We start from the raw sequence: 81,825 nt of genomic DNA on the forward strand, positions 1-81,825 counted from the left end.
CAGCACACCCTTGGGAAACGCCGCACGGGCCACCACCACCGTCTGTTCTGGAACCGCCGGCCACGAACGCGGCTGCACCGACACCAAGACCCCCGGCCTCTCAAAACCCAGCCAGCAGCATCCCCAGCAACCACGGAATTAGGCAACAGAGCCCTACAGGTGACGCCGGTGATGCGCAGGCGTCGGGTGCCGTGTTCGAGGAATGCCAGCGCGTACAGCTGCTGGCCGAGCACGGTGTCCAGATGGAGGAAGTCCGCCGCGAGGATGCCCTGGCTTGGTTCGTGAGGAACTCGCGCCAGGACGGGCCGGTGCGGCGCGGGGCTGGGTCGATGGCGGCGGCATGGAGGCTCTCCCACACCGTGGATGCGGCGATCGGGTGCCCGAGACGGGCCAGCTCGCCCTGGATCCGCTTGTGGCCCCACCTCGTGTTCTCTCGGGCGAGCTGCAGGATCAGCTTCTTGAGTGCTGCCTTGGTCGGCGGTCGCCCGGTGCGGGTGCGCCGTGTGCTGTAGTCCCACTTCGCCGTGATGAGTCGGTGGTGCCAAGCCAGCAGCGTGCCGGGAGTGACCGAAAAGACTGCCCGCCAACGGTGACGGGGTATCAGGCTGGAGAGCGCTGCCAGCCAGAACCTGTCCGCGGGCTGGTAGCGGAGCGGGCCGGATATCTGGCGGCGCAGGACAGCGTTCTCGTGCCGGAGCACGAGCAGCTCCGCGTCTTTGGCGGTGTCGCGGCGCAGCAGCACCCCGGGCACGGACAACAGCTTGCGGCCACCTTGTAAATCAGCAAAACGATCACGCGGACATGGTGCCAACCGAGGTCGCTCTATCGCTGCCACCTGCGGCGATGACTTTCCGAGCCCGACAGAGGAGGCCGGCGGTCATCAGTACGGCTGCGGTGGTGCGCTTCATTCGGTCACCTTCTCCATCGGTGCGCCGTCGTTGCTGGTGTTCTGGTCGTCGTCCGAGTCCTCGCTGGGCGGGAGGCCGTAAGGCCGGCGGCTCGGATACGCGCCGTCTGTGCGGGAAGTAGTGCGCATCCGGGGCGGCGCGGTGTCGGTCAGGGGTGGAAGAGCTCGCTGACGGAGGCGATGGTGTTGCCGGGGCCGACGGTGACGGCGTACAGGTTGCCGTAGCAGCGGTGGGGCTGCGGTACTGCCGACGGGCTGGTCAGGCAGCCGCTCGCGACCTGGAGGAAGACCTGCTTGGAGACCGTGACCGGCTGGTTGTCGAACAGCTCGAAGGTGGCGTTGGGGGCGAGGGTGTACTGGGTTGTGCTGCCGGCGCCCTGCCAGTAGCCGTCGTCCGGGACGTCGGGGCCGCAGACGAACTCGGCCTTCTGCGCCGTCAAGGAGGTTCCGGTGGCAGTCGCCGCAGTGAGCTGGATCACCGGGCCGAAGTCGGCCTCCGCCCGCGTCGTACAGTCGGCGGTCGGGCTGGTGCTGCTGCCGGTTGGAGCGTTGGAGGGCCTGGCGGACGGGCGCGGCTTGGCAGACGGGCTGGCGGACGGGCGCGGCGGGTGCGACGGGGAGGCGCCGGCCACGATGGTGGTGGCGCTGGTCGGCGTGGTGCTGCCGGCTGTGGCGGCGGTGCCGTCCGGGCCGCACCCGGTGAGCAGGAGCGCGGCGCCGGTGACGGCTGAGAGGGCGGCGGCGGTGCCGCGGCGGGCGCGAGCGGGCATGAGAGTTCCCCCCCGGAACGGTGTTCGACGATTGGACAAGGTTGCCCCACGGGGCATCCTGGACAGGTGCGGTGGGCGTCACAGGCTTGCAACAGAGCTGCGCGCCAGGACTTCAGGACTCCTTCAAGGGAAACGAGGGCAGTTCAACAACCTCTGCTTTCCGGGCGCTGAGGCATTGTCAAATCCTGTGGACTGACCCGACAGCCCAATGGCCGGTCGATCAAGCAAGCGGCTTGCGGTAGCGGACATACTCGTTCCGGCACCGGAACCCCACACCCTCGTAAAGGTCGTAGGACCGGTACGGATTTGCCGTGCCCGTGAACAGCCGAGCGGTCGTTGCACCCTGCTCGCGAAAGCTCCGCAGCCCGTCCAGTAGCAGGACCCGGCCGATTCCGAGGCGTCGCTGGTCCGTCCGGACACTCAGCTCTTCCACCTCGCCCACGGTGTGGTCGTGACGGCGGATGGAGCAGAGGGCGACGCCGACCATGTCCTGCCCGTTCCAGGGCAGCCCTCCAGCATGCCGGGTCGGCGGTGTCGACGAAGACTGACGGAGCGACAGAAGGCTGCCGAGGGAGGAACGGAATGGAAGACGCGGTAGACGAGGTGGAGGCGGAGTCGCTTCAGCGGACCCTGGGCTACTACGTGGCCGCGGTGGCGAAGGCGCTCATCCGGGACGACGTGTCCGTCGAGATTTCCGAGGTGGAGGGGCACCGGCTCTCGTCCTTGCTCGGAGACAAGCTCACATTCGACGTCATGGCCTGCAGCGACTTCCACGGGCAGACCCCAGCCGCGACAATCCAGGGCGCTCTCGCGTGGCCGCGGGCAGACACCGCGACCGCACCGTACAGCTCCTGCCGGGCGAGTCGGAGCTGGGCGTGGACACCGATCACCGCACTCGTCGGTGGGCGGTAGAGTCACCGCGCGACACGGCCCACCATGGAGACAGAAGCGGCAATGCGGCGCAAACGCACTCTGAAGACTGGGAGACCGCCGTTCACCCCGAGGGCAACAGGCTCGTCGCGCAGACGATGCGGTTTCGCCGACGAGATCCGCGACCCCCGCCGCGAGGTGGACAACCTCGAGGAGGCCGAGGCCGTCTCGGTGTCGACTCGTCAGCTGGGCGCGCTGGGCGCCCTTCCTAGGCAACCTCGCCTCCTACGTGCTCTCCATCGGATCGATCTCCGCCCTGAAGGGCAACTTTGCCCCCCTCCCTGCCCAATCCACGCTCACCCGACCGAAATCCTTCTTGGGCCGGACCCGCGAGGGGCTGTCATGGGTTCGCAAGTCCCGGTTCATCGGCGTCTCCACGATCGCCACGGGCGTCGCCAACGTACTGTTCCAGATCACGATCCTGCTGCTGATCGTCCATCCCATTGGCGCGAAGGGGGCTCGTCAGCGGCGTGCGCCACCGACGAGCCCAGCGTTGCGGGACAGCCCTTAGGGCTTGCAGATCATCAACATGTTGTCTTGGTCTTGTTGTTGGGGTTGCGGCTTTGGTTGATGACTCGGTCCTGGAGGACTTTGAGGGCGGCGGGCGGGTTGGTGGCCGGCGGGATAACGATGCCGTTGTCCTGAAGCAGTCTTCTGATCTTCAGGAGGGTGCGGTGCATGGCGGCTCGGCTGCTGTCGAACAGGACGGCGAGGGGTTCGGCGGCGAGGTTGACTCGTAGGTGGATCACGGCGGCCAGGACCTGGTTGGGGAAGGCGAGTCGGGGTGGGCGGCCGCGCCGGCTGTCGCCAAGTGGGGCCAGGATCTGGGTCAGTTCGTCCAGTTGCTGCTCGGACATTCCGGTCATTGAGGGGTCGGAGAGCAGGGCGGGGTCCCAGCTCGGCTTGGGCGGCTGTGGGGTTCGTGTGGCCGGGATGGTCGGGGCCGGCTGGGGTGGAGGACGTAGTTCCAGTCGCCGTGGAAGGCGTGCCGTGTGAGTGGCAGGGCCGCCATCTGCGCGTCGCCGATGGCGACTCCCGTCGCCGATGTACAACGGCGGCGGGACCTGATGGTCGATCGCCCCGGGAATGACAGGCGGTTGCTGGCGTGCCGGAGCGGGGGCGTGCGGGCCGCCTCGAGGGCGGGTGACGGTGGGTGTCGGGTCCGCTTCGGCGGCCGCCGGTCCTTCCACCGTCTCTCGCATCTCGGTGCCCAGGCGCTGGAGCGGATCAGGAGGGCCAGTACCGGCTCGGTGCGGGCGACTGGGGCGTAGGCGCTGTCGGTTCTGATCCGCGATCCAGCCGGCCACCGGCCCACAGGTCGAGGGTGCCCGGGCTCTGCGTACCCCCTGGGAGTCGCTGGGGTCCGGCCGTGGCACACTCCGGCGGTGGATTCCCAGGTGACAGGCCTGGACGCGATTGATCGGGGGAGTGGCGTCGGTGCGCAAAGGTGAGGCGAAGGCTCTGTTGAAGCAGGCTCGGGAAGCCTGGGAGGCGGAGCAGTGGCAGCTTTCCGCCGACCGCTACGAGGAGGTGCTGCGGTACTACCCCGACGATAAGCCGAGTGGGATCTGGTGGTTCGACGCCGCGTTGGCACACAAGTTCCTCCGCAACTGGGACAAGGCGTTCGAGCTCGGCAAGGAGGCCGCGGCCCGGGCGCCGCGCGGGGAGGGCGACCCCGCGTACTGGAACCTGGGCATCGCCGCGACCGTGCTGCGCGAATGGCCGGTGGCCCGTGACGCCTGGTCAGGCTTCGGCATCACACTGCCTGAAGGCGAGGGCGAGATCGTCGGCCGCTTCGGGATGGCCTGCGTACGGCTGGAGACCGCTGGTGAGTACGAGGTGGTCTGGGCGCAGCGGCTGTGCCCGACGCGGGCACGGGTTGTCAGTGTCCCGGTGACGCCGGGACGCCGGTTCGGTGAGATCGTGCTGCACGACGGGGCTCCGACCGGCGAGCGCATCGTCGACGGCCAACGGCACAGTGTCTTCGACGAGATCATGCTGTTCGAGCCCTCCGACCTGCCGACGCACGCCGCCACCCTGACCGTTCCGGCGCCGGACGATCTGGAGGCGCTGGTCGAGCTGTTCGCCGAGCGGGGCTTTGGAGCGGAACCGGCTAGCAGCGTCAACCTGTTGTGCAAGTGCTGCAGCGAGGGCAGTCACGAGCAGGAGCGCAGTGTCCGGGCTGGCACGCAGCAGGTCTCGCTCGCGGCACTGACGGACGAGGTCCGGAGCCTGCTCGACACCTGGGCCGGCGGCGGCCCCGGGCGAGCCTGGCGGGATCTGGAACTCGTCGGCTGAACATGCCTGAGGGCAAGGAGTTGGGGGCCGAGCGGTGAATGAGCACATGGAGTCTGCGATCTGGTCCGCGCTGTCGGAGGCCGTCCTTGCCGAGGTCGATGGCCTGGTGCGGCAGGATCGGCGGATGTGGGCGGTCAAGGTGCTGCGGGAGGGCTGTCCGGAGCCGAAGCCGGGTCTGTACGCGTGCGTTGACGTGGTGGCCGAGCGGTACCACGTGCTGAGGCGGGGCTTCGAGGGCGCCCCGACCCCGCCGCTGGACCTCGACGTGTTGACCGCCGCTGTGGGGGCGCTTCCCGGACGTTTGGTGGCGATCGAGGCGCTGTGGGACGGCGACACCGAGGGCTGGTTCGTGGTGCTGCTCGCGCTCACGGACGATCCGCAGAGTGAACACCAGCTCGCGCTGGTCGGCATGGCGGCGACATCCGACTGCTCAACGGGACTGTCCCGCCCTGGCCCGAGGCCCGGGAGGCCGAGCGGGTGGGACGGGCACTTGCTGACCACCTCGGCGTGCCGTTCCACGTCCCCAGCCCCGACCGGCCCGATGACGAGGCCCTACGCTGGCCGACCACCGGAGCGGGCACCCGACTTGAGAGCAGCGGGACGGCCGAGAGGTGGCGAGGGTCCCGGTAGCCTGACGATGTGATCGACAATCAGCGTGCGGCCGGAGCCGTGGTCGGCTCCGCAGCGGGGGATGCGTTGGGCGCCCCGTTCGAGTTCGGCCCTGCCGGCGCATTCTCGAGCCGCTTCCCCGCATCGGCTCTCGGCGGCGAGATGTGTGGGGGCGGTGGCTGGGAGATCGGCGAGGCCACGGACGACACGCAGATGGCCGTCATGGTCGCCGAGTCGCTGCTGGAGCGCGGCGGGTTGGACCTGCCGGACATCTTCGCCCGGTTCCAGCGCTGGGCCGCGTCCGAGCCCAAGGACATCGGGCTGCAAACAGAGGACGTCCTGACCAACGGCATGCCGTGGGACCTCGCCGCAGCCGTCCACTCCCAGGTCAACCTGCGCGCGGCCGGCAACGGTTCGCTGATGCGGGCCGCAACCTCGGCGGTGTACTTCGCACACGACGGTCGGCAGGCGACGATGGACGCCGCCCGCAAGATCGCGGCCCTGACCCACGGCGACGGCGCGGCCTGGGAAGGCACCGCCATCTTTCACGAGTTGGTCCGTCTGGCATTGGAGGGCGACGATCCGCTGGCGAGCATCCCTGAGGTCCTCACCCACGTGAGTCCCCATCACCGCGAGCGCTACGAAACCGTCCTCGCGCCGACCTGGCATCCGGACGACGCCACCGAGGTCAACGGCGCGGTCTGGCCCTGCCTGGGCTCCGCCGTCTGGGCGGTACGCACCACCACGTCGTTCGAGGCGGCCGTGCGTGTCGCAGTCGACCTCGGCGGTGACACCGACACCGTCGCCGCCGTCACCGGCGGCCTGGCGGGCGCAATGTACGGCCTCGACGCCATCCCCACCCGCTGGACGGAACCCCTCCACGTACCTCTCCCCGGCCACGGCGGACGGGTCCTGCGACTGCCGGAGCTCATCGATATGGCACACCGCCTCGCCGTCTGAACGGCCGTGGTCCAGCCGGCTGGCGCGGTCAGGTGGTGAGTGAGGAAGCCCCCGTCGGCGTCCGGGTGGTCACTGGTGACCATGCCTACCGCCAAGCCCCCAGAAGGACAGGCAGCGTAGGACGCTTGGACACCAGCTCGCGAATGCCCATGTTTCACAGTAGCCCTGGCGCGTTGACTGCCGAGGCTCGCGTGAGGGGCGTCCTCTCGATTCTGAAACCGGTTGGCGACGGCGCTGGGAATCGGGCATGCTCCGCGCGATGAACGACGATTCAGACGATGAGTGGGTATACGCGCCGATCGGCACGCTCGAAGGGCTGCTGCAACGCGGGCGTGGCCAGGGTGCACTGTCGGCGCCGGGTGATCCGACGGCCGGCCGACTGTGCGCCCGCCGAGAATGCCATCCATGCAGGTCGGGAGCGTGCTTGAGGGTTGCGGCAGGATGATCACTCGTGTTGCTTCGCCTGGCATACCTGACGGTCACCAACGCGTTCGCCGCCCTGCGGCTGTTGCTGATGAGTGATCGCGAGAAGGATGTGGAGGTCCTCGCACTGCGCCATCAGCTCACTGTCCTTGAGCGGCAGCTCGGTGGGGACAAGGCGAGGTTCGCTCCGGAGGACCGCGTCTTCCTCGCCGCGCTCCTCGCCCCGCTGCCGCGCGAGGTGCTGCGCCGCCTGCGGCTGCTGGTGCGACCGGACACGGTGCTGCGTTGGCATCGCGACCTGATGAAGCAGCGTCACGCTCGCACCTGCCAACCGAAGCGGCCTGGTCGTCCGCCCACCGTTCGCTCTATCCGCGTGCTGATCCTGCGCCTGGTGCGGGAGAACCCGGCGTGGGGGTACCGGCGCGTCCACGGCGAACTCGCCGCTCTCGGCATCAAGATTGCCGCGTCCACCGTCTGGGAGATACTCAAAGCCGAGGGCCTCGACCCGGCACCCGACCGCAGCGCCACCACCTGGGCCGACTTCCTGCGCTCCCAGGCCGACGCCATCCTGGCGTGCGACTTCATCGAGACCGTCACCCTGACCGGCCAACGCCAGTACATCCTTGCGGTCATCGAGCACGCCACCCTCCCCCAGCCTTCGGCCGGGAGGTGCCCCCATCGTCCACATCCTGGGCGCCATCGCGCATCCCACCGCTCAGTGGGTAGGTCAGGCCGCCCGAAACCTCGTCATGGACCTCAAGGACGTCGGAGGCGCTGTCAGCTACATGATCCGCGACCGGGAGCGAAGTTCCCGGCCCTCTTCGATCAGATCCTGGGCGACGCCGGCATCCAGGTCGTGCTCTCCGGTGTCCGTGTACCCCGGATGAACTCCGTCATGGAGCGCTGGGTGCAGACCTGCCGCCATGAGCTGCTGGACCGGACCCTGATCTGGAACGAGCGCCACCTGCGGTACGCGCTAAGCGAGTTCGAGCACCACCGCAACGGGCACCGGCCCCATCAGGCCATGAACCAGGCAGCGCCCCTACGCGCGGTCCCCGAACCGATCACCGATCCCGGGCGAATCGCCCGTCTGGACATACGCCGACACGACCGGCTCGGCGGAGTGATCCACGAGCACCGACATGCAGCCTGACCTGGGTGGACGAATATTCGGCAGGCGCAACGCGCCGAGATCGCCACCTGTGACCGCGACCTCGCCCGTTACCGCGAAGCCCTCACCACCGCCGACCCCGGAGCCACCGCGCCCATCACACGATGGATCGCCGAAACCGAAGCCCAACGTGCCCGAGCCGAAGCCCGCCTTCGCACCGCCACCGGCACCCGCCGCACCCAAGCTCTGACCGAGCGGCAGATCACCGACCTCGTGGACCAGGCCGGCAGCATGGTCGACGTCCTGCGCGACGCCAACCCCGAAATCAAGCGCCAGACCTACGCCGCTCTCGGCCTGCACTGCGACTACAACCACGCACAACGCAAATTGCAGGTCAGGATTGCTCCTGACCTGCATTCCCTTACCAACAATGTTGGTGAATGGGTCGTGTCCGAGGGGGGACTTGAACCCCCACGCCCGATAAAGGGCACTAGCACCTCAAGCTAGCGCGTCTGCCATTCCGCCACCCGGACTGGGTGTGTGCCTTGGGGGTTTTGCGTGGTCCCCGTGGCGACAGAGAGAACATTAGCAGGCTTTTGGAGTGGGTCTCACCTGCGGGTTCCCCGGGTGGGGTGGCGGGGTGAGACGGGGATGAACGGTTCTGCGGGCGGGTGGGGTGGCGGGGTGGACATGGGGCGGTCAGATGTGGGCGCAGGTGGGCGAAAACGGTCTGGCAGGGGCAAGTTCCTCGACCTTGCGTGGCCGGCTGGGCGGCTCTCCTAGCCTCGGGGGGCGAAAGGGGAGCCTTGAACGGAACGCCCCGTTCCCCGGCGACCCGAGTTCCTCAGAAGGGTGGCAGGACGTGGAGCGGACCAGCGTGACGGCGATCAGCCTCACCGAGGTCGAGCAGCCGGACGGCGGACGGGTCGGTGACGGCGGACGGGTCGGCGACGGCGAGCCGGACGGCGTGTGGCGGATGGCTGCTGCGGCGCACGAGTCGTCGGTGCCCCGGATCAGGCATGCGGTGCGGGATCTGCTGCGGGCCCGCGGGCTGGTCGGGGAGCGGTACGCGGATGTCACCGACGGAGTGCTGCTGATCGTCTCCGAGCTGGTGACCAACGTGGTCGCGCATGCCGCGCTGCTCACCCCGGAGGTGGTCTGCGAGTTGGAGATCGGGGACGGCCGGGTGCGGGTGGCGGTGGAGGACGGCCACCCGCACCGGCCCAAGGCGGTGCAGAGCGACGAGGAGCAGACCGGCGGGCGCGGGCTGATGCTGGTGAAGAGCATCAGCCTGGCAGCGGGTGGCTGCTGCGATGTGGAGCAGACCGGGAGCGGCGGAAAGGTCATCTGGGCCGCGCTGCCGCTCCCAGGTGTGGAGAAGGAAGGCTAGGAGCCCGTCCTCACCAGTCGTGGCCCGCGATCTCGCGGATCCCCGGCAGCGCCGCCTCGAAGACGGTGTTGAACCAGACCGAGAACGGCTTCTCGGTCTGCAGCTGCTTCAGTTCCTCGGCGGTCACGAAGCTGGTCGAGTCGACCTCGTCCGGGTCCGGCCGCAGCTCGTCGGTCATCAGGCCCACGAACAGGTGGTTCCACTCTCGCTCGATCAGCCCGGAGGCCTCGTCGGGCAGGTCGTACCGGACCGTGCCGGCGGCGCAGAGCAGTGCGGGGGCGGCGCCGAGCTCCTCGGCGACGCGGCGGGCCGCGGCGACGAACGGCGGCTCGTCGGGGTAGGGGTGGCCGCAGCAGGTGTTGGACCAGACGCCGGGGGAGTGGTACTTCCCCAGTGCCCGGCGCTGCAGCAGCAGGCGGCCCTGCTTGTCGAAGAGGAAGACCGAGAAGGCCCGGTGAAGGTGCCCGGGCTGCTGGTGCGCCCAGAGCTTCTCCGCGGTGCCGATGGTGACGCCCTGGCCGTCCACCAGCTCCAACAGGATCTCGGGCGCGCCCGCGTCGGCTCCGCCCGCGGAGGTCGCAGAGGCAGCCGAGGTCGCGGAGTCCGCGGGGGCGGCGGCTGTGGCCAGGCTGGTCGGTCGGCTCTCGGGCATTGGACCTCTTTCGGCACGGGACCGGCGCCGCTACCCGGGTGCGTCAGACGCACCATCCGGGCAAGCCCCCCCGGTCCTATGAACGGGAACAGTTAAGGCAATGAGTAACTAATAGGTTAGGTAAGGCGACGAGCAGCTGACCGAGCGGCCGCTCAAGTGAGCAGCTACTCAAGCGAGCAGGCGCCCCCCGCCCCGGAACGGACGGACCGGGTACGGAGGGCTTCGGATGCCCAAGTCTGCCGCATGCCCGGCGCGCGCGGACGGATTCGACGCACAAGCCCGGTACCTGGGCGCTTCCAGGGGGCGCACGCCTGCATACGCGCCCCCTGGGCTCGAAAATTCGTCCACAGATCGTGCACCACTCGGTCACTCGGCGTACGGCTTGCCGGACCAGCGTTCGGGCTGGTCGAAGGAGTCGCCTACCATCACTGATGGCATTGCCCCGGCCTGCGGCGGCGGCTCGCCGCCTCCGGCGGCCGCCTTGCCCTACCGGCTGAGGTGATCCGGATCCGGGTTCGCCCCTGGTCCGATGGTCCGACCCCGGTCTGCCAGACCACTTCCGGTCTGACCGGCCACCTGTGGTCCGCCAGACCACTTCCGGTCCGGCAAGCCACCTCCGGCCTGCCAGACCACCCCGGCCTGGCAAGCCACCTCTGGTCTGACGGGTCGCCCCGGTCCGGCAAACCGCCCCTGGTCTGGCAAGCCACCAAGCCACCAAGCCACCAAACCACCCCCGGCCCGACGACCCACAGGAGACCCCGCATGATCGGCCTCGTCCTGGCAGCCGGAGCCGGCCGCCGGCTGCGCCCGTACACCGACACGCTCCCCAAGGCGCTGGTACCGGTGGACGGCGAGAAGACCGTGCTGGACCTCACCCTGGGGAACTTCGCCGAGGTGGGCCTGCGGGAGGCGGTGATCGTGGTCGGCTACCGCAAGGAGGCGGTGGCGGAGCGCCAGGAGGCCCTGGAGCAGAAGTACGGCGTCAAGCTCACCCTCTGCGAGAACGATCGCGCCGAGGAGTGGAACAACGCCTACTCGCTCTGGTGCGCCCGCGAGTACTTCCACGAGGGCCTGCTGCTGGCCAACGGCGACACCGTGCACCCCGCCTCGGTGCAGCGCACCCTGCTGGACGGCAACGACCGGATGATCACCGAAGGTCGGGCGCCGGGCATCCTGCTCGCCCTGGACACCGTGAAGAAGCTGGCCGACGAGGAGATGAAGGTCGTCGTCGATCCGGTAAAGGGTGTGCAAAGGATCACCAAGCTGATGGACCCGGCCGAGGCGACCGGCGAGTACATCGGCCTCACCGTGATCAACCCCACGGCCGCCGCCGACCTCACCGACGCGCTGCGCACCACCTACGAGCGCGACCCGCAGCTCTACTACGAGGACGGCTACCAGGAGATGGCCGACCGCGGGCTGCGGATCGACGTGCAGCCGATCGGCGAGGTCGCCTGGGTCGAGGTGGACAACCACGAGGACCTCGCCAAGGCCCGGGAGATCGCATGCCGGTACTGACCAGGCTGGTCCCCTCCCCGCTCTTCGTGGAGATCCGGCACGGCGCCCTGGACGCGCTGGCCGGCATCCTCGCGGACCAGCGGCTCTCCAGCGCCGGCCGGATCGCGGTGGCGATCAGCAACGGCACCGGGGTGCGGCTGCGCGAGCGGCTGGAGCCGCAGCTGCCGGCGGCCGACTGGTACGAGGTGGACGACGGCACCCTGGACGCCGCGGTGCGCCTGGCCGAGGCGATGCGCGGCGGCCACTACGACGTCCTGGTGGGCCTGGGCGGCGGTAAGATCATCGACGCCGCCAAGTACGCCGCCGCCCGGGTCGGACTGCCCGTGGTGTCGGTCGCCACCAACCTGGCGCACGACGGCATCTGCTCCCCGGTGTCGATCCTGGACAACGACGCGGGGCGCGGCTCCTACGGTGTGCCCTCGCCGATCGGCATCGTGGTCGACCTGGACGTGATCCAGCAGGCCCCGGAGCGGTTCGTGGCGTCCGGGATCGGTGATGTGGTCTCCAACATCTCCGCCTGCGCCGACTGGGAGCTGTCGCACCGGGTCACCGGTGAGGCGGTGGACGGGCTGGCCGTCGCGATGGCCCGCTCGGCCGGGGAGAACATCCTCCGGCACCCGGGCAGGCTCCCGGAGACGTACCTGCTGACAGCGCTTTCGGAAGCACTGGTACTGTCCGGCATCGCAATGAACATCACAGGCAGCACCCGGCCCTCGTCGGGTGCCTGCCATGAGATCTCCCATGCCCTGGACGTGCTCTATCCCAAGCGTTCCGCCCAGCACGGCGAGCAGGTCGGCCTCGGGGCCGCCTTCGCCAGCCACCTGCGGGGCGACCGCGAGCTGACCGGGCTGATCGTCGCTTGCCTGCGGACCCACGGGCTGCCGGTGACCGCCGATCAGATCGGTTTCACCGAGGCGGAGTTCACCGAGGCGGTGCACTACGCTCCGAATACCCGTCCGGGTCGCTTCACCATCCTCGAGCACCTTGACCTCTCCCCAACAGCCATCAGGGACGCGTACGCCGACTATGTCCAAGCCGTCAACTGCTGAGTCCCGCTCAGCCACCCACCCCCCGGTCGACCTCACGGTGCGGCCCTCGATCGAGGAGCTGCGCGCCGTCATCCATCCCGAGGGGATGTTGCAGCGCCGCAGCGCCGAGCACTGGGCGGGGCGGCTGTACATGCGGAAGATCTCGCTGCGGATCACCCGGGTGCTGTCGACGGTCACCGCGATCACACCCAACGGCCTGACCTACCTGATGATGTTCACCGGCATCCTGGCCGGCATCGGGCTGGTCATCCCGGGCATCGCCGGCGCGATCGTCGGTGCCGTGCTGATCCAGGTCTACCTGCTGCTCGACTGCGTGGACGGCGAGGTGGCCCGCTGGCGCCGGCAGACCTCGCTGACCGGGGTCTACCTGGACCGGGTCGGCCACTACATGTCGGAGGCCGCGCTGCTCACCGGCCTGGGTCTGCGGGCCGCCGACCTGTTCCACCGCAATGGCCACAACAGCCACTGGGTGTGGGCCTTCCTGGGCACCCTGGCGGCGCTCGGCGCGATCCTGATCAAGTCGGAGACCGACCTGGTGGACGTGGCCCGGGCCCGCAGCGGCCTGACCGCGGTGGAGGACAGCGCCTCGGTGCCGCGCTCGTCCTCGGTGGCCAAGGCCCGCCGCGTGGCGTCCCTCCTCAAGTTCCACCGGCTGGTCGGCGCGGTCGAGGCCTCGCTCTTCATCCTGGCGGCCGGGATCGCCGACCAGGTGCACGGCGGGCTGTTCTTCACCCGTCTGGCGGTTGTGGTGCTGGCGGCCATCGCCATGCTGCAGACCGTGCTGCACCTGCTGAGCATCGTCCTCTCCAGCAGGCTGCGATGAGCGCCGCCACCACCGGGTCGAACAGCGGAGAGGACGCGACGGCCGCCCAGACGACCGCCGCCGACGCCACCGCCGCCCAGACGACCGCCGACGCCACCGCCGCTCACGCGACCGCCGCCGACCGGTTCAAGCTCGGCGCGGTGATCATCACGATGGGCAACCGCCCGGCCGAGCTGGCCGCGCTGATCGACTCGGTGCTGGCCCAGGAGGGCCCGGCGGTCGAGCTCGCGGTGGTCTCCCAGGGCGTCCCGATGCCGCCGGTGCCGGCGGGCGTGCGCACCGTCGAGCTACCGGAGAACCTCGGGATCCCGGGCGGGCGCAACGTCGGCATCGAGCTGTTCGGCCCGAACGGGCGGGACGTCGACGCGGTCCTCTTCCTGGACGACGACGGCAGCCTGCCCCGCACCGACTCGGCCCGGCTGCTGCGCGAGGCCTTCACCGCCGACCCGGAGCTCGGCATCGTGAGCTTCCGGATCGCCGACCCGCAGACCGGTCAGACCCAGCGCCGCCACGTGCCGCGGCTGCGGGCCAGCGACCCGTTGAAGTCGTCGCGGGTCACCACCTTCCTCGGCGGCGCCAGTGCGGTCCGCTCGACGGTGTTCGAGCAGGCCGGGCAGCTGCCCGCCGAGTTCTTCTACGCCCACGAGGAGACCGACCTCGCGTGGCGGGCGCTGGACGCCGGCTGGTCGATCGACTACCGCGCGGACATCGTGCTGCACCACCCCACCACCTCGCCGGCCCGGCATGCCGCCTACTTCCACAATGTGGCACGCAACCGGGTCTGGCTGGCCCGGCGGAACCTTCCGGCCCCGTTGGTGCCTCTCTACCTGTGCACCTGGATTCTGCTCACTCTGGTCCGCCGGCCCTCGGGGGAGGCATGGAAGGCATGGCGGCAAGGGTTCCGGGAGGGCTGGCGCACACCTGCGGGTGAGCGGCGGCCCATGCGATGGCGTACTGTATGGCGATTGACCAGGCTGGGCAGACCGCCGGTCATCTGATCGCCCGTTCGGCGGATCATCACACCGCCGCTCGGGCAATACCCGTGATCCGCTGGGACTCCGGTTCCAAGCCCATTCCGGACCCGGCGACTGCCCCCGGCCAGCAGCCGGACTTCCGATTCGTGAAGGACGAATGTGTCGACAGTGAGTGAACCAGTCAACCTCTCCCTCCCCGGAGGTGTTGATACCGGGCTGACCCCCAAGCAGCTCGCCGATAAGTACGGCCTGGCGGTCAGTGGGGCCCGGCCCGGACTGCTCGCCTACACAAAGCAGCTGTGGGGGCGGCGACACTTCATCATGGCGTTCGCCACGGCCCGCCTGGTGGCGCAGTACACCACCGCCAAGATGGGCCAGGTCTGGCAGGTCGTCACTCCGCTGCTCAACTGCGCGGTGTTCTACCTGGTCTTCGGCGTCATCCTGAAGAACCGCGGTGACATGCCCTACTACATCCCCTGGATGTGTATCGGCGTGTTCATCTTCCAGTTCACCCAGAGCGCCATCCAGTCCGGCACCGGGGCGATCTCGTACAACCTGGGCCTGATCCGGGCGCTGCACTTCCCGCGCGCCTGCATGCCGATCGCCTTCACCGTGATCCAGCTGCAGCAGCTGCTGATCTCGATGGTGGTGCTGGTCGGCATCGTGCTGGGCTTCGGCTACCCGCTCTCGGTCGACTGGATCTACCTGGTTCCGGCGCTGGTCCTGCAGTCGATGTTCAACACCGGCCTGGCCCTGATCATGGCCCGGGTCGGCGCCAAGACCAGCGACATCTCGCAGCTGATGCCGTTCATCCTGCGCACCTGGATGTACACCTCCGGTGTGATGTACAGCATCGCGGACCACGTCGACAAGTGGTCGCCGTTCTGGCGCTTCGTGATGCAGGCGAACCCGGCATCGGTCTTCATGGAGCTGGTGCGGCACGCGATGATGCCGACCATCTACAGCCCGCACAGGTACCCCAGCCACAACCAGGTGCTGCCCCACCACATCTGGGCCATGGCCGGTGTCTGGGCCGTTGTGTTGTTCGTCATCGGATATGTCTTCTTCTGGAAGGCGGAGGAGGAGTACGGCCGTGGCTGACACCACCCTGACCACCGACCGCGAGGAGCGCGACGCCAAGGCGATCGCGGCCGCCAAGGAGACCCGCGTCCCGACCGTCGTCGTGGACGACGTGCACATCGTCTACAAGGTGCACGGCGCCTCGGCCGGCAAGGGCAGCGCCACCTCCGCGCTCTCCCGCCTGATCAGCCGCAAGCGCTCGCCCGCCATCACCGAGGTGCACGCCGTCCGCGGTGTCACCTTCACCGCCTACAAGGGCGAGGCGATCGGTCTGATCGGCTCCAACGGCTCCGGCAAGTCGACCATGCTGTCGGCGATCGCCGGCCTGCTGCCGACCGCCAAGGGCGCGATCTACACCCACGGCCAGCCGTCGCTGCTGGGCGTGAACGCGGCGCTGATGGACGACCTGACCGGTGAGCGCAACGTGGTGCTCGGCTGCCTGGCGATGGGCATGAGCCCGGCCCAGGTGAAGGAGCGCTACCAGGACATCGTGGACTTCTCGGGCATCAACGAGAAGGGCCAGTTCATCAACCTGCCGATGCGCACCTACTCGTCGGGCATGGCGGCCCGCCTGCGGTTCTCGATCGCGGCGGCCAAGACCCACGACGTGCTGCTGATCGACGAGGCGCTGTCCACCGGTGACCAGGCGTTCCAGCGGCGCAGTGAGGCCCGGATCCGCGAGCTGCGCAAGGAGGCCGGTACGGTCTTCCTGGTCAGCCACAACAACAACGCGATCCGGGACACCTGCGAGCGGACCATCTGGATCGAGACCGGCGAGCTGATCATGGACGGCCCCACCGACGAGGTGGTCGGCATGTACGAGCGCGGCGAGCGCCCGTAGTACGCACACGGCGGAGTAGCTCGCAGCGGGCCGCACAGGCCCCCTGACACCGCGCGGAGCCGGTGTTCGGACGTCCCCAGGGCGGCCCGGGCACCGGCTCCGCGCGTGTGCGGCCTGGCGCGCTTCGGGTGTGTGAGCCGCGCGAGTGAGCACGATCGGCGCGCCGGGGGGCGGTCTTTTCGACAGGTGGCCGAAAGTGAAAGGGTGGGGGCCCAGGAGCGGTGTGGTTCCGCCCCCGGGGGAATATCCGAGTCGATTCCATGGTCAAGACCGGTGTAGAACGGGGGAGTGACGGAAGTGACGGTTTCGGCTCAGGCCTCGGCGCGGGCGCAGGACGCCGCGGTGGGGGGCACGCTCGACAAGGCGGCGCGGGAGAACTTCCCGGTGGCTCCCGGCTTCCTGCCCGCGGCCTGGCGGCACGATCTGATGGCGGTGTACGGCTTCGCGCGGCTGGTGGACGACGCCGGCGACGGCGATCTGGCCGACCCCGCGCAGACGGCCCGGCTGCTGGGCGCAGCCACCCCTTCGGAGCAGTCGGACGATACGACTTTCAGACTCGGCCTGCTGGACGCCATCGAACGTGATCTTGACCGCGCGTTCGAGGCGGCCCTGCCCGGCGCCGCCGGCGAGCCTGCCCGCCACCCCCTGCTGCACGCCCTGGTCCCGATGATCCGCAACCACGACGTGACCCCGGAGCCGTTCCGCAAGCTGATCGAGGCCAACCGGGTGGACCAGACCACCACCCGCTATCCGACCTTCGACAGTCTGATCGGCTACTGCACGTTGTCGGCCGATCCGGTGGGGCGCCTGGTGCTTGCTCTGGCGGGCGTCGCGACCCCCGAGCGGATCGCCTGGTCCGACCGGATCTGCAGCGCACTCCAGGTGATTGAGCATCTACAGGACGTTGCCGAGGACTACGCCCGAGGGCGGATCTACCTGCCCACGGAGGATCTGGAGCGGTTCGGGGTCGCCGAGGCCGACCTCGGGCGTTCCACCGCGAGTGGCAGTATTCGGGAGCTGGTCGCGTTCGAGGCCGCCCGGGCTCGGACCCTGCTCGACCAGGGGGCACCGCTGGTGGGTACCGTTCGTGGCAGGCTCCGGCTGCTGCTGGCGGGTTTCACCGCCGGCGGGTACGCCGCGCTGGCGGCCATCGAGGCCGCCGGGCACGACGTGCTGGCACAGCAGCCCAAGCCCGACAAGCGCCGCCTCGCGATGAAGGCGGCGGCCATCTTCGCGAAGGGAAGGTGAACGCCCGAGTGGCGGCATCACCACTGGCGTCGGCACCGGTCATGGCGGCGTACCGCTACTGCGAGGCGGTCACCGCCCTGCAGGCCCGCAACTTCAGCTACGGGATCCGGTTGCTCCCGGAGCCCAAGCGACTTGCCATGTCCGCGCTCTATGCGCTCGCCCGCCGGGTCGACGACATCGGCGACGGCGAGCTGGCGGCCGACCGCAAGAAGGAGCAGCTGCTGGCGACCCGGGCACTGCTGGACGAGATCCGGGCCGGCAGCGTCACCGAGGAGGACACCGACCCGATCAAGGTGGCGCTGGCCGACGCGGCGCGGCGCTTCCCGATCCCGCTGGACGCCTTCGACGAGCTGATCGACGGCGTCGAGATGGACCTGCGCGGCGAGGAGTACCAGACCTTCGAGGACCTCAAGGTCTACTGCCGCTGCGTGGCCGGTTCGATCGGCCGGCTGTCGCTGGGCGTCTACGGCTGCGAGGACCCCAAGCGCGGCGCCGAGTACGCGGACACCCTGGGCCTGGCCCTGCAGCTCACCAACATCCTGCGCGACCTGCGGGAGGACGCCGGAAACGGCCGCACCTACCTGCCCGCCGAGGACCTGGCCAGGTTCGGCTGCGAGCAGGGCTTCGCCCAGTCCACCCCGCCGGCCGGCGCCGACTTCACCGGCCTGATCGCGTTCGAGGCGGCGCGGGCCCAGGGGTACTTCGAGGAGGGCCTGCGGCTGCTGCCGATGCTGGACCGCCGCAGCCGGGCCTGTACCGCCGCGATGGCGGGAATTTATCACCGGCTGCTAGGACGGATCGCGGCCGAACCGGAGTCGGTCCTGCGCGGCCGGGTCTCACTGCCGGGCTGGGAGAAGGCCTATGTGGCACTCTCCGGGCTGGCCGGAGGCCGTTCGTGACTTTCCACGCCAATCGGCAGCCAAGCCGGTGGGATAAGTGGGAAGATCACGAACGAACCAAGTAGCAGCTAGGAGGCGAGATGACCGGGGAAACCGGGAACGGCGGCACGGCCGTGGTGGTCGGCGGCGGCCTGGCCGGGATCACCGCCGCGCTGCGACTGGCCGAGGCGGACGTCGAGGTCACCCTGCTGGAGGCGCGACCGCGGCTCGGCGGGCTGGCCTTCTCGTTCCGCCGCGGCGAGCTGACCGTGGACAACGGCCAGCACGTGTTCCTGCGCTGCTGCACGGCCTACCGCGGCCTGATCGCACGGCTCGGCGCGATGGGCCAGATGGAGATCCAGCCGCGGCTGGAGGTCCCGGTGCTCTCGGTGCGGGAGTCCGGCTACCGGCTCGGCCGGCTCAGCCGCACGGAGCTGCCGGTGCCGCTGCACCTGGCCGCCAGCCTGGCCGGCTATCCGCACCTGGCGCCCGCCGACCGCCTGCGGGTGGTCCGCGGGGCGCTGGCGCTGCAACGCCTCGACCTGGCCGACCCGGCGCTGGACGCCGTCTCGTTCGGCGCCTGGCTGCGCGCCCACTGGCAGAACGACCGGACCATCGCCGCGCTCTGGGACCTGGTCGGGGTGGCCACCCTGAACGCCAGGGCCGACGAGGTCTCGCTGGCCCTGGCCGCGATGGTCTTCAAGACCGGCCTGCTCTCCGAGAACGGCGCCAGTGACATCGGCATCGCCAAGGTGCCGCTGGGCGCCGTGCACCATGACGCGGCCGGGCGCGAGCTGGCCGCCGCCGAGGTGACGGTCCGGCTGCGGACCAAGGCGGTCGAGCTCAAGCCGGACTCCGACGGCCGGCACACCGTGCGGCTGGAGAACGGCGAGCTGCTGAGTGCCGACACCGTGGTGCTGGCCGGCGCCCAGGACACCGCGTCGGCGCTGCTGCCGCCGGACGCCGTCGCCGGGCAGCACCGGCTCGGCGAGCTCGGCTACGCGCCGATCCTCAACGTCCACGTGGTCTACGACCGCCCGGTGCTGCGCCGCCCGTTCTTCGCGGCGCTCGACTCGCCGGTGCAGTGGGTCTTCGACCGCACCGAGCACTCGGGCGTGGCGGCTGTCCACCCGGGTGCCCAGTACCTCGCGCTCTCCCAGTCGGCCGTCCGGGACGAGATCGACCTCCCGGTCGCCGAACTGCGGGCCCGCTACCTGCCCGAGCTGGCCCGGCTGCTGCCGCCGGCCCGGAGCGCCGAGGTGCTCGACTTCTTCGTCACCCGGGAGCGGACCGCCACCTTCGACGCGGCCCCCGGCACCGCGGCGCTGCGCCCCGGCCCGGCGACCCGGGTGCCCGGACTGCTGCTGGCCGGCTCGTGGACCGCCACCGGCTGGCCCGCGACGATGGAGGGCGCCGTGCGCAGCGGCCACGCCGCCGCCGACGCCGCCCTGGCCGCCGCGGGCCGCCCGGCCCCCGTGGACCGCGGTGACGGGCGGTGGCCGCGATGACCGCACCACCGATCGGGCCGAGCGTCACCACCGTCAGCACGTCCACCAAGAACACCAGCACTACGGCCCATGGAGAGGGAACACTCGTGGAGGCACGTCCCAGCATGTTCGCGGGCGCGACGGCCCAGGCCGAGCCCGTCTCGGTACCGGAGCTGCTGGCCAGAGGCCGCACGCTCTGCACTCCGCCGTTGCGCTCGGCAGTGGCCCGGCTGGCGTCCCCGATGGACGCGGTCGCGGCCTACCACTTCGGCTGGACCGACCAGGCCGGCAACCCGGTGGCCGGGGACGGCGGCAAGGCGATCCGCCCGGCGCTCGCGCTGCTCTCCGCGGAGGCGGCCGGAGCCCCCGCACCTGCCGGAGTACCCGGTGGCGTGGCCGTTGAGCTGGTGCACAACTTCTCGCTGCTGCATGATGATCTGATGGATGGTGACGAGACTCGTCGGCACCGGGCCACCGCCTGGACGGTCTTCGGACCGGCGCAGGCGATCCTGGTCGGCGATGCGCTGGCCACCCTCGGCACCGAGGTACTGCTGGACGCCGGGCGCAGCGGGGCGGCCACCGAGGCCGACGCCGCTCGCGCCGTGGCCCTGATCACGACCGCGACCCGCAAGCTCATCGACGGTCAGGCCCAGGACCTCTCCTTCGAGCACCGCGACGCGGTCACCGTCGCCGAGTGCCTGGAGATGGAGGGCAACAAGACCGGTGCCCTGCTCGCGGCCGCCTCGGCGATCGGCGCGGTGCTGGCCGGCGCGGACGACCGCACCTCGGACGCGCTGCAGCGCTACGGACACCACCTCGGGCTGGCCTTCCAGGCCGTCGACGACCTGCTCGGCATCTGGGGCGCCACCGAGGTCACCGGCAAGCCGCACTGGGGCGACCTGCGGCAGCGCAAGAAGTCGCTGCCGGTGGCCGCCGCACTGGCCGAGGGCGGCGCCGCCTCCCGCCGGCTGGCCGAGCTGCTCGCCGACCCGCACGGGCGGGGCGAGGAGTCCGAGGAGGTGCTGGCCGGCCGCGCCGCGCTGATCGAGCAGGCAGGCGGCCGGGCCTGGACCCAGGAGGAGGCACGTCGCCAGCACAGCACCGCGCTGGCCGCACTGGACGAGGTGCCGATGGCCGACGACGTCCGTGAACGTTTCGTCGCCCTCGCCGAATTCGTCGTGGTACGAGAGAGGTGACAGCAAGTTGACAGCAACCGCGGACGGCCGGCTCGACCCTGAGTACGATTCCGAGCCGGTCGCGGTGGAGGAGCGGCCCCCCGGGCCGGCCGATCCGGCCGGATCCTGGCGGGAGCCGGACAGCGCGGCGGCCGTAGGGGGGCGCGCCGCGGAACCGGGTGAGGAACCATCACCCCTGGACCGCGCGACGATCGAGGACGGCCTGCGCCGGGCCACCGAGCACCTGCTGTCGCTGCAGGACGACGAGGGCTGGTGGAAGGGGGACCTGGAAACCAACGTCACCATGGACGCCGAGGACCTGTTACTACGGCAGTTCCTCGGAATCCGCACTGCGGAGCAGACCGCGGCCACCGCCGAGTGGATCCGCTCACAGCAGCGCGAGGACGGCACCTGGGGGACCTTCCACGGTGGCCCACCGGAGCTGTCCACCAGCGTGGAGGCGTATGTCGCCCTCCGCCTGGCGGGGGACGATCCCGAAGCCCCGCACATGCGGGCCGCCGCCGAGTACGTGCGCAACGCCGGCGGAATCGCCGCAACCCGGGTGTTCACCCGGATCTGGCTGGCCCTGTTCGGCTGGTGGCCCTGGGAGCGGCTGCCGGAGATGCCGCCGGAGATCATGTTCCTGCCCAAGTGGCTCCCGCTCAACATCTACGCCTTCGGCTGCTGGGCCCGGCAGACCATCGTGCCACTGACCGTGGTCTCCGCCCTGCGCCCGGTCCGCCCGGCCCCGTTCGCACTGACCGAGTTGCACACCGACCCGGACAACCCCTTCCCACTGCGCCCGCTGGCCCCGCCGACCACTTGGGACGGCTTCTTCGAGCGCCTCGACATGGTGCTGCACGCCTACCACAAGCGCGCGGTCCGCCCGCTGCGCCGGCTGGCGCTCAACCAGGCCCGCCGCTGGATCGTGGAACGCCAGGAGGCGGACGGCTGCTGGGGCGGCATCCAGCCCCCGGCGGTCTACTCGCTGATCGCCCTGCACCTGCTGGGCTACGAACTCGACCACCCGGTCATGCAGGCGGGCCTCGCGGCGTTCGAGCGGTTCACCGTGCACACCGAGGACGGCGCCCGCTGGCTGGAGGCCTGCCAGTCCCCGGTCTGGGACACCTGCCTGGCCACCATCGCGCTGGTCGACGCCGGCCTGGCACCGGACCACCCGGCGCTGGTCAAGGCGACCGACTGGATGCTCGCCGAGGAGATCACCACCAGGGGCGACTGGTCCGTGCAGCGGCCCCAACTGCACCCGGGCGGTTGGGCGTTCGAGTTCCACAACGACACCTACCCGGACATCGACGACACCGCCGAGGTGGTGCTGGCGCTGCGCCGGGTGGCCCCCAACCACCCGCGGCCGCAGCTGGTGGCGGCGGCCGCGGACCGCGGGGTGACCTGGAACCTCGGCATGCAGTCCAAGAACGGCGCCTGGGGCGCCTTCGACGTGGACAACACCAGCACCCTGCCGAACAAGCTGCCGTTCTGCGACTTCGGTGAGGTGGTCGACCCGCCGTCGGCCGACGTCACCGCCCATGTGGTGGAGATGCTGGCCGAGGTCGGCATGGCCGACGACCCGCGCACCCGGCGCGGCGTCGAGTGGCTGCTGGCCAATCAGGAGGCGGACGGCTCCTGGTTCGGCCGCTGGGGCACCAACTACATCTACGGCACCGGCTCGGTGCTGCCGGCCCTGGTCGCGGCCGGCCTGCCCGCCTCCGATCCGGCGATCCGGCGCGCGGTGCGCTGGCTGGAGGAGCGGCAGAACCAGGACGGCGGTTGGGGCGAGGACATGCGCTCCTACGAGGACCCGGCGAAGTGGTCCGGCCGCGGCGACTCCACCGCCTCGCAGACCGCCTGGGCGCTGATGGCGCTGCTGGCGGCCGGCGAGGGCCCGGACGGGCGCTACGCGCCGGGCGACGGCCGGGGCAGCGCCGCGGTCGAACGCGGGGTGCGCTGGCTCGCCGCCACCCAGCTGCCCGAAGGCAGCTGGGACGAACCGCAGTTCACCGGGACCGGGTTCCCGTGGGACTTCTCGATCAACTACCACCTGTACCGGCTGGTCTTCCCGGTCACCGCGCTCGGCCGCTACCTGCACGGCAACCCCGTGCTCGGGCAAGCGGGGAGGGCCACGTGACAGCTCCAATGCTCGTGCTCTGCGCGCTGGCGCCCGAGGCATGGGCGCTGCGCGGCGGGGACTGGGCGAACGGGCTCGGCGGCCGCCCGGTGCTGGCGCGCACCGGGATGGGCCCGACGAAGGCGGCACGGACCGTCAGCAGCCTGCTGGCAGCGGGCTCCGAGGCGTACAGCGCGGTGGTCCTTACCGGATTCTGCGCGGCGGTGGCGCCGGGAACAAGACCGGGAGAGGTCTTTGTTGCCGACAAGGTGCAATCCGCATCGGGCCGTTCAACTGCTACCCGGCAGCCCGACGCGCTCGCCCAGGCCCTGCGCGGCCTGGGCCTCGGCGTGCGGGTAGGTGCGCTGCACTCGGCGGACCACGTGGTGCGCGGCCCGGAGCGCCGCGCGCTGCACCAGGCCGGGGTGACCGCGGTGGACATGGAGTCGGCCGCGGTGCTGGAGCGGCTGCCCGCGGACCTGCCGGTGGCGGCGGTCCGGGTGGTGGTCGACACCCCCGAACGCGAACTGCTCCGGTTGGGAACGCTCCCGTCCGGGCTGCGCGCCTTCCAGACCCTGCGGGCCACCGTGCCCGCCCTACTCGGGTGGCACCGCGCGGTCGCCGCCGAGCCGCACGTTCCGAATGCTTTCGATACTTCCCTGCCGACGCCGACGATCTCTCAGGAGGCGAGCTAGCCATGGCCATGCCGCTGCGCCAGACCTTGCGAGTCAGTTCCTATCTCTTGCACCAGAAGCTCATCAAGCGGGCCGAGAAGTTCCCGCTGATCGTCGAGCTGGAGCCACTGTTCGCCTGCAACCTCGCCTGCGAGGGCTGCGGCAAGATCCAGCACCCGGCCGGGGTGCTCAAGCAGCGGATGCCGGTCGCCCAGGCGGTCGGCGCGGTGCTGGAGTCCGGCGCCCCGATGGTCTCCATCGCGGGTGGCGAGCCGCTGATGCACCCTCAGATCGACGAGATCGTCCGCCAGTTGGTGGCAAAGCGCAAGTATGTCTTCCTTTGCACAAACGGGCTCCTGTTGCGCAAGAAGTTGGACAAGTTCACTCCTTCGCCGTACTTCACCTTCACGGTGCACATCGACGGGCTGCGCGAGCGCCACGATGAGTCGGTGGCCAAGGAGGGGACCTTCGACGAAGCGGTGGCCGCCATCAAGGAGGCCAAGCGCCGTGGGTTCCGGGTCAGCACCAACAGCACCTTCTTCAACACCGACTCCCCGCAGAATGTCATCGACGTGCTCAACTTCCTCAATGACGACCTGAAGGTCGACGAGATGATGCTGTCGCCCGCCTACGCCTACGAGAAGGCCCCCGACCAGGAGCACTTCCTGGGCGTCGACCAGACCCGGGAGCTGTTCCGCAAGGCCTTCGCCGGCGGCAACCGCAGGCGCTGGCGGCTCAACCAGAGCCCGCTGTTCCTGGACTTCCTGGAGGGCAAGGTGGACTTCGAGTGCACCGCCTGGGGGATCCCGAACTACTCGCTCTTCGGCTGGCAGCGCCCCTGCTACCTGATGAGCGACGGCTACGTCCCGACGTACCGCGAGCTCATCGAGAAGACCGACTGGTCCAAGTACGGACGGGGCAAGGACCCGCGCTGCGAGAACTGCATGGCGCACTGCGGGTACGAGCCGACCGCGGTGCTGGCCACCATGGATTCGCTCAAGGAGTCCCTGCGGGCGGCTCGCGAAACCGTGATGGCCTCCCGCTGAGTCGGCGGCCCGGCGCGCACATGCAGGAGTGCGCGCCGGGCTTGACCATGGCATCAGGACTACCGCACAGCAAGGATGAGTCGAACCCATGACCGCGATCTCGCTCGGCATTCCGTCTATGCCGCATCTGCCGCTCGCCACTCGCCGGGTGTCCCGGCAGATCATGGTGGGCAATGTGCCGGTGGGTGGTGACGCGCCGGTGTCGGTGCAGTCGATGACCACCACGCTGACCGCCGACGTCAATGCGACGCTGCAGCAGATCGCGCAGCTGACCGCGTCGGGCTGCCAGATCGTGCGGGTGGCGGTGCCGTCGCAGGACGACGCGGACGCGCTGCCGATCATCGCGAAGAAGTCGCAGATCCCGGTGATCGCGGACATCCACTTCCAGCCGAAGTACGTGTTCGCCGCGATCGAGGCGGGGTGCGCGGCGGTCCGGGTGAATCCGGGCAACATCAAGGCGTTCGACGACAAGGTCGGGGAGATCGCGAAGGCGGCGTCCGAGGCGGGGGTGCCGATCCGGATCGGCGTCAACGCGGGTTCGCTGGACAAGCGGCTGCTGGAGAAGTACGGCAAGGCCACCCCGGAGGCGCTGGTGGAGTCGGCGCTGTGGGAGTGCTCGCTGTTCGAGGAGCACGGGTTCCGGGACATCAAGATCTCGGTGAAGCACAACGACCCGGTCGTGATGATCAACGCGTACCGCCAGTTGGCCGCGGCGTGCGACTATCCGCTGCACCTGGGCGTGACCGAGGCCGGCCCGGCGTTCCAGGGGACGATCAAGTCGGCGGTGGCGTTCGGCGCGCTGCTGGCGGAGGGGATCGGGGACACCATCCGGGTCTCGCTGTCGGCGCCGCCGGTGGAGGAGGTCAAGGTCGGTATCCAGATCCTGGAGTCGCTGAACCTGCGTCAGCGCGGTCTGGAGATCGTCTCCTGCCCGTCCTGCGGCCGTGCCCAGGTGGACGTCTACAAGCTGGCGGAGGAGGTCACCGCCGGGCTGGAGGGCATGGAGGTGCCGCTCCGGGTCGCCGTGATGGGCTGTGTGGTGAACGGTCCGGGTGAGGCCCGGGAAGCGGATCTGGGTGTGGCGTCGGGCAACGGCAAGGGCCAGATCTTCGTCAAGGGCGAGGTCATCAAGACCGTGCCGGAGTCCAAGATCGTCGAAACCCTGATCGAAGAGGCCCTGCTGCTCGCCGAGCAGCACCAGGCCCAGGGCGGACCAGCAGGCGTGCCCGCGGTCGTCACCACAGGCTGATCCCAGCAACTCCGGTGGCCCGACCGGCCCCCGGCAACCTCGTACACACCTGAGCGCACAGAGCCGAAAGGTGGAGTCATGTCACTGCTGTCCGCTGTCCACGGACCGGCCGACCTCAAGCGGCTGCCGGCCAACCGGCTGCCCGAGCTGGCCCAGGAGATCCGGGACTTCCTGATCGAGGCGGTCTCCAAGACCGGCGGCCATCTCGGCCCCAACCTGGGCGTCGTCGAGCTGACCATCGCCCTGCACCGGGTTTTCGACTCGCCGAACGACCGGATCCTCTTCGACACCGGACACCAGTCCTACGTCCACAAGCTGCTGACCGGCCGCCAGGACTTCAGCCGGCTGCGGGCCAGGGGCGGTCTGTCCGGCTACCCGTCACGCGCCGAGTCCGAGCACGACGTGATCGAGAACTCGCACGCGTCCACGGTGCTCAGCTACGCCGACGGCATCGCCAAGGCCCACCAGATCCAGGGCCGCACGGACCGCCAGACCGTGGCCGTGATCGGCGACGGCGCGCTCACCGGCGGCCTGGCCTGGGAGGCCCTCAACAACATCGCCGAGGCCCAGGACCGCCCGCTCGTCATCGTGGTCAACGACAACGAGAGGTCCTACGCCAAGACCATCGGCGGCCTGGCCAACCACCTCGCCACGCTGCGCACCACCCAGGGCTACGAGCGCTTCCTCGCCTGGGGCAAGGAGGCGCTGCAGCGCACCCCGGTGGTCGGCCAGCCGATCTTCGAGGCGCTGCACGGCGCCAAGAAGGGCTTCAAGGACTCCTTCGCCCCGCAGGGCATGTTCGAAGACCTCGGCCTGAAGTACGTCGGGCCGATCGACGGCCACGACATCGGCGCGGTGGAGTCCGCACTGCGCCGGGCCCGCGGCTTCGGCGGGCCGGTGATCGTGCACTGCCTGACCGTCAAGGGCCGCGGCTACCGGCCCGCCGAGCAGGACGAGGCCGACCGGTTCCACGCGGTCAACGCCATGGACCCGTACACCTGCCTGCCCATCTCGCCCTCCGGCGGCACCTCCTGGACCTCGGTGTTCAGCGAGGAGATGCTCGAGGTCGGCGCCCAGCGGCCGGACGTGGTGGCGATCACCGCGGCGATGCTGCAACCGGTGGGCCTGGCGCCGTTCGCCAAGGCCTTCCCGAAGCGCATCTTCGACGTCGGGATCGCCGAGCAGCACGCCGTGACCAGTGCGGCCGGCCTGGCCACCGCCGGGCTGCACCCGGTGGTCGCGGTCTACGCGACCTTCCTCAACCGGGCGTTCGACCAGGTGCTGATGGACGTCGCCCTGCACAAGCTCGGCGTCACCTTCGTGCTCGACCGGGCCGGGGTCACCGGCAATGACGGCGCCTCGCACAACGGCATGTGGGACCTGTCGGTGCTCCAGGTGGTGCCCGGCCTGCGGCTGGCCGCCCCGCGCGACGCCGAGCAGCTGCGCGCCCAGCTGCACGAGGCCCTGGAGGTCGAGGACGCGCCCACCGTGCTGCGCTTCCCCAAGGGCGAGGTCGGCCCGGCGGTGCCGGCCGTCGAGCGGCTCGGCGGCGTGGACGTGCTGCAGCGCACCCGGGTGCCGGGCCGAGCGGGCCAGCAGATCCTGCTGGTCTCGGTCGGCGCGATGGCCGGCGCCTGCCTGGACGCCGCCGCCCTGCTCACCGCCGACGGGTTCGCCACCACCGTGGTCGACCCGCGCTGGGTCAAGCCGGTCGACCCGGCGCTGATCCGGCTCGCCGCCGAGCACACGCTGGTGGTGACCGTCGAGGACAACGGCCGCACCGGTGGGGTCGGCGCCGCCGTCGCCCAGGCGCTGCGCGACGCCGAGGTGGACACCCCGCTGCGCGACCTCGGCCTGCGCCAGGAGTTCCTGGACCACGCGGGCCGCGGCGAGATCATGGAGGAGGCGGGCCTGACCGGTACCGGCATCGCCGCCCAGGCCGCCGCCTACGCCAAGCACCTGCTGCCCGAACGAGGAGTGAACGAACCCCGTGCCAGCTGACCGCCCGACCAACGCCCTGGACCTCGCCGCCCTGCTCGCCGAGCGCGGCGGCGAGCGGTACGAGCTGCACGCCCGGTACCTCAATCCGCAGCTGCCGCGGATGCTGCACACCATCGGCTTCGACAAGACCTACGACCGCGCCGCCGGTCCGTTCTTCTACGACGCCGAGGGCAACGAGTACCTCGACATGCTGGCCGGCTTCGGCATCTTCGCGCTGGGCCGCCACCACCCCGTGGTGCGCGACGCCGTCCAGCAGGTGATGGACCTCGACCTGCCGGACCTGACCCGGTTCGACTGCCCGCCGCTGCCCGGCCTGCTGGCCGAGAAGCTGCTGGGCTTCGCCCCCGGCCTGGACCGGGTCTTCTTCGGCAACAGCGGCACCGAGGCGGTGGAGACGGCGATCAAGTTCGCCCGCTACGCCACCGGGCGGGGTCGGATCCTCTACGCCGACCACGCCTTCCACGGCCTGACCACCGGATCGCTGTCGATCAACGGCGAGGGCGGGTTCAAGAAGGGCTTCGGCCCGCTGCTGCCGGACACCGCGATCCCGCTGGGCGACCTGGGCGCGCTCCAGCGGGAACTGCGCCGGGGCGACGTGGCGGCGCTGATCGTCGAGCCGATCCAGGGCAAGGGGGTGCACCAGGCCCCGCCCGGCTGGCTGCGGGCCGCCCAGGAGCTGCTGCACGAGAACAAGGCGCTGCTGATCTGCGACGAGGTGCAGACCGGGATCGGCCGCACCGGCACCTTCTTCGCCTACCAGGCAGAGGAGGGCGTGCAGCCCGACCTGGTCTGCGCGGCCAAGGCGCTCTCCGGCGGCTATGTGCCGATCGGCGCCACCCTCGGCAAGAACTGGATCTTCGAGAAGGTGTACTCCTCGATGGACCGGGTGCTGGTGCACTCGGCCAGCTTCGGGTCGAACAACCAGGCGATGGCCGCCGGCCTGGCCACCCTGCAGGTGATGCAGGACGAGAAGGTGGTGGAGAACGCCCGGGTGGTCGGAGAGGTGTTCCGCTCCCGGCTGGCCGCGCTCACCGAGAAGTACGAGCTGCTCGCCGACGTGCGCGGGCGCGGGCTGATGATCGGCATCGAGTTCGGCCGGCCGAAGTCGCTCAAGCTGCGCACCGGGTGGACGGCGCTGCAGGCCGCCCGCAAGGGCCTGTTCGCCCAGATGGTGGTGGTCCCGCTGCTGCAGCGGCACCGGATCCTCACCCAGGTCTCCGGCGACCTCCAGGAGGTGATCAAGCTGATCCCGCCGCTGATCATCACCGAGGCCGAGGTGGACCGCTTCCTGGACGCGTTCTGCGACGTGATGGACGACGCGCACCGCGGCAGCGGCCTGATGTGGGACTTCGGCAAGACCCTGGTGAAGCAGGCGGTCGCCAACCGCTGACCGCTACAGCTCCACCCGGCGCCGGCGGATCACCACGTAGAGGTCCACGGCGGCGAACACGGTGAGCACGAAGCAGACCACGGCGAAGCCGACCAGGGTGCCCTGGGAGGGCACTCCGGTCGGCTTCGCCAGTGCCGCGAAGACCGCGAAAGTCGCCGTCATCAAGGCGAAGAACGGGGTGAAGATCACTGACAGCAGGAACCGCAGCTTCAGGTCGCTGCGCGCGAACCGGGGCTCGGTTCCGCTGCGCCAGCGGCGCGGGGTGGTCGCGTAGCGCATGGTGCGCACCTCCGTCCGTCTCTGGCAAGGCAGTGCCCGGACAACTCCAGGCTAATCCGGAGTAACCTCATGAGCCGAGGCGAACGGGCCGCGGTCGGGGCAGACCGGGGGCGAGGAGCGGAGGAGCGGCGTGAGCATCGCGGTGTGCACCATCTGCACCGGGACCGGCCGACTGGCCGGCCTGCAGTGCCGGACTTGCAAGGGCACCGGGACCACCGAGCGGGACGGCGGCGGCAACTGCTTCCTGTGCAGTGGCACCGGAACGTACACCCGCTACCGGGTCTCCGCCGACGGCAGCAAGCAGGCCTACCGGGAGGAGCCATGCCGGACCTGCGACGGCACCGGAACGATCACTGGAAGCCATTCGGCCGACGCTTGATCGTCCGTCAGTTCGCCCTTTCTGATGTACGGTCAAACCGCTACCGTGGACGTACTCTTCGTATCCGATGCGAGGTCGCCCATGGTCGTCACCGACACTTACTTCCGGTACTGCGCCTCATGCGGTACGCCGGTCAGCGAGGGTCCGGAAGGCGGCTATGTCTGCGGTGCCTGCTTCCACGTGGTGGAGCCGCTGGGGGCGGACGCGGCGCGCAGGCGGCGCCGCGCCGAGCGGGCCGCCATGGTCGCGGAGGCCGCCCGGCTGCGGGCGCTGCGGCACTTCTAGCGGCTACTGCTTCCGGGCCACCACGGCATAACCCGGTGCCCACACCTCGGCCGCCTCGGCGGACTCCGGACGCCACTCGGGGATGACCACCAGGCCGGGCTCGACCAGCTCCAGGCCCTCCAGGAACCGCTCGATCTGCGCGCGGGTGCGCGGGGTGGCCTGGGCGGCCGCCCTCCGGTAGACCTCCTTCCCGGCCTCCGTCTGGGCCAGGTCGCCGAAGTCGCCGGTGCCGTGCGACATGATCAGGAAGCTGCCCGGGGCCAGCGCGTCCAGCAGCGTCTTCACGATCCCGTACGGATCCTGCTCCTCGTCTATGAAGTGCAGCACCGCGATCAGCATCAGCGCGATCGGCCGGTCGAAGTCCAGCGCCTCGCGCACCTGCGGGTCGGCGAGGATCGCGGCCGGGTCGCGCAGGTCGGCCTGCAGGGCCAGCGTCCGGCCGTGCGAGGGGCCGGCCATCAGGGCCCGGGCGTGCGCGAGCACGATCGGGTCGTTGTCCACGTAGACCACCCGGACCTGCGGGTCGACCTGCTGCGCCACCTCATGGGTGTTGCCCTCGGTCGGGATGCCGGTGCCGATGTCCAGGAACTGGTCGATGCCCTGCTCGGCGACGAAGCGCACGGCGCGCTGCAGGAACGCCCGGTTGGCCTTGGCGGCCTCCGGGATGCCCGGGGCGATCGCGATGATCTGCTCGGCGGCGGCGCGGTCGGCCGGGAAGTTGTCCTTGCCGCCCAGGAAGTAGTCGTAGATCCGGGCCGGGTGCGGAATCTCCGGTCGCAGATCGGTGGCCGGCGGGGGCTCCTGGGGCCAGTCCTGTGCCATCCAGCTGGTGTTGTCAGCCATCGTCGCTCCCGCCCTCATCGGTGATGTGGGAGCAGCATAGACAGTGGGCGATCAGCTGTCCGACGGACCGTCAGATTTTCGGCGGACGGTAACCATGACGACCACCATGAGAATTCACTCGCAATTCCCGTTGACTACCTGGGAGCGAGCCGCAAAACGTCAACAACTGACACGACCCTGGTCACCGGATCGGCATCGTGACCAGGGTCGCTACGCAGGACGGACTAGTCGAGCGGGCCGCCCGCGACGTAAATCACCTGGCCGCTGACGAAACCGGCGCCCTCGCTCACCAGGAACGAGATGGTGTGGGCGATGTCCTCCGGAACACCCACCCGCTGCACCGGGATCTGGGTGGCGGCGGCCTCCTTGAAGGCCTCGAACTCCATGCCGACCCGGGCCGCGGTGGCGGCCGTCATGTCGGTGGCGATGAAGCCCGGGGCCACCGCGTTGGCGGTGATGCCGAACTTGCCCAGCTCGATCGCCAGGGTCTTGGTGAAGCCCTGCAGACCGGCCTTGGCCGCCGAGTAGTTGGCCTGGCCGCGGTTGCCCTGGGCGGACGAGGACGAGAGGTTGACGATCCGCCCGAAGTGGGCGTCCACCATGTGCTTCTGCACCGCGCGGGTCATCAGGAAGGCGCCCCGCAGGTGCACGTTCATGACGGTGTCCCAGTCCGCCTGGGACATTTTGAACAGCAGGTTGTCGCGCAGCACACCGGCGTTGTTGACCAGCACCACCGGGGCGCCGAGCTCGGCCGAGATCCGCTCCACGGCCGCCGCGACCTGGGCCTCGTCCGAGACGTCCGCACCCACCGCGAGGGCCCGGCCGCCGGCCGCGACGATCTTGTCGACGGTGTCCTTGCCCGCGCTCTCCTCCAGGTCGACGACCGCGACGGCGAAGCCGTCGGCGGCGAGCCGGAGCGCGGTGGCGGCACCGATGCCGCGGGCGGCACCGGTGACGACGGCGACCTTGTGCGTGCTGGTCTGCTCGGTCATTCGGAGTACTCGTCTCTACTCGATTCGGGGTGCAGTTACCCTACCGGCGAGTAGTAGAGCGGAGAAGAGCGCCCGCCGGTTGAATGCTCAACTCCTTGGCGTGGGACGAATTACGACAAGTACACCGAACATCCGTCTACTATCCGCCCCTGCCTGCCGCATTGCGGCCTCCGTTTGTATAGTGTGCGCCAGCAGCCGTCGGCTGCACGGCGGAGCTCCCCTCGAAAAGGGTCGACATCACTGCGGTTGATGGCGATTCGCTTGGGGGAGGCCAGCGCGCCGCTACTGCCCCGCCCGGGTGTCCCACAGCACGCCGGGTGTGACATCAGGACGGATTCATGGTGCTGGGGGAGATCCCGACGACCCGCGTGCCCGGCAGACTGCAGCAGTCGCCCGGGCACCTCATCCGCGTGGCCCAGCAGGTGCACACCCGGCTGTGGTCCGAACACGTGGGAGCCGAATTGACGGCTCCTCAGTTCGCGGTCCTGCTTGCCCTCGCTCTCGAACCGGGCGCCGACCAGCGCACGGTGGGGGAGCGGGCCTCGCTGGACAAGGCGACGATGGCCGAGATGGTCGCTCGGCTGGTACGGCGTGGCCTGGTGCTGCGCCGCCGCGATCCGGCGGACGGCCGGCGCAAACTGCTCGCGCTCTCGCAGAACGGCGCCCAGGCGGTCCGAGAGGCCACCGGCGGCGTGGTGCGGGTGCAACGCATGCTGTTCGAACCGCTGTCGGGTGAGGAACAGCTCGAACTGGTAAGGGTGCTGGCCAAGATAGCCCGGCTGGAGCCGGCCGCCGTCGCCTCGTTGACGGACACCCGTCCGCTGCTGGATGCCCAGCGTGCGGTCGGGTACCTGATCCGGGTTGGCCAGCAGGTGCACACCAAGCTCTGGTCGGAGTACGTCGGTTCGGAGCTGACGGCACCTCAGTTCGCGGTGCTGGACGCCCTGGAGACCGAGCCGGGCGCCGACCAGCGCACGGTCGGCGAGCTCGCCTCGCTGGACAAGGCGACGATGGCGGAGATGGTCTCGCGACTGGTCCGCCGCGGTCTGGTGCTGCGCCGGCGCGACCCTTCGGATGGACGGCGCAATCTGCTCTCGCTCTCGCCCACCGGTCAGGAGCTGTTGCACAGCGCCGCGGCCGGGGTGGCGCAGGTCGAGCGGCAGCTGCTCGAACCGCTCGACCAACTGGAGCGCCAGCGGGTGCTGGTGCTGCTGACGAAGGCGGCCAGGCTCGCGCCGGTGCCGTAACGATTCGTCAGCTTTTCACTGGCCGACACACGTATGAGCGCCCCTTGTGACCAGGGGCGCTCATACGATTTTTCACTGGTTGGCGAACAGTCATCCCGGTGAGGCGAACGGGCATGCCCGCCGGGTGGCGCTCAACTCGGCGGGCGGCACCGTCAGTTCCAGTCGAAGCCGGACGGGTCCGGGCCGAGCCGCTTGCCGGTGGCGATGCCGTCGATCGCGGCGAGGTCCTCGGCGTCCAGCACGAAGCCGGTGACGTCGAAGTTCTCCCGGATCCGGGACGGCGTAACGGACTTCGGGATCGCGACGATGCCGTGCTGCAGGTGCCAGCGCAGCACCACCTGGGCGACCGTGTGGCCGTGCTTGGCGGCGATCTTGGCCAGCACCGGCTCGGCGAGCAGCGCACCGCCCTGGCCCAGCGGGCTCCAGGCCTCGGTGGTGATGCCGTGGTCGGCGTGGAAGGCGCGCAGCTCGCGCTGCGGGAAGTGCGGGTGCAGCTCCACCTGGTTGATCGCCGGGACCACCGAGGTGGTCTCGAACAGGTGGGTGAGCTCGGCCTGGCCGAAGTTGGAGACGCCGATCGCCTTGGTCCGCCCGCTGGCGAGCAGCTCCTCGAAGGCGGCCCAGACGTTGCCGTAGCTGCCGTGCATCGGGCGCGGCCAGTGGATCAGGTAGAGGTCGAGGTAGTCGGTGCCGAGCCGGGCCAGCGAGGCGTCGAACTCGCGCAGCACGGCGTCCCGCCCGGCCTGGCCCGACCAGTCGCGGGTGCCGCTGTTCCACAGCTTGGTGGTGAGGAACAGCTCCTCGCGGGGGACGCCGGCCTGCCGGATGCCCTCGCCGGTGCCGGCCTCGTTCTCGTAGATCGCGGCGGTGTCGATGCTGCGGTAGCCGGCCTCGATCGCGGTGCGCACCGCGGCGGCCGCCTCCTCGTCCGGAACCTGCCAGACACCGAAGCCGAGTTGCGGGATGACCACGCCGTTGTTCAGGGTGATGCCGGGGATGCTGCTCACGAAGGTTTCGCGCCTCTCGTCCTGGTTCGGTGCTTTCGTTCAGTGAACCAATGAGGTGGCCGTGATGTTCCCGGGCACCGGAGTGCTGGTCACTCGTTCAGGTGAGTCGGCGTCCTCCGAACGAGGGATGGGGTGCTGCTTCGGTCGATCTTCGTGGCACCAGGGCGCAGACTTGCGGTGTGACCAGGAATCCGGGCCGTCAGTTCGACGGCAGGAAGAAGAGCGACATCGCAGGCGTCCCGACCAGCATCGTGGTCGGCGTAGTGACGGCCCTGCTGGCGCTCTGGTTCCTGCTGGCCAACCTTGAGAGGGTGAAGATCCAGTTCTGGTTCTTCACGGTGACCGCGCCGCTGTGGATCGCGCTCGCCGCGACGCTGCTGATCGGCGGCGTGCTCGGCTGGGTGCTCAAGGGGCGGCGCGAGAACCGGTAGGGGCCGGACGAGGGGAGGGGGCCGGGTGACCACTGCACCGTTCACCCCGCTGATCGAACTCAGCGGGGTCAACAAGCACTTCGGTGAGCTGCACGTGCTGCAGGACATCGACCTCACGGTGGGCCGCGGCGAGGTGGTGGTGGTCATCGGCCCGTCCGGCTCCGGCAAGTCCACGCTGTGCCGGGCGATCAACCGGCTGGAGCCGATCGAGAGCGGCACCATCACCATCGACGGCCGGCCGCTGCCGGCCGAGGGCAAGGGGCTGGCCCGGTTGCGCGCCGAGGTCGGCATGGTCTTCCAGTCCTTCAACCTGTTCGCCCACAAGACGGTGCTGGAGAATGTGACGCTGGCCCAGCTGAAGGTCCGCAAGCGGGCCAAGGACGAGGCCGAGGCCAGGGGCCGGGCGCTGCTGGAGCGGGTCGGCCTGCTGGCGCACGCCGACAAGTACCCGGCCCAGCTCTCCGGCGGCCAGCAGCAGCGGGTGGCGATCGCCCGGGCGCTGGCGATGGATCCCAAGGCGCTGCTGTTCGACGAGCCCACCTCCGCGCTCGACCCGGAGATGATCACCGAAGTGCTGGACGTGATGCGCTCGCTGGCCGCGGAGGGGATGACCATGGTGGTGGTCACCCATGAGATGGGCTTCGCCCGGGCCTCCGCCAACCGGGTGGTCTTCATGGCGGACGGCCGGATCGTCGAGGACCGGGCTCCCGAGGACTTCTTCGCCCGTCCGGAGAGCGAGCGGGCCCGGGACTTCCTCTCCAAGATCCTCAAGCACTGAGGGGGCGACAGGTGCGCCGTCTGCTGTTGCTCCCGGTCGCCGTGCGCCGTCTAGTGCTCCTGGTCGCCGCGCTGCTGCTGGCGGCCCCGCTGACCGCCTGCGGCAAGGACGGCACCCCGCCGACCAAGGGGCCCAAGCCCGGTTCGCTGCCCAGCTACCAGGTCGCCGCCGCGGTCGACACCGCCGGCTCACCCACCCTGGCTGCCGCCAGGGCCCGCGGCCACCTGGTGGTCGGCGCCAAGGAGGACCAGCCCTACCTGGGCGAGAAGGACCCGGCCAGCGGCGTCTACTCCGGCTTCGACATCGAGATCGCCAAGATGGCCGCCGCGTCGCTGGGCTTCCGCGGCGACCAGGTGCAGTTCAAGACCATCGCCTCGGCCAACCGGGAGACCTCGCTGCAGAACGGCCAGGTCGACTACTACGTCGGCACCTACACCATCAACGACAACCGCAAGAAGCTGGTCGGGTTCGCCGGGCCGTACTTCGTCGCGGGGCAGGGCCTGCTGGTGCGCAAGCACGAGAGCGGGATCAACGGGCCGCAGGACCTGGCCGGCCGGACGGTCTGCTCGGCGGCCGGCTCCACCCCCTACCAGCGGATCCAGCAGCACTACCCCAAGGCCAAGCTGGTCGGCTACGACACCTACTCCGCCTGCGTCGACAATCTGATCACCGGCCAGGTGGACGCCGTCACCACCGACAACGCCATCCTGCAGGGGTACGCCGCCAAGGCGCCGGACGAGCTGAAAATGGTCGGCCGGCCCTTCTCCACCGAGCCCTACGGCATCGGCACCCCGCGCGGCGACACGGTGCTGCGCAACCTGCTGGACGACGCGATCGAGCAGCACGAGCAGAACGGCGACTGGAAGAAGGCCTACGACGCCACCCTGGGCCTGTCCGGTGTGCCGGCCCCCACCCCGCCCGCGATCCAGCGGTACTGAGGAGCGGCGCCCATGCACGTCCTGACCGCCAACTGGTCCATCTACTGGCACGGCTTCATCGGCACCCTGGAGCTGACCGCGGTGAGCGCGGCCCTGGCGCTGGCCCTCGGCGTGCTGATCGCCGGCTTCCGGGTCTCCCCGGTCCCGGCGCTGCGGGGCTTCGGCCTGGTCTGGGTGACCCTGCTGCGCAACACCCCGCTCACCCTGCTGTTCTTCATCGTGGTCCTGGGGCTGCCGAGATTCGGCATCTCCTTCCCGTTCTTCACCTTCGCGGTGCTCGCCCTCGGCTGCTACACCTCGGCGTTCATCTGCGAGGCGCTGCGCTCGGGCATCAACACCGTGCCGGTCGGCCAGGGAGAGGCGGCCCGCAGCCTGGGCATGACCTTCGGCCAGACGCTGTCCCTGGTGGTGCTGCCGCAGGCGGCCCGCGCGGTGGTGGCCCCGGTCGGCAGCCTGCTGATCGCGCTGGCCAAGAACTCCGCGATCGCCGGGTCGTTCAGCGTGGTCGAGCTGCTCGGCACCTATCGGCCCATCAACGAGCTGGGCTACAGCATCATCTGGACCTTCGTCTGGATCGCGGTCGGCTACCTGGTCATCACCCTGGCGATCAGTGTCGTCTTCAACCTGCTGGAACGACGACTGGCGGTGTCCCGGTGACCTCCCTGGTGGCGGCCAGCGCGCTCTACGACATCCCCGGGCCGAAGACCCGTGGCCGGCACCGGCTCTACAGCCTGCTGGCGCTGGTCGGGATCGCCGGGCTGCTCTCCTGGGTGGGCTATGAGCTGGTCGCCACCGGCCAGTTCAGCTACACCAAGTGGAATCCCTTCCAGTACAAGGGAATTCAGCGGCTGCTCTGGCACGGGTTGCTCAACACCCTGAAGGCCTTCGGGCTGGCGGCGGCGTTCGCGCTGGCGTTCGGCGTGCTGTTCGCGGCCGGCCGGCTCTCCGAGCACCGGCCGGTGCGCTGGTTCAGCACCCTGGTGGTGGAGTTCTTCCGGGCCATGCCGCTGCTGGTGATGATCTTCTTCATCTTCGTGGCGATGAAGGTGCAGCCGCTCTGGGCGCTGGTGGCCGGGCTGACCCTCTACAACGGCTCGGTGCTGGCCGAGGTGTTCCGGGCCGGCATCCTGGCGGTGCCGCGCGGGCAGCGGGAGGCGGCCTACGCGCTGGGCATGCGCAAGACCCAGGTGATGCGGCACGTGCTGGTGCCGCAGGCCAACCGGGCGATGCTGCCGAGCATCATCAGCCAGCTGGTGGTGGCCCTCAAGGACACCTCGCTGGGCTTTCTGATCACCTATGAGGAGTTCCTGCACGCAGGCAAGTTGATCGCCACCAACCTCGACTACGACCTGCCGTTCATTCCGGTGGTGATGGTGATCGCCCCGGTCTACATCGGCATGTGCCTGCTGCTCTCCTGGTTGGCGTACGCGGTCGAACGACGGGGGCGGCGCAGTGTTCGACTGCGGGGCGGCCCCGCGGTGGCCCCGGCGGGGGTGCCGATGGGTTCGCCCCCTGAGGTGGGGGAACACCCGGTGGGTCAGACGTGATCATTTAATCAGCTGCTCTTGGGGCAGATCCGGTAGCCCAAAATTCTGCTTATGATTGGGCATGCTCGACTCCCGGCACATCCGGACCTTCCACGAGGTCGTGAGTAGCGGCTCGTTCACCGCCGCGGCCCGTGCGCTCGGCTACACCCAGCCCGCTGTCACCCAGCAGATCCGCGCGCTGGAGCGGGAGGCCGGGGTGCCGCTGTTCACCCGGGACGGCCGCCGGATGAAGCTGACCGAGGCCGGCCAGACCCTGGCCCGGCACGCCGAGGTGATCCTCGGCAACCTCGGCGCCGCCGCCCAGCAGCTCCAGGCACTGGCCCGGTTGCGGGCCGGCCGGGTCAGAGTCTGCGCCTTTCCCAGCGCCAACGCCACCCTGATCCCCGAGGCGATGGCCCGGCTGATCGCCGACCACCCCGATGTGCGGGTCGAACTCCAGGAGGCCGAGCCGCCGGAGTCGGTCAACCGCCTGCTGGCCGGCGAGTGCGACATCGCCCTCTCCTTCAGCTACCCGGGGATCCGCACCGAACTGCCCCCGGACGTGGTCGAGGTGCCGCTGATGGAGGACCTGCTCACCGTGCTGCTGCCGGTCGGCCATCCGCTGGCCCGCCGGCACGCCGTCCGGCTGGCCGAGCTCGCCCAGGCCCGCTGGGTGGCCGGCTGTCCGCGCTGCCGCGCCAACTTCCTGCACATCTGCGCCGACCAGGGCTTCGAGCCGGACATCGTCTTCACCACCGACGACAACCTGGCGATGCAGAGCCTGGTCGCCGCCGGGGTGGGCCTGGCCGTGGCGCCCTCCCTGGTGCTCTCCTTCCTCTGCCACCGCAAGGTCACCGGCCGGGCCCTGGAGCCCCATGTGCGCCGCCAGGTCAGCGCCTTCGTGCTGCGCGGGCACCTGCCGCTGCCCGCCACCGCGGTGGTGTTGGCGGAACTTCAGAGGGCCGGGGCCAGCCGGGTCGGCTGCTGACGACGCGTCGGTTTCCGAGGATCCATAAGCGCAGTTAGGCAACCGCCAACTTGCGCTCCTTGGACGCGCCACCCTCGCACGACGCACCCTGCTCGGCATGACGACGACCACCACGGAGCACCCTGACAGCGGGCAGCTCACGCCCGAGGCACAGGCCCTGATCGCCGACACCCGGGCCGTGGTGGCCCGAGGCCTGGCCCCCGACCTCACGGCCTACCTGGTCGGCGAGCGGCTGCGCGAGCGACTCGGCCGGCCGGACCTGCTGACCGCCGCCCAGTGCGAGCCCGACCCCGAGCGCTACCGGCAGCACCTGCTGCACACTGAGGAGGACGGCAGCTTCTCGGTGATCGCGCTGGTCTGGCTGCCCGGGCAGCGCACCGGCATACACGACCACGTCTGCTGGGGCGTGGCCGGCGTGCACCAGGGCCAGGAGACCGAGCGCCGCTACCGGCTGGTGCCGGACGGGCCGTGCGCGCAACTGCTGCCCACCGGGGAGCTGGTCGGCGACGTCGGCTCGGTGAGCGCCTTCACCCCGCCCGGCGACATCCACCGGGTCCGCAACGCGGGCAGCGAACTGGCCGTTTCCATCCACATCTACGGCGCCGACGTCCGGCGCCTCGGCAGCAGCGTCCGCCGGATGTACCCGAGTCTGGCGGGCGAACAGGACTGATGAGCTTCACTGGTACCCAGCCGCACCCGGCGACCTCCCTGTCCGGCCTGCGCCGCCGCCCACCAGCCGCGCTGCCCGGGCTGCTGCTGGCCGCTCTCGGCGTGACCGCGGCCATCCTGGTGCACGACGCGGTCCCGGCGGTGCCGATGCTCACCGCCTCGGTGGTGCTCGGCATCGTGGCCGCGCAGCTGCCGGGCAGCCGCCAGCTGGTGCAGGGCGCGGCCAAGGCCGGACTGGGCGTCGCCGCCAAGCGGCTGATGCGGGTCGGAGTGGTGCTGCTGGGCCTCAAGCTGAGCCTGTCCGACGTGGCCGGGCTCGGCTGGGCCACCGTCGCCCTGGTGCTCACCGTGGTCGCAGCCACCTTCGCCGGCACCTGGTGGCTGGGCCGCCGCCTCGGCCTGCCCGGCGACCAGCCGCTGCTGGTCGCCACCGGCTACTCGATCTGCGGCGCCTCGGCGATCGGCGCGGTCAGCCAGGTGACGGGCAGCGAGGAGGAGGACATCGCCGGCTCGGTGGCCCTGGTGACCCTGTGCGGCACGCTGGCGATCGCCGTGCTGCCGCTGCTGCACGCCCCGCTCGGCCTCGACTCGGTCGGCTTCGGCCGCTGGGTCGGCGCGAGCGTGCACGACGTCGGCCAGGTGGTCGCCACCGCGCAGACCGCGGGGCCGACAGCGCTGCGCCAGGCCGTGCTGGTCAAGCTGATGCGGGTGGCGCTGCTGGCCCCGCTGGTGGCCGGCCTGGGCGTGGCGACGCGGCGCGGGTGGCTGGCGAGGCGCACCGAGCTGGGAGCGGGCGAACAGCGGCCGCCGGTGCTGCCGCTGTTCGTGGTCGGCTTCCTGGCGATGATCCTGCTGCGCAGCACCGGGGTGCTGCCGAGCGCGCTGCTCGATGACGCCGACCAGGTGCAGCAGCTGGTGCTGGCGGCCGCGCTGTTCGGCCTGGGCGCGGCGGTGAACCTGGGGACCCTGGTGCGGACCGGCGGGCGGATGGCGGCGCTGGGGCTGGCGTCCTGGGTGATGGTGGCCGGGGTGTCGTACGCGGGGGTGCTGTTGACGGTCGGCTGATTCCGGACGGCGGGCGCGGGCTTCGCAGCGGGTCATGGACCCGGGTGCGGAGCCTGCGCCGTTTGCGCCCTGCCGGCTTCGGGTGTCGGCTGGGCGTGACAGCTTCGCGGGCAGCCTTGTGGCGTCAGCCGAACGGGTCGGCGGCGGTGCGGGTGCCGAACGGGTCGGCGGCGGGGGCGGGGGCACTGGCCTGAGTGGGGACGCTCGCCTGGGCGGGGGTGCTCGTCTGGGGGGCGAAGGGGTCGAAGTCGTCGGGCGGGATCATGACGGGGGTGCCCTTGGTGGCCGGGGCCGGTGTGGTCGCGGCCGGGGTGGCGGCTTCGGTGGGTTGGGGGGCGAAGGGGTCGAAGTCGTCCGGCGGGATCAGCACCGGGGTGCCCTTGCCGGGCGGGGGCGACGCGACCGGGGCCGGTGGCGCGGCGGGGGCGGCACTCTTGGCGGGCGCCGCCGTGCCGCGGGTGACCGTGCCGAACGGGTCGGCGGGCTGGTTGGCCATCACCGTGCCGAACGGGTCGAGCGGCACCGGCTTGGGCTCCGGCTCCGGTTCGGCGGCTACGGGCTCGGCGGGCACGGGCTCCTTCGGCTGCGCAGCGACAGGCTCAGCAGCGACCGGCTCCACCCCGACCGGCTCCACCGGGGCAGTGGCAGGCGGCGTGCTCGGCGGCAGCGTCGGCATGGGTGGCACCACCGGCGCGGGAGGTGCGGGAGGTGCGGGAAGCTGGGTCGGCGGCAGTGCGGCGGCAGGCGGGGTGCCTGCGGCCGCCGCCGCTGCGTCCGGCACCGCCAGCGGCGCGACCGTCGATCCCCCCGTGCCGAGCCGCGCGGCCGCCGCCGCCCGCCCGTCCACGCCGTCCCAGCCGAGCTCGATGCTCCGCAGCACCCGGGCGAAGAGGGCGGCATAGCGCTCCCAGTCCTCGCCGTGCGCCGTGCCCAGCTGGACGGTGAGCAGCGACGCCCCGTCGGGCAGCGGCAGGAAGGCCTGCGCCACCGAGGAGACCAGCCAGCGGCGGGCGCCGTCCGCGGCGAGCGTGGCGGGCACCGCCCCGGTCCGCCCCTGGACCAGCACCACCGCGGGCCCGGACGGCAGGATCACCGTCCACACCTCGGCCTGCGGCCGGGCGGTGGCGAGTTCGGCGGCCAGCTCGGCGATCGGCGTGACGTTCGGCTGCAGCGAGACCACCAGCGAGGCGTTGCTGGGCCGGCCGTCGATCTCCACGGCGGCCACCCCGGCGTACCGCACCCCGGCGGCGGCGCTGTCGTCGGCCAGCACGGCGTTGAGCACCGCCCAGTCCCGCCACGCCGACGGGCCGTCAGTGGCGAACAACTCCTCGGCCACCTCGGCGAGTTGCTCGGCCAGCGCTGCGTCGTCGCCGCGCACGCTCAGCGCATGGAAGGCCAGCGGCACCAGCAGCCGCACCTCCACCCCGGTGCCGGCGGCCAGCTCGGTGGGGGCCAAGGTGTGCTGCCCGGAGGCGAGTTCGGCGAGCGGGGCGGCGAACGGCGGCCGCAGCCGGGCGGCCGACGGCTCGGCGCTGACCGGCAGTTGGAACGCGGCGGCCGACAGGCTGCCCGCTTCACCGCGCACCGGCCCGGCGCCGTAGTGGCCGAGCAGCAGCGCGACGGTGCCGCTCGCGCCGGCGGTGGCCGGTGCGGTGGCGCAGGAGACCACCGTGCCGACGCCGGGCAGTGCCAGCCGGCCGGGCCCGCGCAGCGTGAGCCAGGTGTCGAAGAGCGCCCCGCGCGCAGTGCCGGCCTCCAGCGCGGCGGCCTGCTGCCGGACCGCGCCGGCGCCGAGCAGCGCATCCGTGAAGGAGTCCAGGGTGGCGGAGATGAGTTCGGCGGGTGTGCCGGCGGCGATCGCCGCCGCTCCCGTCGCCCCTACCGTGTCAGCCGTCGCCGTCCCGCCTCCGTAGGCGTCCTGCGTCATGGTCCGCAGCCCCCGATCGTGCTCGCCGTAGTACTCCAAGCTGTTGTATCAGACGGCTCGGGGCGTCATTCGGCCTCGCCGCCGGAGCCGGCCGCCAGCGCGCCCAGGGTCTCGGCCAGGCCCGGCACCCGGAGCAGGCCGGCCAGGTCGCGGAGCAGGGCGGCGGTCGGGGTGTCCGGGCGTTCGGCGGCGAGGTAGCCGGCCAGCGCCGGGCCCAGCGCCGGCTCGCGGGCGGCGGTCACCACCAGGCCGGCCACGAAGTCCTGCACCAGCCGTTCGCCGACCAGTTCGCGTGGTTCGCCCTGCTTGTCGGCGAGCCACTCCAGGGCGGTGATCTCGGCCCGGGCGATCCAGGCGCGCACGGTCAGCCTCAGGTGCGGGCTGGGGTCGGGCAGCGCCAGGTGCCGCAGGATCTGGTCGTGCGCGGCCTGCCGGACGTCGTCGATCACGGCGTTGGTGCCGGGGCTGGCCGCCACCGAGCCGCCGCGCAGCAGCGCCGCGAAGCCGGGGCCGTGCGAGGCGACGAAGTCCAGGTAACGCGCCATCACCCGGGCCAGCCGCTCGGAGAGCGGGCCGGTCGGCGCCTCTTCGAAGCGCCCGGCCAGCTCCTGCCCGGCCCGGCGCAGCGATTCCTCGTAGATCGCCTGCTTGCCGGGGAAGTAGTGGTAGACCAGCGGCCGGGAGGCGCCCGCGGCGGCGGCGATGTCGTCGATCGACACCTCCTCCGGCGGCCGGGTGCTGAACAGCTCCAGGGCGACGGCGATCAGCTGCTCGCGCCGCTCGTCCACGGTGAGCCGGCGCCGCGGCTGCGGTTTCGGTGTCTGCGCGGCGGCTGCGGCGGGCGTACGAGAAGCCATGCGCGCCAGCCTATCCGGCCGGTCGGAAGCTGACGAAAGTGTGACGTGGTGCCCCCGGCCCTGTTCGGACGCCCGCCGCGGTGGCGACAATCGATGCCGTGAACGACAACCCTGAGTCCCGCGGCACGCCGGTGGGCCGCCGGCTGATGCTCGGCGTGATCGCGCTGGGCGCCGCCGGGGTGGCCGCCGGGCCGGCGCTCTCCAACTCGCTGGACTCGCTGCTCTCCGGCCTCTCGCGGCAGGACCCGACCGGCCTGACCGGCCTGCTGCCCAACGCGGGCGGCTTCCGCTACTTCTCGGTGACCGGCCCGGTGAAGCCGGTCGCGGCGGCCGACTACCGGCTGACCGTCGGCGGCCTGGTCGACCGCCCGGCCAGCTACGGCCTGGCCGACCTGCAGGCGCTGCCGCAGCACCGGATCGTGCACGACGTGCAGTGCGTGACCGGCTGGCGGGTGTCGGCGACCCCGTTCGAGGGGGTGCGGCTGGCCGACCTGCTGGACGCCGCCGGGGTGCGCTCGGGCGCCACCGCGGTGCACTTCAGCTGCTTCGACGGCAGCTACACGGAGAGTCTCACGCTGGACCAGGCCCGCCGGGACGACGTGCTGGTCGCGCTGAAGATGCAGGACCAGCCGGTCAGCCATGACCACGGCGGCCCGGTGCGGCTCTATGTGGCGCCGATGTACTTCTACAAGTCGGCGAAGTGGCTGAGCGGGATCACCGTCACGCCCACCGTGCAGCGGGGCTACTGGGAGCAGAACGGCTATGACGTCGATGCCTGGGTCGGGAAGTCGAACGGGCGGGACGATGCGCCCACCAGCTGACGCCACCCGGCTGGCCCGGTTCACCCGGGCCGAGCGCTGGGTGCACCGCTGCACCTCGGCGCTGATGCTGCTCTGCATCGCCACCGCCGCCTGCCTCTACCTGCCGCAGCTGGCCGTCCTGGTGGGCCGCCGCCGACTGGTGACGACCGTGCACGAGTGGGCGGGCCTGCTGCTGCCGGTGCCGCTGCTGCTCGGCCTGGCCTCCCGGGCGCTGCGCCGCGATCTGGGCCGGCTCAACCGGTTCGCGCCGTACGACCGGGAGTGGCTGAGGGCGGTGCTCTGGCGCAGCTACCACCGGCCGGCCGGCAAGTTCAACGCCGGGCAGAAGCTCTACGCGGGTTGGATCGCCGGCGCGGTGGTGGTGATGCTCGGCACCGGGCTGCTGATGTGGTTCACCGGCCTGGCGCCGCTGGCCTGGCGCACCGGCGCGACCTTCGTGCACGACTGGCTGGCGCTGGCGGTCGGCGTGGTGGTGCTGGGCCACCTCTGGATGGCGTTGCAGGATCCGGAGGCCCGGCGCGGGATGCGCACCGGCAGCGTGGACCGGCGGTGGGCCACCCGCGAGCACCCGCGCTGGGAGCCGGCCGACGACGAACTGCCGGCTGACGGAGAACAGCAGGCCGACGACGAACTGCCGGCCGACGAGGAACCGTCGGCTGACGGAGAGCAGCCGCCCGGCGACGGTCGGCCTGCCGGTGACGGTCAGCCGAGCTCGCCGCGCAGTTCCCGGTAGCGGTGCCAGGCCACCAGCCCGTCCGGGACGAACCGCCACTCGCCGGCGGCCAGCCGTTCGGCGATCTCCTCATCGGTCAGCCAGACGTGCCAGTCGATCTCGCTCTGCTGCGGGGCCACCGACCCGGTCCAGGTCGCGGTGTAGACATCACAGAACCAGCCGAAGCCGTCCTCCTCGAAGAGGAACTTGAAGGCCGGCTCGACGGTGATCCCGGTCACGCCGAGCTCCTCCTCGGCCTCCCGGACGGCCGCGTCGGCGTAGCTCTCGCCCGCCCCGACCACCCCGCCGACGAAGACGTCGTACGTCCCGGGCGCGTAGAGCTTCCACGGGGCCCGGCGGTGCGTGAACACCCGCCCCTCGGCGTCGCGGACCAGCACCGTGGCGCAGCGGTGGGTGAGCCGGCGCCGGTAGACCTCGCCGCGGGTCACCGTGTCGATCACCCGGTCCTGCGCGTCCACTACGTCCACTAGTTCTTCAGTCGGGTCGCTCATGGCCCTCAGACTAGAGTGCGATGGCGAACGACAGTGGCTGGATGCGGAAGAGGCGGCACGCGGTGGTGGAGATCTGGGGCGAGACGGCCGAAGGGTACGAGGCGGTCCGGGACGCGTTCGCCCGCAACTTCCGCGACTTCGGCGAGCTGGGGGCCGCGTTCGCGCTCTATGTGCGCGGCCGCAAGGTGGTCGACCTGTGGGCCGGTGACGCCCGGCCCGAGGTGGGCGGCCGGCCGGCGCCCGCGATCGGCTGGACCGCCGACACCGCGCAGGTGCTGCGCTCGGTCACCAAGGGCCTCACCGCGGGAGCGGCCCTGCTGCTGGCCCAGCGCGGCCTGCTGGACCTGGACGCCCCGGTGGCGAGCTACTGGCCGGAGTTCAAGGCGGCCGGCAAGGAGCGGATACCGGTGCGCTGGCTGCTCTCGCACCGGGCCGGGCTGCCCGCCCTGGACCGCCCGCTGCGGGTCGAGGAGGTGCTCGCCCGGGAGCCGGCGGTGGCGGCGGTGGCTGCCCAGGAGCCGTTCTGGGAGCCGGGCACGGCGCACGGCTACCACCCGTACACCTACGGCTGGTTGGTCGGCGAGGTGGTCCGCCGGGTGAGCGGGCGCAGCGTCGGCCGGTACTTCGCCGAGGAGATCGCCCGGCCGCTCGGCCTCGACCTTTGGATCGGCCTGCCGGCCGGCGCGGGCGCCCGGGTCGGCCGCCTCGTCGACCTGCCGGCGCCGCAGGCCGCCAACGGGTCGCCGAGCCTGCGGCTGCGGCCCAAGCGCACGGTGGTCGAGGCCTACCAGGACCCGGCCTCGCTGACCGCCCGTGCCTTCGGCGTGGTGGGCCCGCAGCTGGACCTCAACGACCCGGCCGCGCAGGCTGCCGAGATCCCCGGCGCCAACGGCATCGGCACCGCCCGCTCGGTGGCCCGCTACTACGCGGCCCTGATCGGCGCCGGCGACGGCCGCGCCGCCACCGCGCTGTTCACGCCCGGGACGCTGGCCGAGGCGATGGGCCCGGCCTCGGACGGCCCGGATCGGGTGCTGATCGTCAACTCCCGCTTCGGCCACGGTTTCTTCCGGCACGGCCCGACCTCCCCGATGACCTCGCCGGCGGCCTTCGGGCACCCGGGGCGCGGTGGCGCGCTGGGCTTCGCCGATCCCGAGCTGGGGCTCGGCTTCGGCTACGTGACCTGCGGGATGCAGCCGGGGGTGACCGGCGACATCCGCTCGCGCAGCCTGATCGCGGCGGTGCGGCAGTGCGTGAACTGACGGCCCGTCGACAATGGGTGACGCACCGTCACTTGACCTACCGGGGCCGCCCAGCGGTCTGCTCCGACCGGTAGCGGACGGTGCGGCCCTCCCAGTCGAGGTATCCGCTCACCAGGGCCACCATGCCGTCGGCATAGCGCCGGGCGGTCTCCTCCTGCGCCGGGTCGAGCTCCAGGGAGCGGTAGGTGTACGGAAGTTCGTCCAGCAGCTGGGCCATCCGGTCCGCCTTCAGCTGCACCTCGGCGAGGGCCAGTGCGCTGGCCTCGTCCAGCGTGCAGCCGCGTTCCCGCTGCACCACCATGACCAGGTTGTTGACGTCCCCGCGCGGCACCTCCTGCTGGTAGGAGTGCACGTCATTGCTCAGCGGGGCGATGTCGGCGGCCAGTTGGCGCAGCTCGCGCAGTGCCGGGCTGTGGAAGGCGGTGGGGCAGACCTCGAACCGGCCGGCCCGCTCCACCGTGTCGAGCACCGTCTCCATCGCCGAGGTGCCGCGGCGCAGGAACAGGAAGGGCGTCCGGTCGGGTGCCGCACCGGCCAGCCGGCTGGCCGCCTCGGCGGGGTGGCTGGCGAGGTAGCCCTCCCAGCTGTAGGCCGCCCTGGCCAGCCAACGCGGTGACATGCCCTGGCTGATCCGCCGCCAGATGGACTCGAACCCGCGCACGCACGGCGAGTCGGCGGGAGCGGGGGCACCGTGCAGCACCGCGATCAGCTGGTCGCAGAGCTCGGCGCTCTCGGCCGGGTGCCGGCCCAGCGGCCCGTCGAACTCGTCGTCGAAGATGAAGTAGAAGCCCATCAGGTCGGTGGCGAGGGCCAAGTCCTCGGCGGCGCAGTCCGGGTAGGTGAGGGCGGTCAGATCGGCCACGTCCCACCGGGCGTAGGAGGCGGGGCTCATCCGGCTGCCGAGCATCCGGAACTCCTCCATCCAGCGCCGGTGGTGGGTCTCGGCACCAGCCCGGTGGGGGTTGCGGCGATGGGGGTAGTGCATGTCGAGGATCATCGCATCGGACATCGGACTCCCGGGGGCGTGAAAGGAGGATCGGCAGGGGACGGCACCGCAGAGGTTGCCCGTCGTGCTCGGAAGGGCCGCTGCACCCACGGGCAGCGGAGGCTATCCCATAGCACCATCAGATGACTCTGATGTCGGAGCAATTGCCCAGGGCATCCCGATTTGAATCATCATCAGATGGCGGACCTGCGCAAAGCGCCCGCCAACCGGCCCGGGCGACGATAATCTCAAGGCCAGATCACGCAGTGCGGCGGTGGAGGGGACCGAGGGTGACCGAACACGGGAGTGCGGACGCGCGGCACGAGCCGGCAGAGCTGGAGCAACCCCGCCTCTACGAGCGGGAGAGTGCGCTCCAGGACGCCCAGCAGGCGCTCGACCGGCTCCGGGTGCAGTACGCGGCCGGCGGTGTCGAGCTCGGTTCGCTGCTGCTCTACAGCGGCAAGGCCGGCATGGGCAAGACCACCATGCTGCAGCAGATCCGGGCGCTGGCCGGCGCCCAGGGCATCACGGTGCTGAGCGGACGCGCCGGTGAGCAGCGCATCAAGGAGCCGTTCCACCTGCTGCGTCAGCTTTTACTGGGCGAGCTGGCCGGGCTGCCCGCCGAGGAACTCGACGAAGTGCTGGGCGAATGGCACGCGGTGGCCGGCCCCGCGCTGGGCCTGGTGCCGCCCACCGGCGAGGACCTCGACCCGCAGAGCGTGCAGCAGGGCCTGGACGTGGTGATGACCCAACTGGCCCGGGTCCGCGCGCCGCTGGTGATGCTGGTGGACGACCTGCAGTGGGCCGACCAGGAGTCGCTGGTCTGGCTGGAGTCGCTGGCGGTGCGCTGCCCCGAACTGCCGCTGCTGCTGGCGATCGCCTGGCGCACCGGCGAACTGCCGGACCGGGTGCGGGGGTTCAGGTCCCTGGTGGCCGGCAACTCGCACCGGCACCTGGAGTTCCAGGGTCTCACCCCGCCGGCCGTCGGCAAGTTGGTCCGGGAGATCTTCCAGGACGCCGAGGACTCGTTCATCCGCCAGGTCTGGGCGGTCACCGACGGCAACCCGTTCCTGGTCAACGCGCTGCTGGCGAAGGTGCGCGAGAGCGGCATCGAGCCGGTGCAGGAGAACATGCCGCTGCTCCACGACCTGGCCGCCGAGGCCCAGGGCATGGACGGCGACTACTGGATGGGCAAACTGAGCATCGAGGCGCTCAAGTTCGCCCAGGCCGCCGCGATGCTGGACACCGAGATCCTGCCCCGGGTGGCGACCAGGATCGCCGCGCTCAGCCCTGCCACGGCGGCCTCCGCGATCGCCGAGCTGCGCCGCCACCAGGTGCTCACCGGCCCGGCCGACGGTCCGCTGGAGTTCGTCCACCCGCTGCTGGCCACCTCGCTCTACCAGTCGATCCGCCCGGCCATCCGCACCGCGATGCACGGCAAGGCCGCGGTGGAGCTGGAGAACGCCGGCCGCCCGCTGGTCGAGTCCTCCCGCCATCTGCTGGAGACCTACCCGGACGACGAGCGGGAGGTGGTGGTCAAGCTGCGCCGGGCGGCCCGCGAGCACCTGGCGGTCGGCGCCCCGGACGCGGCGGTGCGCTGCCTGGAACGCGCCCTGGCCGAACCGCCGGAGGACGAGATCCGGGCCCGGGTGATCTACGAGCTGGCCTGCGCCACCCTGCTCACCGACCCGGTCGCCACCGCCAACCAGCTGAAGCTGGCCCTGGACACCGTTCCCGGGCTGCCCGCCGACCTGCGGGTGGACGCCGTCTTCCGGCTCTCCGAGGTGCTGGCCCACAGCGGCCGGCTCGGCGAGGCAACCGATCTGACCCTGGCCGAGGCGCAGCGCACCGATCCCGGCCCGGGCCGGACCAGGCTGGCGGTCGCGCACTTCATGTGGGCCGCCTTCCAGCGCGACGAGGCCGACGGTCCGGGCCGCTCCTCCCGGCTGGCCGACCTCGCCTCCGGGATGCCCGGCGACGACGTCAACGCCCGTGCCGCCCGCGCGCTGCGCGCCTGGGACCTGACGTTGCGGGGCAGCAGCGTCACCCGGGTGCAGGCGCTGCTCGACTCGGCGCTCGACCAGGGCCGGCTGCCCGCGGAGCTGGGCTGGACCACCAACCCCTGGGGCCTGGAACTGCCCGGCATCATCGCGCTGACCCACATCTACACCGACCGCCTGGACCGCGCCGAGCAGCTGATCGACGACGCCATCTGGGCCTTCGGCGTGGCCGGTTGGGAGGGAGCCCATCTGGGGATCGCCGTCTTCCTGATGGGCCTGGCCAAGTTCCGCCGCGGCGCGCTCGCGGAGGCCGAGGTGGAGCTGCGCAACGCGCTGCGGATCGCCCGCCGGGTCGGCCCCGATCTGCCGCTGCAGTGGGACGCGGTCGGCGTGCTGGCCGACACCCTGCTGGCCCGCGGCCGGGTCGAGGAGGCCCGGAAGCTGGCGGCCGACTACTCGTTCGCCCCGCCCTACCACCCGGACGCGATCGTGCTGCCGGACGCGGCCACGCTGTACGGCAAGCTGCTGCTGGCCCAGCGGGACCGGGAGGGGGCGGCCGGGGTGCTGCGCGGGGTCGGCGAGCAACTCACGGCGCGCGGTTGGCACAACACCATCTGGGCGCCGTGGGCCGGTCACCTGGCCCAGGCGCTGTACCCGGAGCGGCCCGAGGAGGCGAGGGAGCTGGCCGAGTGGCATGTGCAGCGGGCGCGGATCTTCGGTGTCGCCTCGGCGGTCGGCAGCGCGCTGCGGATGAACGCCGCCGTGGTCGAGGGCCAGCGGGCGGTGGAGCTGCTGGCCGAGGCGGTCGCGGTGCTCGGCACCTCCCCGGCCGCCTATGAGCACGCCTGCGCGCTGGTCGACTTCGGGGCCGCGCTGCGCCGTGCCGGGCGGCTGGCGGAGGCTACCGAGCAGCTGCACCAGGGCATGGAGCTGGCGGTGCTGTGCAACGCCGACGGGCTGGTGCACCGGGCCCGGCGCGAGCTCAACGCCGCCGGGCTGCGCCCCAACCTGCCCCGCAGCACGGGGCGGGACGCGCTCAGCCGGAACGAGTGGCGGGTCGCCGAGCTGATCGTGGACGGGCTGACGCCCTCCCAGATCGCCGAGCGGCTGGACGTCCCGGTGAGCCTGATCAACCGTCGGATCGCGGCCGTGCACCGCAAGACCGGCAGTGACGTGGAGGGGCTGGCGGCCGCCCTGGGGCTGGCCATCGAGCGTCCGGATTCCGACTGAGGCTTCAAGAGCGGCCCTAGGCTGAGCCCGAACCATCCAGGCATTCCAGGAGGAGCAAGCCATGTCGGTACAGGTCAGCCAGGCCGTGCTGGACCACGGCGGGGCCGGTGCGGCGATCGAGCGCTGGACGCTGAGCAGCGGTCAGATCGAGGTCTCGGTACTGTCGTTGGGCGCCACCCTGCACACCGTGCGGGTGCCGGACCGCACCGGCGCCCTCGCCCAGGTGCTGCTGTGCAGCGAGCGGCTGCAGGAGATCCTGGGCCCGGCCCGGCACTACGGCGCCACCGTCGGCCGGTACGCCAACCGGATCGCCGACAGCCGGATCACCCTGGACGGCGAGGAGCACAAGCTGCTGCCCACCGGCCACGGGGTCACCCTGCACGGCGGCCCGGAGGGTTTCGCGGACCGGCTGTGGACCGGCGAGCCTGTGACGGAGGGCGAGCGGGCCGGGGTGCGGCTGCGTCTGCACAGCCCGGACGGCGACCAGGGGTTCCCCGGTGCGCTGGACGTCGAGGTCAGCTACCTGCTCGACCCGAGTGGTGAACTCGCCATCGAGTACCGGGCGGTGACGACGCGTCCGACCGTGATCAATCTCACTAATCATGCCTATGTCAACCTGGCCGGCGAGGGTCGAGGCGACGTCCTGGACCACCTGCTGACCCTGGAAGCGGACCACTTCACCCCGACCGACGAGCGGCAGATCCCCACCGGCGAGTACCAGTCGGTGGCCGGCACCCCGTTCGACTTCCGCACCGCTCGGCCGATCGGCGAGCAACTCTACGAGGAGCATCCGCAGCTGGCGATCGCGGGCGGCTACGACCATAACTGGGTGCTTCGTTCGCCATCGAAGGATAGCCGTCCGGTAAGGGCCGCGCTGCTCGAAGACCCGTTCACCGGACGGCGGTTGGAGGTGCTCACCACCGAGCCGGGGATCCAGGTCTACACCGCCAACAGCTTCGCCGGCGCGGTGACCGGCCCGAGCCGCACGGCCTACGGCCCGTACGCCGGCGTGGCGCTGGAGACCCAGCACCACCCCGACTCGCCGCACCACCCCGACTTCCCCAGCACCGAGCTCCGACCGGGGGAGGAGTTCCGCTCGGTGACCCTGCTCAGGTTCTCCTGCTGACGGGGGCCGTTTGTTGTTGGGACACGCGGTATGACTAGTATCACTCCGTCAAAGTTCTTATCACAGACGGCCTGTAGCCCAACGGCGAGCCGTTCAGTCTCTAGGAGAACGCCCTGCGCGCGCGTAGAGCCTCCCGTGCCCGACGCCCTCGGCTGAGCCTACGCACAGCCCTGCTCGTCCTGGCCATCATCCCCAGCCTGGCGGTCGCCGCACTCTGGGCGGTGACATCACTTCAGACGCTGTCGGACTATCAGCGACAGGCAGCAGAAGAGGAGTTGGCGAGTAAGACCAGTCAGCCGACCGCCCAGGTGATGTTCAACCTGCAGGGGGAGCGCCGGCTCACGACTGACCAACTGGCCAAGCCCGGCAGCTCGTCCGATGCGCTGGCCGCCCAGCGGCGGCTGACCGACGACGCGATCCGGGGCTTCCAGACCCGAACCGGGTCGGCCAGCACGGACAACGTTCCGGCCGAGCTGCGCACCGCGCTGCAGGCCGCCCGGTCCTCGCTGAGCGACCTCGGGCAGCGCCGAGCGGCGATCGACGCCGGGGGCGCCGACGCGCAGGCGGTGTTCGACTACTACACCAACGCGATCACCTCCGACCTGGAGCTGTTCACCGCGCTCAGCCACATGGACGACGGCGACGTCTCCTACCAGACCCGAGCGCTGGGCAGCGAGTTCTGGGCCGTCGAGATGATGTCCCGTGAGGACGCCCTGCTGGCCCGCGGCTGGTCCACCGGCCAGCTGCCGCAGGACGCCTACTCCTCTGTCCAGTTGGAGATCGGCGCCCAGAGCTACATCTTCCACGAGGAGATCGCTCCCCGACTGCCCGTCAAGGAGGCCGCGGCCGCCCAGAAGCTGATCACCAGCCCCGGCTGGCTGGCCAAGGCCGCCGTCGAGCAGGTTCTGCAGCGCCCCGCCGCCGCCGACCGCAACGGCATGGTGGTTCTGCCGGCGCAGGGCGACCAGTGGCGCGCCGCGATGGACGCGGTGCAGCCGCAGGTCTACGCCCTGGCGAACACCCGCAGCACCGCCGTGCGCGCCCTCGGTCAGCAGGACGTCGACAGCCTGCTCACCAAGGTGACCACCACCAGCCTCATCGGCCTGGCCGCCGTGGTCATCGTGGTCATCACCGGCTGGCGGCTGACCCGCTCGCTGCGCCGCCGGATCGTCGACCTGCAGCAGCAGGCGGGCGAGCTGGAGCGCACCCTGCCCGAGATGGTCGACCGGCTCGCCCGTGGCGAGCAGGTCGACCTGGAGGCGACCGCCCGGCAGATCGGCGGCGAGCCCCGGACGACCGGCGGCGACGAGCTCGACAAGCTCGGCCAGGCCCTGACCCTGGCCAGCAACAGCGCGGTCGGCGCCGCCGTCCGGCAGGCCGACCAGCACCGCGGCTTCGAGAAGCTGCTGCAGCGCATCGCGCGCCGCACCCAGCTGCTGATCGGCCTCCAGCTGAAGACGCTCAACGAGATGGAGCGCCGCCACGAGGACCCGGAGGTGCTGGAAGGCCTCTTCGACCTCGACCACCTGACGGCCCGTCTGCGCCGCTACGAGGAGAACCTGGTCATCCTCGGCGGCGGTCAGCCGCAGCGCCGCTGGCGCAAGCCGGTCCCGCTGCTGGACGTGCTGCGCTCCGCCCAGGGTGAGGTGCAGGACTACCGACGGATCATGATCGACGTCGAGGGCAACCCGTGGCTGTCGGAGCGCGCGGTCGGCCCGGTGGTCCACGTGCTCGCCGAGCTGATGGAGAACGCCGCCACCTTCTCCAAGCCCCCGTCCCCGGTCGAGGTGCGTGCCGCCCTGGTCGGCCGCGGCCTGGCGGTCGAGGTCGAGGACCGCGGCCTGGGCATGGAGGCCGGGCAGTACGACGCGGCCAACTCGCTGATGCGCAGCGCCCCGCGCATGGACGTGCTGGCCCAGGCCGACGACGTGCGACTCGGCCTCTACGTGGTCGCCCGGCTCGCCGCCACCGCCGGCCTGTCGGTGGAGTTCCGCCCCTCGGCCTTCGGTGGCACCCGCGCCGTGGTGCTGATCCCGGGTGAGCTGGTCGCCCAGAACCCCAACGCGCCCTACGGCTACCCGACCGCGGTGCCGGACCTCCCGCCGGAGCCGCTGCCCGTCCGCTCCGCCGGTGGCGAGTACACCGAGGAGGTCTACAACGAGTTCGAGGCCGACTACAGCTCGACCGACTACCAGTCACCCGACGAGCAGCAGCCGCTCGACCACTGGACCGAGCCCTTGGAACCCGTGCCCGCACCGCGCCCCTCCTGGGGCCACGCCGGTCCCGACCACGAGCGGACCGCGCCTGCCGACCCCCCGCTGCCCCAGCGGTCCCGCGGGGCGAGCCTGGCAGCCGAACTGCGCACCGTGCCGACGAACGCCACCCCCGAGGAGGCGGCGCCGACCCGGAACCGGTCGGGTGCCACCATCGGAGCGTTCCAGCGCCGCTCGCGCGCGGCCCGCTTCGGTGAACCGACCGGCGAAGTCACGCCGTTCCCCAACCCGACGGCATACTCCAACCCGACGACCGAGGACCAGTCATGACGCGCACCACCGCCACCCATCAGGATCTGGACTGGCTGCTGGACGGGCTTGTCGACTCGGTGATCGGAACCAGACACGCGGTGCTGCTGTCCGACGACGGCTTGGTGGTCAGCAAGTCCCGCGGTATCGACCGGGCCGACGCCGAGCGGCTGGCCGCGGTGGCCACCGGGCAGCAGAGCCTGGCCCGCGGTGTCGGCACGCTGTTCGGCGGCGGTTCCGTGCACCAGGTGATCGTGGAGCTCGCCGAGCTGTGGCTGTTCATCACCGCGGCCGGCCAGGGCACCCACCTCGCGGTGATCGCCTCCCAGGAGGTGGACGCCGAAATGATGTCGCTGGCCATGCACACGCTGGTCCAGCAGGTAGGCCAGAAGCTCGGGACACAGCTGCGGGGGGCAGTCGGATGAACGCGCACTGGAGCGAGGACGACTTCGAGTACGGTGACGACGGCGCGGACTCGATGGTCCGCCCGTACACCATCACGCGGGGTCGGACCATGCCCGAGCGCGACGACCTCACCCTGATCACCGTGCTCAGCACGGTGGTGTCCGCCATCGTGCCGGGCCGGCGGCTGCAGCCCGAGCACCGGCTGATCCTGGACCGCTGCCGCTACCCCGCGGCAGTGGCCGAGGTGGCGGCCGACCTCAACCTGCCGGTCTCGGTCACCAAGATCCTCTTAGGTGACCTGATCGCTCAAGGCCTGCTGACGGCGCGTCCCCCGTTGGCGGTCGCCAAGGTCAGCGGTGGCGTGGACCTCGCCCTGCTGACCGCCGTACGTGACGGACTGCGGAGACTGTGATGACGAACGATCAGGCGGCCCCGGCCGCCGTCAAGATCCTGATCGCGGGCGGCTTCGGGGTGGGCAAGACCACCCTGGTCGGCTCGGTCAGTGAGGTGACCCCGCTGCGCACCGAGGAGTACCTCACCAAGGCCAGCGTCGGCGTCGACTCGCTGGATGGGGTGGGCGGCAAGGACACCACCACCGTGGCGCTGGACTTCGGCCGCATCACGATCAGCCCCGAACTGGTGGTCTACCTGTTCGGTACCCCGGGCCAGGAGCGCTTCTGGTTCATGTGGAACGACCTCGTCCAGGGTGTGCTGGGCGGTGTGGTGATCGCCGACACCCGTCGGCTGGAGAGCAGCTTCGCCTCCATCGACTTCTACGAGAGTCGCGAGATCCCGTTCGTGGTGGCGATCAACTGCTTCGACGGCCTCAACACCCGTTCGGAGATCGAGATCCGCACCGCGCTGGACCTGGACCCGCACGTGCCGGTGCTGATCGGCGACGTGCGCACCCGGGCGTTCGCCCGTGATGTGCTGCTCGCCCTGGTCGACCACCTGATGGCGCCGGCGCTGGTCTGAGCCGCGCCACGCCGAACGGCTGCCCCGGCACCCCTTGCTTTGAGGGGTGCCGGGGCAGCCGTCGTTCCGGTCGGGGCAGCCGTCTGCTCGTCCGGCCTGACGGAGGGTCAGTGGTGCTGCCAGGCCACCGAGAAGTCGCTCCCGGAGCTCAGCGGCGAGGTGGCGGCCTTGGTCGCGCCACCCTGGGCGGCCATGGCGATCTGGGCGGGCGAGAAGGTGCCGATGGCCTGGCCGTTGGCCGTGGCACTGCCGAACTGGACGGTGCCGAAGTCGGTCAGCGGCAGCACACCGGTGCCCGACGAGGGCGCCTCGGCGATCACCTCGGCGGAGGCCAGCCGGGCGCCGCGCAGCGTCTTGCGCACGGTGTGGCTCCAGTTCCGGGTCTGGTCGCTGAGGACCAGGGTGAACTGGCCGCCGGCGCCGGCCGTCACCGAGGCGGAGAGGTGGTCGCCGGGTGCCACCGGGTCGCTGAAGTCGACCGGGTAGGCGGGGTACATCTCGTACCAGGCGGCGTAGCGCGGGGAGCCGCCCGAGCAGTCCGCCATGGTCCCGGTCTGCTCCACCGTGCTGCTGCCGTCGCCGTCCAGGCCGGCCCAGAAGCTGGACCAGGTGTCGGTGGCGTCGCAGTTCGCCGCGGGCTGCACCCAGTCGGCGTGGACACTGGTGAACCGGTGCCCGGTGGCCGCGTATCCGGCCCAGTTGGCGCTGGTGGCGTTCAGCGGATCGCCGTGCGGGTCGGTGGGCCCGGAGTCACTGAGGATCATCGGCGCGTCGAGCGCCGGCGACTGCGCGAGCACCGGGGCGGCGTAGCCGAGCAGGGCGGTCAGGGCGGCGGAGAACACCAGGGTGCGGCGGATGGCGGGCATGGCACGGCTCCAGAGGGTTGGTTGACGATGCCCGGACAACGGTAGGTCAGCGAACCATCGTCGCTGATCTGACAGGTATGCAAATCCGCCTGATTTCACCCGATTGGTAGCGTCGCCTGACACGCGGTCGGCCCGCCCGCCGAAATCAGCGGGACGGGCCGACGGCGTGTGGGTCAGCCGCGCACGGTGCCGGTGACCTCGCCGAAGCCGATCCGGACGCCGTCCGCGCCCGGGGCGGTGGCGCTGATGGTGACCGTGTCGCCGTCCTGCAGGAAGGTCCGGGTGGAGCCGTCGGCGAGGGTGAGCGGGTCGCGGCCGTTCCAGCTCAGCTCGATCAGCGAGCCGCGCTGGTCGGGGGCGGCGCCGGAGATGGTGCCGGAGCCGTAGAGGTCACCGGTGCGCAGCGAGGCGCCGTTCACCGTGGTGTGCGCCAGCATCTGGGCCGGCGACCAGTACATCCCGGCGTACGGCGGCCGGGAGACCACGCTGCCGTTGAGCTCCACCACCAGGTCGATGTCCAGCCCCCAGGGCTCCTTCTCGACCAGGTAGGGCAGCGGCTGCGGATCCTGCGCCGGGGTGGTGGTCCGGGCCGCCTGCAGGGCGGCCAGCGGCACCACCCAGGGCGAGATCGAGGTGGCGAACGACTTGCCCAGGAACGGGCCGAGCGGCACGTACTCCCAGGACTGGATGTCGCGCGCGCTCCAGTCGTTGAGCAGCACCGCGCCGAACACGTGGTCGGCGAAGTCCGCCACGTCGACCGCGTCGCCGAGCGCCGAGCCGGCGCCGACCACGAAGCCGAGCTCGGCCTCGATGTCCAGGCGCGCCGAGGGGCCGAAGACCGGCGCCGGGTCCTGCGGGCCCTTGCGCTGGCCGTTCGGGCGCCGGATCTCGGTGCCGGACACCACCACGGTGCCCGCCCGGCCGTGGTAACCGACCGGCAGGTGCTTCCAGTTGGGCAGCAGCGCCGCGGCGTCCGGGCGGAACATCCGGCCCAGGTTGGTGGCGTGCTCCTCGGAGGCGTAGAAGTCGACGTAGTCGGCGACCTCGATCGGCAGCCGCAGCCGCACCTCGTCGATCCGGTAGAGGTTGGCCTCGACCAGCCGCCGCTCCTCCTCACCGGTGAGCAGCCCGGTGACCCGCTCGCGCACATAGGCCCACTCGCCGGGCCCGCGGCGCATGAACCGGTTGAGCGAACCGGTGGCCAGGTCGGCGCCCAGCGGGGTGCCGGCCCAGATCGCGGCGAGGTCGAGCACGTGCTCGCCGATCGCCACCCCGACCCTGGGGGTCTCGGCTCCCGGCGGGGTGAAGACGCCGTACGGCAGGTTCTGCACCGGGAAGGGGGAACCCTCGGGGACCGGGATCCAGCTCTGCTTGCTCACTTGCTCACACCGTCCTGCGGGCCGCGCCCGCTCCAGCTCCACGCGTACACGCCGTCATCGCTCGCCCGCCCGGCCTCGGCGACCTCCAGCGGGCGGAAGGTGTCCACCATCACCGCCAGCTCGTCGAAGAACTCGGCGCCGATCGACCGCTCGTAGGCACCCGGCTGCGGGCCGTGGGTGTGGCCGCCCGGGTGCAGCGAGACCGAGCCCTGGCCGATGCCCGAGCCCTTGCGCGCCTCGTAGTCCCCGCCGCAGTAGAACATCACCTCGTCGCTGTCCACGTTGGAGTGGTAGTACGGCACGGGGATCGACAGCGGGTGGTAGTCCACCTTGCGCGGCACGAAGTTGCAGATCACGAAGTTGTTGCCCTCGAAGACCTGGTGGGCCGGCGGCGGCTGGTGGATCCGGCCGGTGATCGGCTCGAAGTTCGCGATGTTGAAGGCGTACGGGTAGAGGCAGCCGTCCCAGCCGACCACGTCGAAGGGGTGGCTGGGCATCGTGAAGACGGTGCCCGCGATGCCGCCCGGGCCGTTGCCGCGGTGCTTCACATAGACGTCCACATCCCCCTGCTCGTCGACCAGCAGCGGCGCCGAGGGCCCGCGCAGGTCGCGCTCGCAGTACGGCGCGTGCTCCAGCAGCTGGCCGTACTTGGAGAGGTAGCGCCGGGCGGGGGTGATGTGGCTGTTGGCCTCGATCGCGTAGAGCCGCAGCGGCTGGTCGCCGCCGGGCAGCCAGCGGTGCGTGGTGGCCCGGGGGATGATCACGTAGTCGCCCTGGCCCACGGTGAGGCTGCCGAAGACGGTCTCCACCACCGCCTCGCCGGACTCCACGTAGACGCACTCGTCGCCTATGGCGTTGCGGTAGAGCGGGGACTCCTGCCCGCAGGCCACGTAGGCGATCCGGACATCGGCGTTGGCGAGCACCACCCGGCGGCCGCGCACCGCGTCGGTCTGCCGCCACTGCTCACCGGGGAACAGGTCGTGCAGCTTGAAGTGGTAGGGCTTCAGCGGGTGGTTGGCCTCCGCCTTGGCCTCCGGCAGCGCCCACACCCGGCTGTCCACCAGGGCGGACGGGATGGCGCGGTGGTAGAGCAGCGAGGAGTCGGAGAAGAAGCCCTCCTCGCCCATCAGCTCCTCGTAGTAGAGGCCGCCGGCCTCGTTGCGATGCTGGGTGTGCCTCTTCGGCGGCACCGTGCCGACGGTGCGGTAGTACGCCATGCTTCGCCTCCTGAGCGACTGTCGCCCTGGACTGCACCGGCCAGGGCGGGCCCGCGCGTGGGGTGGCGTGGACCACTGCCATCCCATGGCCAGCGGCCCGACGGTGTCAAGGACCCCCGGCCAGGCATCTGCCCTCGTCAAGACGCGTGACGGCAACCCTTGGGACACGCGGATGTAACGATCACCGGCTTCTTGCAGAAAATTGCTGCAAGAGCTTTCAGATCACCTTTCGGCGCTGTTACGTTCCTGCCCAAGCCCGATGGCGGCACCTGTGCGGTCGGCGTCGCGGGGCCAGTATCGTCCCCCTCTTCTCGAATCGGGCACCCACCCCCCACCGTTTCACCTAGGAGCTCTCATGCGGCGTGGCATCGCGGCCTCCGCTCTCGTTGCGGCCCTGGCCGTCACCCTCGCAGCCTGCGGCAGCAGCGGTTCGAGCGGCGGCTCGGCTCCGGCCGCCGGCGCGTCGGTCGACCCGAGCACGGTCAGCGGCAGCGTCACCTACTGGGACACCTCCGACGCCAAGGCCGAGGCCCCGACCTACCAGGCCGTGATCGCGGACTTCGAGAAGAAGTACCCGAACATCAAGGTCAACTACGTCAACGTGCCGTTCGGCGACGCCCAGAACAAGGTGAAGAACGCCTTCTCCACCGGCTCCGGCGCGCCCGACGTGATCCGCTCCGAGATCGCCTGGACCCCCGAGCTCGCGGCCGACCACTACCTGCTGCCGCTGGACGGCACCTCGGCCCTGGTCAACGCCGACGACTTCCTGCCCAACCCGGTCGCCGCCACCAAGTACGACGGCAAGACCTACGCCGTGCCTCAGGTCACCGACACCATGGCGCTCTTCTACAACAAGAAGATGTTCGCCGCCGCGGGCATCGCCACCCCGCCCAAGAGCATCGACGAGCTGAAGGCCGACAGCGCGCAGATCAAGCAGAAGCTCGGCAAGACCGGCTTCTACCTGCGCGGTGACGACCCCTACTGGAGCCTCTCCTTCCTCTACGGCGAGGGCGGCGACCTGGTGGACGCCAACTCCAAGACCGTCACCGTCGACAACGCGGCCGGCGTCAAGGCGTTCAGCACCATCAAGGACCTGGTCGACTCCGGCGCCGCCAAGACCTCGGTCACCGACGGCTGGGCCAACATGATGTCGGACTTCCAGTCCGGCAACGTCGCGATGATGATCAACGGCCCCTGGTCGCTGGCCACCATCAACAGCGGCGGCGGCGAGTTCACCGACAAGTCCAACCTCGGCATCGCCGTGGTCCCGGCCGGCAGCGTGACCCAGGCGGCCCCGCAGGGCGGCCAGTCCTACGCGATCTACGCGGGCAGCAAGGCCACCGCCGCCTCCGAGGTGTTCGTCCAGTACATGGCCTCGCCCGAGGCGCAGACCAAGATCTTCCAGGGCACCGGCGCGCTGCCGACCCGCAAGTCGGTCTGGGCCGAGCCGGCGATCGCCGACACCGACGAGGCGAAGTTCTTCAAGGACGCCATCGACAAGGCCCACCAGCGCCCGTGGATCCCCGAGGGCGGCACCCTGTTCGACCCGCTGAAGACCGAGTACACCGCGATGCTGTCCGGCAAGGAGAGCCCGCAGACCGCGGTCAAGAACACGGGCGACGCGTACCGCAAGAACCTCGGCTGGAAGTAAGGACAAGTCAGGGCATGGCTGCCGTGGACACCACCACAGGCCGGCCCGCTGCGCCGGCCGCGGGCGGGGACACCCCCGCCCGCGGCCCGCGGCGCGCCGCCGGTCCCCATCGTCACCCGGCCGGGCGACTGCGCCTGGCACTGAGCAAGCACTGGTACGCCTGGACGCTGGTGGCCCCGGTCGTCATCGTCATCGCGGTGATCGTCGGCTACCCGCTGGTGCAGGGGATCTACCTCTCCACCACCAACGCCAACGACCAGAACACCGAGAAGCAGATCGGGCAGTTCCTGCACATCCCGGCCACCTACAAGAGCGTCGGGCTCGGCAACTACACCGACATCCTCTTCGGTGCGAACACCACCTTCTGGGCGCGGCTGGGTTGGACCGTCAGCTGGACGGTCGCCTGCGTGGGCATCTCGTTCCTGATCGGCCTGGCACTGGCGATCATGCTGAACCGCCAGGTCCGGTTCCGGGCGCTGTACCGCACGCTGCTCATCCTGCCCTGGGCGGTGCCGGCCTTCGTGTCCACGTTCAGCTGGCGGTTCATCATGAACCACGACCGCGGCTTCCTGAACCACGCCCTGCAGGCGCTGGGGCTGCCGGCGGTCGACTGGCTCAACGACCCGAGCATCGCTCAGATCTCGGTGATCATCGTCAACATCTGGCTGAGCTTCCCGTTCGTCATGGTCGCCGTGCTCGGCGGTCTGCAGTCGATCCCCGCCGAGCTCTACGAGGCGGCCGAGATGGACGGCGCCACCGGCTGGCAGAAGTTCTGGTACATCACGCTGCCGGCCCTGCGTCCCGTCAGCAGTACCGTGATCCTGCTCAGCACGATCTGGACCTTCAACATGTTCCCGGTGATCTTCCTGCTCACCAACGGCGGGCCGGGCGACAGCACCCAGCTGCTGGTCACCTACGCCTACAACAAGGCCTTCACCGGCATGCGGCAGTTCGGTGAGTCGTCCGCCTGGGGCGTGATCATCCTGTTGATCCTCGTGGTGTTCGCCGTGTTCTACCGGCGCTCGCTGCGCAAGCAAGGCGAGGTGTGGTGACCGTGGCCAAGAACAACGCGGCACAGGGCAGGAAGCGCTCCCTGGGAGCCTCCGCCGCCCTGCACGCCGGCCTGATCGCGGCCTCGGTGATCTCGGCCTTCCCGGTGCTGTGGATCTTCCTCACCTCGCTCAAGCCGGCCGGGCACGAGACCAGTTCGAAGTTCGTCGACCACCCCAGCTTCGCGGCCTACGGCGACCTGCTCAGCCACACCGAGTTCCTCACCTGGTTCGGCAACTCGGTGCTGGTCGCCGGCTGCACCACGGTGGTCGGCTGCTTCCTCGCCGCCACCACCGGCTACGCGGTCAGCCGGTTCCGGTTCCCCGGCATGCGGCCGGTGATGTGGACCCTGCTGATCACCCAGATGTTCCCGGTGGCGATCCTGATCGTGCCGCTCTACCAGCTGCTGGCCAAGCTGCAGTTGCTGAACCAGCCGACCGGTCTGATCCTCACCTACCTGACGATCGCGGTGCCGTTCAGCGCCTGGACCATGAAGGGCTACTTCGACACGATCCCCACCGAGATCGACGAAGCCGGCCGGATCGACGGCCTCAACCCCTTCGGCACCTTCTGGCGGCTGATCCTGCCGCTGGCCCGCCCGGGCCTGGCGGTCACCGCCTTCTACAGCTTCATCACCGCCTGGGGCGAAGTCGCCTACGCCACCCAGTTCATGACCGGGACGGACAAGATGACCCTCTCGGCCGGCATGCAGACGTTCGTCAACCAGTACAGCGAGAACTGGTCGATGATGTCCACGGCCTCGGTCCTGATCGCGATCCCCGCGGCCATCGTCTTCCTCCTGGTCCAGCGTCACCTGGTGGCGGGTCAGACCGCCGGCTCCGTCAAGTAGCCACTTCCCAGCACCTCTACGTCCCCAAGGGATCTGCTCTCCATGACCCAGGCTTCCACGACCCGAAGCGCGGCCGACACCTCCCGGCCCGTCCTCGCCACCGCCGGCACCCCGGCAGCCGGTGAGCCCAGAGGCTGGTGGCGGGACGCGGTCATCTACCAGGTGTATCCGCGCAGTTTCGCCGACGCCAACGGCGACGGCATGGGCGACCTGCCCGGCATCCGCAGCCGTCTGCCGCACCTGCGCGACCTCGGAGTGGACGCGGTCTGGCTCTCCCCGTTCTACGCCTCGCCGCAGGCCGACGCCGGCTACGACGTCGCCGACTACCGCGCGGTGGACCCGATGTTCGGCACCCTGCTGGACGCGGACGCGCTGATCCGCGACGCCCACGCGCTGGGCCTGCGGATCATCGTGGACCTGGTCCCCAACCACTCCTCCGACCAGCACGAGTGGTTCCAGCGCGCGCTGCGCGAGGGCCCCGGCTCCCCGCTGCGGGACCGCTACCACTTCCGCCCCGGCCGCGGCACCGACGGCGAACTGCCGCCCAACGACTGGGAGTCCATATTCGGCGGCCCGGCCTGGACCCGCACCGAGAACCCGGACGGCACCCCGGGGGAGTGGTACCTGCACCTGTTCGCCCCCGAGCAGCCCGACTTCAACTGGGACAGCCCCGCGGTCGCCGACGAGTTCCGCTCGATCCTGCGGTTCTGGCTGGACATGGGCGTCGACGGCTTCCGGGTCGACGTCGCGCACGGCCTGGTCAAGGCCCCCGGCCTGCCCGACCTCGGCACCCACGACCAGCTGAAGCTGCTCGGCAACGACGTGATGCCGTTCTTCGACCAGGACGGCGTGCACGAGATCTACCGCGCCTGGCGGAAGATCCTCGACGAGTACCCGGGCGAGCGGATCCTGGTCGCCGAGGCCTGGACCCCCACCGTCGAGCGCACCGCCAACTACGTGCGCCCCGACGAGATGCACCAGGCCTTCAACTTCCAGTACCTGTCGACCTACTGGGACGCGGCCGGGCTGCGCGAGGTGATCGACGCCTCGCTGGACGCGATGCGCCCGGTCGGCGCGCCCACCACCTGGGTGCTCTCCAACCACGACGTCACCCGGCACGCCACCCGGTTCGGCAACCCGCCCGGCGGCACCCAGCTGCGCACCCCCGGCGACCGCGAACTGGGCCTGCGCCGAGCCCGGGCCGCCACCCTGCTGATGCTGGCGCTGCCCGGCTCCGCCTACCTGTACCAGGGTGAGGAACTCGGCCTGCCGGACGTCACCGACCTGCCCGACGAGGTCCGCCAGGACCCGTCCTTCTTCCGCGCCAGCGGCCAGGACGGGTTCCGCGACGGCTGCCGGGTGCCGATCCCGTGGTCCGGCGACGCGGCGCCCTACGGCTTCGGGCCGGTGGCCCAGGGCCCGAGCTGGCTGCCGCAGCCCGCCGAGTGGGCCGCGTTGAGCGTCGAGGCGCAGACCGGCGACCCGAACTCCACCCTGGAGCTCTACCGCAGCGCGCTGGCGATCCGCCGGCAGCGGCCGGAGCTGGGCGCGGGCGACCGGGTCCAGTGGCTGGATGCCCCCGCCGGGGTGCTGATGTTCCGTCGGGGCGACTTCGTCTGCACTGTCAACACCACAGGCCAGCCAGTGGAGTTGATGGTCCCGGGGACGCTGCTGCTGAGCTCCGTCGAGGACCGGCAGCCGGGTGTGCTGCCCGCGGACAGCACCAGCTGGTGGGCGGTGTGACATGGTTGCAATAGGCTCTGGGCTCGTGACTACGGCGCGACTCTCGGACATCGCGGCGCAGGCTGGGGTCAGTGAGGCCACCGTCAGCCGCGTCCTCAACGGCAAGGCGGGCGTCTCCGCGACCACCCGCCAGACCGTGCTGGCGGCTCTCGACGTGCTCGGCTACGAGCGGCCGACCCGGCTGCGCCAGCGCAGCGCCGGGCTGATCGGGCTGATCACCCCGGAGCTGAGCAACCCGATCTTCCCGGCACTGGCCCAGGTGATCGAGCAGGTGCTCAGCCGGCACGGCTACACCCCGGTGCTCTGCACCCAGACCCCCGGCGGCTCCACCGAGGACGAACTGGTCGAGATGCTGGTGGACCGCCAGGTCGCGGGCATCGTCTTCGTCTCCGGGCTGCATGCCGACACCACCGCCGACCACGACCGGTACGCCAAACTGACGGGCCGCCAGGTGCCGTTCGTGCTGATCAACGGCTACAGCGAGAAGATCGCCGCGCCGTTCATCTCGCCGGACGACCGGGCCGCGATGTGGATGGCGGTGCAGCACCTGGCCGAGCTCGGACACGAGCGGATCGGCCTGGCGGTCGGGCAGCGCCGCTTCGTGCCGGTGCAGCGCAAGATCGAGGGCTTCACCGCCGCGATGCGGTCGGTGCTCGGGGTCGCCGCCGAGGAGGCCGAGCAGCTGGTGCACTCCACCCTGTTCAGCGTGGAGGGCGGGCACGCGGCCGCCGGCGCGCTGCTCGACCAGGGCTGCACCGCGATCGTCTGCGGCAGCGACATGATGGCGCTGGGCGCGATCCGGGCGGTGCGCCAGCGCGGGCTGAGCGTGCCGGGGGACGTCTCGGTGGTGGGATTCGACGATTCGCCGCTGATCGCCTTCACCGAGCCGCCGCTCACCACCATCCGCCAGCCGGTGGAGGCGATGGCCACCGCCGCGGTGGACGCGCTCCTCGAGGAGGTCGGCGGCCAGTCCACCCAGCGGACCGAGTTCATGTTCCAGCCGGAGCTGGTCATGCGCGGCTCCACCGGAGCCCGGCCGCGATAAGAGTCCATCTCAGCGCCGCTCAGCGGGTGCCGCCGGCCCTTCGGGGTCGGCGGCACTTCGCGTTTCGCGGGCGGCCGGTCAGCTGGTCGGCCGGTCAGCCGCTCTCGGCGTCGCTGCGCCGCTCGTGGGTGAACCGGCCGGCATCGTCGGCCTCGCCGGTGCGGGCCTCGGTGCGCCGGGAGCGCGCCAGGTAGTCACGGACGATCAGTTCGACCGCGTCCTGCGGGTTGCCGGCGCCGCTGAGCATCATCACGTCGATGGCCAGATCGGCGTCCAGGCTGACGGTCACCTTGGGCTTGGGCACGGGTTCTCCTCGGGTCTGCCGGAGCCCTCAGCATGCCCTGTGGCGCCGTACCCGGCCAGGGCCCGACCGGGGAACGGCCGAGGGCCGCCCCACGTGCGGGAGGCGGCCCTCGGCTGCTTTCGGTGCGCGGCGGCTCAGCGCCTGCCGCTGGTGCGGCGGGTCAGACCCGGCCGGCGAAGTCCGGGGTGTAGTTCGAGATGGTCTCGAACTTCACGCCGGCGCTCGGGTTGGCGGCCTCCACGAACTTGCCGCCGCCCACGTACAGGCCCACGTGGTAGACACCGGAGGCGGTGCCGTTGCTGGACCAGAAGAGCAGGTCGCCCGGCTGCAGGCTGTCCAGCGACACCCGGGTGGAGGCGGCGGCCTGGTCGGCGGCGATGCGCGGGATGGAGACGCCGGCCTGGGCCATCGCGGCCTGGGTCAGGCCGGAGCAGTCCCAACCGCCGTTGCTGCTGCCGCCCCAGACGTAGGCCTGGCCGACCTTGGACTCCGCGAAGCTGATCGCGGCGGCGAAGGCACCGGTGGCGCTCTGGGCGCTGGTGGAACTGCTCTGCAGGCTGGTGGTGCGGGCCGGGACCGAAGCCGGGGCCGGGGTGGCGGCGTCCGAGGAGTCGTCAGCGTTCTTGGCGGGCGCCGCGGGGGTGGCCACGGCGACCGTGCCCAGCTCGAGCTTCTCGCCCGGGTAGATCCAGTTCGGGCCCTGGGTCAGCACCGACTTGTTGAGGTCGTAGAGCTTCTGCCAGCCGCCGTCCACGTTGTGCTTCTGGGCGATGGTGGACAGCCAGTCGCCGGGCACCACGGTGTAGGTCTGGTGGTCGGCGTGCTGCGCCGGGGCGGCCTGCGGCGCCGGAGCCTGCTGCTGCGCGGGGGCGGCCGGGGCGGCCGGGGCGGCCGGGGCCGGGGTGCTGCTGGTGCTGCCCGCGCTGGTGTCGACCTGCGCCGGGGCGCCGCCGGCGGTCAGGCCCGCCTGGATGGAGCAGACCGGCCAGGCGCCGGGGCCCTGGTCGGCGAGCACCTTCTCGGCGACGGCGATCTGCTGGTCCTTGGTGGCCAGGTTGGCCTGCGGGGCGTACTGGGTGCCGCCGTAGGCCGCCCAGGTGGAGGAGGTGAACTGCAGGCCGCCGTAGAAGCCGTTGCCGGTGTTGATGCTCCAGTTGTTGGTGCTCTCGCAGGCAGCGACCTTGTCCCAGACCGAGACCGGCGCGGCGGAGGCGGTGGTGGCGGTGATGCACGGCAGGGCCAGGCCCAGGCCGAGCAGGCCGGTGGCGGCAATCGCGCGCTTGGCGTTGCGGGACGGACGGTTCGTGCCAGTCGTGGGCAGCATGAAGACGCGTTCCTCTCCTACGCCTACGAGGTGAGCTGTCGGATTCGGGCTGGAGTTGCCCGGCCGTGCGTGCACGGCTTCACCCCAAGCCCCGGTCTCCCGGGGCGGCTTACCTGGGTCCCCCGCTCCTGCCGTGGTTGCGTTTTCGCGCCGCCAGCAGGGTCGGTGGCAGGACTCGGCGTCCGGTCTGCTGGGTCCGTGTGACCACGAACGGGGAGCACGTTAGACAGACATAAGAAGGAATCGCAAACAGCTGTGAGTGACATCACACAGTGTTCACTCGACCTTCAAGATCGCCATGTGGCGGTAGCTGATGGGGCGTTGGGTCGCGGACCGGCAACTGGGTTGTTCGCCAGCGAAGTTGCCGCCCTTTCAGGCTGATGGGCCATTCAAAATCCGAGGCCCTCGCGGGAGGCTTTCCCGGCAACTTCCAAGGGACTTGAAGGTGCTCTGACAGGTACTCGTTACCAATTCGAGACCGGTGGCCTGACGGGGTGCTAGAAGGGTCAAAACGGACAGATGTGGGCAGATTGACGAACCCTGTGAAGGCATGGCCCCGAACTGAGCCCCTGCCAGCGGAGACCAGCGGAGGCCGGTGGGCGTCGGTGGGTGTCCGTGCATGTGAAAGGCCCCGCCCGCGTCCCAGGGGACGCGAACGGGGCCGGCCGGACTGCGGGGGCTCAGGCCTCCTCGGAAGCCTCTCCAGCGGCCTGTGCGGGGAGCCGCGGGCCCTCCGCGACCGGCTCGGGCTCGGCGGGCTCGGGCAGCGCGGCCAGGTACACCGAGGCGATCAGCTGACCGACCGTCGGGTAGGCGCCGATCGGCGCGGCGCTCGGGCAGCCGGTCTCCTCGGCGGCGGCCAGCAGCGCCTCGCCGCTCACCTCCGGGCCGATCACCAGCGGGGCCAGGGCGGGCCGCTGCGAGCCGGTGGCCCGCAGGTGCTCGACGGCGCCGGCCACCGAGCCGGGCACGTCCAGGGCGGCGGCCACCACCGGCACCGCCAGCCGGGCCGCGAGCAGCACGCCGGTGACGCCGGCCGCCGCGGCGGCCTCCTCGCCGCCCACCGTGGTCAGCACCACGCCGTCGGCGGCCGTGGCGATGGCGAACAGGCGGGCACGGTCGGCGCGGGCCAGACCGGCCTCGGAGAGCCGCACGTGCACCGCCTCGGCCAGCAGCGGGTGCGGGCCGAGCGGCTCGGTCACCTGCGCCCCGGTCTCGGCGGCGAGCTGGTGCAGCCCGGCCAGGAAGTCATGGGGTCCGGTGGCGAGCGGCACCAGCACCGGGGCGGGCAGGCCCAGCTCGGCGGCCCGGGCCACCAGGTCGGCGACGGTGGGGGCGGTGTGGCCCGGCTGCGTTTGGGGAGCGTCCTGCTCGTCCCGCTCCTCCTGGGCCGCCGGCTCGGCGGCCGTGGTCGGCAGCCAGCCGGCCAGCATTTCGATGCCGGGCTGTTCGCCGCGGATCACCGAGATCAGCTCGTCCACCACCGCCACCGCCTCGGGCGTCGCCTCGGCCGGCACCGCGAGGACCAGCGGCGCCGCGCCGACCGGGACCTCGGGGCGCTCGGGACGGCGGTGGCGCCCCCGTGCTCGGGAGCCTGGCGTGCGGACGGGCAGTTGTGCGCCCGGGATGGCTGCAGTGCTCATGGCGCAGAATCGTAGGACATACGCGTGATCAGTCCGCATCGGGCTGCCGGTCGATTGCCCGCCGCCCGGCTCCGCTCCGCCGATGGCAAGGCCCGGCGTCCGGAAAACCGGCCTCTCGTTCCATTGATGTGACGGAGTGTGAGGGTTCGGATGCGAACTCGACCGTGGAATGGGCCTGTCAATGGCTGAACCGGTCAGAGAGTCGTGGACGTCCCCTGACACGGGGTGACGATCGAAGAGCTGAATCACCCTCAAATGTCCAGTTCTGTCTGGCGGATTGTGTCGGTTTGGCGAGGGTTTGTCACATCAAGTTCCTGACGGTGCACGCGCAAAATCGCATGCCGATGCACGTGCATTAGCGTTATCATCACGACAAGTAAGGCATTCGCCCTGCCCGTACGAGCCGGAGGCGGCCGGCGGCCGGAGCGGTCGGGCGCCGAGCGCTATGAGCACTCCAGCTCTTGGGAGAATTCGATGCACCACACGTACAACGGCATGCCCGCGGCAGACCTCGAAGGCGTGGTCTGGCAGAAGAGTCGCCACAGCAACTCCAAGGGCAACTGCGTGGAGCTGGCGGCCCTCGATGGTGGCGCCGTCGCCATGCGCAACTCGCGCTTCCCGGACGGCCCGGCCCTCATCTACACCCGGGACGAGATCGAGGCGCTGCTGCTGGGCGTCAAGGACGGGGAGTTCGACCACCTGGTCGCCTGATCCCTGAGCCACCGTCAGGCCGCTTGCCGGGCCAAGCGATCGGACTGGGCGCCGCCGCGGCACAGGGGAGTCTGCGGCGGCGTTTCGCATGTCCTCGGCGCCCCTTGTCGGTTGGGCCCCCGGGTCGGCTGCGCAGTTCGGCCGCGCGGTTCGGCTACTCGCTCTGGCAATCGCAGGCTGGGCCCGCGGGTTGGGCCCGGGAACGCGAAACGCCGCGCGACGGCGCGGCGTTCGGTCGGGCGGATGAGGCCCGTCAGGCTGAGCGGCGGTGACGTCCGATCGACGCAGCGTCAACCGCCATGGAGGGCAGGGAAGTCGGTGCCCCCTCGGCCTGGAAGACGGCCCAGACCACCTTGCCGGTCCCGGAGGCCAGCGGGTGCCAGCCCCAGGAGCAGCTGAACGAGTCGACCAGGTGCAGCCCCCGGCCTGACTCGGCCACGAAGTCGGCCTCCCGGGTGACCGGCCCCTGGCAGCTCGGATCGCTGACGGCACAGACCAGTTGGTCCCCCCGGTGGACCAGGCTGATCCGGATCGGCAGCCGGCCGTCGACCGGGCCCGGCTGGATCGGGAACGGCTGCTGCCCCGGCAGGTCCGCAGCGGTCGGCTGGCCGATCGCGTGCCGCAGCGCGTTGGTGACCAACTCCGAGGCGACCAGGGCGACATCGTCGAACATGTCGCCAAGGCCCCAGCGCTGCAGGGAGGTTCTGGTGAAGTCGCGGGCGGTCTTCACCGCGTCATAACGAGGGGGGAGCGTGCAGGTGACCACGTCAGGGTCGATGGCAAGCGCCGTACCGGTGCCCATGAAGAGCTCCTCCCATAAGGGGGCGGACACGGCTGGACCCGGCGGGGTCATGCCGGTCACCTCCGACTCGCTCGGCCGCTTCGCCACCGCCTCGACCGGATGCATGGGGTCGACGACGAAGCCCGCGGGACTGTCACAGGGGGCGTGCAACTGCACGTGCACCATCGTGCTCTGTGCTCACGGCGGATGCAAGAGTCGATTCACGTGCAGTCGCACTATTGGCATATGCAGACGCCGGATGCACGTGCATCCGTACGTGCCGATGGATGTGCCGATGGACGTGCTGATGCAAAATTGGTAGATCCTTGTACTGGTACAGGCACTGTGAGCGGCCGGATGATGGCAGACTGTGCGCTGATTTCCTGAGTCGGAGGTTCCAACGGCATGACCACAGTGCAGCCCGGCGGCGGTTCGATGGTGCGCCGGATCCTCCTGGGCTCCCAGCTGCGCAGGCTGCGGGAGGCCCGCGGCGTCACCCGCGAGGACGCCGGCTATGCCATCCGCGCCTCCGAGTCGAAGATCAGCCGGATGGAACTCGGGCGGGTCAGCTTCAAGGAGCGCGACGTCGCGGACCTGCTGACCCTCTACGGCGTGACCGACGGCGAGGAGCGCGAGTCGCTGCTCGGCCTGGTCCGCGAGGCCAACAAGTCCGGCTGGTGGCACAGTTTCAGCGATGTGCTGCCGGGCTGGTTCCAGACCTATGTGGGCCTGGAGGAGGCCGCCTCGCTGATCCGCACCTACGAGGTGCAGTTCATCCCCGGCCTGCTGCAGTCCGAGACCTACGCCCGCGCCGTCTTCACCCAGAGCAGCCCGGCGCTCAGCGAGGAGGAGGTCGAGCGCCTGGTCGGCCTGCGGCTGCGCCGCCAGAAGCTGCTGGCGGAGGGCCAGGGCCCGCGGCTGTGGGCGGTGATCGACGAGGCGGCGCTGCGCCGGCCGGTCGGCGGACCGAAGGTGATGCGCGGCCAGCTCCAGTACCTGATCGACATCGCCGAGCGGCCCAATGTGGTGATCCAGGTGATGCCGTTCCGGTTCGGGGCGCACGCCGGGGAGAGCGGCGCCTTCAGCATCCTGCGCTTCCCCGAGCAGGACCTCGCCGACGTGGTCTACCTGGAGCAGCTGACCAGCGCGCTCTACCTGGACAAGCGGGACGACGTGGACGCCTACGTGCAGGTGATGGAACGGCTCTGCGTGGACAGCCTCACCCCGGAGAAGACCACCGACCTGCTGACCTCGATCCTGGCCGAGAGCTGACCCGGCGACCCGGTCAGCCGGAGGCCAGGTGTGCCCAGTCCGGCCGACCGGGACTGCCGCCCTCCGGCGGCTGCCCCAACTCCCAGGGCAGGCCGTAGCGGGCGAACAGGTCGGCCCGGATCGGCGGCAGCGGGGTCTGCGCGCCGGGCAGCAGCACGCCGATGCAGCCGCCCATCAACGCGCTGCGCAGCACCGCGTGTTCGGCGGCCGGATCGGGTGCGCCCCAGCCCGCCAGCACCTCCCGCAGGATCGCGCCGAGCTGCTGCTGCTCCGGGTCCTGGACGAAGCCGCCGATGTCCGGGTCGAGGATCAGCGCCAGGTGCGAGCGCATCACCCGGGGGTGGTCCAGTGCGGTGTGCAGGATCTGGTCGATCGCCGCGGCCAGCCGCTGCGGTGGCGAGGCGTCCGGCGGCAGTTCGGCGAGCGCGGCGGCCAGCTCCAGGTGCATCAGCCGGTGGGTGGCGGACTGCATCAGCAGTCGTTTGCCGTCGAAGTAGTAGGAGACCAGTCCGCGGGCGAGCCCGGCGCGTTCGGCGATGTCGGCGAGTGTGGTGGCGGCGTATCCGCGCTGGTCCACCAGTTCCACCGTGGCGCGCATCAGCCGGCGCCGGGAGCGCAGTCGCATCTCCTCGTTGACCGATTCCCCGCGAGGTGCCATCGTGTCAGCTCCGTACGTTGGTTGGCTCTGGGTCAATTTACGCTGACCGAGAGTGGCCGACCTGCACCCGAGGCGATGGCTGGTGCGGGTCCGTACGGGGCCGGTGTCGGTCTCACCAGAACGGGGGACTGGTGAGACCGACACCCACCGAACGGCGCGGTGGCGCCGGTTCGGTGGGTGTCGACCTCGGGAACTGCCGGTCCGTCAGACCCGCTCCTTGAGGGCCGCCCCGGAGTCGGCCCGCCGGTAATCGTAGTCCGGCACCGGATGGTGCACCTCGGCCCGTCGGCGGTCCAGCAGCGCACCGACCGCGGTGATCAGCAGACCGGCCAGCGCCACCACCGTGACCAGCACCAACGCCGGTCGGTAGCCGTTGAGTTGGTCATGCGCGCTGGTGCCGCCGTGGCTGCCGGCGGTGAGTACGGCGGTGGTCACCGCCAGCACCAGGGCGTTGCCCACCTGGATCGCGGTGTTCACCAGCCCGGAGGCCAGGCCCTGCTCCTCGTCGGCCACGCCGTTGGTGGCGGCGATGTTGACCGACGGGTAGAAGAGCGCGAAGCCGATGCCGAGCAGCAGCATGGTCGGCAGCACCAGGCCCAGGAAGGTGCCGTGCGGGCCGAGCCGCAGGAACAGCGCGTAGCCGATCAGCATCGCCAGGCTGCCCAGCGGGAGCAGCCGGCCGGTGCCGTAGCGGTCCACGATCGCGCCCATCTTGGTGGCCGAGAGGGCGACCAGCGCGCCGGCCGGCAGCAGTCCGAAGCCCATCTGCAGCGCCGACCAGTGCAGCGTCCGCTGCAGGTAGAGGGCGATGATGAACTGGAAGCCGGCGTACGACCCCATCAGCAGGAACGCGGTCGAGTTGGCCCGGGCCACGGCGCCGTTGCGGAAGATGCCGAGCCGGACCAGCGGGTGCGCGGTGCGCTGCTCGATCACCAGGAAGGCGGTCAGCAGCACCGCGACGGCGACCAGCGAACCGATGGTCCGGGCCGTCGCCCAGCCCACGCTCTGCGCCTCGGTGACGGTGAAGACCAGCAGCAGCAGTGCCGCGGTGCCGGTGATCGCGCCGAGCACGTCATAGCCGCCGTCGCCGCGCTCATGGGCGTGCTTGGGCAGCACCCGCAGCGCGAAGACCAGGGCGATCACGGCCACCGGGACCGGCATCAGGAACGTGCAGCGCCAGTTCAGCGAGGTGAGCAGGCCGCTGAGCACCAGGCCCAGCGAGTAGCCGCTGGCGCCGCAGGTGGTGAAGATCGACAGTGCCTTGTTGCGGGCCGGGCCCTCGGGGAACGTGGTGGTGATGATGGAGAGCGCGGCCGGGGCGGTGAAGGCGGCGCTGGCGCCCTTGAGGAAGCGGGCGCCGATCAGCAGGCCGCCGTCGTCCAGCACACCGCCGAGCAGTGAGGCGCCGGCGAAGACGGCGAGCGCGATCAGGAACACCCGGCGCCGGCCCAGCAGGTCGGCGGCCCGGCCGCCGAGCAGCAGCAGCCCGCCGTAACCGAGCACATAGCCGGAGACCACCCACTGCAGGGTCGACGTCGACAGCTTCAGGTCGGCGCCGATGGACGGCAGTGCGACGCCGACCATGGAGACGTCCAAGGCGTCCAGGAAGAGCGCGGCACAGAGCACGATCAGGGCGCCCCAGAGGCGCGGGCTCCAGGGGTCGGTTCCGGACGGTGCGTCAGTTGTCAGCGGCTTCTGGTCGGTTGGTGGGGTGTGAGTCGGCATGGGCAAGACACTACATGCATGTGCAATCAATGCAAGTAGATTTAATGCCGTTGCATATTGTTCATGTGCATGTGATAAGGTCGGCGTCGTGTCCGACATTGACGCGGCCGAGCCGGCCGACCTGGTCGCCGCCTGGCGCGAGCTGCTGGCTCGCCACGCGGCCACTGCCTGCGCCCTGGATCGTGAGCTGGGGGAGCGGTTCGGGCTCGGCATGAGCGAGTTCGAGGTGCTGGAGCGGCTGGCCGAGACGCTCGGCGACTGCCCCGGGAAGCTGCGGGTCCAGGAGCTCGGCGAGAAGGTGCATCTGAGCCAGAGTGCGCTCTCCCGGCTGATCGGCCGGCTGGAGAAGGGCGGCCTGGTCGAGCGCCACATGTGCACGGAAGACCGCCGGGGCGTCTTCGTGCTGCTTTCGGACGAGGGGCGGCAGCGCTACCAGGAGGCCAAGCCGCTGCACCGATCGGTGCTGCGGCAGACTCTGTTGGAACGTCAACCCAGCTGCGGCTAGCGGTTCTTGGGGTTCCCGTGGGGCTCTGGGATCGCTCACGCACGGGATCGCCGACGCAAGCCGGGATCGCCAACGCAAGCCGGGCTCGCCGACGCAAGCCGGGATCGCCAACGCAAGCCGGGCTCGCCAACGCAAGCCGGGCTCGCCAACGCAAGCCGGGCTCGCTAACGCAAGGCACCCAGCCCCGGCGCGGCCGCGAGCAGCAGCACGGTGGCCGGCGCGGCCAGGGCCAGCAGGGTCAGCCGCAGCCGAGTGACCACCGGAAGCCGCGGCTCACCCGCCAGCAGCCGGTCCACCCGGCGCGGCGCCTGCGCCAACTGACCCGGCCCGTGCGCCCCGGAGCAGCCCTCGAACACCCCGCGCCCGGCGTTGATCTCGACCATCGCGTGCGCCGTGGTCAGCCGCCCGTGCCGGCGGGCCGCCAGGTCGTCGGCCGCCAACTCCACCAACTCGCCCACCTGGTCGCGGAACGCGGTGAACACCGCGACCCTGGGGAAGCCCGCGGCAAGCGCCTGCGCGCCCTGCGACAGCCAGTGGTGCCGGGCCCGCACATGGCCGCGCTCATGACTGAGCACCGCCTCCAACTCGCGGTCGGTCAACCGGCGCAGCGCACCCGTGGTGACCACCAGCCGGGATTGCGGGCCGGGCAGCGACCAGGCGTCGGGGCGGCCGTTCTCCAGCACCACCAGCCGTTCCCGGCGGGCCGGCGGCAGCCCGATGCCGGCAGGCAGGTCCGGTGCCCGGTGCGCCAGTTCACGATGCCGGCTCTCCCGCAGTGCCCGGGCCGCGCGGATCTCCCGGACCAGCGAGACCGCCGTCCACACCCCGCCGAGCGCCAGCAGCGCCGCGCACAGCCGGCCCCAGCCCTCGGTGTCGACCAGCTCGTAGGCGGCCTCCACACCAGGCGGCGCGCCGGTGAAGACCATGGTGCGCACGGCGGGCAGCGCGGTCGCGACCGAGAGCAGCAGGCTCAGCACGCAGCACAGCAGCACCGCCACCACCAGGCACTGCCAGACCAGCAGCGCCAGCACCGGTTCACGGTCGACCCAGCGGGCCCGGGCCAGCAGGAGGGGCCCGCCGGTGGCGAGCACGAATCCGAGCAGCAGCAGGCCGAGCAGGGCCGTCATGGCAGCAAGTCCCCCCTGAGGGAAGGCGCGACAGAACGCTGCGCTCAATCTAGGCGCTCACCCCGGCGCGCGGAACCATCGGCCCCCGGCCGTGACCAACACCACCACGTTGCGTCAGCTGCCGTCGCCGCCCTAGTGGCCGCCCGTGTCCTCAGAGCGCCAGCAGCATGGCGAACATGCCGATGCCCATGGCGAGTCGGCAGGCCTGCGGGGCCGGCCCGCCGCCGGTGGCCGCCCCGCCCACCGTCAGCAGCCGGCTGCCGGACCAGAGCGCGTAGCCGCCGAAGTAGAGCAGCAGCAGGCCGGTCAGCGGCGGCAGCCCCATCGACATCACCATGCCCGGATGCCGCTCGGGCGCCCGCATCGCCAAGGCCATGTAGACCATCGCCGCCGCGCCGACCGCATGGTGCAGCTGGTGCGCCCGCTGCCCGTCGGCCTGGGGGCCGAGCGTGGCGGCCAGCGCGGCGGCGCCCAGCAGCCCGAAGAGCGCCACCCAGAGCGAGGCCGGCAGCCGGTCGCCGAGCGTGATCATCGCGGCGGTGCCCAGGCCCATCGCGGCCTCCGCCGCGTCCGAGGAGCACGCCCCGTGCCCACCGCGGCCGCGCAACCGCAGCAGGCACAGCACGCCGGTGGCGGTGGTGAGCAGCGCCAGCAGCCAGCTCAGGACGGCCGGTCCGTGCATCGCTCGCCCCCCTCCGGGCCTCCGGGTGCGTGCCACCGGCGGCGTGTCACCACGATCGCGCGGCGTGACGGCCGTGAGCAGGGCGCGCGCGGGGCGCACGGAGGTGCGGGCTCCGCGGAGGTGACGCAGCGCCCGCCGGGGGAGGGCCAGTTGAGCCCGTCGGCTGGCCGTCGGCCGGACCTGCGGTGACGCTCGAACGGGGGTGATCGGCACCTGCGGACCGCAGGGTTTGCGGCCGGCCGGCGAGGGGTCCGCAGTTTCTCTCACCTGCCCCCCCTTGAACAGGAGAACCTTTCGTCCTTATCGTGTTCTTGACTCAATACCTTCTGTCGAAGCAGGTCTCCCATGCAGAATCTTTCGTCGAAGCCCACCGCGGCGACCGACCTTCCGGCGGCGGCCCTGGCCGAGCACCCCGCCTGGTTGCGCCTCAAGGACGCCGTCGAGACGCTGCGCCCGCTGCAGTCGAAGGACGGCTCGATCGACCTGAACACCGTCCAGCGCTCCACCGTGGACCCGCTGCTGGACACCGTCCTCGGCGCGATCCAGGAGCTCACCCCCCTCTTCCCGCACGACGCCGCGTACCTGGAGGCCGTCCAGGTCGACCTGCGCAAGTGGGCCGACACCGGCTACCGGGAGCCCGACTTCCTCGACTCCCTGCTGGCCTTCCAGCCCGCCGCCGAGCGCGTCGACGGCCTGCCGCACCTGGTCGTCTTCCCGATGTACACCCAGAACGGCAACCCGGACCGCAACCTGGAGGCCGTGCTGCTCAGCGTGGTCTGGCCGGACTGGCTGGCGGAGCTGGAGCGCACCCGCTTCGACAACCCGATGTTCGTGCCGATCACCTTCACCGACTTCACCGCCGGCTACGACACCAACTCGGCCGTGCTCTTCCCGGAGACCGTGGCCGTCCGCAAGGCCCCCGAGCGCTTCACCTGGGGCGGCATCTTCTGCGACCGCGAGGCCGCCCGGTTCCGTGCCGTCTCCGAGTCCGCCGTCCGGCTGCTCGGTCTGGAGATCCCCGAGGACGCCGCCGAGCTGATCTTGGACCAGGAGCGCTCCCAGCAGACCTTCGTGCTCTGGGACCTGGTCCACGACCGCACCCACAGCCACGGCGACCTGCCGTTCGACCCCTTCATGATCAAGCAGCGCAGCCCGTTCTGGATGTACGGCCTGGAGGAGCTGCGCTGCGACCTGACCGCCTTCAAGGAGGCCGTCCGGCTGGAGGCAGAGGGCTACCCCCAGGGCCGCGACGTGCAGTACGCGATCATCTTCGACCGGATGTTCCGCTTCCCGGTCACCGGCGGGCGGGTGCGCAACTACGACGGCATGGGCGGCCAACTGCTCTTCGCCTACCTGCACCAGCACGACGCGCTGCGCTGGCGCGACAACAAGCTGAGCATCGACTGGGACCGCGCCGCCGAGGTCACCAACGCGCTCTGCGGTGAGATCGAGGAGCTCTACCGGGCCGGCATCGACCGCCCCAAGACCGCCCACTGGATCGCCGCCTACCAGCTGGTCTCCAAGTACCTCACCCCGCACCCCGCCTCCACCTGGGCCAAGGGCCCCGAGGCGCTGCCGCTGGACAGCGACGCCAAGACGCTCAACAAGGCGCTCTGCGACGCCGTCCACCCGGACGAGTTCCCGCTCAGCATGTTCTACGAGGCCCTCGCCAAGAAGCTCCGCGGGGTCATCGCCGCCACCACCGGCATCACCGGCAACGGTCCTAAGGAGATCGCCGCATGAGCAACCCCACCGCTGACCTGACCGGCAAGGTGATCGTGGTCGCCGGCGCCAGTGGCCCGGCCGGCCAGGCCGTGCTGCGCCGGATCGCCGCCGGCGGCGCCGTGGTGATCGCCGCCGACATCGACCAGCAGCGCCTGGACGCGGCAGTCGATCAGGTGCGCGCCGCCGTCCCCGACGCCACGGTGCACGCCCAGGTCATCGACCTGCTCGACCTGGAGCAGGTCAAGGACTGGGCCGACCGCCTGGAGGCCGAGCACGGCCACGTCGACGGCCTGTTCCACCTGGTCGGCGGCTGGCGCGGCAGCAAGACCTTCACCGACACCAAGCTCGAGGACTGGGACTTCCTGCACAACACCGTGCTGCGCACCCTGCAGCACACCTCGCTGGCCTTCCAGCCCGCCCTGCTGCGCAGCACGGACGGCCGCTACGCGATGATCGGCGCCGCGGCCGCGCACAAGCCCACCCAGGGCGGCGCCGCCTACACGGCCGCCAAGGCCGCCAGCGAGGCCTGGACCCTCGCCATGGCCCACTCCTTCACCAAGCAGACCACCGACCCGGACGGCACCCCCACCGCGGCGGCCGTCATCCTGGTGATCAAGGCCCTGCTCACTCCCGAGATGCGGGCCGAGAAGCCCGAGGCCAAGTTCACCGGCTTCACCGAGACCGCCGACCTGGCCGACCACCTGGCGGACCTCTGGTCCCGCCCCGCAGCAGAACTGAACGGACAGCACCTGTGGCTGACAGCCCAATGAGCAACCCCACCGACGCAGTGCGCCACCACGACCCCGCCGCCCGCGGGTTCGCCAGTGACAACTACGCCGGTGTCCACCCGGAGATCCTGGCCGCCATCGCCCTGGCCAACGGCGGCCACCAGATCGCCTACGGCGAGGACCAGTACACCGAGCACCTGCAGAGCGTCTTCAAGCGGCACTTCGGCGACCGCGCCGAGGCCTACCCGGTGTTCAACGGCACCGGCGCCAACGTGGTCGCGCTGCAGGCCCTGCTCCCGCGCTGGGGCGCCGTGATCGCCGCCGAGAGTGCCCACATCAACGTGGACGAGTGCGGCGCGCCGGAGAAGATGGCCGGCATCAAGCTCCACCTGGTGCCCACGCCGGACGGCAAGCTCACCCCCGAGCTGATCGACCGGCAGGCCTACGGCTGGGACGACGAGCACCGCGCCTCGCCGCTCGCCGTCTCCATCACCCAGAGCACCGAGCTCGGCACCCTGTACACCGCGGACGAGGTCAAGGCCATCTGCGACCACGCCCACGAGCGCGGCATGCTGGTGCACATGGACGGCTCCCGGCTGGCCAACGCGGCCGCCACGCTGGGCCTGCCGTTCCGCGAGTTCACCGCCGAGGCCGGCGTCGACGTGCTGTCCTTCGGCGGCACCAAGAACGGCCTGCTGTTCGGCGAGGCCGTGGTGGTGCTCAACCCCGAGCGGGTCCGCAACATCAAGTACCTGCGCAAGATGTCGATGCAGCTCGCCTCGAAGATGCGCTTCGTCTCGGTGCAGTTCGAGGCGCTGCTCACCGGCGACCTCTGGCTGCGCAACGCCGGCCACGCCAACGCCATGGCCAAGCGCCTGGAGACGGCCGTGCGCGGCATCGACGGCATCACCGTGGTCCGCCCGGTGCAGGCCAACGCGGTGTTCGCGATCCTGCCGCGCGAGGTCAGCGAGCGGCTGCAGAAGCGCTACCGCTTCTACTTCTGGGACGAGCACACCGGCGAGGTGCGCTGGATGACCGCCTTCGACACCACGGAGGAGGACATCGACGCCTTCGCCGCGGCGATCGCGGAGGAGATGGCGCGGTAGTCCTCCTCAGGACCCGGACCGCTGGCCGCTGCTACTGGATCAACCGATCCAGTAGCAGCGGCCAGACCGCGTCCTGGGCCTGCGGCGCCCAGACCATGTCGCCGTGGCCGAAGCCCGGCACCACCCGGTAGTCCACCCGCGCCCCGCCCGCCCGGATCAGCCGGACTCCCAGGTCATGGTCACCGCGACCCAGCTCGCCGTTGACCCAGACCACCTCGGCGCGGATCGCCGACCAGTCGATCCGGTACACCTCCTCGCGACCGGCCCAGAGCGCGGCCAGGTCCCGCAGCATCGCCAGCGGCTGCACCCCACTGCCCAGCGCCGCCATCGCCCGCGCCCAGACGTCCAGGTCCAGCGACTCGCCGCCGGCGCTGTGCCCGCGGTGGTAGATCCAGTTCACCGGACCCGGCAGCTCACTGGTCCTGGTCAGCGCCACGGTCAGCCGCTCCCGGACCTCCGGGCTCCCGTCGGTGGCGGAGGAGGCGGCGAAGGCGGCCTTCAGACCGGGGTCGAGGAGCAACTCGCCCGCTGCGAGCCGCCGCTGGAACTCATCGCAGAGCGCGGCCGCCCGAGCGGACCAGTCGGGCTCGGTCTCCGGGTCGTACGGACCGGTGGTGTCCAGCACCAGGACCCGCCCGGCCGCACATCCCGGCTGCGCCGCCAGGTCGAGTGCCAGCGCGGCGCCCGCCGAGTGGCCGAGCAGGTCATAGGGCAGGCCGAGGTACTCGTCGACGGCGGCGAGCACCCGCTCGACATCGGTGCGATGAGCGGCCAGGCCCCAGTCGGCGGCCTCGCGTGCGTCGGCCGGGTCAGCGGAGTCCTCGCGCGGGGTGACGCCGATGGGCAGATAGCCGGCCGCGGCGAGGAACTCCACCAGGCTGCGGTCGCCGGCGGTGGCGAAGCCGGCGCGTGCGTTCAACCCGCCGCCGGGGAGGAGGACGACCACGCGCTGCGGCTCGGCGACCGCGCTCGGAAACACCTCGACCGCCACCGGGAACTCCCGGCAGACCTGGACGAACGCCTCGACTGCTTCGGCCAGCTGTTCTGACAGCCGTTCTGTCATGTTCACGAATCGACCCTCCCTCGGACCGCTGCCCAGAATGCCCGAGGGTCGATTTGCTTGTGGCGGCTGGGTGCCCGTACAGTTCCTGAGTCGCCGCGAGAGGGGCGGCAGAGCGGATCGGCAAGTGAAACTCCGGTAAATCGGAGTGAAACTGATCTGATAAGCTCTACGAAGTAAGAACGAAGCGCCCGGAGAAAACGCGAGAGCGAATTCGAAGGAAGCGTCCGTTCCTTGAGAACTCAACAGCGTGCCAAAAGTCAACGCCAGATATGTTGACATCCCCGGCCTTGATCCTTCTGGATCGGGG

The 81,825-nt window shown here is 71.0% G+C and carries 76 protein-coding genes, 1 tRNA gene, 4 pseudogenes and 1 riboswitch; of the genes and pseudogenes, 54 read left to right on the forward strand and 27 right to left on the reverse strand.

Annotated elements, in window-relative coordinates; translation table 11 throughout:
- Window positions 1-158: 158 nt before the first annotated feature.
- The 4 genes and pseudogenes from P3T35_RS31835 to P3T35_RS31850 all read right to left on the reverse strand — a co-directional run.
- Window positions 159-795: pseudogene (locus P3T35_RS31835) on the reverse strand (integrase); the annotation flags it as partial.
- 109 nt (window positions 796-904) lie between these two features.
- Window positions 905-1,036: a hypothetical protein gene (locus tag P3T35_RS31840; protein WP_280708759.1), complete on the reverse strand. Its 132-nt coding sequence runs from the start codon at window positions 1,034-1,036 to the stop codon at window positions 905-907.
- 20 nt (window positions 1,037-1,056) lie between these two features.
- Window positions 1,057-1,677, reverse strand: a complete 621-nt coding sequence (locus P3T35_RS31845; protein ID WP_101379221.1) for a hypothetical protein — start codon at window positions 1,675-1,677, stop codon at window positions 1,057-1,059.
- Window positions 1,678-1,897: 220 nt separating this feature from the next.
- Window positions 1,898-2,219, reverse strand: a pseudogene (locus tag P3T35_RS31850) (GNAT family N-acetyltransferase); the annotation flags it as partial.
- A 40-nt stretch (window positions 2,220-2,259) separates the two neighbouring features.
- Here P3T35_RS31850 and P3T35_RS31855 point away from each other — a divergent pair.
- On the forward strand, window positions 2,260-2,589 hold the full coding sequence (locus P3T35_RS31855) for a hypothetical protein (RefSeq protein ID WP_101379220.1): 330 nt from the start codon (window positions 2,260-2,262) through the stop codon (window positions 2,587-2,589).
- A 247-nt stretch (window positions 2,590-2,836) separates the two neighbouring features.
- A complete protein-coding gene (locus tag P3T35_RS31860; protein WP_143676740.1) occupies window positions 2,837-3,118 on the forward strand; it encodes a hypothetical protein in 282 nt (93 codons plus the stop codon).
- A 13-nt stretch (window positions 3,119-3,131) separates the two neighbouring features.
- Here the strand turns inward: P3T35_RS31860 and P3T35_RS31865 are convergent.
- Window positions 3,132-3,646, reverse strand: a pseudogene (locus tag P3T35_RS31865) (ISAzo13 family transposase); the annotation flags it as partial.
- A 389-nt stretch (window positions 3,647-4,035) separates the two neighbouring features.
- Here P3T35_RS31865 and P3T35_RS31870 point away from each other — a divergent pair.
- From P3T35_RS31870 to P3T35_RS31885, 4 genes and pseudogenes are all read left to right on the forward strand, one after another.
- Window positions 4,036-4,905, forward strand: a complete 870-nt coding sequence (locus P3T35_RS31870; protein WP_348533447.1) for a tetratricopeptide repeat protein — start codon at window positions 4,036-4,038, stop codon at window positions 4,903-4,905.
- A gap of 46 nt (window positions 4,906-4,951) precedes the next feature.
- Window positions 4,952-5,548 carry a hypothetical protein gene (locus tag P3T35_RS31875; RefSeq protein ID WP_180356342.1) on the forward strand — a complete coding sequence of 199 codons (597 nt, stop codon included), beginning with the start codon at window positions 4,952-4,954 and terminating at the stop codon, window positions 5,546-5,548.
- Window positions 5,545-6,474, forward strand: coding sequence for an ADP-ribosylglycohydrolase family protein (locus tag P3T35_RS31880; RefSeq protein WP_101379218.1), 930 nt, complete (start codon window positions 5,545-5,547; stop codon window positions 6,472-6,474). The genes P3T35_RS31875 and P3T35_RS31880 overlap by 4 nt, the downstream gene beginning before the upstream one ends.
- Before the next feature lie 451 nt (window positions 6,475-6,925).
- Window positions 6,926-8,050: pseudogene (locus P3T35_RS31885) on the forward strand (integrase core domain-containing protein).
- Window positions 8,051-8,456: 406 nt separating this feature from the next.
- Here the strand turns inward: P3T35_RS31885 and P3T35_RS31890 are convergent.
- Window positions 8,457-8,541: transfer RNA gene (locus P3T35_RS31890), tRNA-Leu, on the reverse strand.
- Window positions 8,542-8,984: 443 nt separating this feature from the next.
- Here P3T35_RS31890 and P3T35_RS31895 point away from each other — a divergent pair.
- Window positions 8,985-9,398 carry an ATP-binding protein gene (locus P3T35_RS31895; RefSeq protein WP_101384866.1) on the forward strand — a complete coding sequence of 138 codons (414 nt, stop codon included), beginning with the start codon at window positions 8,985-8,987 and terminating at the stop codon, window positions 9,396-9,398.
- 10 nt (window positions 9,399-9,408) lie between these two features.
- Here P3T35_RS31895 and idi read toward each other — a convergent pair whose 3' ends face one another.
- Window positions 9,409-10,050: an isopentenyl-diphosphate Delta-isomerase gene (idi, locus tag P3T35_RS31900; protein ID WP_101379217.1), complete on the reverse strand. Its 642-nt coding sequence runs from the start codon at window positions 10,048-10,050 to the stop codon at window positions 9,409-9,411.
- Window positions 10,051-10,812: 762 nt separating this feature from the next.
- Between idi and P3T35_RS31905 the strand changes: the two genes are divergently transcribed.
- The 16 genes from P3T35_RS31905 to P3T35_RS31980 all read left to right on the forward strand — a co-directional run bounded on the left by P3T35_RS31905 (window position 10,813) and on the right by P3T35_RS31980 (window position 29,605).
- On the forward strand, window positions 10,813-11,568 hold the full coding sequence (locus P3T35_RS31905; protein ID WP_101379216.1) for a phosphocholine cytidylyltransferase family protein: 756 nt from the start codon (window positions 10,813-10,815) through the stop codon (window positions 11,566-11,568).
- Complete coding sequence (locus P3T35_RS31910) at window positions 11,556-12,617, forward strand: iron-containing alcohol dehydrogenase family protein (protein WP_101379215.1); 1,062 nt, start codon at window positions 11,556-11,558, stop codon at window positions 12,615-12,617. The genes P3T35_RS31905 and P3T35_RS31910 overlap by 13 nt, the downstream gene beginning before the upstream one ends.
- 85 nt (window positions 12,618-12,702) lie before the next feature.
- On the forward strand, window positions 12,703-13,440 hold the full coding sequence (locus P3T35_RS31915; protein WP_280708807.1) for a CDP-alcohol phosphatidyltransferase family protein: 738 nt from the start codon (window positions 12,703-12,705) through the stop codon (window positions 13,438-13,440).
- Window positions 13,441-13,592: 152 nt separating this feature from the next.
- Window positions 13,593-14,438: a glycosyltransferase gene (locus tag P3T35_RS31920; RefSeq protein WP_101384865.1), complete on the forward strand. Its 846-nt coding sequence runs from the start codon at window positions 13,593-13,595 to the stop codon at window positions 14,436-14,438.
- Window positions 14,439-14,582: 144 nt separating this feature from the next.
- The gene (locus P3T35_RS31925) at window positions 14,583-15,515 is read left to right on the forward strand and encodes an ABC transporter permease (protein WP_280708765.1); all 933 of its coding nucleotides are present in this window, start codon (window positions 14,583-14,585) and stop codon (window positions 15,513-15,515) included.
- Between the two features lie 43 nt (window positions 15,516-15,558).
- Window positions 15,559-16,335, forward strand: a complete 777-nt coding sequence (locus P3T35_RS31930; RefSeq protein WP_228718763.1) for an ABC transporter ATP-binding protein — start codon at window positions 15,559-15,561, stop codon at window positions 16,333-16,335.
- Window positions 16,336-16,632: 297 nt separating this feature from the next.
- Entirely contained in the window at window positions 16,633-17,583 is a 951-nt protein-coding gene (gene hpnC, locus P3T35_RS31935) for a squalene synthase HpnC (protein WP_280708767.1), read from the forward strand.
- Window positions 17,584-17,624: 41 nt separating this feature from the next.
- Entirely contained in the window at window positions 17,625-18,482 is an 858-nt protein-coding gene (hpnD, locus tag P3T35_RS31940) for a presqualene diphosphate synthase HpnD (protein WP_101384863.1), read from the forward strand.
- 80 nt (window positions 18,483-18,562) lie between these two features.
- Window positions 18,563-19,969 carry a hydroxysqualene dehydroxylase HpnE gene (hpnE, locus tag P3T35_RS31945; RefSeq protein WP_101379211.1) on the forward strand — a complete coding sequence of 469 codons (1,407 nt, stop codon included), beginning with the start codon at window positions 18,563-18,565 and terminating at the stop codon, window positions 19,967-19,969.
- 104 nt (window positions 19,970-20,073) lie between these two features.
- Window positions 20,074-21,144: a polyprenyl synthetase family protein gene (locus P3T35_RS31950; RefSeq protein ID WP_101379210.1), complete on the forward strand. Its 1,071-nt coding sequence runs from the start codon at window positions 20,074-20,076 to the stop codon at window positions 21,142-21,144.
- A gap of 7 nt (window positions 21,145-21,151) precedes the next feature.
- On the forward strand, window positions 21,152-23,266 hold the full coding sequence (gene shc, locus P3T35_RS31955; protein ID WP_280708770.1) for a squalene--hopene cyclase: 2,115 nt from the start codon (window positions 21,152-21,154) through the stop codon (window positions 23,264-23,266).
- Entirely contained in the window at window positions 23,263-23,940 is a 678-nt protein-coding gene (locus P3T35_RS31960; protein ID WP_280708772.1) for a 1-hydroxy-2-methyl-2-butenyl 4-diphosphate reductase, read from the forward strand. Before shc ends, P3T35_RS31960 begins: the two co-directional genes overlap by 4 nt.
- Before the next feature lie 2 nt (window positions 23,941-23,942).
- Window positions 23,943-24,965: an adenosyl-hopene transferase HpnH gene (gene hpnH / locus P3T35_RS31965; RefSeq protein ID WP_101379208.1), complete on the forward strand. Its 1,023-nt coding sequence runs from the start codon at window positions 23,943-23,945 to the stop codon at window positions 24,963-24,965.
- 88 nt (window positions 24,966-25,053) lie between these two features.
- Complete coding sequence (gene ispG / locus P3T35_RS31970; protein WP_101379207.1) at window positions 25,054-26,214, forward strand: flavodoxin-dependent (E)-4-hydroxy-3-methylbut-2-enyl-diphosphate synthase; 1,161 nt, start codon at window positions 25,054-25,056, stop codon at window positions 26,212-26,214.
- 78 nt (window positions 26,215-26,292) lie between these two features.
- Window positions 26,293-28,215, forward strand: a complete 1,923-nt coding sequence (gene dxs / locus P3T35_RS31975; RefSeq protein ID WP_101379206.1) for a 1-deoxy-D-xylulose-5-phosphate synthase — start codon at window positions 26,293-26,295, stop codon at window positions 28,213-28,215.
- The gene (locus P3T35_RS31980; protein WP_180356341.1) at window positions 28,205-29,605 is read left to right on the forward strand and encodes an aspartate aminotransferase family protein; all 1,401 of its coding nucleotides are present in this window, start codon (window positions 28,205-28,207) and stop codon (window positions 29,603-29,605) included. Before dxs ends, P3T35_RS31980 begins: the two co-directional genes overlap by 11 nt.
- Window positions 29,606-29,608: 3 nt before the next feature.
- Here the strand turns inward: P3T35_RS31980 and P3T35_RS31985 are convergent, their stop codons facing one another.
- Complete coding sequence (locus P3T35_RS31985; RefSeq protein ID WP_101384860.1) at window positions 29,609-29,884, reverse strand: DUF6343 family protein; 276 nt, start codon at window positions 29,882-29,884, stop codon at window positions 29,609-29,611.
- 130 nt (window positions 29,885-30,014) lie between these two features.
- Between P3T35_RS31985 and P3T35_RS31990 the strand changes: the two genes are divergently transcribed.
- Together P3T35_RS31990 and P3T35_RS31995 are read left to right on the forward strand one after the other, a co-directional pair.
- Window positions 30,015-30,263: a hypothetical protein gene (locus tag P3T35_RS31990; RefSeq protein WP_101379205.1), complete on the forward strand. Its 249-nt coding sequence runs from the start codon at window positions 30,015-30,017 to the stop codon at window positions 30,261-30,263.
- 81 nt (window positions 30,264-30,344) lie between these two features.
- Window positions 30,345-30,548, forward strand: a complete 204-nt coding sequence (locus P3T35_RS31995) for a hypothetical protein (RefSeq protein ID WP_101379204.1) — start codon at window positions 30,345-30,347, stop codon at window positions 30,546-30,548.
- Window positions 30,549-30,551: 3 nt separating this feature from the next.
- Here P3T35_RS31995 and P3T35_RS32000 read toward each other — a convergent pair whose 3' ends face one another.
- Window positions 30,552-31,391, reverse strand: coding sequence for an SAM-dependent methyltransferase (locus P3T35_RS32000; RefSeq protein ID WP_101379203.1), 840 nt, complete (start codon window positions 31,389-31,391; stop codon window positions 30,552-30,554).
- Between the two features lie 224 nt (window positions 31,392-31,615).
- Window positions 31,616-32,383 (reverse strand): 3-oxoacyl-ACP reductase FabG, encoded by a 768-nt coding sequence (fabG, locus tag P3T35_RS32005; protein ID WP_101379202.1) that lies wholly within the window; start codon window positions 32,381-32,383, stop codon window positions 31,616-31,618.
- A 338-nt stretch (window positions 32,384-32,721) separates the two neighbouring features.
- Here fabG and P3T35_RS32010 point away from each other — a divergent pair, with 338 nt between their 5' ends.
- Window positions 32,722-33,630: a MarR family winged helix-turn-helix transcriptional regulator gene (locus P3T35_RS32010; RefSeq protein ID WP_280708779.1), complete on the forward strand. Its 909-nt coding sequence runs from the start codon at window positions 32,722-32,724 to the stop codon at window positions 33,628-33,630.
- 152 nt (window positions 33,631-33,782) lie between these two features.
- Here P3T35_RS32010 and P3T35_RS32015 read toward each other — a convergent pair whose 3' ends face one another.
- Entirely contained in the window at window positions 33,783-34,637 is an 855-nt protein-coding gene (locus P3T35_RS32015; protein WP_101379201.1) for an aldo/keto reductase, read from the reverse strand.
- Between the two features lie 179 nt (window positions 34,638-34,816).
- Here P3T35_RS32015 and P3T35_RS32020 point away from each other — a divergent pair, with 179 nt between their 5' ends.
- The 8 genes from P3T35_RS32020 (at window position 34,817) to P3T35_RS32055 (ending at window position 41,032) form a co-directional block, all read left to right on the forward strand.
- Window positions 34,817-35,068: a LapA family protein gene (locus tag P3T35_RS32020; RefSeq protein ID WP_101379200.1), complete on the forward strand. Its 252-nt coding sequence runs from the start codon at window positions 34,817-34,819 to the stop codon at window positions 35,066-35,068.
- Between the two features lie 49 nt (window positions 35,069-35,117).
- The gene (locus tag P3T35_RS32025; protein WP_101384858.1) at window positions 35,118-35,846 is read left to right on the forward strand and encodes an amino acid ABC transporter ATP-binding protein; all 729 of its coding nucleotides are present in this window, start codon (window positions 35,118-35,120) and stop codon (window positions 35,844-35,846) included.
- A gap of 11 nt (window positions 35,847-35,857) precedes the next feature.
- Window positions 35,858-36,784 carry a glutamate ABC transporter substrate-binding protein gene (locus P3T35_RS32030; protein WP_280708782.1) on the forward strand — a complete coding sequence of 309 codons (927 nt, stop codon included), beginning with the start codon at window positions 35,858-35,860 and terminating at the stop codon, window positions 36,782-36,784.
- A gap of 12 nt (window positions 36,785-36,796) precedes the next feature.
- Window positions 36,797-37,441 (forward strand): amino acid ABC transporter permease, encoded by a 645-nt coding sequence (locus P3T35_RS32035; protein ID WP_101379199.1) that lies wholly within the window; start codon window positions 36,797-36,799, stop codon window positions 37,439-37,441.
- Window positions 37,442-37,446: 5 nt separating this feature from the next.
- Window positions 37,447-38,331 carry an amino acid ABC transporter permease gene (locus P3T35_RS32040; RefSeq protein ID WP_101384856.1) on the forward strand — a complete coding sequence of 295 codons (885 nt, stop codon included), beginning with the start codon at window positions 37,447-37,449 and terminating at the stop codon, window positions 38,329-38,331.
- Between the two features lie 61 nt (window positions 38,332-38,392).
- Window positions 38,393-39,298: a LysR family transcriptional regulator gene (locus tag P3T35_RS32045; protein WP_101379198.1), complete on the forward strand. Its 906-nt coding sequence runs from the start codon at window positions 38,393-38,395 to the stop codon at window positions 39,296-39,298.
- Between the two features lie 97 nt (window positions 39,299-39,395).
- Window positions 39,396-39,968 (forward strand): cysteine dioxygenase family protein, encoded by a 573-nt coding sequence (locus P3T35_RS32050; protein ID WP_101379197.1) that lies wholly within the window; start codon window positions 39,396-39,398, stop codon window positions 39,966-39,968.
- Window positions 39,968-41,032, forward strand: coding sequence for a putative sulfate exporter family transporter (locus P3T35_RS32055; protein WP_101379196.1), 1,065 nt, complete (start codon window positions 39,968-39,970; stop codon window positions 41,030-41,032). Before P3T35_RS32050 ends, P3T35_RS32055 begins: the two co-directional genes overlap by 1 nt.
- Window positions 41,033-41,156: 124 nt before the next feature.
- On the opposite strand, the gene P3T35_RS32060 is transcribed toward P3T35_RS32055, so the two are convergent.
- Together P3T35_RS32060 and P3T35_RS32065 are read right to left on the reverse strand one after the other, a co-directional pair.
- Complete coding sequence (locus P3T35_RS32060; RefSeq protein ID WP_280708786.1) at window positions 41,157-42,998, reverse strand: hypothetical protein; 1,842 nt, start codon at window positions 42,996-42,998, stop codon at window positions 41,157-41,159.
- Window positions 42,999-43,024: 26 nt separating this feature from the next.
- Entirely contained in the window at window positions 43,025-43,816 is a 792-nt protein-coding gene (locus P3T35_RS32065) for a TetR/AcrR family transcriptional regulator (protein ID WP_101379194.1), read from the reverse strand.
- A gap of 146 nt (window positions 43,817-43,962) precedes the next feature.
- Here P3T35_RS32065 and P3T35_RS32070 point away from each other — a divergent pair, with 146 nt between their 5' ends.
- Together P3T35_RS32070 and P3T35_RS32075 are read left to right on the forward strand one after the other, a co-directional pair.
- Window positions 43,963-44,637: a molybdopterin-dependent oxidoreductase gene (locus P3T35_RS32070; protein WP_101384855.1), complete on the forward strand. Its 675-nt coding sequence runs from the start codon at window positions 43,963-43,965 to the stop codon at window positions 44,635-44,637.
- On the forward strand, window positions 44,621-45,370 hold the full coding sequence (locus tag P3T35_RS32075) for a cytochrome b/b6 domain-containing protein (RefSeq protein ID WP_280708788.1): 750 nt from the start codon (window positions 44,621-44,623) through the stop codon (window positions 45,368-45,370). Before P3T35_RS32070 ends, P3T35_RS32075 begins: the two co-directional genes overlap by 17 nt.
- Here P3T35_RS32075 and P3T35_RS32080 read toward each other — a convergent pair.
- Window positions 45,340-45,861, reverse strand: coding sequence for an NUDIX domain-containing protein (locus P3T35_RS32080; protein WP_101379192.1), 522 nt, complete (start codon window positions 45,859-45,861; stop codon window positions 45,340-45,342). The two genes, P3T35_RS32075 and P3T35_RS32080, sit on opposite strands and share 31 nt — an antisense overlap.
- Window positions 45,862-45,881: 20 nt before the next feature.
- Between P3T35_RS32080 and P3T35_RS32085 the strand changes: the two genes are divergently transcribed.
- Window positions 45,882-47,120, forward strand: a complete 1,239-nt coding sequence (locus P3T35_RS32085) for a serine hydrolase domain-containing protein (RefSeq protein ID WP_280708790.1) — start codon at window positions 45,882-45,884, stop codon at window positions 47,118-47,120.
- A 37-nt stretch (window positions 47,121-47,157) separates the two neighbouring features.
- On the opposite strand, the gene P3T35_RS32090 is transcribed toward P3T35_RS32085, so the two are convergent.
- On the reverse strand, window positions 47,158-48,129 hold the full coding sequence (locus tag P3T35_RS32090; RefSeq protein ID WP_101379190.1) for a hypothetical protein: 972 nt from the start codon (window positions 48,127-48,129) through the stop codon (window positions 47,158-47,160).
- A 266-nt stretch (window positions 48,130-48,395) separates the two neighbouring features.
- Here P3T35_RS32090 and P3T35_RS32095 point away from each other — a divergent pair, with 266 nt between their 5' ends.
- The 6 genes from P3T35_RS32095 to P3T35_RS32120 all read left to right on the forward strand — a co-directional run bounded on the left by P3T35_RS32095 (window position 48,396) and on the right by P3T35_RS32120 (window position 56,363).
- The gene (locus tag P3T35_RS32095) at window positions 48,396-51,335 is read left to right on the forward strand and encodes an AAA family ATPase (protein WP_180356340.1); all 2,940 of its coding nucleotides are present in this window, start codon (window positions 48,396-48,398) and stop codon (window positions 51,333-51,335) included.
- A gap of 61 nt (window positions 51,336-51,396) precedes the next feature.
- Window positions 51,397-52,461, forward strand: a complete 1,065-nt coding sequence (locus P3T35_RS32100) for an aldose epimerase family protein (RefSeq protein WP_101379188.1) — start codon at window positions 51,397-51,399, stop codon at window positions 52,459-52,461.
- Window positions 52,462-52,682: 221 nt separating this feature from the next.
- Window positions 52,683-55,004: a nitrate- and nitrite sensing domain-containing protein gene (locus tag P3T35_RS32105; RefSeq protein WP_218976636.1), complete on the forward strand. Its 2,322-nt coding sequence runs from the start codon at window positions 52,683-52,685 to the stop codon at window positions 55,002-55,004.
- Entirely contained in the window at window positions 55,001-55,408 is a 408-nt protein-coding gene (locus P3T35_RS32110; protein ID WP_101379187.1) for a roadblock/LC7 domain-containing protein, read from the forward strand. The genes P3T35_RS32105 and P3T35_RS32110 overlap by 4 nt, the downstream gene beginning before the upstream one ends.
- Window positions 55,405-55,800, forward strand: a complete 396-nt coding sequence (locus P3T35_RS32115; RefSeq protein WP_101379186.1) for a DUF742 domain-containing protein — start codon at window positions 55,405-55,407, stop codon at window positions 55,798-55,800. Before P3T35_RS32110 ends, P3T35_RS32115 begins: the two co-directional genes overlap by 4 nt.
- Window positions 55,800-56,363, forward strand: a complete 564-nt coding sequence (locus P3T35_RS32120; RefSeq protein ID WP_101379185.1) for an ATP/GTP-binding protein — start codon at window positions 55,800-55,802, stop codon at window positions 56,361-56,363. Before P3T35_RS32115 ends, P3T35_RS32120 begins: the two co-directional genes overlap by 1 nt.
- Window positions 56,364-56,470: 107 nt before the next feature.
- On the opposite strand, the gene P3T35_RS32125 is transcribed toward P3T35_RS32120, so the two are convergent.
- From P3T35_RS32125 to P3T35_RS32135, 3 genes are all read right to left on the reverse strand, one after another.
- Complete coding sequence (locus P3T35_RS32125) at window positions 56,471-57,229, reverse strand: G1 family glutamic endopeptidase (protein ID WP_101379184.1); 759 nt, start codon at window positions 57,227-57,229, stop codon at window positions 56,471-56,473.
- 173 nt (window positions 57,230-57,402) lie between these two features.
- Entirely contained in the window at window positions 57,403-58,608 is a 1,206-nt protein-coding gene (gene fahA / locus P3T35_RS32130) for a fumarylacetoacetase (RefSeq protein WP_101379183.1), read from the reverse strand.
- Window positions 58,605-59,825 carry a cupin domain-containing protein gene (locus tag P3T35_RS32135; protein ID WP_101379182.1) on the reverse strand — a complete coding sequence of 407 codons (1,221 nt, stop codon included), beginning with the start codon at window positions 59,823-59,825 and terminating at the stop codon, window positions 58,605-58,607. Before P3T35_RS32135 ends, fahA begins: the two co-directional genes overlap by 4 nt.
- 355 nt (window positions 59,826-60,180) lie before the next feature.
- Between P3T35_RS32135 and P3T35_RS32140 the strand changes: the two genes are divergently transcribed.
- The 5 genes from P3T35_RS32140 to P3T35_RS32160 are packed head-to-tail and all read left to right on the forward strand — an operon-like array spanning window position 60,181 to window position 66,164.
- Window positions 60,181-61,476, forward strand: a complete 1,296-nt coding sequence (locus P3T35_RS32140; RefSeq protein ID WP_101379181.1) for an extracellular solute-binding protein — start codon at window positions 60,181-60,183, stop codon at window positions 61,474-61,476.
- 14 nt (window positions 61,477-61,490) lie between these two features.
- Complete coding sequence (locus P3T35_RS32145; RefSeq protein ID WP_101379180.1) at window positions 61,491-62,528, forward strand: sugar ABC transporter permease; 1,038 nt, start codon at window positions 61,491-61,493, stop codon at window positions 62,526-62,528.
- Window positions 62,525-63,376, forward strand: coding sequence for a carbohydrate ABC transporter permease (locus P3T35_RS32150; RefSeq protein WP_101384853.1), 852 nt, complete (start codon window positions 62,525-62,527; stop codon window positions 63,374-63,376). Before P3T35_RS32145 ends, P3T35_RS32150 begins: the two co-directional genes overlap by 4 nt.
- A 42-nt stretch (window positions 63,377-63,418) precedes the next feature.
- Window positions 63,419-65,119, forward strand: a complete 1,701-nt coding sequence (locus tag P3T35_RS32155) for a glycoside hydrolase family 13 protein (RefSeq protein ID WP_101379179.1) — start codon at window positions 63,419-63,421, stop codon at window positions 65,117-65,119.
- Window position 65,120: 1 nt separating this feature from the next.
- Complete coding sequence (locus tag P3T35_RS32160; RefSeq protein ID WP_101379178.1) at window positions 65,121-66,164, forward strand: LacI family DNA-binding transcriptional regulator; 1,044 nt, start codon at window positions 65,121-65,123, stop codon at window positions 66,162-66,164.
- A gap of 94 nt (window positions 66,165-66,258) precedes the next feature.
- On the opposite strand, the gene P3T35_RS32165 is transcribed toward P3T35_RS32160, so the two are convergent.
- The 3 genes from P3T35_RS32165 to P3T35_RS32175 form a co-directional block, all read right to left on the reverse strand.
- The gene (locus tag P3T35_RS32165; RefSeq protein WP_101379177.1) at window positions 66,259-66,468 is read right to left on the reverse strand and encodes a hypothetical protein; all 210 of its coding nucleotides are present in this window, start codon (window positions 66,466-66,468) and stop codon (window positions 66,259-66,261) included.
- Window positions 66,469-66,628: 160 nt separating this feature from the next.
- Window positions 66,629-67,792 (reverse strand): transglycosylase family protein, encoded by a 1,164-nt coding sequence (locus P3T35_RS32170; protein ID WP_101379176.1) that lies wholly within the window; start codon window positions 67,790-67,792, stop codon window positions 66,629-66,631.
- 7 nt (window positions 67,793-67,799) lie between these two features.
- Window positions 67,800-67,944, reverse strand: a riboswitch (cyclic di-AMP (ydaO/yuaA leader).
- 528 nt (window positions 67,945-68,472) lie between these two features.
- Window positions 68,473-69,435 (reverse strand): hypothetical protein, encoded by a 963-nt coding sequence (locus P3T35_RS32175; protein WP_280708800.1) that lies wholly within the window; start codon window positions 69,433-69,435, stop codon window positions 68,473-68,475.
- 474 nt (window positions 69,436-69,909) lie between these two features.
- On the opposite strand from P3T35_RS32175, the gene P3T35_RS32180 reads away from it, so the two are divergent.
- The gene (locus P3T35_RS32180) at window positions 69,910-70,146 is read left to right on the forward strand and encodes a DUF397 domain-containing protein (RefSeq protein ID WP_101379175.1); all 237 of its coding nucleotides are present in this window, start codon (window positions 69,910-69,912) and stop codon (window positions 70,144-70,146) included.
- Window positions 70,147-70,399: 253 nt separating this feature from the next.
- Here the strand turns inward: P3T35_RS32180 and P3T35_RS32185 are convergent, their stop codons facing one another.
- Window positions 70,400-71,104, reverse strand: a complete 705-nt coding sequence (locus P3T35_RS32185; RefSeq protein ID WP_348533448.1) for an ATP-binding protein — start codon at window positions 71,102-71,104, stop codon at window positions 70,400-70,402.
- A gap of 228 nt (window positions 71,105-71,332) precedes the next feature.
- Between P3T35_RS32185 and P3T35_RS32190 the strand changes: the two genes are divergently transcribed.
- On the forward strand, window positions 71,333-72,199 hold the full coding sequence (locus P3T35_RS32190) for a helix-turn-helix transcriptional regulator (RefSeq protein WP_101379174.1): 867 nt from the start codon (window positions 71,333-71,335) through the stop codon (window positions 72,197-72,199).
- A gap of 13 nt (window positions 72,200-72,212) precedes the next feature.
- Here P3T35_RS32190 and P3T35_RS32195 read toward each other — a convergent pair whose 3' ends face one another.
- Entirely contained in the window at window positions 72,213-72,857 is a 645-nt protein-coding gene (locus P3T35_RS32195; protein WP_180356339.1) for a TetR/AcrR family transcriptional regulator, read from the reverse strand.
- Window positions 72,858-73,061: 204 nt separating this feature from the next.
- Window positions 73,062-74,582: an MFS transporter gene (locus P3T35_RS32200; protein WP_101379173.1), complete on the reverse strand. Its 1,521-nt coding sequence runs from the start codon at window positions 74,580-74,582 to the stop codon at window positions 73,062-73,064.
- 88 nt (window positions 74,583-74,670) lie between these two features.
- On the opposite strand from P3T35_RS32200, the gene P3T35_RS32205 reads away from it, so the two are divergent.
- Entirely contained in the window at window positions 74,671-75,087 is a 417-nt protein-coding gene (locus P3T35_RS32205; protein ID WP_280708802.1) for a MarR family transcriptional regulator, read from the forward strand.
- Between the two features lie 164 nt (window positions 75,088-75,251).
- Here P3T35_RS32205 and P3T35_RS32210 read toward each other — a convergent pair whose 3' ends face one another.
- Window positions 75,252-76,214 carry a M56 family metallopeptidase gene (locus P3T35_RS32210; protein ID WP_101379171.1) on the reverse strand — a complete coding sequence of 321 codons (963 nt, stop codon included), beginning with the start codon at window positions 76,212-76,214 and terminating at the stop codon, window positions 75,252-75,254.
- Between the two features lie 151 nt (window positions 76,215-76,365).
- The gene (locus tag P3T35_RS32215) at window positions 76,366-76,896 is read right to left on the reverse strand and encodes a DUF5134 domain-containing protein (RefSeq protein ID WP_101379170.1); all 531 of its coding nucleotides are present in this window, start codon (window positions 76,894-76,896) and stop codon (window positions 76,366-76,368) included.
- A gap of 345 nt (window positions 76,897-77,241) precedes the next feature.
- Between P3T35_RS32215 and P3T35_RS32220 the strand changes: the two genes are divergently transcribed.
- From P3T35_RS32220 to P3T35_RS32230, 3 genes are read left to right on the forward strand one after another with little or no spacing between them, the layout of a single operon-like run.
- Window positions 77,242-78,639, forward strand: a complete 1,398-nt coding sequence (locus P3T35_RS32220) for a DUF6421 family protein (RefSeq protein WP_101379169.1) — start codon at window positions 77,242-77,244, stop codon at window positions 78,637-78,639.
- Complete coding sequence (locus P3T35_RS32225) at window positions 78,636-79,391, forward strand: SDR family NAD(P)-dependent oxidoreductase (protein WP_101379168.1); 756 nt, start codon at window positions 78,636-78,638, stop codon at window positions 79,389-79,391. The genes P3T35_RS32220 and P3T35_RS32225 overlap by 4 nt, the downstream gene beginning before the upstream one ends.
- Entirely contained in the window at window positions 79,388-80,455 is a 1,068-nt protein-coding gene (locus P3T35_RS32230; RefSeq protein ID WP_101379167.1) for a low specificity L-threonine aldolase, read from the forward strand. Before P3T35_RS32225 ends, P3T35_RS32230 begins: the two co-directional genes overlap by 4 nt.
- Before the next feature lie 31 nt (window positions 80,456-80,486).
- Here the strand turns inward: P3T35_RS32230 and P3T35_RS32235 are convergent, their stop codons facing one another.
- Window positions 80,487-81,524 carry a hypothetical protein gene (locus P3T35_RS32235; RefSeq protein ID WP_180356338.1) on the reverse strand — a complete coding sequence of 346 codons (1,038 nt, stop codon included), beginning with the start codon at window positions 81,522-81,524 and terminating at the stop codon, window positions 80,487-80,489.
- Window positions 81,525-81,825: the final 301 nt, after the last annotated feature.

The organism is Kitasatospora sp. GP30 (genome assembly GCF_029892145.1).
Taxonomy (GTDB): domain Bacteria; phylum Actinomycetota; class Actinomycetes; order Streptomycetales; family Streptomycetaceae; genus Kitasatospora; species Kitasatospora acidiphila.

Bases quoted from the DNA above. Each gene is read 5' to 3' on its own strand.
- P3T35_RS31840 (WP_280708759.1), bottom strand. From the start codon at position 1,036: ATGCGCACTACTTCCCGCACAGACGGCGCGTATCCGAGCCGCCGGCCT.
- P3T35_RS31845 (WP_101379221.1), bottom strand. From the start codon at position 1,677: ATGCCCGCTCGCGCCCGCCGCGGCACCGCCGCCGCCCTCTCAGCCGTC.
- P3T35_RS31855 (WP_101379220.1), top strand. From the start codon at position 2,260: ATGGAAGACGCGGTAGACGAGGTGGAGGCGGAGTCGCTTCAGCGGACC.
- P3T35_RS31875 (WP_180356342.1), top strand. From the start codon at position 4,952: ATGGAGTCTGCGATCTGGTCCGCGCTGTCGGAGGCCGTCCTTGCCGAG.
- P3T35_RS31895 (WP_101384866.1), top strand. From the start codon at position 8,985: ATGGCTGCTGCGGCGCACGAGTCGTCGGTGCCCCGGATCAGGCATGCG.
- idi (WP_101379217.1), bottom strand. From the start codon at position 10,050: ATGCCCGAGAGCCGACCGACCAGCCTGGCCACAGCCGCCGCCCCCGCG.
- P3T35_RS31905 (WP_101379216.1), top strand. From the start codon at position 10,813: ATGATCGGCCTCGTCCTGGCAGCCGGAGCCGGCCGCCGGCTGCGCCCG.
- P3T35_RS31910 (WP_101379215.1), top strand. From the start codon at position 11,556: ATGCCGGTACTGACCAGGCTGGTCCCCTCCCCGCTCTTCGTGGAGATC.
- P3T35_RS31915 (WP_280708807.1), top strand. From the start codon at position 12,703: ATGTTGCAGCGCCGCAGCGCCGAGCACTGGGCGGGGCGGCTGTACATG.
- P3T35_RS31920 (WP_101384865.1), top strand. From the start codon at position 13,593: ATGGGCAACCGCCCGGCCGAGCTGGCCGCGCTGATCGACTCGGTGCTG.
- hpnD (WP_101384863.1), top strand. From the start codon at position 17,625: ATGGCGGCGTACCGCTACTGCGAGGCGGTCACCGCCCTGCAGGCCCGC.
- hpnE (WP_101379211.1), top strand. From the start codon at position 18,563: ATGACCGGGGAAACCGGGAACGGCGGCACGGCCGTGGTGGTCGGCGGC.
- P3T35_RS31950 (WP_101379210.1), top strand. From the start codon at position 20,074: ATGTTCGCGGGCGCGACGGCCCAGGCCGAGCCCGTCTCGGTACCGGAG.
- hpnH (WP_101379208.1), top strand. From the start codon at position 23,943: ATGGCCATGCCGCTGCGCCAGACCTTGCGAGTCAGTTCCTATCTCTTG.
- ispG (WP_101379207.1), top strand. From the start codon at position 25,054: ATGACCGCGATCTCGCTCGGCATTCCGTCTATGCCGCATCTGCCGCTC.
- dxs (WP_101379206.1), top strand. From the start codon at position 26,293: ATGTCACTGCTGTCCGCTGTCCACGGACCGGCCGACCTCAAGCGGCTG.
- P3T35_RS31985 (WP_101384860.1), bottom strand. From the start codon at position 29,884: ATGCGCTACGCGACCACCCCGCGCCGCTGGCGCAGCGGAACCGAGCCC.
- P3T35_RS31995 (WP_101379204.1), top strand. From the start codon at position 30,345: ATGGTCGTCACCGACACTTACTTCCGGTACTGCGCCTCATGCGGTACG.
- P3T35_RS32000 (WP_101379203.1), bottom strand. From the start codon at position 31,391: ATGGCTGACAACACCAGCTGGATGGCACAGGACTGGCCCCAGGAGCCC.
- fabG (WP_101379202.1), bottom strand. From the start codon at position 32,383: ATGACCGAGCAGACCAGCACGCACAAGGTCGCCGTCGTCACCGGTGCC.
- P3T35_RS32010 (WP_280708779.1), top strand. From the start codon at position 32,722: ATGGTGCTGGGGGAGATCCCGACGACCCGCGTGCCCGGCAGACTGCAG.
- P3T35_RS32035 (WP_101379199.1), top strand. From the start codon at position 36,797: ATGCACGTCCTGACCGCCAACTGGTCCATCTACTGGCACGGCTTCATC.
- P3T35_RS32045 (WP_101379198.1), top strand. From the start codon at position 38,393: ATGCTCGACTCCCGGCACATCCGGACCTTCCACGAGGTCGTGAGTAGC.
- P3T35_RS32050 (WP_101379197.1), top strand. From the start codon at position 39,396: ATGACGACGACCACCACGGAGCACCCTGACAGCGGGCAGCTCACGCCC.
- P3T35_RS32055 (WP_101379196.1), top strand. From the start codon at position 39,968: ATGAGCTTCACTGGTACCCAGCCGCACCCGGCGACCTCCCTGTCCGGC.
- P3T35_RS32065 (WP_101379194.1), bottom strand. From the start codon at position 43,816: ATGGCTTCTCGTACGCCCGCCGCAGCCGCCGCGCAGACACCGAAACCG.
- P3T35_RS32070 (WP_101384855.1), top strand. From the start codon at position 43,963: ATGCTCGGCGTGATCGCGCTGGGCGCCGCCGGGGTGGCCGCCGGGCCG.
- P3T35_RS32075 (WP_280708788.1), top strand. From the start codon at position 44,621: ATGCGCCCACCAGCTGACGCCACCCGGCTGGCCCGGTTCACCCGGGCC.
- P3T35_RS32080 (WP_101379192.1), bottom strand. From the start codon at position 45,861: ATGAGCGACCCGACTGAAGAACTAGTGGACGTAGTGGACGCGCAGGAC.
- P3T35_RS32085 (WP_280708790.1), top strand. From the start codon at position 45,882: ATGGCGAACGACAGTGGCTGGATGCGGAAGAGGCGGCACGCGGTGGTG.
- P3T35_RS32090 (WP_101379190.1), bottom strand. From the start codon at position 48,129: ATGTCCGATGCGATGATCCTCGACATGCACTACCCCCATCGCCGCAAC.
- P3T35_RS32100 (WP_101379188.1), top strand. From the start codon at position 51,397: ATGTCGGTACAGGTCAGCCAGGCCGTGCTGGACCACGGCGGGGCCGGT.
- P3T35_RS32110 (WP_101379187.1), top strand. From the start codon at position 55,001: ATGACGCGCACCACCGCCACCCATCAGGATCTGGACTGGCTGCTGGAC.
- P3T35_RS32115 (WP_101379186.1), top strand. From the start codon at position 55,405: ATGAACGCGCACTGGAGCGAGGACGACTTCGAGTACGGTGACGACGGC.
- P3T35_RS32120 (WP_101379185.1), top strand. From the start codon at position 55,800: ATGACGAACGATCAGGCGGCCCCGGCCGCCGTCAAGATCCTGATCGCG.
- P3T35_RS32125 (WP_101379184.1), bottom strand. From the start codon at position 57,229: ATGCCCGCCATCCGCCGCACCCTGGTGTTCTCCGCCGCCCTGACCGCC.
- P3T35_RS32135 (WP_101379182.1), bottom strand. From the start codon at position 59,825: ATGGCGTACTACCGCACCGTCGGCACGGTGCCGCCGAAGAGGCACACC.
- P3T35_RS32140 (WP_101379181.1), top strand. From the start codon at position 60,181: ATGCGGCGTGGCATCGCGGCCTCCGCTCTCGTTGCGGCCCTGGCCGTC.
- P3T35_RS32145 (WP_101379180.1), top strand. From the start codon at position 61,491: ATGGCTGCCGTGGACACCACCACAGGCCGGCCCGCTGCGCCGGCCGCG.
- P3T35_RS32155 (WP_101379179.1), top strand. From the start codon at position 63,419: ATGACCCAGGCTTCCACGACCCGAAGCGCGGCCGACACCTCCCGGCCC.
- P3T35_RS32160 (WP_101379178.1), top strand. From the start codon at position 65,121: ATGGTTGCAATAGGCTCTGGGCTCGTGACTACGGCGCGACTCTCGGAC.
- P3T35_RS32170 (WP_101379176.1), bottom strand. From the start codon at position 67,792: ATGCTGCCCACGACTGGCACGAACCGTCCGTCCCGCAACGCCAAGCGC.
- P3T35_RS32175 (WP_280708800.1), bottom strand. From the start codon at position 69,435: ATGAGCACTGCAGCCATCCCGGGCGCACAACTGCCCGTCCGCACGCCA.
- P3T35_RS32180 (WP_101379175.1), top strand. From the start codon at position 69,910: ATGCACCACACGTACAACGGCATGCCCGCGGCAGACCTCGAAGGCGTG.
- P3T35_RS32190 (WP_101379174.1), top strand. From the start codon at position 71,333: ATGACCACAGTGCAGCCCGGCGGCGGTTCGATGGTGCGCCGGATCCTC.
- P3T35_RS32195 (WP_180356339.1), bottom strand. From the start codon at position 72,857: ATGGCACCTCGCGGGGAATCGGTCAACGAGGAGATGCGACTGCGCTCC.
- P3T35_RS32200 (WP_101379173.1), bottom strand. From the start codon at position 74,582: ATGCCGACTCACACCCCACCAACCGACCAGAAGCCGCTGACAACTGAC.
- P3T35_RS32210 (WP_101379171.1), bottom strand. From the start codon at position 76,214: ATGACGGCCCTGCTCGGCCTGCTGCTGCTCGGATTCGTGCTCGCCACC.
- P3T35_RS32215 (WP_101379170.1), bottom strand. From the start codon at position 76,896: ATGCACGGACCGGCCGTCCTGAGCTGGCTGCTGGCGCTGCTCACCACC.
- P3T35_RS32220 (WP_101379169.1), top strand. From the start codon at position 77,242: ATGCAGAATCTTTCGTCGAAGCCCACCGCGGCGACCGACCTTCCGGCG.
- P3T35_RS32225 (WP_101379168.1), top strand. From the start codon at position 78,636: ATGAGCAACCCCACCGCTGACCTGACCGGCAAGGTGATCGTGGTCGCC.
- P3T35_RS32230 (WP_101379167.1), top strand. From the start codon at position 79,388: ATGAGCAACCCCACCGACGCAGTGCGCCACCACGACCCCGCCGCCCGC.